Annotated in this window: 83 protein-coding genes; 35 read left to right on the plus strand and 48 right to left on the minus strand. The window is 70.7% G+C overall.

The annotated features are described in order from the left end of the window. Positions 1-86: 86 nt before the first annotated feature. The 4 genes from MKK63_RS06290 to MKK63_RS06305 all read right to left on the minus strand — a co-directional run bounded on the left by MKK63_RS06290 (position 87) and on the right by MKK63_RS06305 (position 4,110). Positions 87-971, minus strand: a complete 885-nt coding sequence (locus MKK63_RS06290; RefSeq protein WP_243999777.1) for a 3-keto-5-aminohexanoate cleavage protein — start codon at positions 969-971, stop codon at positions 87-89. 17 nt (positions 972-988) lie between these two features. Further along, on the minus strand, positions 989-1,747 hold the full coding sequence (locus tag MKK63_RS06295; protein WP_243999779.1) for an SDR family NAD(P)-dependent oxidoreductase: 759 nt from the start codon (positions 1,745-1,747) through the stop codon (positions 989-991). After that, positions 1,744-2,694: a 3-hydroxyacyl-CoA dehydrogenase family protein gene (locus MKK63_RS06300; protein ID WP_243999781.1), complete on the minus strand. Its 951-nt coding sequence runs from the start codon at positions 2,692-2,694 to the stop codon at positions 1,744-1,746. Before MKK63_RS06300 ends, MKK63_RS06295 begins: the two co-directional genes overlap by 4 nt. A 390-nt stretch (positions 2,695-3,084) precedes the next feature. Continuing rightward, positions 3,085-4,110: a cyclase family protein gene (locus tag MKK63_RS06305; protein ID WP_243999783.1), complete on the minus strand. Its 1,026-nt coding sequence runs from the start codon at positions 4,108-4,110 to the stop codon at positions 3,085-3,087. 293 nt (positions 4,111-4,403) lie between these two features. Here MKK63_RS06305 and MKK63_RS06310 point away from each other — a divergent pair, with 293 nt between their 5' ends. The 8 genes from MKK63_RS06310 (at position 4,404) to MKK63_RS06345 (ending at position 14,542) form a co-directional block, all read left to right on the plus strand. Next, positions 4,404-5,663 carry an ABC transporter substrate-binding protein gene (locus tag MKK63_RS06310; protein ID WP_243999785.1) on the plus strand — a complete coding sequence of 420 codons (1,260 nt, stop codon included), beginning with the start codon at positions 4,404-4,406 and terminating at the stop codon, positions 5,661-5,663. Between the two features lie 19 nt (positions 5,664-5,682). Beyond that, entirely contained in the window at positions 5,683-6,558 is an 876-nt protein-coding gene (locus MKK63_RS06315; protein ID WP_243999787.1) for a branched-chain amino acid ABC transporter permease, read from the plus strand. Positions 6,559-6,790: 232 nt separating this feature from the next. Beyond that, positions 6,791-7,711: a branched-chain amino acid ABC transporter permease gene (locus MKK63_RS06320; RefSeq protein ID WP_243999789.1), complete on the plus strand. Its 921-nt coding sequence runs from the start codon at positions 6,791-6,793 to the stop codon at positions 7,709-7,711. Beyond that, positions 7,708-9,213, plus strand: a complete 1,506-nt coding sequence (locus MKK63_RS06325; RefSeq protein ID WP_243999791.1) for an ATP-binding cassette domain-containing protein — start codon at positions 7,708-7,710, stop codon at positions 9,211-9,213. The genes MKK63_RS06320 and MKK63_RS06325 overlap by 4 nt, the downstream gene beginning before the upstream one ends. Positions 9,214-9,463: 250 nt before the next feature. Then, a complete protein-coding gene (locus tag MKK63_RS06330; RefSeq protein WP_243999793.1) occupies positions 9,464-10,699 on the plus strand; it encodes an acyl-CoA dehydrogenase family protein in 1,236 nt (411 codons plus the stop codon). Then, the gene (locus MKK63_RS06335) at positions 10,696-11,754 is read left to right on the plus strand and encodes a phosphotransferase family protein (protein WP_243999795.1); all 1,059 of its coding nucleotides are present in this window, start codon (positions 10,696-10,698) and stop codon (positions 11,752-11,754) included. Before MKK63_RS06330 ends, MKK63_RS06335 begins: the two co-directional genes overlap by 4 nt. Positions 11,755-12,005: 251 nt before the next feature. Next, positions 12,006-12,776 carry an SDR family NAD(P)-dependent oxidoreductase gene (locus MKK63_RS06340; RefSeq protein ID WP_243999926.1) on the plus strand — a complete coding sequence of 257 codons (771 nt, stop codon included), beginning with the start codon at positions 12,006-12,008 and terminating at the stop codon, positions 12,774-12,776. Continuing rightward, positions 12,773-14,542, plus strand: a complete 1,770-nt coding sequence (locus tag MKK63_RS06345) for a class I adenylate-forming enzyme family protein (RefSeq protein WP_243999797.1) — start codon at positions 12,773-12,775, stop codon at positions 14,540-14,542. Before MKK63_RS06340 ends, MKK63_RS06345 begins: the two co-directional genes overlap by 4 nt. Here the strand turns inward: MKK63_RS06345 and MKK63_RS06350 are convergent. Beyond that, the gene (locus tag MKK63_RS06350) at positions 14,512-15,141 is read right to left on the minus strand and encodes a hypothetical protein (RefSeq protein ID WP_243999799.1); all 630 of its coding nucleotides are present in this window, start codon (positions 15,139-15,141) and stop codon (positions 14,512-14,514) included. The two genes, MKK63_RS06345 and MKK63_RS06350, sit on opposite strands and share 31 nt — an antisense overlap. A 181-nt stretch (positions 15,142-15,322) precedes the next feature. Between MKK63_RS06350 and MKK63_RS06355 the strand changes: the two genes are divergently transcribed. The 3 genes from MKK63_RS06355 to MKK63_RS06365 are packed head-to-tail and all read left to right on the plus strand — an operon-like array spanning position 15,323 to position 18,100. Next, complete coding sequence (locus tag MKK63_RS06355; protein WP_243999801.1) at positions 15,323-15,568, plus strand: ferredoxin; 246 nt, start codon at positions 15,323-15,325, stop codon at positions 15,566-15,568. Continuing rightward, positions 15,568-16,836, plus strand: a complete 1,269-nt coding sequence (locus MKK63_RS06360; RefSeq protein ID WP_243999803.1) for an NAD(P)/FAD-dependent oxidoreductase — start codon at positions 15,568-15,570, stop codon at positions 16,834-16,836. The genes MKK63_RS06355 and MKK63_RS06360 overlap by 1 nt, the downstream gene beginning before the upstream one ends. 10 nt (positions 16,837-16,846) lie before the next feature. Next, complete coding sequence (locus MKK63_RS06365; RefSeq protein WP_243999805.1) at positions 16,847-18,100, plus strand: cytochrome P450; 1,254 nt, start codon at positions 16,847-16,849, stop codon at positions 18,098-18,100. A gap of 33 nt (positions 18,101-18,133) precedes the next feature. On the opposite strand, the gene MKK63_RS06370 is transcribed toward MKK63_RS06365, so the two are convergent. The 8 genes from MKK63_RS06370 to bchO form a co-directional block, all read right to left on the minus strand. Then, the gene (locus MKK63_RS06370; RefSeq protein WP_243999807.1) at positions 18,134-18,517 is read right to left on the minus strand and encodes a VOC family protein; all 384 of its coding nucleotides are present in this window, start codon (positions 18,515-18,517) and stop codon (positions 18,134-18,136) included. A gap of 108 nt (positions 18,518-18,625) precedes the next feature. After that, positions 18,626-20,365, minus strand: a complete 1,740-nt coding sequence (locus MKK63_RS06375; protein ID WP_243999809.1) for a methyl-accepting chemotaxis protein — start codon at positions 20,363-20,365, stop codon at positions 18,626-18,628. A gap of 301 nt (positions 20,366-20,666) precedes the next feature. Then, positions 20,667-21,263 (minus strand): DUF1989 domain-containing protein, encoded by a 597-nt coding sequence (locus MKK63_RS06380; protein ID WP_243999928.1) that lies wholly within the window; start codon positions 21,261-21,263, stop codon positions 20,667-20,669. A gap of 75 nt (positions 21,264-21,338) precedes the next feature. After that, positions 21,339-22,103, minus strand: coding sequence for a guanitoxin biosynthesis heme-dependent pre-guanitoxin N-hydroxylase GntA (gene gntA, locus MKK63_RS06385; RefSeq protein WP_243999811.1), 765 nt, complete (start codon positions 22,101-22,103; stop codon positions 21,339-21,341). Positions 22,104-22,402: 299 nt separating this feature from the next. Beyond that, positions 22,403-23,188, minus strand: a complete 786-nt coding sequence (locus tag MKK63_RS06390) for a gamma-glutamyl-gamma-aminobutyrate hydrolase family protein (RefSeq protein ID WP_243999813.1) — start codon at positions 23,186-23,188, stop codon at positions 22,403-22,405. A 130-nt stretch (positions 23,189-23,318) separates the two neighbouring features. Beyond that, a complete protein-coding gene (locus MKK63_RS06395; RefSeq protein WP_243999815.1) occupies positions 23,319-23,741 on the minus strand; it encodes a hypothetical protein in 423 nt (140 codons plus the stop codon). A 2-nt stretch (positions 23,742-23,743) separates the two neighbouring features. Continuing rightward, the gene (locus MKK63_RS06400; RefSeq protein ID WP_243999817.1) at positions 23,744-24,001 is read right to left on the minus strand and encodes a type II toxin-antitoxin system prevent-host-death family antitoxin; all 258 of its coding nucleotides are present in this window, start codon (positions 23,999-24,001) and stop codon (positions 23,744-23,746) included. Between the two features lie 102 nt (positions 24,002-24,103). Beyond that, positions 24,104-25,003, minus strand: a complete 900-nt coding sequence (gene bchO / locus MKK63_RS06405) for an alpha/beta fold hydrolase BchO (RefSeq protein ID WP_243999819.1) — start codon at positions 25,001-25,003, stop codon at positions 24,104-24,106. A gap of 207 nt (positions 25,004-25,210) precedes the next feature. Here bchO and MKK63_RS06410 point away from each other — a divergent pair, with 207 nt between their 5' ends. Further along, complete coding sequence (locus MKK63_RS06410; protein ID WP_202130569.1) at positions 25,211-25,357, plus strand: hypothetical protein; 147 nt, start codon at positions 25,211-25,213, stop codon at positions 25,355-25,357. A 12-nt stretch (positions 25,358-25,369) separates the two neighbouring features. Here MKK63_RS06410 and MKK63_RS06415 read toward each other — a convergent pair whose 3' ends face one another. From MKK63_RS06415 to bchF, 16 genes are all read right to left on the minus strand, one after another. Continuing rightward, positions 25,370-27,088, minus strand: coding sequence for a magnesium chelatase subunit D (locus MKK63_RS06415; RefSeq protein ID WP_243999821.1), 1,719 nt, complete (start codon positions 27,086-27,088; stop codon positions 25,370-25,372). Positions 27,089-27,406: 318 nt separating this feature from the next. Continuing rightward, the gene (gene bchI / locus MKK63_RS06420) at positions 27,407-28,417 is read right to left on the minus strand and encodes a magnesium chelatase ATPase subunit I (protein ID WP_243999823.1); all 1,011 of its coding nucleotides are present in this window, start codon (positions 28,415-28,417) and stop codon (positions 27,407-27,409) included. 139 nt (positions 28,418-28,556) lie between these two features. Next, positions 28,557-29,774, minus strand: coding sequence for a 5-aminolevulinate synthase (gene hemA, locus MKK63_RS06425; RefSeq protein ID WP_243999825.1), 1,218 nt, complete (start codon positions 29,772-29,774; stop codon positions 28,557-28,559). Between the two features lie 229 nt (positions 29,775-30,003). Continuing rightward, the gene (gene puhE, locus MKK63_RS06430; protein WP_243999827.1) at positions 30,004-30,798 is read right to left on the minus strand and encodes a putative photosynthetic complex assembly protein PuhE; all 795 of its coding nucleotides are present in this window, start codon (positions 30,796-30,798) and stop codon (positions 30,004-30,006) included. A 1-nt stretch (position 30,799) separates the two neighbouring features. Beyond that, positions 30,800-31,888, minus strand: coding sequence for a magnesium-protoporphyrin IX monomethyl ester (oxidative) cyclase (gene acsF, locus MKK63_RS06435; protein WP_243999829.1), 1,089 nt, complete (start codon positions 31,886-31,888; stop codon positions 30,800-30,802). Beyond that, complete coding sequence (locus tag MKK63_RS06440) at positions 31,885-32,181, minus strand: hypothetical protein (protein ID WP_243925899.1); 297 nt, start codon at positions 32,179-32,181, stop codon at positions 31,885-31,887. Before MKK63_RS06440 ends, acsF begins: the two co-directional genes overlap by 4 nt. Further along, complete coding sequence (gene puhC / locus MKK63_RS06445) at positions 32,181-32,690, minus strand: photosynthetic complex assembly protein PuhC (protein ID WP_243999831.1); 510 nt, start codon at positions 32,688-32,690, stop codon at positions 32,181-32,183. Before puhC ends, MKK63_RS06440 begins: the two co-directional genes overlap by 1 nt. Before the next feature lie 10 nt (positions 32,691-32,700). After that, complete coding sequence (gene puhB / locus MKK63_RS06450) at positions 32,701-33,351, minus strand: photosynthetic complex putative assembly protein PuhB (protein WP_243999833.1); 651 nt, start codon at positions 33,349-33,351, stop codon at positions 32,701-32,703. Continuing rightward, on the minus strand, positions 33,348-34,127 hold the full coding sequence (puhA, locus tag MKK63_RS06455) for a photosynthetic reaction center subunit H (protein ID WP_243999835.1): 780 nt from the start codon (positions 34,125-34,127) through the stop codon (positions 33,348-33,350). Before puhA ends, puhB begins: the two co-directional genes overlap by 4 nt. 19 nt (positions 34,128-34,146) lie before the next feature. Then, positions 34,147-35,574, minus strand: coding sequence for a BCD family MFS transporter (locus MKK63_RS06460; protein WP_243999837.1), 1,428 nt, complete (start codon positions 35,572-35,574; stop codon positions 34,147-34,149). Further along, positions 35,571-36,491 (minus strand): magnesium protoporphyrin IX methyltransferase, encoded by a 921-nt coding sequence (gene bchM / locus MKK63_RS06465; protein ID WP_243999839.1) that lies wholly within the window; start codon positions 36,489-36,491, stop codon positions 35,571-35,573. The genes MKK63_RS06460 and bchM overlap by 4 nt, the downstream gene beginning before the upstream one ends. A gap of 16 nt (positions 36,492-36,507) precedes the next feature. After that, positions 36,508-37,401, minus strand: a complete 894-nt coding sequence (bchL, locus tag MKK63_RS06470) for a ferredoxin:protochlorophyllide reductase (ATP-dependent) iron-sulfur ATP-binding protein (RefSeq protein WP_243999841.1) — start codon at positions 37,399-37,401, stop codon at positions 36,508-36,510. After that, entirely contained in the window at positions 37,398-41,144 is a 3,747-nt protein-coding gene (locus MKK63_RS06475) for a magnesium chelatase subunit H (protein ID WP_243999842.1), read from the minus strand. Before MKK63_RS06475 ends, bchL begins: the two co-directional genes overlap by 4 nt. Further along, positions 41,134-42,726 carry a ferredoxin:protochlorophyllide reductase (ATP-dependent) subunit B gene (gene bchB, locus MKK63_RS06480; protein ID WP_243999844.1) on the minus strand — a complete coding sequence of 531 codons (1,593 nt, stop codon included), beginning with the start codon at positions 42,724-42,726 and terminating at the stop codon, positions 41,134-41,136. The genes MKK63_RS06475 and bchB overlap by 11 nt, the downstream gene beginning before the upstream one ends. A gap of 4 nt (positions 42,727-42,730) precedes the next feature. After that, complete coding sequence (locus MKK63_RS06485) at positions 42,731-44,005, minus strand: ferredoxin:protochlorophyllide reductase (ATP-dependent) subunit N (RefSeq protein ID WP_243999846.1); 1,275 nt, start codon at positions 44,003-44,005, stop codon at positions 42,731-42,733. Next, positions 44,002-44,511, minus strand: coding sequence for a 2-vinyl bacteriochlorophyllide hydratase (gene bchF / locus MKK63_RS06490; protein WP_243999849.1), 510 nt, complete (start codon positions 44,509-44,511; stop codon positions 44,002-44,004). The genes MKK63_RS06485 and bchF overlap by 4 nt, the downstream gene beginning before the upstream one ends. A 316-nt stretch (positions 44,512-44,827) precedes the next feature. On the opposite strand from bchF, the gene MKK63_RS06495 reads away from it, so the two are divergent. The 8 genes from MKK63_RS06495 to MKK63_RS06530 all read left to right on the plus strand — a co-directional run bounded on the left by MKK63_RS06495 (position 44,828) and on the right by MKK63_RS06530 (position 53,492). Beyond that, entirely contained in the window at positions 44,828-45,721 is an 894-nt protein-coding gene (locus MKK63_RS06495) for a B12-binding domain-containing protein (protein WP_243999851.1), read from the plus strand. A gap of 31 nt (positions 45,722-45,752) precedes the next feature. Next, positions 45,753-47,198 (plus strand): transcriptional regulator PpsR, encoded by a 1,446-nt coding sequence (gene ppsR / locus MKK63_RS06500; RefSeq protein ID WP_409564477.1) that lies wholly within the window; start codon positions 45,753-45,755, stop codon positions 47,196-47,198. Between the two features lie 285 nt (positions 47,199-47,483). After that, entirely contained in the window at positions 47,484-48,368 is an 885-nt protein-coding gene (chlG, locus tag MKK63_RS06505; RefSeq protein ID WP_243999855.1) for a chlorophyll synthase ChlG, read from the plus strand. Next, positions 48,368-49,711 (plus strand): BCD family MFS transporter, encoded by a 1,344-nt coding sequence (locus MKK63_RS06510; protein WP_243999857.1) that lies wholly within the window; start codon positions 48,368-48,370, stop codon positions 49,709-49,711. The genes chlG and MKK63_RS06510 overlap by 1 nt, the downstream gene beginning before the upstream one ends. 4 nt (positions 49,712-49,715) lie before the next feature. Beyond that, on the plus strand, positions 49,716-50,975 hold the full coding sequence (locus MKK63_RS06515; RefSeq protein ID WP_243999859.1) for a geranylgeranyl diphosphate reductase: 1,260 nt from the start codon (positions 49,716-49,718) through the stop codon (positions 50,973-50,975). Next, positions 50,975-51,475 carry a TspO/MBR family protein gene (locus MKK63_RS06520; protein WP_243999930.1) on the plus strand — a complete coding sequence of 167 codons (501 nt, stop codon included), beginning with the start codon at positions 50,975-50,977 and terminating at the stop codon, positions 51,473-51,475. Before MKK63_RS06515 ends, MKK63_RS06520 begins: the two co-directional genes overlap by 1 nt. Further along, complete coding sequence (locus tag MKK63_RS06525; RefSeq protein WP_243999861.1) at positions 51,475-51,786, plus strand: hypothetical protein; 312 nt, start codon at positions 51,475-51,477, stop codon at positions 51,784-51,786. Before MKK63_RS06520 ends, MKK63_RS06525 begins: the two co-directional genes overlap by 1 nt. Before the next feature lie 83 nt (positions 51,787-51,869). After that, a complete protein-coding gene (locus MKK63_RS06530) occupies positions 51,870-53,492 on the plus strand; it encodes a c-type cytochrome (RefSeq protein ID WP_243999863.1) in 1,623 nt (540 codons plus the stop codon). A gap of 18 nt (positions 53,493-53,510) precedes the next feature. Here MKK63_RS06530 and MKK63_RS06535 read toward each other — a convergent pair whose 3' ends face one another. Together MKK63_RS06535 and MKK63_RS06540 are read right to left on the minus strand one after the other, a co-directional pair. Further along, positions 53,511-53,660 carry a hypothetical protein gene (locus MKK63_RS06535; protein WP_243999865.1) on the minus strand — a complete coding sequence of 50 codons (150 nt, stop codon included), beginning with the start codon at positions 53,658-53,660 and terminating at the stop codon, positions 53,511-53,513. Between the two features lie 668 nt (positions 53,661-54,328). Continuing rightward, positions 54,329-54,829, minus strand: coding sequence for an autoinducer binding domain-containing protein (locus MKK63_RS06540; RefSeq protein WP_313901752.1), 501 nt, complete (start codon positions 54,827-54,829; stop codon positions 54,329-54,331). Positions 54,830-55,058: 229 nt separating this feature from the next. Between MKK63_RS06540 and MKK63_RS06545 the strand changes: the two genes are divergently transcribed. The 3 genes from MKK63_RS06545 (at position 55,059) to MKK63_RS06555 (ending at position 56,537) form a co-directional block, all read left to right on the plus strand. Then, positions 55,059-55,325, plus strand: coding sequence for a hypothetical protein (locus MKK63_RS06545; RefSeq protein WP_243999867.1), 267 nt, complete (start codon positions 55,059-55,061; stop codon positions 55,323-55,325). Between the two features lie 161 nt (positions 55,326-55,486). Next, positions 55,487-55,660, plus strand: a complete 174-nt coding sequence (locus MKK63_RS06550; protein ID WP_243999869.1) for a YqaE/Pmp3 family membrane protein — start codon at positions 55,487-55,489, stop codon at positions 55,658-55,660. A gap of 133 nt (positions 55,661-55,793) precedes the next feature. Further along, positions 55,794-56,537, plus strand: a complete 744-nt coding sequence (locus MKK63_RS06555) for a dienelactone hydrolase family protein (RefSeq protein ID WP_243999871.1) — start codon at positions 55,794-55,796, stop codon at positions 56,535-56,537. Between the two features lie 60 nt (positions 56,538-56,597). Here the strand turns inward: MKK63_RS06555 and MKK63_RS06560 are convergent, their stop codons facing one another. From MKK63_RS06560 to MKK63_RS06580, 5 genes are all read right to left on the minus strand, one after another. Next, positions 56,598-58,097, minus strand: coding sequence for a murein L,D-transpeptidase family protein (locus MKK63_RS06560; protein ID WP_243999874.1), 1,500 nt, complete (start codon positions 58,095-58,097; stop codon positions 56,598-56,600). A gap of 225 nt (positions 58,098-58,322) precedes the next feature. Continuing rightward, positions 58,323-58,787 (minus strand): GNAT family N-acetyltransferase, encoded by a 465-nt coding sequence (locus tag MKK63_RS06565; RefSeq protein WP_243999876.1) that lies wholly within the window; start codon positions 58,785-58,787, stop codon positions 58,323-58,325. A 75-nt stretch (positions 58,788-58,862) separates the two neighbouring features. Continuing rightward, complete coding sequence (locus MKK63_RS06570; RefSeq protein WP_243999878.1) at positions 58,863-59,594, minus strand: DUF1796 family putative cysteine peptidase; 732 nt, start codon at positions 59,592-59,594, stop codon at positions 58,863-58,865. Beyond that, complete coding sequence (locus MKK63_RS06575) at positions 59,591-60,553, minus strand: acetyl-CoA carboxylase carboxyltransferase subunit alpha (RefSeq protein WP_243999880.1); 963 nt, start codon at positions 60,551-60,553, stop codon at positions 59,591-59,593. The genes MKK63_RS06570 and MKK63_RS06575 overlap by 4 nt, the downstream gene beginning before the upstream one ends. 106 nt (positions 60,554-60,659) lie before the next feature. Then, complete coding sequence (locus MKK63_RS06580; RefSeq protein ID WP_243999882.1) at positions 60,660-61,868, minus strand: DUF2252 family protein; 1,209 nt, start codon at positions 61,866-61,868, stop codon at positions 60,660-60,662. A 262-nt stretch (positions 61,869-62,130) separates the two neighbouring features. Here MKK63_RS06580 and MKK63_RS06585 point away from each other — a divergent pair, with 262 nt between their 5' ends. After that, a complete protein-coding gene (locus MKK63_RS06585) occupies positions 62,131-62,820 on the plus strand; it encodes an MgtC/SapB family protein (protein ID WP_243999884.1) in 690 nt (229 codons plus the stop codon). Positions 62,821-62,836: 16 nt separating this feature from the next. On the opposite strand, the gene MKK63_RS06590 is transcribed toward MKK63_RS06585, so the two are convergent. Beyond that, positions 62,837-64,210, minus strand: coding sequence for a PleD family two-component system response regulator (locus MKK63_RS06590; RefSeq protein ID WP_243999886.1), 1,374 nt, complete (start codon positions 64,208-64,210; stop codon positions 62,837-62,839). A 130-nt stretch (positions 64,211-64,340) separates the two neighbouring features. Then, positions 64,341-64,712 (minus strand): response regulator, encoded by a 372-nt coding sequence (locus MKK63_RS06595; protein WP_007560977.1) that lies wholly within the window; start codon positions 64,710-64,712, stop codon positions 64,341-64,343. Between the two features lie 80 nt (positions 64,713-64,792). Between MKK63_RS06595 and MKK63_RS06600 the strand changes: the two genes are divergently transcribed. Next, positions 64,793-65,089, plus strand: coding sequence for a DUF3572 domain-containing protein (locus MKK63_RS06600; protein ID WP_243999888.1), 297 nt, complete (start codon positions 64,793-64,795; stop codon positions 65,087-65,089). Between the two features lie 365 nt (positions 65,090-65,454). On the opposite strand, the gene MKK63_RS06605 is transcribed toward MKK63_RS06600, so the two are convergent. Then, positions 65,455-66,390 (minus strand): cell envelope integrity EipB family protein, encoded by a 936-nt coding sequence (locus tag MKK63_RS06605; protein WP_243999890.1) that lies wholly within the window; start codon positions 66,388-66,390, stop codon positions 65,455-65,457. 142 nt (positions 66,391-66,532) lie between these two features. Next, complete coding sequence (locus MKK63_RS06610; protein WP_243999892.1) at positions 66,533-68,377, minus strand: ABC transporter ATP-binding protein; 1,845 nt, start codon at positions 68,375-68,377, stop codon at positions 66,533-66,535. A 101-nt stretch (positions 68,378-68,478) separates the two neighbouring features. On the opposite strand from MKK63_RS06610, the gene MKK63_RS06615 reads away from it, so the two are divergent. Next, positions 68,479-69,054, plus strand: a complete 576-nt coding sequence (locus tag MKK63_RS06615) for a helix-hairpin-helix domain-containing protein (protein WP_243999894.1) — start codon at positions 68,479-68,481, stop codon at positions 69,052-69,054. A 300-nt stretch (positions 69,055-69,354) separates the two neighbouring features. Here MKK63_RS06615 and trpB read toward each other — a convergent pair whose 3' ends face one another. The 3 genes from trpB to MKK63_RS06630 form a co-directional block, all read right to left on the minus strand. Then, entirely contained in the window at positions 69,355-70,596 is a 1,242-nt protein-coding gene (gene trpB, locus MKK63_RS06620) for a tryptophan synthase subunit beta (RefSeq protein ID WP_243999896.1), read from the minus strand. Positions 70,597-70,721: 125 nt separating this feature from the next. Then, positions 70,722-71,048: a helix-turn-helix domain-containing protein gene (locus MKK63_RS06625; RefSeq protein WP_409564478.1), complete on the minus strand. Its 327-nt coding sequence runs from the start codon at positions 71,046-71,048 to the stop codon at positions 70,722-70,724. After that, complete coding sequence (locus tag MKK63_RS06630) at positions 71,017-71,412, minus strand: type II toxin-antitoxin system RelE/ParE family toxin (protein WP_243999899.1); 396 nt, start codon at positions 71,410-71,412, stop codon at positions 71,017-71,019. Before MKK63_RS06630 ends, MKK63_RS06625 begins: the two co-directional genes overlap by 32 nt. A gap of 301 nt (positions 71,413-71,713) precedes the next feature. On the opposite strand from MKK63_RS06630, the gene msrA reads away from it, so the two are divergent. Continuing rightward, on the plus strand, positions 71,714-72,430 hold the full coding sequence (gene msrA, locus MKK63_RS06635) for a peptide-methionine (S)-S-oxide reductase MsrA (RefSeq protein WP_243999901.1): 717 nt from the start codon (positions 71,714-71,716) through the stop codon (positions 72,428-72,430). Between the two features lie 13 nt (positions 72,431-72,443). Here the strand turns inward: msrA and MKK63_RS06640 are convergent, their stop codons facing one another. Both MKK63_RS06640 and MKK63_RS06645 read right to left on the minus strand, forming a co-directional pair. Then, a complete protein-coding gene (locus tag MKK63_RS06640) occupies positions 72,444-73,385 on the minus strand; it encodes a prephenate/arogenate dehydrogenase family protein (protein WP_243999904.1) in 942 nt (313 codons plus the stop codon). Then, positions 73,378-74,493, minus strand: coding sequence for a pyridoxal phosphate-dependent aminotransferase (locus tag MKK63_RS06645; protein WP_243999906.1), 1,116 nt, complete (start codon positions 74,491-74,493; stop codon positions 73,378-73,380). The genes MKK63_RS06640 and MKK63_RS06645 overlap by 8 nt, the downstream gene beginning before the upstream one ends. Before the next feature lie 165 nt (positions 74,494-74,658). Here MKK63_RS06645 and MKK63_RS06650 point away from each other — a divergent pair, with 165 nt between their 5' ends. From MKK63_RS06650 to cysC, 7 genes are all read left to right on the plus strand, one after another. Continuing rightward, positions 74,659-74,955: a hypothetical protein gene (locus tag MKK63_RS06650; protein WP_243999908.1), complete on the plus strand. Its 297-nt coding sequence runs from the start codon at positions 74,659-74,661 to the stop codon at positions 74,953-74,955. 143 nt (positions 74,956-75,098) lie between these two features. Then, complete coding sequence (locus tag MKK63_RS06655; RefSeq protein ID WP_243999910.1) at positions 75,099-75,266, plus strand: hypothetical protein; 168 nt, start codon at positions 75,099-75,101, stop codon at positions 75,264-75,266. Positions 75,267-75,343: 77 nt separating this feature from the next. Continuing rightward, complete coding sequence (locus MKK63_RS06660) at positions 75,344-75,523, plus strand: hypothetical protein (RefSeq protein WP_243925818.1); 180 nt, start codon at positions 75,344-75,346, stop codon at positions 75,521-75,523. A gap of 353 nt (positions 75,524-75,876) precedes the next feature. Continuing rightward, positions 75,877-77,082, plus strand: a complete 1,206-nt coding sequence (locus MKK63_RS06665; protein WP_243999912.1) for a homoserine O-acetyltransferase — start codon at positions 75,877-75,879, stop codon at positions 77,080-77,082. Positions 77,083-77,090: 8 nt separating this feature from the next. After that, the gene (metW, locus tag MKK63_RS06670) at positions 77,091-77,795 is read left to right on the plus strand and encodes a methionine biosynthesis protein MetW (protein ID WP_243999915.1); all 705 of its coding nucleotides are present in this window, start codon (positions 77,091-77,093) and stop codon (positions 77,793-77,795) included. Positions 77,796-78,082: 287 nt separating this feature from the next. After that, on the plus strand, positions 78,083-79,204 hold the full coding sequence (locus MKK63_RS06675) for a hypothetical protein (protein ID WP_243999917.1): 1,122 nt from the start codon (positions 78,083-78,085) through the stop codon (positions 79,202-79,204). Positions 79,205-79,519: 315 nt separating this feature from the next. Next, entirely contained in the window at positions 79,520-79,993 is a 474-nt protein-coding gene (gene cysC / locus MKK63_RS06680; RefSeq protein WP_409564479.1) for an adenylyl-sulfate kinase, read from the plus strand. Between the two features lie 16 nt (positions 79,994-80,009). On the opposite strand, the gene MKK63_RS06685 is transcribed toward cysC, so the two are convergent. From MKK63_RS06685 to MKK63_RS06695, 3 genes are read right to left on the minus strand one after another with little or no spacing between them, the layout of a single operon-like run. Next, the gene (locus MKK63_RS06685; protein WP_243999919.1) at positions 80,010-81,344 is read right to left on the minus strand and encodes a sensor histidine kinase; all 1,335 of its coding nucleotides are present in this window, start codon (positions 81,342-81,344) and stop codon (positions 80,010-80,012) included. Then, entirely contained in the window at positions 81,341-82,009 is a 669-nt protein-coding gene (locus MKK63_RS06690) for a response regulator transcription factor (protein ID WP_243999936.1), read from the minus strand. Before MKK63_RS06690 ends, MKK63_RS06685 begins: the two co-directional genes overlap by 4 nt. A 15-nt stretch (positions 82,010-82,024) precedes the next feature. Then, positions 82,025-82,327, minus strand: coding sequence for a PepSY domain-containing protein (locus MKK63_RS06695; RefSeq protein ID WP_243999922.1), 303 nt, complete (start codon positions 82,325-82,327; stop codon positions 82,025-82,027). A 111-nt stretch (positions 82,328-82,438) separates the two neighbouring features. Between MKK63_RS06695 and MKK63_RS06700 the strand changes: the two genes are divergently transcribed. Then, on the plus strand, positions 82,439-83,023 hold the full coding sequence (locus tag MKK63_RS06700) for a thermonuclease family protein (RefSeq protein ID WP_243999924.1): 585 nt from the start codon (positions 82,439-82,441) through the stop codon (positions 83,021-83,023). The last annotated feature ends 289 nt before the right edge of the window (positions 83,024-83,312 follow it).

Genomic DNA, 83,312 nt, shown 5'->3' on the forward strand with positions numbered 1-83,312 from the left:
CGCTCCCCTCTCCCGACCCCTGCTGACGCAGGGGCCACCCTCTCCCGCAGAGGGGAGAGGGAGATCCGCGGCAGGCGCGCGGGTGATTACGCCCGCGGCGCCAACCCAAACATCGCCCGCGCCTGATCGGGCGTGGCCGGCTCGCGGTCGATGTGGGCCAGCAGGCTCACCGCCTTCTCGACCAACGCGGCGTTGCTGGGCGCCAGCCGGCCCCGGGACAGGTACAGGTTGTCCTCCAGACCGACCCGGACGTTGCCGCCCATCCCGGCCGCCACCGCCAGGATCGGGAATTCCGCCGGGCCGATGCCGAAGGCCGACCAGATCGCGTCCTCCGGCAGCCGCGCCCGCATCGCCACCAGCGCCTCGGGTGTCGCCGGGGCGCCCCAGGGGATGCCGAGGCAGATCTGGAACAGGGGCGGGCGTGCCAGATGCCCCTCGGCGATCAGGTGCCGGGCCAGCTCGATCTGGCCGAGATCGAACACCTCGATCTCCGGCTTCACGCCCGCGTCGCGGATCTGCCCCGCCATGGCCCGCAGGTGGGCGGGGGTGTTGAGGAACAGGTGCTCGCCGAAATTCATCGTGGCGACGTCGAGGGTGCAGATCTCCGGGCGCAACGCCGTGACGTGCCGGGTGCGGGCCTCCGGGCCCACGAAGGTCGTGCCGGATCCGGCCACCGAGGGATCCGGATCGCCCGGCACGAACCGGCCCCCCGCCCCCGTGGTCAGGTTGAGGATCACGGCGTCGTTCTTCGCGCGGATCCGCTCCACCACCTCCCGGTAATGGGCGAGCTCCATGCTGGGCGCGGCGGTGGCGGGATCGCGGACATGGATGTGGACCACCGCGGCCCCGGCGGACGCCGCCTCCAGGGCGGATCGCGCGATGGCGTCCGGGCTCACCGGCACGGCCGGGTTCTTCCTCGGCGTATCGAAGGAACCCGTGAGGGCGCAGGTGATGACGGTTTTTCGCGACATCCTGGGTATCCCCGAACTCACATCGCCCCGCCATCGACCGTGACGGTCTCGCCGGTGATGTAGGCCGCCCCTGCGGCGAGGAAGAAGATCGTCTCGGCGACGTCCTCCGGCCGGGCCATGCGGCGGAGCATCGTGTGCTGCACGGTGGCGGCCTTGCGCGCCTCCGGCCAGGGTTCGGTCCAGGGCGTGGCGACGAGGCCCGGCGCCACCGCGTTGACCCGCACGTCGGGGGCCAGCGCCCGGGCGAGGCTGCGGGTCAGGTTGATCAGCCCGGCCTTGCTGGCCGAATAGGCCACCGACGAGCCCCGCCGCCCGAGCCCCGCCACCGAGGCGGTGTTGACGATGGCGCCCCGGCCGGCCCTCAGCGCCGCCGCCGCGGCCCGGGCGCAGCGGAACGGCCCGAGCAGGTTGGTCGCCAGGATCATGGCCCAAAAGTCCTCGGTCATCGCGTCGAGGTCCTCGAACGCGATGGGCGTGGTGGTGCCCGCCGTGCCGGCATTGTTGATGAGCACGTCGAGGCCGCCGAGCCGGTCGATCCCGGCCGCCACCATCGCCTCGGCGGCGCCGGGCTCGGACACGTCGCCGGGCAGGGCGAAGACGGTGAAACCGTCCCCGGCGAGCCGCTCGGCCTCTCTGGGGCCGCGAGGATCGTCGGGCAGGTGGTTCAGCGCCACCGTGGCGCCGTTGCGCGCAAACATCGCCACCGTCGCGAGCCCGATGCCCGACGAGGCCCCGGTGACGAGGACGCGCCGTCCGGTGAGATCCGCCCCGATCATGTCCCCTCCATCCGGCCGATCCCGGCCATCGCCGCCTTGAGCGCCAGGAGCTTGCGGTCGCGCTCGCGGAACAGGTCTTCCGGCGGGCGGCCGCCCCAGTCGAAATAGCCCTTGCCGGCCATCACCCCGGTCCGGCCCTCGGCGCACAGCGCGTCCAGGGTCTCGGAGCGCGTGCGCGGCGGCGGCGGTGCGTAGCTGGCGTTGGCGAGCGCCCGCTGCGTCAGCTCCAGGCCGGTGAAATCCGCCTTGGCGAGGTGCCCGAGGATCGGGATGCGTAAAGAGAGGCCGTGGATGATCGCGTCGTCGATGTCCTTGGGCGCGGCGACGCCTTCGTCGAGGAGCTGAAAAACCTCGGCGCTGATCGCCTGCTGGATGCGGTTGGCGATGTAGCCGGGGATGAAACGCTTGAGCACGATCGGGACTTGGCCCAGGCCGCGCACGAGCTCGGCCATGGCGCTGACCACCGCCGGATCGGTGCCGGGTCCCGGCACCACGTCGACGAGATCGACGATGTAGGGCGGCGTGTACCAGTGCAGGATCAGCGCCCGCGCCTGCCGGGCTTCCGGGATCAGCGGGAAGACGTCGAGGTAGCTGGTGTTGCTGGCCAGGATCGTGTCGGCTGCGCAGAGCCGGTCGAGTTCGGAAAAGAGCGCCCGCTTGGCCTCAGGGTTCTCGGTGATCGCCTCGATCACAAGGCCGGCGCCGGCCAGAGCCGGTTCGAGCTCGGCCTCGACCCGGACCGCCGTCCTGAGCCTGTCGGCATCCCAGCCCGCCGGGGCGGCGCCCGCCTCCTGCAGGGTCGCGAGCGCCGATCCCATGAGGGCCGGTATGCGCGCGCGGGTCTCGGGCAACGTGTCGGTGATGCGGACCGCGTGCCCGTGGAGTGCCAGCACCAGGGCGATGCCGTGCCCCATCAGTCCGCCGCCGACGATCGCGATCTCGGTCATGCGGCGGGCCCATTCTGCGGGATGTCGGTTCGAGACGCTGGCGGACGTACGGAGCGCCGCTCACGGAATTGGTTACGGCGAAGGCTTATCGGTCCCGACCGGCCGCGCCCTCTCCCTCCCCCCTCTGCGGGGGAGGGTGGCCCCCGAAGGGGGTCGGGCCGGGACGTAGTCCCGCAAGAGGGGAGCGACGGTGCAGTATTGAACGCCGGCTTCCATGAAGGCTGCGCCAGATCCGGACACCGCGCTCCCCTCTCGCGGGACTTCGTCCCGACCCGACCCCTGCTGACGCAGAGAGCGCCCGTCGGGCCATCCTCCCCCGCAGAGGGGGGAGGGAGATGCGTTTGCGATCGCGCGTTCATGAGCTTCGACGCCAGAGCTTCCATTCTCCCCTCACACCGTGGCGATCGGCGTCGTCGGCGAGCCGACCGCCCCGGGCAGGCGCAGCGGCGGGGCCGTGAGCAGGAAGCGGTTGCGCCCATGCCCGCGCAGCCAGTCGGCGAGCGGCGTCAGGTGCCACAGCTCGCCGAGATTGACCCCGAGCTTGAACAGGCAGTGCTCGTGGAGCGGCAGCGTCGCGCAGCAGGCAGGGCCGGGCCCGGCCGGGTAGGCTTCCACGGCGTAGTTGTCGGCGATCAGCGCGCACAGGCCGGTGCGGGTGATCCAGTCGAGCAAGCGCGGGTCCCGCCCGTCGAGCCCGGCGCAGAGCGTGTGGACCAGCTTCGGATCGGGCGCGCCGCCCATGGCGATCAGCCGCTCGGTGAAGCCCGTGTGCAGGCAGACCATGTCGCCCGGCTCCACCACGACGCCGTCGGCCTCCAGGATCCGCGCGAGCTGCTCGTAGCCGACCTTCACCTTGGCGTCGCCGAGATGGGCGCGCAGGTCGATCATCACGGCCCGGCCCTGCATGCCGGTCTCGGCCAGCCGCTCGATCCCGAGTTTTTTCGCCCGGGACGGCTGGTCGGCCGCCTCTTGCGTGCTCGGCCCGACGATGTCCCGGCCGCCGCGGAAGCCGTTGTAGAAGGTCGGCGCCGCGCCCGCGCCGTCCGCGTCGAACAGTGACCCGACATGGGCGAGGGAATCCCACTGCGTCGAGTATTGCAGGTGGATCAGGGCGCGGTCGTCGCAGATCACGTCGGTGGCGCCCTCGACCTCCTCGCAGACCGGGAAGTTCATGTTCGGCCGGCCGTTGGCCCGGCGGGTCGGGGTGATCTGCGGCGGGTGGCGGCGCGGGTTCAGGACGTTGCCGCCGGGCAGATCGAGCGGCAGGCTGAGGCAGAAGGTCAGGCCCTCCCGCACCTCGGCGATGCCCTGCAGCACCTTCTCGGGCGTCAGCAGGTTCAAGCGCCCGCGCTCGTCGTCGGGGCCGAAATCGCCCCAGGTCGAGCCCTCCGGCCGCCGCGTCCAGCGCAGGCTCATGGGGTGGGCACCCGGCCTGGCCGGGCGCCGCGGCCCGGACTGGTTCCGGGCCCGAAAGCGCGTGCGTTCCTCACCTGTCGTGCGCCCTTCTTCGAGGCCGTCGAGGCCGCTTCAGCGGGACCCGACGCGAGCCTAGGCCCAGGCCGCCGGACCCGGAAGCCCGCGGCGCGAACGAAGCGCCTCAAACGTCACCCGCCTTGCGACGCACGCCCCTTGTGATCCGTCGAGCCCCGGCTACAGTCGGTCCCAAGCCCGCGAATAAAAAATTCGGGCGCTCGATTGAGGAAATGCCGATGACCGAGACCGCGCGTGCCGTCGTCCGGCCCGCTCAGATCCGGCGCATGCTGCCTGCTTTGCTGGCGGCGGGCTCGATGCTCGCGGGGTCGGCGCGGGCCGCCGAGCCGATCAAGATCGGCGTGATCGCCGAGGCGCAGTCGGTGGCCGGGGCCTCGATCTCGTCGGCGGTGCAGCTCGCCGCCGACGAGATCAACGCCAAGGGCGGGATCGACGGACGGCAGATCCAGGTCGTGACCTACGACGACAAGTCCTCCGCCTCCGACGCAGTGCGCGCGTTCCAGCGGGCCGTGTCCGAGGACAAGGTCAATTTCGTCATCGCCAGCTACATCTCGGAGGTCGTGCTGGCGCTCATGCCCTGGGCGGCCCGGCTCAAGACGCCGATGATCACGCCCGGCGCGGCCTCCAACGAGATCAGTGTGAACGTCCACAAGGACTACGCGCGCAACAAGTACACCTTCCACGGCTACCTGACCTCGCACGCCCTGGCGCAGGCGGTCTGCGACTCCGCCAAGGAGGTGCTGATCGATAAGCTCAAGGCCAAGACCGCCGCGATCATGAGCGAGGACGCGGCCTGGACCCGCCCGCTGGACGCCGCCTACGAGGAATGCCTGCCGAAATCCGGGTTGAAGGTGGTGGAGCATGTCCGCTTCTCGCCGGACACGGGCGACTTCACGCCGATCTACAACAAGATCGAGGCGGCCAAGCCTGACCTGATCGTCACCGGCATCGCCCATGTCGGCGTGCAGCCGACCGTGCAGTGGCAGAACCAGCAGGTGCCGATCGCCATGACGGGCATCAGCGGGCAGGCGACCTCCTCGACCTTCTGGGCGAACACCAACGGCGGCACCCAGGGCGTGCTGTTCGACAGCGTGGCGCTGCCGGGCGTGGCGCTCACCGAGAAGACGATTCCCTTCTCCGAGGCCTTCGCCAAACGCTTCGGCGGGGCGCCCTCTTACGCGGGCTTCATGGCGTATGACGCCGTCCATTACACCGCCGAGGCGATCAAGCGGGCGGGCTCTACGGAGGCCGACAAGCTCGTCGAGGCCCTGGAGCAGACCGACTATGTCGGCACGGTCGGGCACCTGAAATTCTACGGCAAGGACGAGCCGTTCACCCACTCGATCCAGTACGGCCCGGGCCTGATGACCAGCGTGCTCGGGCAGTGGCAGAACGGCAAGCAGGTGTCGATCTGGCCGGCGGCCACGGCCAACGGGACCCTGGTCCTGCCGCCCGCCGTCAAGCCGGCGGTCCAGTAAGTCGGGCGGGGAGCGCGCTGTGATCGGCCTCCAGATCCTCGTCGACGGTTTCGCGATCTCGGCCCTCTACGCGCTCGGCGCGATGGGCTTCACCCTGATCTTCGGGGTCTCGGGCGTCCTCAACCTGACCCACGGCGCCCTGATGGTGATGGCCGCGGTGGCGGCCTGGGCGGCCTCGGCTCTGTTCGGGCTCGGCTCCTACGCGGGGGCGGCGATCGGCGTCCTGTGCGGGCTGGCCGGGGCGCTGGTCACCTACTTCGCCGTCGTCGCGCCGATCGAGCGCAGCCGGGCGATCCCGCGGGAAGAAAAAGAGATCTTCGTGCTGACCGGCACGCTGCTCTGGGGGATCATGATCCAGGAGCTGGTCGCCTACTTCTTCACCGACAACCCGAAGACCGTGCTGCCGCTCATCGAGGGCGTGGTCGAGATCGCGGGCGTCCGCACGCCGAAGAACGAGCTGTTCACCGCGCTGATCTGCTGGGTGGTGATCGGCCTGCTCTGGCTGTTCGTGAACCGGGCCCGGGCCGGCAAGGTCCTGCTCGCCGCCTCCATGAACCCGCGCGGCGTGACGCTGCTCGGCCACGACATGGGCAAGATCTACGTGGCGGTCTGGGCGATCTACGGGCTCTTGGCCGGCATCGCCGGGGTCTTGCTCGGGATGTTTCTGGGGGTGTCGTCGTATTCGGTCGGACCGCTCACCGCGAGCGCCTTCTCGATCGTGGTGCTGGGGGGACTGGGCAGCGTCACCGGCTCGCTGATCGCGGCTTACGTGGTCGGGTATCTGGAGACCGCCACCGCCTACCTGATCTCCCCGGCCTACCGGGTGATCCCGGCGCTGCTGCTGCTGGTCGCTGTGATGTACCTGCGCCCGCAGGGTCTGCTGGGGCGGCGGTGATGGTTCTTTCCATGGCTGTCCCGCGCCGCCGCTCTCCCTCCCCCCTCTGCGGGGGAGGGTGGGCCGGCCGTCAGGCCGGGTCGGGAGCGGGGAAGCCGGGTTCAGGCAAGAGCGCGACCTTCATGAAGGCAACAGCCCTGCTCTGCACCGTCGCTCCCCTCTCCCCCCCTGCTTCGCAGGGTACCCTCCCCCGCAGAGGGGGGAGGGAGATCCCTGCCCGCAGCGAGCAATCATGAAGCTCCTCACCACCCCCGGCTTCTGGATCGCGATCCTCGCCATCGCGGCGGCCGCCACCCTGCCCTGGTATGTCTCCGGCTACATCCTCGGCCTCCTGACCATCGCGTACTATTTCGGCGTGTTCTCGATGGCCTGGGACCTCCTCTTCGGCTTCGCCGGCGAGGTGAATTTCGGCCCGACCTTCCTGATCGGGCTCGGGGCCTACGGCGCCGGCATCCTCAACAACCGCTACGAACTGCCGATCCCCTACTGCCTCGCGGCCGGGACCGTGCTCGCCGTGGTCGGCGGCCTCGCCCTGGCGCTGCCGGCCCTGAAGGTGCGCGGGCCGTATTTCGGGCTGATCACACTGGTGGCGGTGCTGCTCCTGCAGAACATGATCGTGGTGTTCTCCGACCTCACCGGCGGCGAGATCGGCCTGACCGTGCCCGACGTCATCTCGATCGACGCCGACACCAATTACTGGCTGGCGCTGGGCTTCATGGCGGTCTCGGGGCTCATCCTCACCGTCATCGCGCGCTCGCCCGTGGGCCTGATCCTCCAGGCCGCCGGCCAGGACCCGGTGGTGACCGGGGCGCTCGGCTTCAACGTCGCCAAGCACAAGCTCGCGGCCTTCGCGGTCAGCGCCGCCTTCTCGGGCCTCGCGGGCGGGCTGGTGGTGTTCTACATGGGCACCGCCTCGGTCGGCACGCTGATCAACACGTCGGTCGGCGTGCAGGTGATCATCGCGGCGGTGCTCGGCGGCCGGCGCACCATCGTGGGTGCGGCTGTGGGCGCCGTGTTCCTGATCGCGGCGGGCGAGCTGCTGCGCCCGCTCGGCGGCCTCTCGACCTTCGTGGTCTCGGCGGTGGCGCTGCTGGTGATCCTGTTCGTGCCGTCGGGGCTGCTCGGCCTCGGATCGCTCCGGAGAGCCCGATGACCGTCGCCGTGGCGCCCCCGCCAGCCGTGTCCCCCGTGCTGGCCGAGCCCTGCCTCACCGTGCGCGGTCTGACCAAGCGCTACGGCGGCCTCGTCGCCGTCAAGACTATCGACCTCGACCTGCGGCCTGGCGAGATCCTGGGCCTGATCGGCCCGAACGGCTCGGGCAAGTCCACCGTGATGAAGCTGATCATGGGCCTGGAGCGCCCGAGCGCCGGCTCGATCCGCCTCGACGGCGCCGAGATCGGCGGGATGCCGGCCCACCGGGTGGCACGCTCCGGCATCGGCCTCGTGTTCCAGCATGCCCGGCCCCTCCAGCGGCAGACGGTGCTGGAGAATATCAGCCTCGCGCTCCTGCCCGACAGCCTGATCCGCCTGTCCGCGGATCCCCACGTCGCGCGACGCGCCAAGGAAATTGCCGAGCGGGTCGGCCTCGGCGCGGTCATCGACCGGCGGCCCGGCACCCTGCCCTTCGCCGACCTGCGCCGGCTGGAACTCGCCAAGGCCATCGCCCGCGACCCCCGGGTGGTGCTGGTCGACGAGCCCTTCGCCGGCCTGACCGGCGGCGAGGTCGCGGCCTTCTCCGAGCTGATCCGGGGGTTTCGCGACGAGGGCAAGGCCGTCCTCCTCGTCGACCACAACGTGAAGAGCGTCGCGGCCCTCGTGGACCGGGTCTTCGCCATGTATCTCGGCGAGCGCATCGCCGAGGGCTCGGCCGAATCCGTGATGGCCGACCCGACCGTGCGTCGGGTCTATCTCGGCGGAAGCATCGAGACGGCGGCCCGGCCCGAGGCCGCGTTCAAGCCGGATTCGCTGCTCACCGTCGAGGGCGTCGACGTGCTCTACGGCAAGGCGCAGGCCCTGCGCGCCGCCTCGATCCACGTTCACGAGGGCGAGTTCGTCTCGGTGGTCGGCCTGAACGGCGCCGGCAAGACCACGCTGTTCAACGCCATCTCGGGCCTCGTGCCGCATTCCGGCACGATCCGGTTCGGCGGCCGGGACCTCGCCCGGATGAAGCCCGCCGCCATCGCGCGCGCCGGGATCGTCCAGGTGCCCGAGACCCGAGAGCTGTTCGGCGATCTCAGCGTGCGCGAGAACCTCGACCTCGGCGGCCAGCATTTCCCGAAGGCCGAGAGCGCGAAGCAGCGGGAATGGCTCTACGAGCTGTTCCCGATCCTCAAGGCCCGCGAGGGCCAGACCGCCCGCACGCTCTCGGGTGGCGAGCAGCAGATGCTGACCATCGCCCGGGCGCTGATGATGCGCCCGCGCCTGCTGATCCTCGACGAGCCGACGCTCGGGCTCGCGCCGGTGATCCTGGAGCTGCTGTCGAAGGCCCTGGAGCGCTTACGGCAGACCACGCCGATCACGGTGCTGCTGGGCGAGCAGAACGTCACCTTCGCGCTCCCGCATGCCGACCGGGTCTACGTGCTGGAACAGGCGCGGATCGTCTGGGAAGGCCCGCCGCAGCGTTTCGCCAGTGAGATGGGGGCGGCCTATCTGTGAGGGACGCTGTCATACGCGCGGCTCTCCCTCCCCCCGCTGCGGGGGAGGGTGGCCCTCGCGTCAGCGAGGGTCGGGAGAAGGGAGCGACGAGGCAGGACATGGCACTGGCTCGCACGTCTGCACCGCCCTTCCCTGAACCCGGGTTCCCCTCTCCCGACCCGGCCTGACGGCCGGCCCACCCTCCCCCGCAGAGGGGGGAGGGAGACGCGTGGCTCGCGAGCCCATTCGTAAAACACAGGGAGCGGACGCCTTGGATTTCACCCTCTCCCAGTCCCAGACGCACTGGCTGACCCGCGTCCGCGCCTTCATCGATGCCGAAATCCTGCCGGCAACCGCCGCGGTCGCGGCCGAGCGTGCGGAGAGCCGCGAGCCCTCCCCCACGATGGAGCGGCTGAAGGATAAGGCCCGGGCCGAGGGCCTGTGGAACCTGTTCCTGCCGCCCGCCCCCGAGCACGACACCGACGCGTACCGCGGCGCCGGCCTGACCAACCTCGATTACGCCCTGTGCGCCGAGGCGATGGGCCGGGTCGGGATCGCCTCGGAGGTGTTCAACTGCGCGGCGCCCGACACCGGCAACATGGAGGTGCTCCACCGCTACGGCAGCCCCGCCCAGAAGGAGAGGTGGCTCAAGCCCCTGATGGCGGGGCAGATCCGCTCGGCCTTCCTGATGACCGAGCCGGAGGTCGCCTCCTCGGACGCCACCAACATCGCGACGTCGATCCGCCGCGACGGCGACCATTACGTCGTCGACGGCCGCAAGTGGTGGTCCACCGGCGTCGGCGATCCGCGCTGCAGGATCGCGATCCTGATGGGCAAGACCGACCCGGAGGCCCCGCGCCACCGCCAGCAATCGCAGATCCTCGTGCCCATGGACACGCCGGGCCTGCGCGTCGAGCGCCTGCTCCCGGTCTTCGGCTACGAGGACGCCCCCAAGGGCCACGGCGAGGTCGTGCTGGAGAACGTTCGCGTGCCGGCCGAGAACCTGATCCTGGGCGAGGGGCGCGGCTTCGAGATCGCGCAGGGGCGGCTCGGGCCCGGCCGCATCCACCATTGCATGCGCACCGTCGGGGCGGCCGAGGTGGCGCTGGAGGCCATGGCGCGCCGGCTGGTTTCGCGGGTCGCCTTCGGCAAGCGGATCAGTGAGCAGTCGGTCTGGGAGCAGCGGGTCGCCGAGGCGCGGATCGACATCGAGATGACCCGCCTCCTCTGCCTGAAGGCCGCCGACATGATGGACACGGTCGGCGCCAAGGGGGCCAAGCTCGAGATCGCCATGATCAAGGTCGCGGCGCCACGGGTGGCGCTGAAGGTGATCGACGACGCCATCCAGGCCCATGGCGGGGCCGGCGTGTCGGAGGATTTCGGATTGGCCCGGATGTACGCCCATATCCGCACCCTGCGGCTCGCCGACGGGCCCGACGAGGTCCATAACCGCGCGATCGCCCGGCTGGAATTCGGGCGCTACACCAATGCCCGGGAGCGGGCATGAGCGAGGCCGATGTCTTCTCCGGCGTGAAGCCGGTCGCGCCGCGCCACCGGATCGACGAGGCGAAGCTTTCCATTTGGATGGACGGGCACGTCCGCGGCTATGCGGGCCCGCTCAATGTCCAGCAGTTCCGCGGCGGCCAGTCGAACCCGACCTATCGGCTCGATACGCCGGGTCAGGCCTACGTGCTGCGCCGGAAACCCTTCGGCCCGCTCCTGCCCTCGGCCCACGCGGTGGAGCGCGAGTTCCGGGTGATCGGTGCCCTCTACGGCGAGGGCTTTCCAGTGCCGCGCCCGTTCGCGCTGTGCGAAGACTCCGAGATCATCGGCGCGGCCTTCTACGTGATGGAGGCGGTGGACGGCGCCGTGCATTGGGACGGCGCCCTGCCGGGCCTCGATCCGCACGCCCGCCACCGGCACTATGCCGGCATGATCGCCACGCTGGCGCGCCTCCACGCCATCGACCCGGAGGCGGCGGGGCTCGCCGATTACGGGCGGCCCGGCAACTACTTCGCCCGGCAAGTCGACCGCTGGACCCGGCAGTACCGCGCCGCCGAGGACGGACGCCTGGCGGATGTCGAGCGGCTGATCGCGTGGCTGCCCAAGACGGTGCCCGAGCAACAGGGCGCCTGCGTGGTCCACGGCGATTACCGCCTCGACAACCTGATCTTTTCCCGCGACGGCGGCGTCAGCGCGGTGCTCGACTGGGAGCTGTCGACGCTCGGCGATCCGCTGGCCGATTTCAGCTACCTGCTGATGCACTGGGCATTGCCGGCCGACGGGCGCAGCGGGCTCGGCGGCCTCGACCTGACGGCGCTCGGCATCCCCACCCGGGACGAGGCCGTGGCGCTCTACTGCCGGGCGGCGGACCGCAAAGACCTGCCCGACCTCGACTGGTACTTCGCCTACAACCTGTTCCGGCTGGTCGGCATCCTTCAGGGCGTGGCGGCCCGCGCCAAGGCCGGCAACGCCGCCAGCGAGCACGCCGCCGCGATGGCGGCGCGGGTGCCCAAACTCGCCGAAGCGGCCTGGGGCTTCGCCGAGCGGGCGGGGGCGTGAGGATGGGCGGGGGCCGACAGAGCACAACGCCGCCGGGACCCGCGCGTCCCCCTCCCCCCCCTCTGCGGGGGAGGGTGGCCCCCGAAGGGGGTCAGGAGAGGGGAGCGCGGTTTCCGGACTGGGCGCGCCGGGGGTGAAATCCTGAACCGTCGCGCTGCCCCTCTCCCGACCCCTGCTGACGCAGGGGCCACCCTCCCCCGCAGAGGGGGGAGGGAGGGCGCGTGTCATCGCAACCTGGGCAACATCACGCCATGTCGCTGTTCGACCTGACCGGCAAAGTCGCCCTCATCACCGGCTCGTCCCGGGGCATCGGGCGGGCGATCGCCCTGCGGATGGCCGAGCACGGCGCCCGGGTGGTGATCTCCTCGCGCAAGCGCGAGGCTTGTGACGCGGTCGTCGCCGAGATCGAGGCCGCCCACGGCGCCGGTCGCGCCGTGGCGATCCCCGCCAGCATCTCGGTCAAGGAGGAGCTGGAACATCTCGTCGCCGAGACCGAGAAGCGGCTGGGTCCGGTGGACGTGCTGGTCGGCAACGCCGCCAGCAACCCCTATTACGGACCGCTCGCCGACATCACCGACGCGCAGTTCCGAAAGATCCTCGAGAACAACGTCCTGTCGAACCACTGGCTGATCCAGATGGTCGCCCCCGGCATGGTGGCGCGGCGGGACGGGGCGATCATCCTCGTCTCCTCGATCGGGGCACTGAAGGGCTCGCCGGTGATCGGCGGCTATAACGTCTCGAAGGCCGCCGATCTCCAGCTCGCCCGCAACTACGCGGTGGAATACGGGCCCGCCAACGTGCGGGTGAACTGCCTGTGCCCGGGCCTGATCCGCACCGATTTCGCCCGGGCCCTGTGGGAGGATCCCGCCATGCTGGCCGCCACCACGGACGCCGCGCCCCTGCGCCGGATCGGCGAGCCCGACGAGATCGCGGGCGCCGCCGTGTTCCTGGCCTCCGCGGCCGGCCGGTTCGTCACCGGGCAGGCGCTCGTCATCGACGGTGGCGTGACCATCGCCCGATGAGCCCCGATCCCCGCATCCCCGCCGGCTGGCCGGCCCTGCCCTTCCCCGAGGCCGAGGCGCGGCTCACCGCCCCGGGCGGTCCCTTTCCGATCACGACGATCGACATCCGGGGCGTGCCGACCCGGATCTGGGAGAAGGCCCCGCCGACGCTGGGCGACCTGTTCCGGATCGCCCGTGGGCACGGGGACAAGACCTTCGTGGTCTACCAGGACGAGCGCGTGACCTTCACGGGCTTCGCCCGCGCTGCTGCGACCCTGGCCCATGCGCTGGTGGCGTCCGGCGTGCGCAAGGGTGACCGCGTCGCCATCGCGATGCGCAACCTGCCCGAATGGCCGGTCGCCTATTTCGGCGCCCTGCTTGCCGGGGCGATCGCGACGCCGCTCAACGCGTGGTGGACCGGCCCCGAGCTCGCCTACGGCCTGCAGCATTCCGGGGCGCGGGTGCTGATCGCCGACGGCGCGCGCTTCGCCCGGCTGGCGCCGCACCTGCCCGAATGCCCCAGCCTGGAGCGGGTCTTCTCCCCCCGGATGGGGCCGGATCCCCGGGCGATTCCGCTCACCGACATCCTCGGCCCGGTCGCGGACTGGGCCGCCCTCCCCGACCGGCCCCTGCCCGACATCGCCCTCGACCCGGAGGACGACGCGACCCTGTTCTACACCTCCGGCACCACCGGCAAGCCCAAGGGCGCCGTCGGCACCCACCGGGCGGCCGCCACCACGGTGATGGCCTATCCCTACTCGGCGGCGCGCAGCGCCCTGCGCCGGGGCGAGAGCCCGCCGAAGCCCGACCCTGCCGCGCCGCAGCGGGTGGCGCTGCTGGTGATCCCGCTGTTCCACGTCACCGGCTGCCATGCGAGCCTCGGGGCGGCCCTCTACGGCGGCCACCGACTCGTGATGATGCACCGTTGGGACGCGCAGGCGGCCCTCGACCTGATCGAGCGGGAGGGCTGCACCAGTGCCGGCGGCGTGCCGACCATCGCGTGGCAGCTCGCCACCGCGGCCCGGGAGGCCGGGCGGACGCTGCCGAGCCTCGATGCCATCACGTATGGCGGCGCGCCCGCCGCCGGCGACCTCGTGCGGATTCTGGGCGATGTCCTGCCGGAGGTCGTTCCCGGGACCGGCTGGGGCATGACCGAGACCTCCGCGACCTTCACCCACCACCAGGCCGAGGATTATTTTGCGCATCCCGATTCCTGCGGGCCGCCGCTGCCGGTCTGCGCGGTGCGGATCCGCGATCCCCTGGGGCAGGATCTTCCGCCGGGCCACGTCGGCGAACTCTGCGTGACGGGGCCGAACATCGTCCGCGGCTACTGGGACGACCCGGAGGCGACCGCCGACGTGCTGTCGGCGGGCTGGCTGCGCACGGGCGACCTCGCCCGGGTGGACGACGAGGGTTTTCTGACCATCGTCGACCGGATCAAGGACATGCTGATCCGCGGCGGCGAGAACATCTATTGCTGCGAGGTCGAGAACGTCCTCTACGAGCATCCGGACGTGATCGACGCCGTCGTGCTGCCCGTGCCGCATCCGACACTGGGCGAGGAGCCCGGCGCCATCGTGGCGCTGGAAGAAGGCGCCGAGACCAGCCCGGAGGCGATCCGCGCCTTCGCGGCGGAACGGCTGGCGGCCTTCAAGGTGCCGGTTCGGATCGTGGTCTGGGACGGGCTCCTGCCCCGCAACCCCGCGGGGAAGATTTTACGCGCCGCGCTGCGGACGGTGTTCGCGCCGCCGCCCGATCAGAACGGCTCGCCGTCGTCCGGACGGTAGACGCGCAGCGTCCGGCCGTCGGGGAACTGCACCGTCCGCCGACGCACCACGAGGTAGCCGGCGGCTGCCGCGCTGTGCAGGCGATCGAGGCGCTCGTCGGCATAGCCGGGGCCGTAGCCCGGGCCATACCCGTAGGGCCGGTAGCGGGCATAGCCCTCCGGCGGCGGCGGCACCAGGGCGACGACCCGTGGGCCGACGATCGCCCGGGGCGGTGCCGCGGCGGTGCGCGCCCTGCTGACCGAGGCCTCGAGACGCTCGGGCGAAGCGCGTCGCGCCGCAATCCGGGCTGGCGCGCTTCGCGTGGCCGTGGTCCGGGCCGGCGCATGGCGCGCGGCCGTGGTCTGGGCCGGCGCATGGCGCGCGGCCATCTTGCGCTGCGCGGGGGCGGGCCGGGCCTCCGCGGCGACGGCGGCGGGTGTCGATGCTGTGGGCGCCGCGGCCGGCGCGGGCGCCTTCCGGTCCGAGGCCGGCGCCTCGGCGGCGGGCTTGTGGGTCGGCGGGTCGGTCCAGGTCGTGCCCGCGGCGGGCTCGGCGGTGGCGCCGCCGACGCCGATCAGCAGGATGAGGGCGGCGAGGCTCGTGCGTGCACCGTGCGGCATGGTGCCCTCCTGGATTCGGCGCATCGGGCGGGCCCGCGCGGCGGTCGGATACTAGTCCGAACCGCGCGGCAAGGAAATTCCGGCGTACCGATTCGACGGGGACCGACGCGGACAGATCGACACCTCTGACGCACCGATCCCGCAGTGCGGAACCCGGGGCGTCCCGCGCGGTTGCCCAGCCATGTCCACCCCCGCCGATGCGTCACCCGGATCCCCGCCCGGTCTGAGGGTGAGTGTCGATCTCAACCTGTGCCAAGCCTATGCCCAGTGCTGCTTTGCGGCGCCGCAGCATTTCCGCATCGAGGGGCACGAGGCCTTGTTCTACGATCCGGCTCCCGCCGCGCAGCATCGGGACGATATCGAACGGGCCCGCGTCGCCTGCCCGGTCCAGGCGATCCGCGTCGAGGATTCGGGGCGGGGCGCCTGATGGCGGCTCCCGAGCGTGCGGTCGTGGTCGGCGCCGGCCTCGCGGGCCTGCGCGGCGCCGAGGCTCTGCGGGAGGCGGGTTTTTCCGGTCCGCTGACGATCGTCGGTGGCGAACCCCACCTCCCCTACGACCGTCCGCCCCTGTCCAAGCACGTCCTGGCCGGCGCGATCGCCGCGCATGCCACCACCCTGCCGCACGGCCTCGAGGCCGACGTGGACTGGCAGCTCGGTACCCCGGCCGCCGGCCTCGACCGACGGGCCGGTCTGGTGCGGCTGGCTGACGGACGCACCCTCCCCTACGATCGCCTGCTGATCGCCACCGGCACCCGCGCCCGCCCCTGGCCGAACCCACATGAGGGGCGCCTGTCCGGCGTCTTCACCCTGCGCGGGCGGGACGACGCCGCCGCCCTGCGGCAGGCGCTGGAGGCCGGCCCCCGGCGCGTCCTGGTGATCGGCGGAGGCTTCATCGGCTGCGAGGTCGCGAGCCTGTGCCGGAGCCTCGGCCTGCCCGTGACCCTGGTGGAGCCGGGGCCGACCCCGCTCGCCCGGGTCCTCGGCAGCGCGATCGGCGCGTTCATCGGGGCGATCCACGCGGGCCACGGGGTCGATCTGCGCTGCGGCATCGAGGTCGAGTGGCTGGAGGGCGAAGGCGGCCGGCTGGTCCGCGCGCATTGCACCGACGGCAGCCGCATCGAGGCCGATGTCGCGGTCATCGCGCTGGGTGCCGTGCGTAACACCGAGTGGCTCGACGGGGCCGGCCTGTCGGCGGATCCGGGCGGGGTCGATTGCGATGGCGCCGGCTACGTCCTCGACGCGGAGGGCCACGCCGACCCGCGGATCGCGGCGGCCGGCGACGTGGCCCGCTTCCCGCACCCGCTCTACGACGGGCGCCGCGTCGCCCTGGAGCACTGGAGCCACGCGGTGGCGCAGGCCGTCCATGCCGGGCGCCTGCTCGCCGGCGCGCCGCCCGATGCGGCCTATGGCGCGCTCCCGACCTTCTGGTCGACGCAAGGCAATCTGGTGGTGAAGTCCGCCGGACTGACCGAGGGCGCCGACGCGGTGGCGATCACGCAGGGCAATCCGGCGTCCGGCCGCTTCATCGCCCTCTATGGCCGGGCGGGGCGCTGCGTCGCGGCGGTCTCGGTGGATTCCGCCCGGTGGCTGCCCGCCCATGCCGAGCTGGTCGCCACCGGTGCGCCCTTCCCGCCGGAGGGGGCGGCGACCGACCGGCCGAAGGGTGTCGAGATCTTCGAGCCGGGCTTTTCCTGAGGTCACCCCCATGCCCGATTCCAGCCTCCTCGATCAGGTCAAGGACTTCGCCAACCGGCCGAATCCCTATCCGATCTATGCCAAGCTGCGGCAGAACCCGGTCTCGCGCCAGGACGACGGCACCGAGGCGGGCACCTGGGTGGCCTCGACCCACGGCACGATCGCGCGTCTGCTGCAGGACCCGCGGGTCAGTTCCGAGACTCTCCCCCCGGCCGACCGGCCGCGCACCGGCAACCCGCTCACCGATCTGATCGTCAAGCCACTCAAGGACTGGATGATGGACCGGCACCGGGTCTTCATCTTCCGCGACCCGCCCGACCACGACGCCCTGCGCTCGGCCGTGATGCATCAGTTCAGCCAGGAGCGTGTGCAGGCGATGCGCGCCCGTTCGGACAAGCTGGTGGCCGACCTGCTCGACGGGAAGCGCGACGCCCGGGAGATCGACGCGGTCGACGACCTCGCCTACCCGCTCCCCGTGACGGTGATCTGCGAGTTGTTCGGCGTGCCCCGGGAGGACGAGCCGAAGTTCCACGGCTGGGCGACGCAGCTCGCCACCGCGCTGGAGCCCGACAGCCTGTTCGATCCCGAGATCCGCGCCAAGAACAGCCGGACCTTCGACGCGATCGGCGGCTACATGGGCGACCTGATCAAGGAGAAGCGCAAGCACCCGCAGGACGACATGCTCTCGGGGCTCGCCAACCACGCCACCCCGGCGGGGGTGAAGATGGGCGATTACGACCTGATCGCCACCTCGATCCTGATGCTGGTGGCCGGCCACGAGACCACCGTGAACCTGATCACCAACGGTCTGCTCACCCTGCTGCGCCATCCCGACGAGCTGGAGCGGCTGCGCCAGGACCCGATGCGGGCGCCGCGGCTGATCGAGGAATTGCTGCGCTACGAGCCGCCTGTGCAGTTCCGGACCCGCCGGACGCTCGCGGCCATCGACATCGCGGGGGTGACGATCCCCGAGGGCGCCGATCTCGTGCTGCTGCTCGCCGCCGGCAACCGCGACGAATCCGTGTTCCCGGACCCGGACCGGTTCGATCCGGACCGGACCGGCACCCGCCATCTCGGCTTCGGCGGCAGCCTGCATTACTGCGTCGGCGCGCCGCTCGCCCGGTTCGAGGCCGAGGCGGCGCTCACCGCGCTCGCCCGCCGGCTCAAGGCGCCGCGCCTGATCGCGGATCCGCCGCCTTACCGGCAGGGCGCTGCCTTGCGCGGGCCGGAGAACCTGCGTGTGGCGATCGACGGGATCGTGTGAGGGGCGCGCAGCCGGTTCGGGCTCAGGCTTGGCTCAGATCGTGATCTCCACCGGCGTCCCGTCCGGCATGGCGACGACCGCCTCGTAGAAGCCGTCGCCGGTCCGCCGGGGCGGCGAGACGAGGCATCCCCCCGCCGCGCAGCGCGCGGCCAATGCGTCCACCGCCGCGATGCAGCCCAGCGAGACAGCCACGTGCGCCCAGCCGATGCGCTCCGGTGCCGACTCGTCCTCGACCCAGGGGCCGGTCATCAGTTCGATATGGGCGCCCGGTCCGGGCAGCGTCACGAACCGCGACACGAATCCCGGGCGACGCCGGCTGTGATACGCCGCGCCGACCTCCGCCCCGAAAGTGTCCCGCCAGAACGCGGCGGCCGCGTCGAGGTCCCGCGTCCACAAGGCCACATGGGCGAAGCGCATCGATCGATCTCTCAGGGGACGGGGCCTATCCGCCCCGTCCCGGACTAGGCTGATTCGAAGCGTCTCCGGTCCGGCTCGCGCTGTCCACCACTCCTGGGTTGAGGCCGCTCAGGCGGCCCTGACGGCGGCCAGGAAAGTCGAGACCTCCTGCCCGAGGCGCTCCGAGTAGCGCGCCAATTCCTGCGCGGCGCTCAGCACCTGCCCGGAGGCAGCCCCGGTCTCGCCGGCGGCCTTGTGCACGTCGGCGATGTCTTCGCTCACCGCCTGGGTACCCTGAGCGGCCTGCGCAACGTTCCGGACGATCTCGCTGGTCGCCGCACCCTGCTGCTCCATGCCGGCGGCCACGCTCAGCGCGACCGTGCGCATCGCGTCGATCGTGCCGCCGATCGCCCGCATGGAGTCGACCGCGTGCCGCGTCTCGCCCTGGATCGCGGCGATCTGGCTGGCGATCGTCTCGGTCGCCTTGGCGGTCTGGCTGGCCAGCGCCTTCACCTCGCCCGCCACCACGGCAAAGCCCTTGCCGGCCTCGCCGGCCCGGGCCGCCTCGATGGTCGCGTTGAGGGCGAGCAGGTTGGTCTGGCCGGCGATTCCCGCGATCAGACCCATCACCTCGCTGATCTGCTCGGTCCCCTGGGCCAGGACCTGCATGAGTTCGTTGGTCCGGGCGACGTCGGTGCTGGCCCGGTCGGCCATCAGCGAGGATTGGGCGACCCGGGCCGCGATCTCCTGGATCGAGGCCGACATCTCCTCGCTGGCGGCCGCCACCGTCTGGACGTTGCTCGACGTCTGCTCGGAGGCCGCGCTCACGCGCACCGACTGCTCGGTGGTGCGGGCGGCGGTGCGCGTCATCTCCCGGGCGGTGGCCTCCATCTCCACCGCGGCGGAGCCCAGGCCCTGCGTGAGCGCGCTCACCTGGGCGTCGAACCGGGCGGTGACGGCGTCCAGCACCTGGGCGCGGCGCATCTTGGCCTCGTTCTCGGTCACGGCGGCGGCGTCGGCCGCGCGCTTGGCGATCAGCGCGTCCTTGAACACCTGTACGGCGCGGGCCATCGCGCCCACCTCGTCGCCGCGCTGCTGGTCCGCGACCGGCACGGCGAGATCGCCGTCGGCGAGGCCGCGCATCGCGGCGGTCAGGCGCAGGATCGGGCGCGACAGGCTGTTGCCGATGAGCAGAAGCAGCACCACGACCGGCAGGGCGAGGCCGACGGACCAGAGCGCGATCGTGGTCGCACGGCTGCGCACGTCCGCGTAGACGTCGTCGCGATAGAGGCCGGTGGCGATGATCCAGCCCCAGGGCTTGAACATCTGCACGCTCGCGATCTTCTCGACCGGCTCGGCCCCGCCAGGGCGCGGCTTCATGTAATTCACGATGCCCGAGCCGTCGCGCGTGGCGGTCTCGACCATCTCGGCGAAGTAGCGCTTGCCGCCGGGGATGTCGGTCTGATCCAGGACCTGCTTGCCGACGTTCTTGGCGTTGAAGGCGTTGGCGATCAGTTTCCCGTCGGAGGCGAGGACGAAGAAGTAATCCTCCTTGCCGAAGCGCAGGGCGCTGATCGCCGCCAGCGCGGCCTGCCGGGCCGCCTCGGTGGGCATCTGGCCGGATTTCGCCAGCGCCTCGTAGTGGACGACGAGGCTCTGGGCCACCTCGGAGAGACGGCGCGTCATCAGCTCACGGTCCTCCAGCGCCGAGGACCGGATGTCGAGGACGCTGAGGGTGCTCAGGGCGCCCATGGCCACGACGACCAGGGCCATCACCGCCGCAAGCTTGTGGCGCAGCTTGAGGTTCGCGAGGCGCTGCCAGGGCGCGATGCGGCCGGCGGAATTCGGGTCTGTCTGCGTGGAGATCATCCGGGCACCGAAACGAGGACGGCGATGGCCGTCGGAACGCCCGCGTCGAATCGGACCAGGGCTGCCGATGCGCTGAGCCGGGCCAGAATCGGTTATTCAGGTTAGTAAATGGCAAACATTCGCGCTGGATCGCTGCGGCTCCGGAGCGTGAATCGGCGCGACGATCGATCGATCAGGTTGCTCGCGACGTACTCCCGGTCATCCAGATTTCTAATCCAGATCAAATACCCGCATTGTAGGCATCGTGTGCTTATCGTCCGCTCGTGCCGCGCGCCATGTCCTGTGTCATGCAGTACGGCGTTCAGTCCTCCACCCGGTAATCGATCGGCTTGAAGCTGCCGTTGTTCGATTGCAGGGCCGAGCAGGCGGTCAGTCCGATGATCAGGTCGGTCTCGGCCACGAACACGATCCGGTCCCCGGCCCGGCTGAGCGGCGGCGCTACGGTCAGCGCTCCTGTCGCGCCGTCGATCGGCACGTTCATGAAGCAGTTGAACGCCACCGGGATCGCGTCCGGCGCGATGCCGTAGGGCGCGAGCGCCGCAGCGAGGTTGCCGAAGCAGCCCCGATGCGGGTCGGTATCGCCGTAGATGATCCGGAAGGTGTCGGCCGAGCACGGGGTCAGCAGGAAATCGTGCCGCCCCACCGTGTCCTCGACGATGCGCAGCAGAACGTTCGAGCGGTTCGAGTAGAGCGGGTCGCCGGTGGTGAGATAGATCCGGCTGGCATAGTCGAGGGTCCGCCCGGACGAGATCACCTCGCCCGTGTCGTGGCGGTTATAGGCCACGAGGTCGGCCACCTGCTCGCCGTCCGGGTCGATCACCGTGAGGCGCTGGCCCCGGTCCAGGGCGAAGGCGACGCCCGAGCGCGGCGCGATCCGCTGCACCGCCGCCTGATCCATGCTGGCTCCGCTCACGCCGTGATCTCCCGCCCGTTCATCTTCGCGCCAAGTGCTTGCCCGCGCCAAGCGCCCGGCTCACGCCCCGGTTCCCGGCAGGGAGTGGTCCAGGGGCAGGGCGAGCGGATGCCAAGCCGTCTCGGGCTTTGCCGCATCGGGCTTCTGCTCCGGACGGGCCTGGAGCGGGCAGCGCCACTCCGGCCCGACCACGCGGCCACTGTACTGGCGGGCCTCCGAGGCCTCGCCGTGGCGCGCCAGCATCGGATTCACACTGCCGGCGAGCGCTTGGTCGCGCTCCAGGATCGATGTGCGCAGCTTCTCATAGCGGCCCTCCGCACGCAGGCGCTCGAACTGCGCGTGCAGGTTGAAGACCAGAACCGGCGACGAGAAGCGCCGCGCCGGGCGGCTCGCATTCGGGTGGAGGCCGACCACGAAGAACGCCTCCCCGCCGAAGCTCAAGGAGAAATGCGGGTTGTCGGGATCGTCCGCCACGCGGGCATCGTGCGGCTGGCCGAGCCACGCATCCTTGTCGGTGAGCGATTGCGCCCGGGCCCAAAGGTTCCGCTCGAACGCCTCCTCGGAGAGATCGCCGGGGCCCTCGAACACCACCGCGAAGCTCTGGAACAGGTCGGGGTTCAGCCGGTAGCGCGCCACGAAGGCGAGCAAGGCGGGATAGATTCGCATGTCGTCCCAGCCCGAGGCGATATCCCGGGCCACCACGATCGTCATCCGGCCGCGCGACAGCGCCGACTTGGCGCCGACGCAGGGAAAGGGCGGGTTGCGAATGAAATCGCGAAAGGCCTCAGCACGGGGGTGCTCGCGGTCGTCGCGGGGAAACTGCATGCGGTCCGTGCCCATGTTGTGCGCACGCCCGCCTCACGCGGAGGCAGCTTAAGTGCGGGACTCGGGCAACCCGATCGTTCGGGACGTGTTCCGACCTGCGACAGGTCGTCCACAGATTAGGATGAATCGGACGACGTTGCCGTAAGCATTGATCGCCAGCCGGAAAGATTTTCGCCGGCTCGATGAAATCGAGCGCACCTATGTTAAGCCGGCAGCCAACATATGTTGTTCCGGGTGGTGCTTCGCCGTGGTGCGCGGCCGGTCCGTCCCACTGGTGCGCTGTACCGGAATGCGAGCCTTCAGCCGCGGCCCGAAATCCGCATCGCGCGGCGCTCCGCCGCTGCATCCCCGAAGGCCTCGAACAGCGCCCGGTTGATCGGATTGGTGGCGGGGTCGTGCTCGGCGTGCCACTGCACCCCGAGGGCGAAGCCTGCCGCGTCGCGGATCCGGATCGCCTCGATCGTCCTGTCTTCGGCCACGCCTTCGATCACCACGCGCGCACCGGGCTCGAGGATGCCCTGTCCGTGCAGGGAGTTCACCCGGATCGTCTCGCGCTCCAACAATCGCGCGAACGCGCCGCCGGGCGTCAGACTGACCTCGTGGCGGTCGGCGAAGACCACCTCCAGGTCCGGATGGATCTCGCCATTCTCCAGGCGCGGCATCCGGTGGTTGAGGCGGCCGGGGAGATTGCGGATCTCGGGGTGCAGGCTGCCGCCGAAGGCGACGTTCATCTCCTGGAAGCCGCGGCAGATGCCGAACACCGGCACGCCGCGGGCCACGCAGGCCTCGATCAGCGGCAGCGCCACGGCATCGCGGGCCTCGTCGTAGGGCTCGTGCGCCGCGCAGGGCTCGGCCCCGAACCGGGTCGGGTGGACGTTGGCCCGGCCCCCCGTGAGCAGGATGCCGTCCACCGTGTCGAGGAGGTCGCCGAGATCGGTCATCGCCGGGGCGGCGGCGAACATCAGCGGCAGGGCGCCCGCCACGTTGGCCAGGGCGCGCATGTTGTTCTCGCCGACGATCTGCGCCGGGAACCGGTTGTCGATCAGACGCGCATTGCCGATGACGCCGATCACGGGTCTCGCCATCGTTCCGGGGGCTCCTCACTTCGTATCCGGCGGGCTATGGGCCGCGCCAGGCTCTACGGCTCAGGCAAGGCCGGCGCCAGTCCCGCGTGTCTGCCCAAAGTACTCCTTCGGGGGCCGCGATGCGTGCGCCTCAGAGCGTGCGGTCGATCCGGCCCTCTGCCGCCAGGAAGAGCGGCCGGATTGCGGCCCGGATGCGGTTCATGAAGCCGGGCCCGAATGCACCGCGCGGCGCTTGATTGGGATCGACGTGAAACGACCGCTCCGCCATGTCGTAGTTGTACTCGCTGACCGTGATCCACCCACGCTTCAGCGTGGAGAGGCCAGCCCGGCGCAATTCGAGCATCGGGATTTCGAGAGCGGTCTGCTCCGAGGTCGGCGGAGTTCCCGAGATGGCGAGGAGGACCAAGTGTGTGAGGTCCTGAGCCGGATCGGACACGGCAATGGCGAGGCAGACGGGACGGTCCTTCTCGGCATTGTCGCGGCCGGCCGCGTGCTGCCACCGCCATAGGTAGGGGTAGGTGATGACCGACCCGGACAGAAAGGGGCAGGCCACCTTCAGTCCTGCGGGTGCTCGGCCGCTTGGCGATCCAGCTCGGCGACGATCAGAGCCGCGAGATCGGGCGGGGTTTCTCCGGCGGCATAGGCCCGACGCGGATCGCCCTGTGCCGTGAGGCGTCGATACGTGTCGGCCGACAGCACGACCAGGGAAGGCCGACCATGCTTGGTCAGGGTCAGGGGCGCTTGACGAGCCTCGTCATGGTAGCGCCCGAAATGGCGGATGAACTCGGCGGTGGTGACGGAGCGGTCGGCCATGGTCTGAGCGTCCTGATTTATCTGAATTATACAGAAAATCGGCAGCAAAGGCATCCGCCGGCTGCAACACTCCCGGAGGTTCAGAGGGCGCCTGCGCACAAATCACACGATCCCGAACGTCCGCGCCTCCGCGCGAAAAACCTCCGCCACGCGCTCCGGCGCCTCCTCGTGGGCGAGGTGGCCGAGGCCGCGGATCAGCGCCACCCGGGCGTCGGGAAGGCGGTCGCGTACCCCGAAGGCGGTGTCGGGCCGGATCGCCCGGTCGTCGCCGCCGACGATCAGCAGGGTGCGGGTCTTCAGGTCCGGCAGGGCCCGGTGCAGGCTGTCGAGGTCCCAGTTCGCCATCATGCCCAGCGCCCCGCGGACATGGCCGGACCGGGCGAACAGCCGCCGGTAGAGCTCGACCCCCTGCGGATCGAGGCGCGAGCCGGTCCCCTCGATCAGCCGCTTGGCGGCCGACCGGTCCGCCGTCCAGGCGAAGATTTTTGGGGTGAACGGGTTCAGGAACAGCAGCCGCGCCATGCTGGGGAACAGCAGGCTCGCCGCCCCCGGCAGCGGCGCCAGGGCGCCGTTGAAGGCCGCGAGCAGCCGGGGCGCGATGGCGCCATCGAGGCACATCCGCGCCAGCACGGCCGCGCCCGCGGAATGGCCGGCCGCGATCACCGGCGGCCGGCCGAGCGCCTCCACCAGCCCCGCCACCGCCCGCGCCATCCCGGGCAGCGACAGGTCGGCATCCGGCAGCGGATCCGTGAAGCCGTGGCCCGGCAGGTCCGGGGCGATCACGTAAAAATCCTCGGCGAGCAGGGGCGCCAGACCGCGCCAGGAATGGGTGGCCGCCCCGGTCCCGTGCAGCAGCAGCAGGGCCGGCGCCTCGGGCCGGCCGAACGCCTGGACGTGCCAGCGCAGGCCGGCCGCCTCGACGAAGCGGCTGGCCGCCCGGTGCGGCCAGTCCCGGCCCTCGACCTCCCAGTCCGGACGATCCGCATCGAAGGGATTCAGCACGCTCACGTCTCCCGCACCGCACCAAACCACGCCGCCCGTCGACTGCGTGCGCTATCGTGCAGCCGCGGAAGTATTTCGTAAACCATTGAAATTCCATGCGGTCGCCGCATGCCACCGCTGACCGGAACGCGTTTGTTGCGCTGCGGTAGGACGCGCATAATCCGGTCATACAAGAACAACAGACATCCCCCGACTGCGGAGCAGGCCATGATCCTCTTCACCTCCTCGACCCAGAACATCGCGGCCCCGGCCTCCGGCGGCTGGAACCTCCGCGCCATCGTCCGCGACATGCTGAACGCGTGGCTCGCTCACCACCAGCGCGTGGCCGATATCGGCGGCGCCGGCCACCTCTGAGCCACACGGCGCTCAGAGCGCCGCCCGCACCGCCGCGCTGAGCTGTCCGGCCTCGGCGCGCGGCAATTTCAGATAGCGGGCGCCCATCGCGTCCGCGACCGCCCGGCTCTCCTCGCCCCGGCTCCCGGTATCGACCACGAGGGCCGGTAGATTGGCGGCCCGCAAGGCCCGGGCCGCCTGCAGCGCCTCCGCGCCGGCCCGGGCACGACCGCCCTCCCCCGAGCGCGCGACATTGGCGCGCCCGTCGGTCAGCAGCACGATCGCCGGCCGGCTGCCGCCCCGGCGCACGCCCAGAGCCACCGCCACCGCCGCGTCGATGCCGGCGGCCAGCGGCGTTCCGCCCCCGCCCGGCAATCCCGACAGACTGCGCTTGGCCCGGGTGAGCGAGCGGGTCGGCGGCAGGACCAACTCCGCGCCGGTGCCGCGGAACGCCACCAGCGCCACCCGATCGCGCCGGACATAGGCTTCGGCCAGCAGCAGCTCGACCGCGCCCTTGGCCTCGGCCAGCCGCTCCAGGGCGGCCGAGCCCGAGGCATCGACGCAGAACACCGTGGTGGTCTCGGTCCGCTGCCGCAGGATCCGGATCCGCAGGTCGTCGCGCCGGACCACGATGCGGCGCGTCTCCCCCCGCGCCGCGCCCTCGGCCTGGCGGACGGCTTGCCAGGGCGCCGCCGCCCGCAGGGTGCCGAGCAGATCGAGGCGACCCCGCCGCGGATCGCCCCGCCGGCTGCCGACCGGCCGGCCGGTCCGGGACGCCGCCGCCTGACCGACCCGGCCTGCTTTCGCGGCCGCGAGCGGGTGTCGACCCGCCAGAAGCTGATCGAGCAGGTTCGGCGGGATGGCGGCACGCACCGCCTCCAGCACGACATCGTCCGGCGCGCCCTCGGCGGCGGGCTCGACCGCATCGTCCGGCGGGGGCTCCGCGCGCGGCTCCTCCGGCGGCGCTTGATTCTCCGGGGCCGGCTGCTCCGGGGCCGGCTCCTCCGGGGCGGGCAGGCGCGTGGCGCGGGGCGCCAGGACGAGGCGCGCGGCCGTGACGATATCCGGCCGGCCGATCGGCCTGTCCCCCGCGAGCCTGCGCGCCACGCGCGCCGCCAGGATCGGGCCGCGCAGCGACGCGACGCCGAAGGCCTCGGCCAGGGCGCAGAGATCGCCGACCGGATCGGGGGCCTCGGGGCCGGGCTCCGGATCCGGGGGATCGGCCTGGAGGGCCGCAAGCCCGATCCCGCTCAGGTCGATCCGGAAGGCGAGACGGTCGGCCAGGGGCTCGGCGACGGTCTCGTCCCCCGCGCCCTCGTCGAGGAGGATCAGGCCGAACCGGGCCGGTCGGTCCGAGGCAGCCCCGGTGTCGAGGGCGGCCGCGAGGTGCGACGCCGTGCCGGTCGGCAGGCGCTCGGCCATCGGCACCACGACGATCCCGCCATCGGCCTCCGCCAGCAGGCCGGCCCGGGCGACGGGGCGGCCCGCCGCCAGGGTCGCGGCGAGGTCGAGCCCGCCGAGCAGGGCGTCGTCGCCGATGCCGGGCGGCAGGCGGCGCCAGGGGGTTCCGGGGGGGAGCGCGGCACGCAAGGCGTCGAGCCAGCGCTCGCGGACCGGGCCGGGGGCCGCGCGCAGGATCGCGCCGCCGAAGGCGGCCGGGTCGGCGGCGATCAGGCACGCGGCGCGGTGAGCGTCGGCCCAGGGATTGTGCGCCTTCTCTCCCCCCTCTGCAGCGTTACGATGGTCACGCATTGGCTTGAGCGGGGCGTAGCGGGCGCCCTATCCCGAGCCGGCTACGAAGGTGACACGTGTTTATCGGACCGCAACGCAGGCGACGGAGCGCCACAGGCCCCCTCTCCCGAGCGGGAGAGGGTTGGGGTGAGGGATGAGAAAGTTCAGACTTGAGCGCGCCACGCACGCGCCGGAAGGGTGCGCTTCGCTCGGATAGACCTGATCCCTCACCCTGTCCCTCTCCCGCACGGGATAGGGGACCCGCGCTCCGTCCTGAAACGACTCGGCTCAAGCCGCGCGCTAGATTCACGCGCGTTTCAAAGATGCGCGGCGCGCCCGTCACAAAAAAACCTCCGCCAGCGCCCGCTCCACCCGGACGGTGGAGCCGGATTCGTCGAGCGGGTTGCGGCGCAGGCGGTGGCGCAGGGCGGCCGGGGCGATGCGGCGGAGGTGATCGTCGGTGACGTCCCCGGCGCCGTCGAGGGCCGCGAGCGCCCGGGCGGTGCGCATCAGGGTCAGCTCGCCGCGCAATCCGTCGGTGCCGAGCGCCACGCAGAGCCGTGCCGCGCGCTCCAGGGCGGCATCCGGAACCGCCACCGTCGGCAGCCGCTCCCGCGCCAGCAGGATTTTTTTCTGGATTTTTCGCTCCTCGCCGGCGCGCGCGGCGCAGAACCCCGCCGGGTCGCGCTCGTAGGCGTCGCGGGCGCGCACCACCGCGACGCGGGTCGGGATGTCCTTCGGGGTCACGACCTCGCAGGCGAGCCCGAACCGGTCGAGGAGCTGCGGGCGCAACTCGCCCTCCTCCGGGTTGCCGGACCCGACCAGCACGAACCGCGCCGGGTGACGCAGGGACAGCCCCTCGCGCTCGACGGTGTTGATGCCGGAGGCCGCCACGTCGAGCAGCAGGTCCACGAGGTGGTCCTCCAGCAGGTTCACCTCGTCGATATACAGGAACCCGCGGTTGGCGCGGGCGAGCAGCCCCGGCTCGAACGCCTTCACGCCGGCGCCGAGCGCCCGCTCCAGATCGAGGGTGCCGACCACCCGGTCCTCGGTGGCGCCGAGGGGCAGGTCCACCACCGGCACCGGCTTTTTGTGACTTTTGCGCGGGCCTCCTTCCGCACAGTGCGGGCAGGATTCCGCCGGGCTGTCGGGATCGCAATTGTACGGGCATCCGATGACCGCCCGCATCGGCGGCAGCAGGGCGGCGAGCGCCCGGATCGCCGTGGACTTGCCGGTGCCGCGGTCGCCAAAGACCAGCACGCCGCCGATGGACGGGTCCACCGCCGCGATCAGCAGCGCCTGGCGCATCTCGTCCTGGCCGACGATGGCCGAGAAGGGGAAGGTGGGCACGCAGAACTCGCACTCTGCCCCCTCTCCTCACCCTTGCGGGGAGGAGCCGGAGGTGGGGGTGATCCAGGATTGAGCGGAGCGGTGCCTCCTGCACCACCCCCACCTCTACCCCTTCCCGCAAGGGGGAGGGAAGAGCGTCCTACTCCGCCGCCTTCTGGCGCAGCCCGATCCGCCCCCAGATCGTGGTGAGCGCCGCGACCAGCCGGGCGATGTCGGCATCCGTGTGGAGCGGCGACGGGGTGATCCGCAGGCGCTCGGTGCCGCGGGCCACCGTCGGGTAGTTGATCGGCTGCACGTAGATGCCGAACTCGTCGAGCAGGGTGTCGGAGATTCCCTTGCACAGCACGGGGTCGCAGACCATCACCGGCACGATGTGGCTGTCGTTGGGCATGGTCGGGATGTCGGCGGCCTCCAGGGCCTGCCGGACCTTCGCCACCCGCTCCTGATGCCGGGCGCGCTCGACGCCGCTCGCCTTCAGGTGCCGGATCGACGCCGCCGCGCCCGCCGCCACCGCCGGCGGCAGCGAGGTCGTGAAGATGAAGCCCGAGGCGAAGCTGCGCACGAAGTCGCACAGCTTTTCGGAGGCCGTGATGTAGCCGCCGTGCACGGCGAACGCCTTGCCGAGCGTGCCCTCGATCACGTCGAGCCGGTGGGCGACGCCGTCCCGCTCCGAGATGCCGCCGCCGCGCGCGCCGTAGAGGCCGACCGCGTGGACCTCGTCCAGATAGGTGAGCGCCCCGTGGGCCTCGGCCACGTCGCAGTTCTCCGCGATGGGGGCGATGTCGCCGTCCATCGAGTAGACCGACTCGAAGGCCACCAGCTTCGGCCTGGCCGGATCGACCAGGGCGAGCTTGCGGTTCAGATCCTCCGGGTCGTTATGGCGGAAGATGTGGCGCTCGGCGCGGGAGAACCGGATGCCCTCGATCATCGAGGCGTGGTTCTCGGAATCGGAGAACACCGCGCAGTTCGGCAGGCGCGACGCCAGGGTGCCCAGAGCCGCCCAGTTCGACACGTAGCCGGAGGTGAACAGCAGGGCCGCCTCCTTGCCGTGGAGGTCGGCGAGTTCCTGCTCGAGGAGCACGTGGTAATGGTTGGTGCCCGAGATGTTGCGGGTGCCGCCGGCGCCGGCGCCGCAGCGGTCGATCGCCTCGTGCATCGCCCCGGTGACGGAGGGGTGCTGGCCCATCCCGAGATAATCGTTGGAGCACCAGACCGTCACGGGCCGGGTGCCGCCGGTGTGATGGTGGGTGGCGTGCGGGAAGTTGCCGGCGTGGCGCTCGAGATCGGTGAAGACCCGGTAGCGGCCCTCGCGGTGGAGACCGGCGATCTCAGCCCCGAAGAACTTATCGTAGTCCATGTCGCCTCTCCCCGAATCCCCGGTGCGGGTTGATCCCGCCTGTGGCACCGGATTTCGCACAAGACCAGTTCCAGATTGGTGGACGTGCGACGCCCGGCCGTGATCTCCGAGGGCGTCATTCCGTCGACCGGAACGACGCTCCCTGTTCTTGTGTCCGCATCATCCTGTCTTGTGTCCGCATCATCCTGTTCCGAAAGCCGGAGGCTACCGTTCGGGATGATGCGCGGGCCTACACCCGGTCCCGCGGACGGACCGTCTCCTCCGACGCCCGCGACGGCAGGCTCCAGCGCCACAGCTCCGCGGAAGGGAGCGGCAGCATCAGGAACCAGTGCTCCAGGGTGGCGAGCGCGGTCAGCGTCGCCAGCACGGTGAAGCCGATGAGCTCGTGCTCCAGAAGGTCGGCGCCGAGCGCCGCCCGACCGAGGAGCGCCGCCGCGATGGTCCCGAGGCTCACCGAGACCGGAAACAGCAGGTTCATCGGCTTTCGCGAGAGGTAGCAGGCGAGGTAGCCGAGATGCTCCGGCAGGAACTCGGCGTGGAGGTTGCGCACGCCGAGGAACAGGTTGAGCCGCGCCGAGAGGTTCATCACCACCAGCGTGCCGTAGGTCCACAGGGCGAAGCGGTTGGGGCTGCCCCAGACCAGAGCCAGGATCGCCAGGCCGCCGATCACGATGGCGAATTCGTGCCACAAGCTGGTGGCGAGCGCCGCCAGGAACCGGTCGAACCCCCGCACGCCCGGCGCGCAGGCGACCGGCCGCGGGCCCGACAGGAAGCCCATATAGTAGCTCATCTCCTGCCAGCCCCAGATCGCCAGGGCCGCCGTGAAGGCCGTGTAGGCGCCCGTCGCGCTCGTGTCGGCGGCGCTGGACCGGATCGCCACCAGGGCTGCGGCGAGCAGCAGCGTCGCCCCGGCCATGCTCCACGGATGCGTCCGCCGCGGGGCGTGGTCGAGCAGCAGGATCAGCCCGGTGGAGAACCACCAGAGCAGCACCGCGTAGAGCACCGGGGCGGCGTAGGTCCCCATCCTACCAGACCGGCTGGAGGCGGATATCGGCCGGCAGGGCGTTGGCCTTGACGGGCAAGAGATACAGCCGGACGAAGGTCGCGGCCGCGCGCAGCACCTGCACGCCGTGCTGCACCTTGCCGACGAGCCCGCCCCGGGCCTTCGCGTCGGCGATCGCCCGGGAGCAGGCGAGCAGCCGGTCGAGGCCCGCCTTGAACTTCGGATTGTCGAGGTCGAGTTCCAGCGGGAAGGTCTGGCGGGAGATCTCCGAGGTGATCCGGAACACCTTGAAGTCGTAGTCGCTCGGATCGACGCCCAGCGCCTTGTGGAAGGCCGGCCGGTGATGGTCGCGCACATACATCGTGGCGAAGACCGCGAGCAGGAAGAACCGGATCCAGTAGCGGTTGATGCCGCTGGTCAGCTTCGGGTTGGCGCGCATCAAGAGCGCGAAGGCCTCGCCGTGGCGGAACTCGTCGTTGCACCACAGCTCGAACCACTTGAAGATCGGGTGGATGCGCCGCTCCGGGTGCCGCTCCAGCTCGCGGAAGATCGTGATGTAGCGGGCGTAGCCGATCTTCTCCGACAGATAGGTCGCGTAGAAGATGAACTTCGGCCGGAAGAACGTGTATTTTTTGGACTTGGTCAGGAAGCCCAGATCCACGCCGATGCCGAAATCCTTGAGCGTGTCGTTGATGAAGCCGGCGTGGCGGGCCTCGTCCCGGCTCATGAAGCCGAACAGCTCCTTGATGTCCTTGTTCTTCGCCCGCTTGCGCATCTCGGCGTAGAGCACGCAGCCCGAGAACTCGGCGGTGATCGACGACACCAAGAAGTCCAAAAACTCCTTCCGCAGCTCGGGCTCCATCTGCGACAGGTCGCAGTCGAACTCCGCGTTGCGGGTGAAGTGGCGCTTGTTCGGGTCGGCGCGCAATTCGGCGATGAGCACGTCCCAATCGCGCCGCACCGGCTCGACATTGGTGCGGTCGAGCTCGACGAAATCGGTCGTGTAGAACCGGGGCGACAGGAAGGTCGTCTCCTGGGCCGCCTTGGTCGATTCGTTGACCGGCGCCTTCGGGATCGGCTGGCCGGTGGGGGGCGCGACGGGAGCGTTCACAGCTTCCTCCTTTCGGAGAAGCTGACCTCGTAGAGTTCGGTCAGCTCGAGATGGGCGATGAGCTTGGTCCAGACTCGCTCCAGCGGGCCGGCCCGGGTGATCGTGGCGGTGCGGCGCACGCTGAGGCGCTCGCCATAGGGTACCGCGGTCGGCGCGTCGTGGACCTGGACCTCGTCGCCGGGCTCGATCTCGAAGCCGGCATCGAGAGTCACATGCGCGTGCAGGCTCTCGGGGGTCTGCTCGATCTCGACCGTGCAGGGCACGGTGACGGTGCGGCTGCCGAACAGGCCCATCACCGGGTCTCCGTGGCGGGCGCGCCCGGCGTGGCGGGCGCGGGCATCAGCCGGGCGAAGGCCCCGGCATTGGTCGGCCCGAAGGCTTCGAGCGGCACCCGGCGGCCGGTGGCCTCGTCGGCGAGCGCCAAACGGCCATCGTCGAAGCGGGTCAGGCTGAAGGGCTTTTCCGGCCCGAGACCGTCGCGCTGCCGGGCCTGGGCGAGGCCCCGCAACGTCCCGCGCAGGAAGCCGTCCTCGCCGGGGCGGATCCAGGCGAGGATCTTCTGGTCGGCGACGTTGCGCAGGGCGATCGAGCCGTCGACCTGATCCTCGGCGTGGAATTCGACCTGCGCCACCGGCTTGGCCGGCGGCAGGGCGACGAGGCCGACCCCCTCGCTGCGGCCGATCAGGACCGCCAGCATGGTGAAGCCCATCAGCGCCCCGGCGCCGATCATCAGCAGCGCCGGCGCCGGTCCCGCGGCAGCCCGAACCGGTGATCGGCCGGCGTTCTCCGCCCGCTCGCCCATCGTCCCCTCCCTACTCGGCCGCGACGAGGCGGCCGGCATTCTCGTTCGCCTGACCCAGACGGGCCAGCCGCACCGGCGGCGCGGCGCCGTCGGCATGGGCCGCCAGCGCCTGCGCCAGCAGGGCCGCCGCCGCGTCGGCGTCCGGTACGGAGCGCAGCATGGGCTCAGTCCGCGACAGATGCCAGGGCCGGGCGTGCGGCCAGAGCTGAAGGTAGGCGATCCGCATGCCCAGCCGCAACCGCAGAGGGACGTCTCCGGTGCCATCCGTGAAGGCGCGCAACGCCGCAGTCTCGATCTGGGCGAATGGCAGGTTGTGGGTCACCTGCAGGGCGATGCCGGCCTGCAGCACGACCCGGCGGTTGGTGATCGTGTAGAGCGTCGTCCGGTGGGTCAGCCACGCGAGCAGCCAGAGCAGGGCCATCCCGCCCGCGCCGATCACCAGGGTCGGCAGCACCACCTTCAGCGCCCCCGTGGCCGAGCCCGCCGCAAGGCCGAAGGCCAGGCCGGAGAGGCCGAACCACGCGATCACCAGGCGGGCGTGGAACACCCGAACCAGCAGACCCGTGGTGGTGGGCGCGCCCTGCCACAGGATCCGCTCACCCGCCGGCAGCGGGCCGGGCAGTCCCCGCAGGGTGCCCTCGGGAATGAAGTCGCCGCTCATATCAGGGGCTCCGCCCGGGCCGGCGTGGCGTAGAGCGTGCCGGCGCCGAAGTAGGACATGACCCGCTCCTCCTCCAGGAAGGTGACGCTGTCGGGGTCGCGGGTCTCGGGGATATCGGCGAACTGGCTGGCGAGAAGCGCCTCGGTCTTCACCGTCTTGGTGAAGCCGCCGGCCCGGCAGAACGTCACCGGCATCAGGCGCCGCCCGCCCGTGGGCAGTTCGACCTCGTAGTAGCGCAGCAGCGATTCGCCGCGATCGACCCAGACGTCGCAGACGACGCCCGCCACCGCGTTGTCGGTGCCGAACACAGTCATGCCGATCGGGTTCGGGCCGTCCTCGTGGACGACGAAGTTGGTGGCCACCCGCAGGGGCACGATCCGGATCTCGTTGTCCCAGGTCCGGTCGTGGACGTCGTGCCGGAGCACCCAGGAGCCGGGGCCGACGCCGGCCTGGAGCGAGGATTCGGTCCGCTCATAGGGCGCGCCCGGCCAGGGCTCGACCTTGCGGGCCGGGATGCCGGTCTCGATGTCGTCGCGGCCATGCACGGCCTGGGGGGCGTAGGTGGTCTCGCCGCCGGGCAGGTGGAACGCCTTGGCGCGGGGGATCAGGAACGGATCGACCGACTTGCGGCGCCCAACCGCCTCGTTCTCCAGGGGGTAGCCCTCGCGCCGGTCCTCCCGGCGCAGCCAGAACACCAAGCCGGCAAAGAAGAGGAAGAACGCGTAGAGCACGACCTGGGCGACGTCGACGTAACCTGTAAGTGCGCCGGTTGGCATGGCTGACCTCCCCCGTGTCTCAGGCTGTCCGGCCGGCGAGATTGCCGGTCATCCGATCGCGTGTCTGCGCACGCGCGTCCTCACGCACCAGCGGCCCGAGCGCGAGGAGCGCGGCGAACAGCAGGGCGATCTCGATGTGGTAGACGATGAGGTAGCCGATGGCGGGCTCGTTCATGCCCTCGCCGAGCACCCCCGACTGGGCGATGGCGCCGCCGACATCGCGCACGAGGCCGCTGGCCGCGATCGACAGGCCCGCCGCGGTCGCCTGCACGGCGCCCCAGGCGCCCAGCGCCAGCCCGGTATCCTCGGGGCCGGCGCGGTTCATCGAGGCGGTGAGCGTGCCGTGGGCGAACAGGCCGCCGCCGAGGCCGATCAGGCTGACACCCGCGGCGAACAGGTCGGCCGAGGCCAAGGGCGCGGCGAACACCACCGCCGAGAAGGCCAGGATCCCGATCCCGACGCCGACGCCTGAGACCCGGAACGGGTCACCGCCCCGGTTGAGCCAGCGCGCCGCGATCAGCAGGCCGAGGCCGCCGCCTGCGGCCAGCAGCGCGGTCAGCGCCGTGGTCGCCCCCACGGAGAGGTGCAGGATCTGGCCGCCATAGGGCTCCAGCAAGATGTCCTGCATGGAGAAGCCCGCCGTGCCGAGGCCGATCGCCACGAGGCGGCGCCGGGCGGTGCCCTCCCCGGCATAGGCCCGCCAGGAGGCGTGGAAGTCGCGCTGCGGCGCGTCCCGGTTCCGGCTGGTGTCGCGGGGCTCCTGCTTCCACAGCGCGAAGCCGTTGAGGATGATGGTGACGAGCGCCGCCCCCTGGATCACCTGGATCAGGCGCACCGCGGAAAAGTGCGCCAGGAACAGCCCGAACAGCACCGCGCTCGCCATCATGCCGAACAGGAGCGCGGCACAGAGCAGTGCCACGACCTTCGGGCGGGCATGGGCGGGGGCGAGGTCGGTGGCGAGCGCGAGGCCCACCGTCTGGGTGGTGTGCAGGCCCGCGCCGACCAGCAGGAAGGCGAGCGCCGCCGCGAGGTCGCCGACCCAGAGCGGACCGGTCGTGTCGCCCGACAGGATCAGCAGGGCGAACGGCATGATCGCCAGCCCGCCGAACTGGAGCAGCGTGCCGAACCAGATATAGGGCACCCGCCGCCAGCCCAGGACCGAGCGGTGCGTGTCCGACCGGAAGCCGACCAGCGCCCGCAACGGGGCGAAGACCAGCGGCAGGGCCAGCATCATCGCGACGATCCAGGCCGGAACGCCGAGTTCGACGATCATCACCCGGTTCAGGGTGCCGATCAGCAGCACCGCGGCCATGCCGACGGTGACCTGGAACAGGGCCAGCCGCAGCAGCCGGCCCAGCGGCAGCTCGACCGTGGCGGCATCTGCGAAGGGCAGGATCGCCGGGCCGAGACGCATCAGGGCGCGGGTGAGGTTTTTGGCGGGGCTCATTGCGGCACCCCGGTCGCCGCTGCACCCCCTCCCCCCTCTGCGGGGGAGGGTGGCCCCTGCGTCAGCGGGGGTCGGGTCGGGACGATGTCCCGCAAGGGGGGAGCGCGGCTTCCAGAAGAGTCGCGGCCTTCATGAAGCCTGGGGCCTTTTCCTGTGCCGTCGCTCCCCTCTCCCCCCCTGTTGCGCAGGGTACCCTCCCCCGCAGAGGGGGGAGGGAGAGTGCGCGTCAGCGCCACCGCGTTCGACAGGTAGAAGCCGCTGTTGATCCGGTGACTCTGCGCCCAGACGAAGCCGTCGAGGGCCCGTTCCGAGGAAATCCGCCGCCGCAGCCCACGCTCGGTCACCGGCACGATGGCCGGCGAGCGGTCGCCCCGCGGAAAGAACTGTCCGGCCGCGTGCATCACGGTCAGCAGCGCCGTGCGCGGCGCCACGGTGAACAGGATCGAGCCGTCCGTGCGCGCGCCCAAAGCCGCCAGCGCCCGGGCGATGTCGGCGGCGCGGTAATGGATCAGCGAATCCATCGCCACCACGTGATCGAACCGGCCGAGACCGGGATCGAGCATGTCGCCGACGCGGAAATCGATGCGCCCCGCGCCGGAAATCTCCGGCAGCCGCTCCTGCGCCAGGCCGATCAGCGTGGGCGAGACGTCGATGGCCACCACCTCGGCGCCGCGGCGCGCCGCCTCGACGCTCAGCGCCCCGGTGCCGCAGCCGGCATCGAGCAGGCGCAGGCCGGTCATGTCGGCGGGCAGCCAGGAAAGCAGCGTCGCCCGCATGGCGTCGCGCCCGGCCCGCACCGTGGCGCGGATCCGGCTCACCGGGGCGTCCGAGGTCAGGCGCGACCACGCATCGACCGCGGTGCGGTCGAAGTAGGTGGTCAATTCACCCCGGCGGGCATCGTAGCTGGCGCTGGCCATCGATCGAACCCCAAACTCAATCGAAACCGAGGAACTCGAACAGATCGCGGTCCTTCATGGGGATCGCCGCGCAGGGCTCGCCCCCGGCCCAGAGCGTCTCGGCGAGCCGCATGTACTCGGCGGTCACGGCGTCGAGTTCCGGCGAGGATTCCATCTCGAACAGGGTCGACTTCTTCAGTCGCGAGCGGCGGACGATGTCGAGGTCGGGGAAGTGGGCGAGCCGCTTCAGGCCGACCGCGTCGTTGAACCGGTCGATCTCGTCGGTCTTGGCCGAGCGGTTGGCGATGACGCCGCCGAGCCGCACCGGATAGTTCTTCGCCTTGGCGTGGATCGCCGCCACGATCCGGTTCATCGCGAAGATCGAGTCGAAGTCGTTGGCGGTGACGATCAGCGCCCGGTCGGCGTGCTGGAGCGGCGAGGCGAAGCCGCCGCAGACCACGTCGCCCAGCACGTCGAACACCACGACGTCGGTGTCTTCCAGGAGGTGGTGCTCCTTCAGGAGCTTCACCGTCTGGCCGACCACGTAGCCGCCGCAGCCGGTCCCGGCGGGCGGGCCGCCGGCCTCGACGCACATCACGCCGTTGTAGCCCTCGACCACGAAATCCTCGACCCGCAGCTCCTCCGAGTGGAAGTTCACCGCCTCGAGCGCGTCGATCACCGTGGGGGCGAGGCGCTTGGTCAGCGTGAAGGTCGAGTCGTGCTTGGGGTCGCAGCCGATCTGCAGCACCCGCTTGCCGAGCTTCGAGAACGCCACCGACAGGTTCGACGAGGTGGTCGACTTGCCGATCCCGCCCTTGCCGTAGACCGCGAAGACCTTGGCGGTGTCGATCTTCAGGTCCGGATCGAGTTCGACTTGAACGCTCCCCTCTTCTTTCCGGGCGAGGACGGGATTGCGGATCGCGATGTTCATGCGGCCACTCCTGTGGTGACGCCTTCCAGACGGTCTTCCAGTTCCTCCTCGGCCCGATCGAGGGCGTCACGCATCTCTGCGTCGGGGGTCCAGAAGCCGCGGCGGTGCGCCTCGATCAGCCTTTGGGCGACCTTGGCGGATGCGGTGGGGTTGAGGGCTGCCATGCGCTCGCGCATGGCGGGGTCGAGCACGTAGGTCTCGGTGATCCGCTGGTAGATCCAGGGCTGGACCGCGTTGGCGGTGGCCGACCAGCCGACCGTGTTGGTGAGATGCGTCTCGATCTGGCGGACGCCCTCGTAGCCGTGGCCAAGCAGGCTTTCGTACCATTTCGGGTTGAGCATCCGGGTGCGCGTCTCCAGCGCCACCTGCTCCTCCAGGGAGCGGACGCGCCCCTCCCCGCGGGTCTGGTCGCTGATGTAGATCGGCACCGACTCGCCCTTGGCCCGGGCCACCGCCCGGCCCATGCCGCCGAGCCCGTCGAAGTAGTGATCGACCGAGGTGACGCCGACCTCGACCGAGTCGAGGTTCTGGTAGGCCATGTCGACGGAAGCCAGCACCGCCTGCATCAGGGCCCGCTGCGGCGCCGGGCGGCCGTTGCGGCCATACGCGAAGCTCTTGCGGCGCGAGAAGGTCTCGCAGAGTTCCGCGTCGTCGTCCCAATTGCCCGAATCGACCAAGTGGTTGACGTTGGCCCCGTAGGCACCCTCGGCGTTGGAGAACACGCGGAGCGCCGCGGTCTCCAGATCGCAGCCGTGCTCGGCCTGGATCGCCAGGGCGTGCTTGCGGACGTAGTTTGTTTCGAGGGGCTCGTCGGCCGTGGCGGCGAGGAAAGAGGCTTCCGCCAGGAGCTTGGTCTGGAGCGGCAGCAGATCGCGAAAGATGCCCGAGAGGGTGACCACCGCGTCGATCCGCGGGCGGCCGAGGGTTTCCAGCGGGATCAGCTCCGCGCCGCTCAAGCGGCCGTAGCCGTCGAAGCGGGGCTTCGCGCCGATCAGCGCCAGCGCTTGGGCGATCGGGCCGCCCTCGCTCTTGAGGTTGTCGGTGCCCCACAGGACCAGGGCGACGCTCTCCGGGCAGGGTTTCCCGTCCGCCGCGAAGCGTTCGAGGATGCGGGTCACCTGCCGGGCGCCGTCGGCCACCGCGAAGGCGGAGGGCAGGCGGTAGGGATCGAACCCGTGGATGTTGCGGCCGGTCGGCAGGATCGCGGGGTTGCGCAGCAGGTCGCCGCCCGCCACCGGCGGCACGAAGCGGCCGTCCAGCGCCCGCAGCAGCGCCGGAACCTCGTGGTCGCGGGCCAGCAGCCGGTCGGTCTCGGCGAGGCTCGCGAAGGCGGCCCGGGTCTCGGCATCCGCCGGCAGCCCGGAGGCCGCGATGACCGCCTCGATCCCTGCACCGTCGACCAGCGCGGCGATCCCGGCCCGCTCCGGCACCAGGCCGTGCGAGGCCTCCGCCAAAGCGAGCAGCATGTCGATCCGCTCTTCCGCCGGCATACCGTCGCCGACCACGTGCAGCCCGTGCGGGATCAGGGTCTGTTCCAGCTCCTGCACGGCCGACCAGAGGTCGCCGACCCGGGCGCCGAGGTCGCCGGTCCAGGCCGGCGTGGCGGCCACGAGATCGAGGGCCGCGCCCTGCTCCTGGATCAGGCTGGCCAGGGTGCCGCGCTCGGCTATCGCGGCGAGATCGAGGCCGCGCCAGCGCTCGATCGAGCTCTTGAGGTCGATCAGCCCGCGATAGAGGCCGGCCGCCGCAAGACTCGGGGTCAGGTAGGACACCAGCGTCGCGGCCGAGCGGCGCTTGGCCAGCGTCCCCTCGGACGGGTTGTTGGCGGCGTAGAGATAGATATTGGGCAGGGCCCCGATCAGCCGCTCCGGCCAGCAGGCCTCGGACAGGCCGGTCTGTTTGCCGGGCATGAATTCGAGCGCCCCGTGGGTGCCGAAATGCAGCACGGCGTCGGCGGCGAAATCCTCGCGCAGGTAGCGGTAGAAGGCCGAGAACGCGTGGGTCGGCGCGAAGCCGCGCTCGAACAGCAGCCGCATCGGGTCGCCCTCGTAGCCGAAGGCGGGCTGGACGCCGACGAAGACGTTGCCGAACTGGGCGCCGAGCACGAACAGGTCGGCGCCGTTGGTCTGGTGGCGGCCGGGCGCCGGGCCCCACTGGGCCTCGATCTCGGCGAGGTAGGTCTCGCGGCGCAGGTGGTCCTCGGCCGGGATGCGGGCGTGGACGTTGGCCTGGGTGCCGTAGCGCGTGGCATTGCCCTCCAGGATCGCCGTGCGCAGGGCATCGACGCTCTCGGGCACCGCAACGGCATAGCCGTCGGCCGCCAGACCCTTCAGGGTGTTGAGCAGCGAGGCGTAGACCGACAGGAACGCGGCCGTCCCGGTGGCGCCGGCATTGGGCGGGAAGTTGAACAGCACCACGGCGAGCTTGCGCGCGGCCTTCGGGGTCCGGCGCAGCGAGACCAGCTGCGCGACCCGCTCGGCGAGGCGCGCGGCCCGCTCCGGGTGGACCCGCATGTCCCGGGCGTTGTCGCTGCCCGAGGCCGAGGAGCGGCCGCCGAACACCATCGGGGCGGTGGCGCCGTCGAGTTCGGGGATCGCGACCATCATGGTCGCCTCGACCGGCGACAGGCCGCGGTCGCCCGATTCCCACTGCTCCAGGGTCTGGAATTCCAGCGCCTGGGCGGCGAGGTAGGGCACGTCGAGCTGGGCCAGCATCGCCTCGGCGGCGGCGGCGTCGTTGTAGGCGGGGCCGCCGACCAGCGAGAAGCCGGTGAGCGAGACCAGCGCGTCGATGCCGGCGCGCCCATCCTTCATGAAGAAGGCGTCCACGGCCGGGCGGTTGTCGAGGCCGCTGGCGAAGGCCGGCACCACGTCGAGGCCCTGGGCCTCCAGGGCCGCGATGACGCCGTCGTAATGGGCGGTGTTGCCGGCCAGCACGTAGCTGCGCATCACCAGCAGGCCGACGCGGCCCCGGGTGCCGGCTTGGCGCGGGAGGCGCGCCAGGTCGGCGCCGATCCGGCCGGGCAGGCGCGGATGGTAGAGGCCGGTCTCGGGATAATCGAGGGGCGCCGGCGCCGCCGGGCCCTCGCGCCAGGCGGCGCGCTCGCCCGCCGCGTAGCGATGGACCAGGAAGCGCACCAGGGCGGAGACGTTCTCGTCCGAGCCGGCGAGCCAGTATTGCAGGGTCAGGAAATAGGCGCGCACGTCCTGGGCCGAGCCCGGGATGAAGCGCAGGATCTTCGGCAGCTTGCGCACCAGAGCCATCTGCCGGCCGGCATTGCCCTGCTGGCCCGGCTTGCCGCGCAGCTTCTTCAGGAAGTCGAGGGCGCTGCGCTTGTTGCCGCTCATGTCGAAGCGGCCGAGCTTCGTGGTCTTCACGACCTCGCCGGCCGAGAGGCAGCCGACCATCGCGTCGCAGGCGTCGCGCCGCGCGGCCAGCGCCGGCAGGATCGCCCGGACATGCTCGTCCATGAACAGCATGGCCGAGAGCACGATGTCGGCGCTGGCGATGTCGGCCCGGCAATCGTCGAGGGCGGCGGGGTTGTTGTCCCACTCGGCCGCCGCGTGGAAGCCCAGGACCAGCCCCGGCATCTCGGTGCGGAGCCGCAGGCGCGCCCGCTCGACCGCGCTCGCGAGGTGATTGTCGAGGGTGACGATCACGACGCGGATCGGCGGCCGGCGCTGTGACGCGCCTGCCTTGGCCGGGCCGGCATTGTGGCCGGCGGAGTGCGCTCTAGCGGCCATAATGCGCCTTGGCGTCGTAGAGGGTTTCAAGGGTGATGAGCGGCAATTGCCGCTCACGGGCGAATCGCTCCGTGTTGGTGCGCGCCTTGCCGCGCACGAAGAACGGGATCTTTTTCAGTTCTTTCTCGGCCTCGGGCGCCCAGGGGGCGACCGCCACCGCGACAGGATGGTCGAGATGGATCGGCGCCGGCGCAGCCTCGGGTGCGGGCGCGGTTGCTGGCGCGGCCTGAGGCGCCGACGCGGCGACCGGCGTGCCGCCGAGATGCGAGGGGCCGACGCCGTCGTGGAATTCCGGATCCTCCCGGAACATGCCCAGCAGGTGCTCTTCGAGGCCCATCATCAGCGGGTGGACCAGGGTGTCGAACAGGACGTTGGCGCCCTCGAACCCCATCTGCGGGGCGTAGCGGGCCGGGAAATCCTGGACGTGGATCGGCGCGGAGATCACCGCGCAGGGGATGCCGAGCCGCTTGGCGACGTGGCGCTCCATCTGCGTGCCGAGCACCAGTTCGGGCGCCGCCGCGCGGATCGCCGCCTCGACATCGAGGTAATCGTCGGTGATCAGCGCTTCGAGACCGAGTTCGGCCGCCTCGGCGCGGACCTCCCGGGCGAATTCGCGGCTGTAGGTGCCGAGCCCGACGACCTGGAAGCCGAGTTCCCGGGCGGCGATCCGGGCGAGGCCGATCGCGTGCGTGGCATCCCCGAACACGAAGACGCGCTTGCCGGTCAGGTAGGTCGAATCGACCGAGCGGCTGTACCAGGGCAGGCGCGAGCCGGGGCCATCCAGAACCGGTGCCGGATCGAGGCCGGCGAGGCCCGCCACCTCCTCGACGAACCGGCGGGTGCCGCCGACGCCGATCGGCACGACGTGCGTGAACGGCTGCCCAAAACTCTTCTTCAGGTACTCCGCGGCGGAGCGCGCGGTCTCGGGATAGAGCACGACGTTGAAGTCGGCGTCCTTGAGCCGGCCGAGATCGGCGGGCGAGGCGCCGAGCGGCGCGACCACGTTCACGTCGATCCCGAGCGAATCGAGCAGCCGGCGGATCTCGATCAGGTCGTCCCGGTGGCGGAAGCCGAGCGCCGTGGGTCCCAGGATGTTGCAGAGCGGGCGCCGCCCAGGCTCCCGCGCGGCGCGCGCACCGGGGGCTCCGGCGAGAGCCCGGACGAGCCGATAGAAGGTCTCGGAGGCGCCCCAGTTTTCCTTCTTCTGGTAGGCCGGCAGCTCCAGGGGAATCACCGGGATCGGCAGGTTGAGTGCCTTGGCGAGCCCGCCCGGATCGTCCTGAATCAGCTCGGCGGTGCAGGAGGCGCCGACGATCATCGCCTGCGGCTGGAACCGCGCGTAGGCGGCCGAGACCGAGGTCTTGAACAGCTCGGCGGTGTCGCGGCCGAGATCCTGCGCCCGGAAGGTCGTGTAGGTGACGGGCGGGCGGGCATCGCGCCGCTCGATCATCGTGAACAGCAGGTCGGCGTAGGTGTCGCCCTGCGGCGCGTGCAGCACGTAGTGGAGGCCGGTCATCGCCGTGGCGATGCGCATCGCGCCGATATGGGGTGGGCCTTCGTAGGTCCAGAGGGTCAGCTGCATGGCGCTACACCTCCAGCAGGGCGCGGCGCCGGAGCGGGCGCGCGAACAATTCGGCGAGGTCGCCGGCCTGCTCGTAGCCCTGGACGGGCGTGAACAGCAGCTCGATCGACCACTTGGTCGACAACCCCTCGGCCTCCAGCGGGTTGGCGAGGCCGAGGCCGCAGACCGTGAGGTCCGGCCGGGCCGCGCGGCAGCGGTCCATCTGGTCGTCGAGGCTCTGGCCTTCCGTCACCCGCGTGCCCGCGGGAAGCCACTCGATCTCGGCGGCCAGATGCCCCCGGTGCAGGTAGGGGGTCCCGACTTCCACGAGCGCTGCGCCGAGTTCCCGCGCCAGGAACCGGGCGAGCGGCACCTCCAATTGCGAATCGGGGAAGAAAAACACCCGCTTGCCGCCGAGTTCTTCGCGCAGCGGCGCCAGCGCGGTCTCGGCGCGGGCGCGGCCCGGTGCGGTCGCGGCCTCGAACGCTTCGTCCGAGACGCCGAACGCCTCGGCGGCGGCGCGCAGCCAGCCGGTGGTGCCTTCGGCGCCGAGCGGGAACGGGGCCGCGAGGCGGCGGGCGCCGCGCTCCTCGAGGGCGCGGGCGGTGTCGGCCAGGAACGGCTGGGCCAGCAGATAGCGTGTGCCACGGCCGACCGCCGGCATCGCGCCGGCCCGGCGGGCGGGCAGGAACCGGACATCCGCGATCCCCATCGCGGCGAAGATCCGAAGGAACTGGTCCTCGACCACGTCGGCCAGGGCGCCGACCACGAGGAGCGACGGCGCGGCCGTGTCGATCGCGCGAGGCAGGTCCGGCACGAGGGCGGCGAGGCAGGCATCCTCACCCTGCGTAAAGGTCGTCTCGATGCCGGAGCCCGAATAGTTCAGCACCCGCACGGGATTCAAGCGCCCCGACAGGCGCTGGGCCGCCCGGGACAGGTCGAGCTTGATCACCTCGGACGGGCAGGAACCCACGAGGAACAGCAGCTTGATGTCCGGCCGGCGCTCGATCAGCCGGGTCACGACCCGGTCGAGTTCCTCGTTGGCATCGGCGATGCCGGCGAGGTCGCGCTCGTCGATGATCGCGGTGGCGAATCGCGGCTCGGTGAAGATCATCACCCCGGCCGCCGACTGGATCAGGTGCGCGCAGGTGCGCGAGCCGACCACGAGGAAGAACGCGTCCTGGATCTTCCGGTGCAGCCAGACGATGCCGGTGAGTCCGCAGAACACCGCGCGCTGGCCGTGTTCCTGATGCAGGTCGATGCCGCCGCAGGCGGTCGGGGGCGGGACCGGCGCGTTCACGACAGCGCCTCCGCGAGGTGCGGCGGCCGGCGGCCGGGATTGCCCTGGAGCCGGGCGGCCCGCAGCTTCAGCACGAACTGGCCGGCATTGATCACGTAGGTGGCGTAGGCGGCGAGCGCCAGAATCAGCAGCGCTTGGCCTCCGAGGGCGTCCGTGGCGAGCGCGGCGAGGTAGGCCGTGTGGAGCGCCAGCACCAGCATGCTGACCACGTCCTCCCAGAAGAAGGCCGGCGCGAACAGGAAGCGGCCGAACACGACCTTCTCCCAGATCGAGCCGGTGATCATGATCGCGTAGAGCGCCAGGGTCTTCACCACGACCGAGATCTCGGCGGCGGCGACGGCCTCGCCGGTCGCCAGTGCGCGCAGCACCAGCACGAGGCTCGCCAGGAAGATCACGAATTGGAGAGGTGCCAGCACGCCCTGCACCAAGGTCCAGGGGGATGCGTCGCGCCGGTGCCGCTCGGCAGGCGTGTAGAGCGGTCGTGCCGGTCGGGCCTCGTGACCCATGCATCCGCCCCCCTGATCTCGGCGGCGCCTAGGGCTCCGTCGTTGTCAGAGGCTAGGGCGGGGGCCCCCAAAGTGTCAAGTGCGCTTGACGTTCTCTGGGCGTGACATAGGCAGAAGACGTTTTTCTTGGTCTTAGATCATTGCCAAGTTCGTCAAGAAGCGTATCGTCTGGACCCACGGCGACGCGCCGGTGACTTGGCCTATCGAGTCCCGCGCAAGACAAAGACGAAGAATAGACGGGCGAGTAATCCCGCACCCGAAGACGCGAGCGGAGCTGCCGGTTCCTCGGGCCGGGGCCGTTTCAGGGAGGGTGCCGATGGGACACTGGAGGCATTTCGGCGAGCGTTTGGAACTGGGACCGATCGCAGCTGGCTGCGGCACGGTCAGCGACGTTTCGCCGGTCTTCCGCGATAAGCCCCGCGTGCGGTCCGAGGCGCCGCGCCCGCGGCCGGATGCCCTCGCCCGGGTGATCGAGGGCGAGATCCTCCCCCGGCTGATGCTGGCCCACCGCCCCGGCGCCGGGCGCCGGTCGCCGGCCGACCGGGCGGTGACGCCGCAGGAAATCGCCGCCTTCAGTGCCCTCCTCCTCGGTCCCGGCCCGGTGGATCTCGATGCCGAGATCGCGGTCCTGCGGGATGGCGGCCTGCCGCTGGCGCGTCTGCTCCTCGATCTGCTCGCCCCGGCGGCCCGGCACCTCGGGGCCCTGTGGGAGGAGGATGCCTGCGATTTCCTGGCCGTGACCGAGGGCCTCGGGCGGCTGCAGGCCATCAGCCGGCACCTCTGCCTGGAGCTCGAGATCGAATCGGCTCCGATCGGCGGCCGCAGCGTGCTGCTCCTGCCCTGCCCCGGAGAGACGCACCGATTCGGCCTGTCGATCGTCGCGAGCTTCTTCCGGGAGGCCGGCTGGTACGTAACCACGGCGGTTCCGGCGCCCGGCCTCGATCCCCTCGCGCTCCTGGCGACCGACTGGTTCGAGGTGGTCGGCCTGTCGCTCTCCTCCGACGTGCTCCTGCCCGTCCTGTCGGCCACGGTGGCCGAGGTGCGGCGCGCCTCGCGGAACCCGGGGGTGCGCGTGCTGGTCGGGGGCCCCTATTTCACACGCCACGGCGGTGAGGCCGGCCTCGTGGGGGCCGACGCCTGCGCGCTCGACGGGTGCTCGGCACCCGCCGCCGCGGAAGCTTTGCTGGACAGGCAGGCATTGGCCTGTTGAAAGGGTTGTCATCCACCTTCATCACATCTCGGTGACCGTGACGCTTCAGCCGCACCTCATCTCCTCGGGATCACCCGCGGTGCTGGACCAGGTCGCCGGCCACCTCAACGGCGAGGCGGTCGGGCGCATCGTCGCGGCATCCTCCGATGTCTCGCTCGTGATCGACGCCGAGGGCGTGATCCGCGACGCATCGATCGGGACGGATCTCGAGGCGGAGAATATCCCTGGGTGGCTGGGCCGACGCTGGGTCGACACCGTGACGGTCGAGAGCAGGCCCAAGGTCGACGCCCTGCTGCGCGACGCCCGGCCGGAGGGCATCACCCGCTGGCGCCAGATCAACCACCCCTCCCCCAGCGGGATCGACCTGCCGATCCGCTACGCCTCGATCCGCCCGGCCGAGGGCGGCCCGATCCTGGTGCTCGGGCGCGACATGCGGGCGGTGGCCGGTCTCCAGCGCCGCCTGATGGAGACCCAGCAGGCGCTGGAGCGGGATTACGAGCGCCTGCGCGCGGTCGAGACGCGCTACCGGCTCCTGTTCCAGATCTCCGGCGAGCCGGTGCTGGTGGTCGATGCCGGAACCCGGCGGGTCGCCGAGGCGAACCCGTCCGCCGCGCGGCTGCTCGGTCGTCCGGCCAAGCGGGTCGCCGGCCAGGACGTGGTCGAACTGTTCGAGGCCAGCAGCACGCGGGCCCTGGAGGCGCAGTTCGCCGCCCTGCGGGCGACCGGGCAGGCCGGGGAGATCCGGGCCGCCCTGCCGCACGGGCGCGGCGAGGTCTCCGTCTCGGTCTCGCTGTTCCGGGGTGAGGGCGGTGCCAGCGCCCTGATGCGGCTCGTGGCCGATCCGGCCGCCGCCGAGGCCGGCTCCGGTCAGGAGGTGCCGACCCAGGCGGTGATCGAGGCGATGCCCGAGGGCTTCGTGGTCACCGACGCGAGCCGGCGGATCCTGACCGCCAATGCCGCCTTCCTGGAACTGACCCAGCTCGCCACCGAGGGGCAGGTTCGCGGACGCACCGTGGATCATTGGCTCGGCCGCGACGAGACCGAGGCGCAGGCCCTGTTCGCGACCCTGGGCGATCACGGCGTGGTGCGGCGCTTCGCGACGGTCATCCGCGGTGCCTATGGCGGCCTGGAAGATGTCGAGGTCGCGGCCGTTTCGGTGGCGGGCGCCCGCCCCTGCCTGGGCTTCGCGATCCGCCCGGCCCCGCGCCGGATTCCCGAAGGGCGATTCGGCGGGGGGCGGGAGGTGCCGCGCTCGGTCGAGCAGATGGCGGAGCTGGTCGGCCGGGTCTCGATGAAGACGCTGGTGCGCGAGACCACCGACCTGATCGAGAAGCTCTGCATCGAGGCGGCCCTGCGCATCACCCGGGACAATCGGGCCTCGGCCGCCGAGATGCTGGGGCTGAGCCGGCAAGGCCTCTACGCCAAGATGCGCCGCTACGGCGTCGGCGATCTCGACGGGCCGGTCGAGGCGGATTGAGCCGGTCCGACACGTTTTCCCGACGACACGGCGCTAGGCGGGATAGGCTAGCGACGTGGTTCGGCGCGTTCGCGATCCCGCTCCGAGGCCGAGCAATCGCCGCCTGAGCGGGGATGCGGCGCGTTCCGGAGGCGGATTGCGTGCCTCCGGTACACACGCGTCGGTCCAGTGCGGCAGCGTGTATTATCGCCATCCGGATGTATTCGCCCGACAAACATCGCGCACATTCCGCCGCACTCTGTAAATCTGGCTTGACACTTCGGCGGGCCCCGGTAGCCTCCCGCCATGGCCGCTACGCCCGCCCCGAGCGCAGTCATCGAGCTGCTGAAGCCGCTGACGTGGTTCGCACCGATGTGGGCGTTCGCCTGCGGGGTGATCTCGTCGGGCCAGCCGGCCAGCGGCCAGTGGCCGGTGATCGCCGCCGGGGTGCTGCTGGCCGGGCCGCTGGTCTGCGCGACCAGCCAGGCTACGAACGACTGGTTCGACCGCCATGTCGATGCGATCAACGAACCGAACCGGCCGATTCCCTCCGGGCGGATCCCGGGCCGCTGGGGGCTCTATCTCGCGCTCGCCTGGACCGGGCTGTCGCTGGTGGTGGCCGCCGCGCTCGGACCCTGGATCCTCGGGGCCGCTTTGTTCGGGCTGGTGCTCGCCTGGATCTACTCGGCGCCCCCCGTCCGGCTGAAGCGCAACGGCTGGTGGGGCAACGCCGCGGTGGCGCTCTGCTATGAGGGGCTGCCCTGGTTCACCGGCGCCGCCGTGATGGCCGCCGCCCTGCCGGACCGGCGGGTGCTGCTGGTGGCACTCCTCTACGCGGCCGGCGCCCACGGCATCATGACGCTCAACGATTTCAAGTCGGTCGAGGGCGACCGGCGCATGGGCCTGCTGTCGCTGCCGGTGCAGATGGGCACCGGGCGCGCGGCGCGCTTCGCGTGCCTGGTCATGGCCCTGCCGCAGGTCGCCGTCATCGCGCTCCTCGTCGGCTGGGAGCGGTACTGGCATGCCGGCCTCGTGGCGGCGCTGCTCGCCGGCCAACTCGCCCTGATGGTCCGGTTCCTCGACAATCCCCGGGAGCGGGCGGTCTGGTACAACGGCACCGGCACCACCCTCTACGTCCTCGGCATGCTGGTCGCCGCCTTCGCGCTGCGGCCCCTGGTGGGAGGGGCGTGATGGGCATTTCGGATCGGATCGCGCCTGAGGCGACCCTCGGCTGGCCCCAGATCGTCCGCCTCGGCCTCGTCCAGACCGCTCTGGGCAGCGTCGTCGTGCTGATGACCGCCACGCTCAACCGGGTGATGGTGGTGGAACTGGCTCTGCCCGCCTTCGTGCCCGGTCTGCTGGTCGCCCTGCACTACGCCGTGCAGGTGCTGCGTCCGCGCTGGGGCTACGGCTCCGATCGCAGCGGCCGGCGCACCCCCTGGATCGTCGGCGGCATGGCCGCCCTCTGCCTCGGTGGGTTCGGGGCCGCCTGCGGCACCGCGCTGGCCGCCGACAATCTCGCTTTGGGGCTGGCGCTGGCCGCCCTCTCGTTCCTGTGCGTCGGGATGGGGGTCGGCGCCGCAGGAACCGCGCTCCTGGTCCTGCTGTCGGGGGGCGTCGCGCCGGCCCGGCGGGGGGCTGCCGCCACCATCGTCTGGGTGATGATGATCGTCGGCTTCGCGCTCACGGCGCCGCTGGCCGGCCATTTCCTCGATCCGTTCTCCGGCCTGCGGCTCGTGGCCGTGTCGGGCACGGTCTCGCTCATCGCCCTCTGCGTCGCCGCCCTGGCAGTCGCCGGTGTCGAGCGTCGCCTGCCGGTCCGTGCGCCGGAGCCCGCGGAGGCGCGCCGTCCGTTCTTCACCGTGCTCGCCCAGGTGCTGGCCGATCCGGTGGCCCGGACCTTCACGATCTTCGTCTTCGTCTCGATGCTGGCCTACAGCGCCCAGGAGCTGATCCTGGAGCCCTATGCCGGGCTCGTCTTCGCCATGAGCCCCGGCGCCACCACCAAGCTCGCCGGACTCCAGCATGGCGGCGTGCTCGCCGGGATGCTGCTGGTGGCGGGGGTAACGCTCGCCGCCCGCGGCACCCCCCTCGCCTCCTTGAGGCTCTGGATCGCGCTCGGCTGCGCCGGCTCGGCCGCCGCCCTGTTCGCCCTGGCGAGCGGCGCGGCTTCGGGCGCGGACTTTCCCTTGCGCGAGACGGTGTTCGCCCTCGGCGTCGGCAACGGCGCCTACGCGGTCGCCGCGATCGGCTCGATGATGGCGCTGGCCGGCCGCGGCGACGCGCGGGAGCGCGGCACCCGGATGGGCGTCTGGGGCGCCGCGCAGGGCGTCGCCTTCGGGGCCGGCGGTTTTCTCGGTGCGGTCTCGGTCGATGCCGTCCGGCTCGTCACAGCCGAGCCGGTCCAGGCCTACGCGGCGGTGTTCGCCGCGGAAGGATTGCTGTTCCTCGTCGCGGTCGTCCTGGCGGTGCGGCTCGAATCCACTCCGGCACCGGGCGCGGTTTCGCTCGATCCTGCCTTCAGCGCGCGGTGAGGCCATGGCACAGTTGGATGATGGCGGCCCGGTGAACCCCCTCTCCCCGCACGCGGGGAGAGGGGGGGAGCCGCTCTACGACGTCGTCGTGGTCGGCGGCGGCCCGGCCGGAGCCACGGCGGCGACCGACCTCGCCCGGGCTGGACACACGGTGCTGCTCCTCGACAAACCCGGCCGGATCAAGCCCTGCGGCGGCGCGATCCCGCCCCGGCTGATCCGCGACTTCGCGATCCCCGATTCGCTGCTCGTCGCGAAGATCCGCGCCGCCCGCATGGTGGCGCCGAGCGGCAAGGCCGTCGACATGCCGGTCGGCGAGGGCTTCGTCGGTATGGTCGACCGCGAGCAGTTCGACCCCTGGCTGCGCGCCCGCGCGGAACAGGCCGGTGCCGAGCTGCGCGAGGCCGCCTACGAGAAGATCACCCGGTCGGACGAGGGGTCGGCCCGCATCCATTTCAGTACCGGCGCCGGCGAGTCCCTCGCCCGCCACACCGTCCGGGCGCGGCTCGTCATCGGCGCCGACGGGGCCTGCTCGCCGGTCGGCCGGGCCGAGGTTCCGGGCCATGCCAAGATGCGGCAGGTCTTCGCCTATCACGAGATCCTCCGGGTGCCGGAGGCCGGCGCCCCCGGGGCCGATTCGGTCGATGCCGCCCGGTGCGACGTCTACTATCAGGGCCGCCACTCGCCCGACTTCTACAGCTGGATCTTTCCGCACGGGGACAGGCTGAGCATCGGCACCGGCAGCGCGAAGAAGGGGTTTTCCCTGCGCTCCTCGATCCGGGCCTTGCGCGTGGCGACCAACCTCGATGGGGCCGAGACCATCCGCCGGGAAGGGGCACCGCTGCCGCTCAAGCCCCTGAAGCGCTGGGACAACGGCCGCGACGTGCTGCTGGCCGGCGATGCCGCCGGCGTGGTCGCGCCGGCCTCCGGCGAGGGGATCTACTACGCCATGCTGGGCGGCCGGCTTTCGGCCGAGGCGGCTGTGGCCTTCCTGAAGACCGGCGACGCCAAGGCCCTCGCGGGTGCGCGCAAGGCGTTCATGAAGCTGCACGGGCGCGTGTTCTGGATCCTCGGGATGATGCAGTGGGTCTGGTACCGCAGCGACGGCCTGCGCGAACGCTTCGTCTCGATCTGCCGGGACAAGGATGTCCAGCAGCTCACCTGGGACAGCTACATGAACAAGGAGCTGGTCCGGGCCAAGCCCGCCGCCCATGCGCGGATCTTCTTCAAGGACCTCGCGCACCTGTTCCGCTGGGTCTCGCCATGATGTTCTTGGGACTCGACGCCGGCTGGGGACCGGCTGCCGTCGCGGCCGTCGCCGCAATACTGGTGGCGCTCGCCGGCGGCCTCGCGACCCGGACGGATGCGTGGTACCGGCGCCTGCGGGTGCCGGCCTGGAAGCCGCCGGACTGGGCCTTCGGGCCGGTCTGGACCGTCATCTTCCTGCTCACCACCATCGCCGCCGTGATGGTCTGGAACGCCGATCCCGACCCGGCTGCCCGGGGCGTGCTGCTCGCCGCCTACGCGGTGAACGGGCTGCTCAACATCGCCTGGAGCGTGCTGTTCTTCCGGTTCCGCCGGCCGGACTGGGCCCTCGCCGAGGTCGCGGCCCTGTGGCTGTCCATCGCCGTGCTGGTGCTGGTGACAGGCCGGATCTCGGTCGCGGCCGGGCTCATGAACCTGCCGTATCTCGCTTGGGTCAGCGTCGCCGCTTGCCTGAACCTTCGGATCGTGCGCCTCAACGCACCCTTCGGCCAAGCTGCGTGATGGAGGCGCTGCTCGCGTCTTGGTTCGCGTCCGGCCGGATCGTCGACGGCATCCTGCTGCTCGTCGGCGCCGAGGCGCTGATCCTCGCCTGGCTCAGCCGCCGGGGTGGGCCGCCGCTGCCGTCGTTGCTGGCCAATCTCGCCTCCGGGGCCGCCCTGATGCTGGCCCTGCGGTCGGCCCTGGTCGGGGCCGGCTGGATGGCGGTCGCCGGGTGGATGCTCGCCGGGCTCGTGGCTCACCTCGCCGATCTCGGCCTGCGCTTCCGGGCGCCCACGGCACAACGCCGCAGTCCGGGTCACAAGCCGGCCTAGGCCGGAACAACGCAGCAAACGGCCGCGTTCACGCGCGTCACCGGCTTGTAAGAACTCTAAAGTCCACCCCGGGAGAGGATGCCATGAAGCGCACGAATGCCCTCTCCCCCGGCTGGGCCCATACCCCTGTCCTGGCTGCTCCTGTCCTGGCTGCCCCGATCCTGGCGGGCCTGCTTCTCGCGACGCCCGCTCTGGCGCAGGACGGGTCGTCCGACCCGGTCGAGCGCGGCAAGTACCTCGTCACGATGGGCGATTGCGCGGCCTGCCACACGGCGCCGGGCGGCAAGTATCTCGCCGGCAACTACGCCCTGAACATGCCGTTTGGCGTGATCATGACGCCCAACCTGACCCCCGACAAGGATACGGGCCTCGGCAACTGGAGCTACGACGACTTCGAGAAGGCGTTCCGGCACGGCTACAGCAAGAACGTCGGCTATCTCTACCCGGCCTTCCCGTTCGGCTGGTTCACCAAGGTTACCGACGACGACACCAAGGCGATCTGGGCCTATCTGCAATCGGTTCCGGCGGTGAACGAGAAGCGCCAGGACAGCCAGATCCCGTTCCCGTTCAACGTCCGCACCGCTTTGGTGACGTGGCGGACCGCGTTCTTCACCGAGGAGCGCTTCAAGCCCGATCCGAACGCCAGCGCCGAGGTCAACCGCGGCGGCTACCTCGTCGAGGGGCTCGGCCACTGCGCCATGTGCCACAACGAGAACAAGCTCGTCGGCAACTCGAGCTTCGCGGGCCGGTTCGGCGGCGGCGTGATCGATGGCTGGTACGCCCCCAACATCACGCCGGACGGCCACCAGGGCATCGGCGCCTGGACCGACGAGCAGGTGGTGACCTACCTCAAGACCGGCACCGCCCCGGGCGACCGGCCGGGCGTCGCCGCCGGCCCGATGCGCCAGACCATCATGGAATCCCTCTCCAAGGTGAAGGAGGAGGATCTGAAGGCCATGGTGGCCTATCTGCGCACCGTGCCCGCCAAGCAAACCTACAAGCCCAAGGACCTCGCGGCGTTCGACACGGCCGGGGCGCCGGGCGCCTCGACCTATCTGACCTACTGCTCATCCTGCCACCAGCCCGATGGCAAGGGCCTTCAGGGCGCCGTGCCGGCGCTGGCCGGCAACACTTCGGTGATGTCGGACGGCCCCGAGACGGTGCTGCGGGTGATCTATGGCGGCCTCGCCGCTCAGAGCGGCCTCGCCCCGATGGTGGCGATCGGCCAGCAGATGACCGATGTCGAGGTGCGGAACGTCACCGACTACATCCGCAATTCCTGGGGCAACAAGGCCCCGGTCGTGACCGGCGACAAAGCCTCCGAGGCGCGCGCCGCCACCCGGACCATGCTGTCCGGCACGGCGCCGTGCGCGGAGATCGAGCAGGATCAGCTCAAGTCCGCCTTCGACCAGATCGGTGTGCAGAACACTCTCAAGGGCCTGAAGCAGCAGGATTTCGTGCCGACGCTGGTCCGTCTGGTGCCGCAGATCAAGGGCGCCGCGGCGGGGGCCAACGACGATGACGTGGTCAACGCCCTGACGACCGCGTTCTGCAAGGTCGGGCGCGACGATCCGCAATATGCCAATCCGAGCTGGCCGGCGGTGATCGGCACTTTCGCCAACGTCGCCTACAGCCAGGTGAAGAACCCGGAGAAGCAGGCGGTGAACGTGCCGGCCGCCACCACGCCGCCGACCAGCAAGCCGTGAGGCCGAGGTCGGCGCAGGTCAGGTCTGCGCGACTTGGCCGAAGCTGGCCACGGGCCTGACCGCGACCGGGAGGCTTTGCGTCATGACGAGGGCGAGCCGGACCGCGTCGCGGACGGCCTCGTGCTTCAGCATCGAGACCGGTGGGGCGCTGGGGCCGGCCGCGTTCATCAGGGTCGGTAAGCCGCTCTCGCACATCCACCCCAGAAGGTTGTCGATCCGAGCCTCGACGGTCAGGTCCGCATCGACCGCGGCGTCGGAGAGACCACGGCGCTCGCGTTCGCCGTTGACCTGCTCCGCGGGACCCAGGAAATGCTGGCCGATATCCTCCAGGGTCGTCGTCCGCTGGAAGGGGGATACGGAGAGCCTGGGAGCTCATCGACCATGCGGCTGTAGATCGGAAGCGCCGCCTCTTGGGAGGTGCGAAGGAACAGCACGGTGCGCGCGGGAGATGAGGGCATCGGTCCTGCCTCTCGTGTTCGGGGAATGGATTATCAGGAGACGAAACGCGTTCTGCAGCCAACCTGCCGATCGCGATAGGTCCGGGGAACTCCAGCCGTGAGCCGGGTCAAGCCGCTGCTGAAGATAGTTTCGTTCGATATCCCCATCAGCCATCGAGGACATTTTTTCCTGTGTCGATACGCGAATAAGTTATCTAGCAAATCGTTACGCGGATATGGGAAAACTGCCGACCCAATCGAGACGTGACTTTAGCCAATTCTATTTCTTATGGCCTCGGCGACACAATGGGTGCGGCCGACCGCTTGGTATTGGGTGCAGGCGTTGGCGAGGTGATGTTCAACAGTTCTCCTCGATATGGGTAGAATAATATAAATGTCTCAGGCTGTCTTTCTGGCGGCCGACCATTTCAAGCATTCCACTTCGCGGGCTGTCAGGTCACCCCGCGTCCGCCCATTCGGCTCGGCCTGCGAGTGGGGATGCGTGATCGCCGTCGCCGTGGAGGCGGCGTAGATCGCGATCATGTGCAGGGCGGCTTGCTCGTCGGCTGAGAGTTCGAGGCGTGCGCCGCCGAAGCTGATGCAGGCCTCGCTGCCATCGTGCTGATGGAACGGGACGCAGAAACCCTGGCGCAGCCCGAACACGCGCGCTTTGTCCATGACGACGCGGCCTTCGGTCTGGCCGGTGGTCGCCTCATGCCAGAAGAAGGGATCGATAACGCCCTTCAGGTGCCTCAGAACGGGATCGACGTCGATGAAGCCTTTGGCTTGGTAACGCCGCTCCCCCTCGCGCGGCCAACCTGAGAGCAAAGTGCAATCCCGAAGGATTTGCCTCTGTGATCGCGGCAGAAAACCCAGTACGAATGCGCCGTATCCAAATATTGTTTTATGAAAATTGGACTCATTCTAGACATCGTCCAAGTATTATGATCGGTATATCTTGTCCGGAATATCGAACGTGGTTTGACGAATGCTCGTCATTGGCGTATGATTTCGTTGTTTGAATCGCTAGTATGTCTCAGTTGATACATGCAGGGCAGATTGATGGCATTCGTAGAATTGTAGTGGGGATATTATCAGAAAAATAAAATTCTTTAGACGGAGAATCGACATGTCTACGAAACGATTGACCTTAAGTTTACTTCAGAAGATCGCGGCGGCGAACGGAACCGATATCGACGCTTTTCTTGGGCCCCGCCGAAGATCGGATCGGGACGGCAATTCGCAGCGCCGCGGCATCTATGAGCGCGTTGCGATGCTGCTTCGCGTCGTCCGAGTCTATCAGGCTCTTCCCGGCTTCGAGAGCCGCCGTCGCGCACTCTGGATGATGGAGGCGATGGCAGCGCGTGCGAAGGGTATGCCCGGCGAAGGCCCGTAATCGGGGGCAGCGCGTCTGTCCTTCGCCGCGGAGGGCGCTCCGGTAGGCGGCTGTAGCGGCCCCGGGAGCAGAAAGCGCCTTTCCCCTAAGTGCTCCGGGAACGGACACGATCGCGCTTCGTTTGAGCGTGACTCCCTCAAGACCCTAGCCCCGGAGTGGCCGTGTCCAGCCTGATCCGCATCCTGCTCGCGATCTTCATCCCGCCGGTCGCGGTTCTCGTCACCACCGGCTTCGGCCTGCAGTTCCTGCTGAACATCCTGCTCTGGATCCTCGGCTGGCTTCCGGGCACTATTCACGCTCTGTGGTTGATGAATCGCGACCGGCCGCTGCTCTGAAGCCACAAGCAGGCCGGCGGCGTGTGGCGCTGAGTGCCTAGCCTCGTCGATCCGGGGCGATTCGCGATCGAACTGTTCGTGGACGTAACGCCGTCGCGGCCGACATCGCGGATGTCCGGCCCGGGAGCACCTGATGCCGACCGAACTCGTCACGATCCGGACGCGCGACGGCGATTGCCGGGCGTACGTCGTCACGCCGGACGGCCCAGGGCCGTGGCCGGCGGTGATCTTCTACATGGATGCCGGCGGCATCCGCCCGGCGATGCGCGACATGGCCGAGCAGCTCGCCGCGGCCGGCATCGTCGTCCTGCTGCCGGACCTCTTCTACCGCTACGGTCCGTACGGCCCGTTCGTGCCCAAGGAGGTGTTCAAGGGCGACTTCCGCGCCATCCTCGGCCCGTTGATGGCTACGACCGGGAACGACAAGGCCGCCGCGGATACGGAGGCCTTCCTCGCCTACCTCGACACGCGCGGCGACATCGCGGGCCGCGGAATCGGTGCGGTCGGATTCTGCATGGGCGGCGGCATGGCGCTGGCTTCGGCCGGAACCTACCCGGACCGGTTCGCGGCCGCCGCGAGCTTTCACGGCGGCAATCTTGCGACCGACGCCCCGACGAGCCCTCACCTGTTCGCGCCGAAGTTGAAGGCGGAGCTCTACATCGGCGCGGCGGAGAACGACGGCAGCTACCCGCCCGCGATGGCCGAGCGCCTGGAGAAGGCGCTGACGGAGGCCGGCGTTCGGTTCACCGCCGAGACGTATCCCGCAGCGCATGGCTGGATGATGCCGGACTTCCCGGTCTACGACCCCGTCGCGGCCGAGCGGGGCTGGGGCGCGCTGCGCGACCTGTTCCGCCGGACCCTGCGCGCCGGCCCGTGACGGTGAGTTGCGGCGGGGTCGGTTTCGCCGCGCCGCAGATCGTCCGCCGTCGCGCTTCGATCAGGGCTTGGCCTTGTCGGCCTCGCCCTTTCTGAGAGCCGGTTTGGCATCGGCCTTGCCCACCACCCTGGCTTCAACCTTGGCGGTCCTGACCGCGTGCGCCTTGGCGATCGGCTTCGGGGCAACCTTCTCGGCGGCGTGCGCGAGCTTGACCGGCTCGGGCATCAACGTGGCGTCGACCGCCGGGGTCGGCGGAGGGACCGGGGCCGGGTCGTCCTTGGCGAACAGCTTGCCGAACATCTTCTGATAGCTGCTGGGATCGCCATCCGCGTCCGCCACGGTGATCCGGGCGGGCTTCTCGGGGAGCGCCGCGGTCGTCTCGACCCTGGCTTCGGGATCGGCGCGGTTCGCCATCAGTGTCGTGGCGGCGGGCCTCTGTATCGGCCCCTTGCCGGGGGTGCGCCCCGCCTTGGCGGCCTTGACGGGGATCGCCGGCTCGGCGCCGGCCAGCATCACCGGCTGACCCTTCGGGCTGACCTCGATCTCCTGCGGACCGGCCGCCAGGGTCTCGGGCCGGCTCACGTCGCCGAGATTGTGCCGCCCGTATTCCTTGGCGTCGTACGGCAGCACCGTCTCGGTGCCGCCGAGGCTCGCGAAAGCGCTCGTATTGGCCGGCGGCCGGAAGACCGGGTTCTGTCCGCCATCCTGGTAGACGACCCGCACCGCCGGCGTGCCCTTGGCGACCAGTTCGGCCACCGCGCGCACGTCGCGCTCGCTCTTCTCCGCCACCTGCGGATCGACCTTCGGCTTGCACGAACCGGCAGCCGCGTCGGCGCCGCCGAACACGTATTTGGTCCCGCACTGGCCGATCTTCGGCTCTTCGTGCAGGGCCTCGAAATAATCCGAACCCTCCTTGAGGTTCTGCCAGAACCCGATGTTCGGGTCGTTGCGGAACTTGGCCATATTCTCGGCGGTCATCCGGAACGGGTAGGACTGGAACTGGAAGCTGCGCTGCCCGCCGATGAACGCCTCGCGGGCGATGGCGTAGATCTCCGCGATGGTGGCGTCGGTCATGGCGAAGCAGCCCGCCGACGAGCAGGTGCCGTGGACCATCAGATACTTGCCGGTCCGGCCGTTGGCCCGGTCGACGGCATTCGGGAAGCCGGTATCGAACGAGAGATAATACGAGGAATTCGGATTCATCAGACCCGGGGTGATTGTATAGAACCCCTCCGGTGCCTGCCGGTCGCCCTCGCGGGTCTTGGGGCCGAGCTGGCCCGACCAGCGACAGATCGGGTAGATCTTCAGGAGGGCGTAGCGGCCGTCGCTGCCCTTTTTCCAGACCTCCATTTCCGCTTCCTTCTTGAAGGTGCGGATCAGGACAGGGTCGGATTGCTGCATCCCCTTGGACTGCATCAGTGCGACGGTCTGTGGGGCGATCGGCGCGATGCTGCGCGCACTCGGGCCGTTGATGCCGGACCCGTCCTGGCAGGCAGCGAGGGACAGGGCCAGCAGGGAAGCGGCCGCCAACATCCGCGCAGTCGCGAGACGCGCCGTCATGGGGAACCTCAATCGTCCTACGTGCGCCCGCGGACCTTTTCGGCAACCGTCGAGCGCCACTCCCCAACCCAATAGGCTCGTTAAGCTTGCGCCTTTCTTACCGCAAGGACGCTGGCGCAACACTGCACCGCTCTCTGGGGACATCAGACCGATCCGCGGGTCGCCGCGGCCCCGTTCAAGGATGGCTGTCTTCTCGGACGCGGAGGGGCGGCGGCCGGGCCGCATTCAGAGCTGGCGCTTGTAGCCCAGGTGCGACGGCTCGAATCCCAGCCGTTCATAGAACCGATGCGCGTCCAACCGCCTCTTATCCGTCGTCAATTGGACCAGTGTGCAGCCGCGCGCGCGACACATGTCAATCGCCCAGGTCAACAGCGCTTCGCCGAGCCGCTCGCCGCGTCGTTCCCGGGCGATGCGGACGGCCTCGATCAACCCCCGCCTCGATCCGTTGCGTGAGAGGCCCGCGATGAACGTGAGTTGCAGGGTTCCGACGATGAGGCCATCGATCTCCGCGACGCACAGCAGCTGATGCGGGTCGGCATCGATCTCGGCGAACGCATCGCGGTAGCGGTGCGATGCCGTTTCCCACGGCGCTTCGCGGGCCGATCCGAGTTCGTCGTCGGCCAGCAACGCGACGATCGCGGGGAGGTCCGCCAGGACGGCCCGGCGGAATTTCAGTGCGGAACGGATCATCGTCCATCGGCCTCCGTATCGTCGGCGCGATCATCGCCCTGTCGCGCGTCTCACATGGATGGCCGCCGCAGCCGCTCAGCCGAACAGCGCCGGCTGACGCCCCGCCTCCGCACGGATGATCTCCACGAGGGCCGCATCGTCCGCGGGGTCGGCTAGGCGCAAGCCCACCGGTTCCGAGGGGGTCTGCACGGTGAGCCAGCGGAGCGTCGGCCGCAGGTCCACGGCCTCGACGATCTCCATCCGCGGATGCCCGGTCTCGAGCTGCAGGAAGGTCAGGTGGTTGCGGCTCGCCCGCTGACCCAGGAGGTCGTCGATCGCCTCCACCACGGCCCGGGGCGTGTGCAGATGGCTCATCATCCAGAGCCGGTTATCCGTGCCCGGCGTGTCCAGCGCCGTCCGGATCCGGCGCACGCCCTCGGCGAGGAACGCGTAGTCCGCCGCGTTCGCCGCCGGATCGTGGTGGTTGAACACGCATTCGAGCCCGTGCCGCTCCCGGTAGAGCCGGTGGCGCCCGCGCCAGATGTCGGGGCCGCGCCGCTCCGCCTCCGGAATGCTCTCGAGCTGGTCCCGGTCGAGGAGGCCGGAAAAATCGTCCCCGAGGCAGTCCCCGGCCATGCCGGGCATCGAGAAGATCCAGTCGAGCGGGCCCGACCACTGGCGCAGGTCCAGGGTCTTGAGCACGTGCGCCATCTGGCAGTTGCAGCCCAGCGAGATGTGGTTGTGCGGGCCCGGCTCCCGCGCGTCGCGCCGGCCGAGCAGTCGCCCGATCGCACCGAACAGGCCCCCCGTCGCCCCGGGTTCGCTCACAGGGTTCGGCCGATCGCCAGGAACTTTTCCGCGCGCCGGTCGCGGATCTCGTCGGGTGCGAGGCCGTCGAACGGGGCGAGCGATTCGGCGATCGCGTCGCCCGCCACGCGGATCGCCCCCTCGCGGTCGCGATGCGCCCCGCCGGTGGCCTCCGGGATGATGCCGTCGATGACGCCGAGCCGCAGCAGGTCCTGCGCGGTGATCTTCATCGCGGTGGCGGCGTCCGAGGCGCGGCCCTGGTCGCGCCACAGGATCGAGGCGGCGCCTTCGGGCGAGATCACCCCGTAGATCGCATGTTCCAGCATCAGAACTCGGTTGGCAGTCGCGAGCGCGATCGCGCCGCCCGAACCGCCCTCCCCGATCACCACGGCGACGTTGGGGACGCCCAGCGCGAGGCAGGCTTCGGTGGAACGGGCGATGGCCTCGGCCTGCCCGCGCTCCTCCGCCTCGATGCCCGGATAGGCGCCAGCGGTGTCGACGAAGGCGATCACCGGCAGGCCGAACCGGTCGGCGGTCTCCATCAGGCGGACCGCCTTGCGGTAGCCCTCGGGCCGGGCCATGCCGAAATTGTGCCGGAGGCGTGCCTCCGTGGTGGCGCCCTTTTCCTGACCGAGCACCAGGACGGGGCGGCCGCGGAAGCGGCCGAAACCGCCGAGAATCGCCTCGTCCTCACCGAAGCTGCGGTCGCCGGCGAGCGGGGTGAACTCGCTGATGAGCCCGCCGCAATAATCGACGAAGTGCGGGCGCTGCGGGTGTCGGGCCACCTGGGTCTTCTGCCAGGGCGTCAGGGTCGCGTAGATCTCGGCGAGCGCCTGGCCGGCCTTGGCCTCCAGCCGGCCGACCTCCTCGGCGATCGAGACCGCGCCGTCGCGCGCGCTCACGGCGCGCAGTTCCTCGAGCTTGGCCTCCAGCTCGGCCACGGGCTTCTCGAAGTCGAGGTAGGTGCGCGTCACCGCCATCGTGTCACAGGTCTTCCCGGGATCCGCCGCAGCGAGGCGGCGGGCGCGAGGTGTTGGCGATGGCGGAGGTGGTGTCAACCGGCCTGTGGCCCGAGCCTGGTCCGGCTCAGCCGTGCGACAGGTCCTCGCGGGCGATCCGGTAGCAATGCTCCAGATACCCGTGCTGGTGTGCACCCATCAGGTCGGTGACCACGGACCACAGCCAGCCGGGGGCGTCGGGGCCCGGGCCGGGTGCGCGCACCGTATCGATCCAGGTTCGGCGTGTGGCCTCGTCCATCTGCCGGCCGTGGGACCGGCCGAGGATCGCGGCGAGGTGCTGGGCGACGCGGACCGCCTCCTGCCGGGAGAACTGCTCGGCGTCGATCTTGAGATCCTGCGGCATCAGCTCACGGACCGTGACGGGCTTGCCCAGGACGTGGCCCGACACCATCCGGTCGCCGAGCTGCGGCGACAGCGCCCGGGCGCCCGCCACCACGCGCGCCGCGTGGTCGGCCGGCATGGCGGCATCGCGGGCGGCCGGGGCGAGGTATGGGACCGCCTCTTTCACGTCGAGGAGCGCGCGGTGCGGGTTCGCGCCGCCGCGGATTTCCACGAGGCCGGCATAGCGCAGGCGGCCGAGCGAGCTGCAGCCCTTGATCCAGTAGGCGGCGTCGAGCAGCCGGATCTCGGCCTCCGTCGCGCCGCCGCCGAGCGCCAGGACGAGCCGGTGCACCGCCGGATCGTGAATGAGCGCCGTGAGGGAGTCCCGCTCGTCGGGCTCGAGGTCGAAGAACCGGCGCCCCCGCGGCAGGCGGTCGGTCCTGCCCTTCAGCCGTTCGCGGGACAGGTGGCGCCAGCGCCGGCCCAGCGCCCGACGCTTCGTGGTGGCGACGATCTCGGATTCGGCGACGTCGCGCTCGGCGTCCTCGGGATCGGCGGCCCCCTCGGCGTAGCCGATGGCCATGGCGTCCATCATCCGGGCGGTGACGATGCCGGGCAGCGTCGCGTTCAGCGCCGCAGTGACCAGGGACAGCGCCAGCCGCACGAGGTCGAAGGCCGGGTTCGCCACCACGGTCTGATCGAGATCGCGGATCGCGATGCCGATCCGCCCGTCGGCATCGGCCACCGCGCCGAGATTGCCGAGATGCGCGTCGCCGCAGATCCAGATCGGCGGCCCCTCGGGCAGGGTTCCCGCCGGCATCCGGGCGATCAGGTCGTAGAAGCGCGCCGTGGTGCCGCGGACATAGGCGTGCGGCGAGGAGGCGATCTTGCACAGGCGGCGCTGCTCCAGCACGCTCGCGTCGCGGCCGGACCGTGCCGGCACCTGCATGTCCATCCGTTCGTCCGCTCCCAACCCCGACGTCGATCTGTCCCGCGTCCGACAACGCGTGTAGCGACGCTGTGTGCGCCCCGGACATTAAATTCCCGTTCATCAGTCGGATCCGAGCTTTCTGGCGCTGCGGAAAGCTGTAGGTCGCGCCCATGCGACAGAACCTTCATCGATCCGATGCCTACCCACCGCGCCGTGACTGGGTCCGAACTGTCCGACGCTCCCTCGGAACTTGCGCGGCACCTGTGCCAAGCGCGGGACTCTCGCGATGAGCGGCGATCCGACCCTCGATACCATTGTGGTCCGCCTCGGCCTGAGCTTCCTGGCCGCCTTCGTGCTCGGCTGGGACCGCGAGGAACTCGGCCATCCGGCCGGCCTGCGGACCCTGGTGCTGATCTCCCTGTCGGCCTGCACGGCGATGCTGCTGGCCGACTGGCTGCTGGCACAGACCGCCGGCTCCGGGGGCGGGCTCACCCGGCTCGACCTGATGCGGCTGGCGCAGGGCGTGCTCGGTGGCATCGGCTTCATCGGCGCCGGCACGATCCTGAAGCAGGGCAACATCGTGCGTGGGGTCACCACGGCGGCGACCCTGTGGCTCACCACGGTGATCGGGCTGTGCTTCGGCAGCGGCGCCTGGCCGATCGGTCTTGCCGCTACACTCTCGGGGCTCTTCACGCTCCAGGCCCTGAGCCGGCTCGAAGCCGTCCTGCGGCGGCGCAGCTACGGCACGATGACGGTGGATTTCGGCCCGGACGCGGATCCGGAGGCCCTGCTGGCCGAGGTCGACGCGCTCGGCATGACGGTGAAGGCGCGCGCGCTGGTCCAGGGCGCGGAGGGCGGCAGCCTGCGCTGCATCGGGTCGCATCGGGGGGAGCCGCAGATCTGGACCCTCACCGCGGTGGCCCGGCTGCGGACGGCACGGGCGGTCACGAAGGCCGGCTGGGAGGATCTGAGCTGAGCCCTCCCGCCCGGGTTCAGGCCGCCTGGAGTTCGACCCGGTTCCGCCCCGCCGCCTTGGCCCGGTAGAGGGCGAGATCGGCCCGCCGGAGCATGTCACCGGGATCCGCATCGTCCGCATGCCGCACGGCGACGCCGATCGAGACCGTCACGCCGATGGCGCGGGTCGCCCGCTGCACCGGGAACGGCACGGCCTCGACTCGCTCCCGGATGCGCTCCGCGATCGCCTGCGCCTCGGCGAGGCCGGATTCCGGCAGGATCACCACCACTTCCTCGCCGCCGTAGCGCGCCACGATGTCGACCGGCCGCGTGTGCTGGCGGACCCGGTCGGCGAAGCCGCGCAGCACCTCGTCCCCGGCCTCGTGGCCGTAGCCGTCGTTGATCCGCTTGAAATGGTCGATGTCGAGGATGAGGGCGGCCAGCGCCGCCCGCCGGGGGCCCGGCTCCGAAAACACCGCGCCGAGATGGTTGTCGAGGTAGCGCCGGTTGTGCAGCCCGGTCAGTGCATCGGTCACGGCCATCTGCAGCGACGCCTGCATCGCGCCCCGGAGCGCGTCGGTGAAGCGCCTGCGCTTCACCTGGGTGCGGGCGCGGGCCATCAGCTCGTTGCGGTCGACCGGGCGCATCAGGAAATCGTGCACGCCGAAATCGAGGCCGCGCACCACCCGGGCGCGGTCGTGCTCCTCCGCCAGCATGATCAGCGGCATGGCGCGGGTCCGGTCCAGCGACCGGAGCTGGCTGCACAGGCGCAGGCCGTCGAATCCGTCGAGGTCGAGGCTGACCAAAGCGAGGTCGAACCCCCCTTCGGCGGCCAGCACCAGCGCCGCCTGCGGATCGGGCTCGATCGTCACCGTATGGTGTTGGCGCAGGGCGCCGGCGAGGCGCTCGGCCGAGCCGGGGCGATCCTCGATCAGCAGGATCCGGGCATCGAGGCCGGTCTCGGCGGCGGCCAGCGCCAGGGGATCGCCGATCCCGAATTCGGCGGATGCCAGCGCCCGCTGGCGCAGCTCGTCGGTCACCGCCTTGAGGCGGACGAGGCTGCGCACCCGGGTGAACAGGGCGGTGTCGTCCACGGGCTTCGTCAGGAAATCGTCGGCGCCCGCGTCGAGGCCGCGCAGGCGGTCCGAGGGCTGATCGAGGGCCGTGACCATCACCACCGGGATATGGGCGGTGACCGGGTTGCTCTTGAGATGGCGGCAAACCTCGAACCCGTCCATGCCGGGCATCATCACGTCGAGCAGGACGAGGTCGCACAGGCCCTTCTCGCAGATCGCGATCGCGTCCGGGCCGTTCATGGCCACGACGGTATCGAAATATTCGAGCCCGAGCTTCGTCTCCAGAAGCTTCACGTTCGGGAACAGGTCGTCGACGATCAGGACGCGGGCCGACATGGTTCCTCGCTGACGCGTGGCAGGGCGGCCCGGGACGGGCGGGTCGGGAGACGGCCGCGCATCGAGACAGACGGTTGAGGTTGCCCCCCGCTCGGTCGGGGGGCAACCTCAACGGTGCGCTCCTCCGGGGTCACCGCGGCTCAAGATACGCGCGAACCGTTGCCAAAAACTTCGCGACCGAGATGGGCTTGGATAGGTACGCCTCGCAGCCGCCCTCGCGGATCCGCTCCTCGTCGCCCTTCATGGCGAAGGCCGTGATGGCGATGACCGGGATGGACTTGAGATCGTCGTCCTCCTTGAGCCACTTGGTGACTTCGAGGCCCGAGACTTCCGGGAGCTGGATGTCCATCAGGATCAGGTCGGGGTGATGGGCGCGCGCCAGCTCGATCGCCTCGATGCCGTGGGCGGTCTTGAGCGTCGCGTAGCCGTTCGCCTCCAGGAGGTCGTTGAACAGCTTCATGTTCAACTCGTTGTCCTCGACGATCAGCACCGTCTTCTTCATGATCCGTTGTCCCGGTGCTCGCCGATCATGATTAGCGGGCGGTGAAGCCCCTCCGTCACCTTTGTAGCGTTCACATGTTGATGAATGGCAAACCTCTTCAAGGGGATGGAGCTGCCGAGCAGCTCGCCCTCGACGTTCTGCTGTGGATCACGGGGGAGGAGGACCGCCTCCTGCCGTTCCTGGCGGCGACGGGACTCGGCCTCGATTCCCTACGGGCGAGCGTCCGGGAACCGGCCTTTCTGGTGGGCGTCCTCGACCACGTGATGGGCGACGAGAACGTGCTGCTGGCCTGTGCACGGGCGCTCGAGGTGAAGCCCGAACGCATCGCCGCGGCGTGGCAGCGGCTGTCGCCGAGGCCGGATGACGAGTGGGCGTGAGGCACGGCTTCGCGCAGACCCCTCCCGCAGGGGCTTGCGGATTCACGCATCGGGTTTGGACATGCTGGTTCGGGATCGAGCGCGGGTCCTCTCTCCCGCTCGGGCTAACGGATGCACACATCGCCCTGGGAGAGACGAAGGCAGCTCCGCGCCTCTCCCTCCCCCCTTTGCGGGGGAGGGAGGGCGCATGAGCCAGCCGGGCCGCCTCACTTGGCAACCGCACGACGATCCCGAACCCGATGTGTGCATCCGTTAGCCCGCTCGGGAGAGGGGGCAGGTTGCGCACCTTCATCGACGCCGGTGGGCACCGAAGATTTGTGAGCATCGTAGCCCGCAGCGGGGGAGGTAGAGCCGCATACCCGTCCTCAGGGCGTGCAGCCCTTCCCCGCGTCCTTATCGCCCTTCCCTGCCGCGGCGTCGATGTCGAGGGTGGTCATGTCGCCCAGGATGGCGAAGTCGCCGTAATCGAGCTTGAGCGCGCCGCTCACGCCGTTCTCGTAGAGATCGAAGCCGAGCGTGTAGATCGGCGTACGCTCGCCAACGCCCTCCGTGTAGTAGCTCAGGCGCACCGGCCAGTGCGGCATGCTGGCGATCGCCCCTTGGCGCAGGGGTTTGTCCCGGTTGGAGCCCGAGGCCGGCGCCGGACCCGTCCCCGTGTGACCGATCACCGCGAAGGTGTCGTAGATCTTCTTGCCGTCGTCGGAGCCGTCGAAGACCTTCACCGAAAGCGTCGATTGGCCCGCCCGCGCCGCCTCGATCAGGCGCCGCATGTGCTCGCTCGGGAACAGAACCGGACCGTCCACGGTGAAGGGCTTGGGCGCGCCCTTCAGCTTCACCGTGACGGCGTTGCCCTGGTCGGTGGCGGTCCCGTCCACCGGGGCGGCGGGCTGGTTGTTGGTCAGCGTCGTGGTCTTGAAGCGGAACTCCCGGCCCTGCCCGCCCTCGAAGGTGGTGCTGCGCATGTCGGACAGGCGTGGGCCGGTCTCGCCGGAGGTCAGTTCCGTCACCTGCCGGGTCAGCATCGTGTAGCCGCGGCAGGAATCCCCCCGGAAATCGATGACGATGCGCCCGCGGGCACTCTCGACCGAACGGCTGTTGCCGCCTTCGTCGAGCGTCAGGTCGTAGACGGCCCGGTGATTGGCGAGCACGATCCCTGGAGCCGAGGCCGGAGGCTGCGGCGAAGCCTGAGCGGGCGCCCCGGGCTCGGGGGTAGGCGGCTCGGAGACGACGGGGGCCGCCTGCGCGCTCCAGGCGGAGACGAGAAGGCCGGCCGTCAGCAGGCGATGGAGGCGCAGGCGCATGGGTGACCTCGGTTCAGAGCTCCTCACAAAACGCCCGGGCACCGGGCGTTCTCCCTCCGATCGCGACAGCGCAGCGGGAGTTTCGTGAGAGGCTCTCAATCAGCGGCAGATAGCAGGCTCCGCGAATCGGGCAATCCCGGGACTACCGGTAGCCCTCGGCCTGGAGGGTGAACAATTCGGCGTAGCGGCCGCCCCGGGCCATCAGGGCGGCGTGGCTCCCCTCCTCCAGCACCCGGCCTCCCTCCAGCACCAGGATGCGGTCGGCCATGCGCACGGTGGAGAAGCGGTGCGAGATCAGCACGGCGGCGCGCCCCGCCGAGAGCTCCCGGAACCGCGCGAACACGTCGTGCTCCGCCTGGGCATCAAGGGCGGCGGTCGGCTCGTCGAGGATCAGGATCTCGGCCGCGCGCATGTAGGCCCGGGACAGGGCGATCTTCTGCCACTCGCCCCCCGAGAGGTCGAGGCCGCCAGCGAAGCGCTTGCCGAGCGGCTGGGCGTAGCGCTCCGGCAGGCGCTCGATCACCGGGGCGGCGAGGCCCCGGGTGGCGGCGTCCGCGATGCGATCGGCGTCGGCGGCGGCCTCGATGCGGCCGACCGCGACGTTCTCGCCGGCGGTGAGGTCGAAGCGGACGAAATCCTGGAAGATCGCCCCGATCCGCGCCCGCAGATCGTTGAGGTCGTAGGCGGCCAGCGGCACCCCGTCGAGGAGCACGCGGCCTTCGTGCGGGTCGTAGAGCCGGGTCATCAGCTTGACGATGGTGGTCTTGCCGGCACCGTTGCCGCCGACCAGCGCCACCGTCTCGCCGGCCCGCACCGCGAAGGACAGGCCGCGCAGCGCCCAGGTCTGCGTGCCGGGATAGCGGTAGCCGACATCCTCGAAGACCAGCCCGTCCCGGATCGGGCTCGGCACCGGAGCCGGATCCGCGACCGTCCGGATCTGCGGCCGGATCTCGAAAAAGGCATAGAAATCGTCGAGATACTGCGCTTGGCTCGTGATCTGGGTGAAGCCGAGGAGCATCTCCTTGATGCCGCTGTGCAGGCGCTGGAAGGCCCCCGCCAGGAAGGCGAGGTCGCCCACCGAAAACGACCCCGCCACGGTCCGCCAGACGATCACCGCGTAGGCGACGTAATAGGCGAGCGTCCCCAGGCTCGCGAAGGCGAAGCCCCAGCGGGCGCGGGCCTTGGCGAGGCTCCGGTTCTCGGCGAGCAGCCGCCCGGCGACCTCGGCGTAGAGGTCCGTGACGTAGCGGGAGAGGCCGAACAGCTTGACCTCCTTGGCGGTCTCGACGCTGGCGCCCACGTAGCGCAGGTAATCGAGGCGGCGCCGTTCCGGGCTGCGGAACCACGCGAGGCGGTAGCCGGCCTTGGTGAAGTGCCACTCGTTGAGCACGGCCGGCACCAGGGCGGCGGCGATCAGGACCATCAGCCACGGCGTGAAGGCCGCCACGCCCACCGCCAGGGAGGCCAGGGTCACCCCCGACTGGAACTGCCAGAGCACCGTCCCAATCAGGCCTGTCCGGCCGCTGACCTGCCGGCGCGCCCGCTCCAGCCGGTCCTGCTGGGCGCTGTCCTCGAACTGCGCGAGGTCGAGCGCCGCGGCATGGGCCATCAGCCGCAGGGAGGCCGCGTTGGCGTAGAGGTCGCCGATCAGGGTCTCGGTCAGGTTGGTAAGGCGGCCGGTCAGGTCCGAGGCCAGGGCGAGCCCGAACTCGGCCGCCACCAGACCGGCTAGCCGCGCCCGTGTCGGATCGGCGAGCCACTCGGCGATCCCGCCAATCGGCGCCGACCGGGCGTGCTCGGCCACGATGCCGTCGAGGATCAACTTGGCAATGTACAGGGACAGGACCGGCAGGCAGGCCGCCACGAGACGCAGGACGAGGCTTGCGGCCAGCATCCGCGGGCTCGCTGCGGCGATCTCCCGGATCAGGGTCGGCAGATGGCGCAGGGCGCCGAGACGCGTGCCCGGGTTGGCTGCCCGATCCGTCATCGGGGTGTAATCCAGTGCCGAAGAGCGCCGGCTGGTTGGCCGATACGCGACAAAAGCATAAACTGTAGCATTATAGTGGCTTAGACCTCGTCGAGTGATGCGTGCTCAGCGGACCTGCGATCCTCAGAATTTCACTTCTTTTCATCATCGCCGGCCTGCTCGCCGCGGTGGTGCAGGTCCTGTTGCCGGGGCCTGCGCCGGTATCGCCGCCCGCGCGCCCACCCGCTCAAGTGGTCGAGTCACCGGCGATCGTCCAGCCGGCACCGCAGACGCCCGCCCCCGCCCCGGCGGCGGAGCCTGATCGGCGGCCGGGCGCTCCCTCGCAGACCGCAACCCCGCCCCAGACCGCCGTGGCGCCTGCTGCCCCGGGCCAGATGCCGACCGACGCCCCCGCCTTCCCGTCCGATCCGGTCGCGCCGGCTCAACCGCAGGCGCAGGAGGCGGCCGGGCAGGCCGAGGTCGAGAAGGCCGAGGACAGCGCCGGCCCCCGGGCCCTGGCGGTGGTCGATCTGAACACCGCTTCGGTCGCCGATCTCAACCGCCTGCGGGGCGGGGGCGCCATCGGTCGGGCGATCGTCGCCAAGCGCCCCTACGCGTCGGTGGATCAACTGCTGTCGAAGCGGGTGCTCAGCCGTGGGGTCTACGAGCGGATCAAGGATCAGGTCACGGTGCGGTAGGCGGCCGAGGGTACGGATTTACCGTACCGAGGAGGCTTCGGCACTCGCTAAGGCAGCCTCGCGCAAGACGGAGGCAGCCCGCAACGCCCTCCAGGACGAGACTGTGCGCCGGACCGGCAAACAGGATCTGGCCGGGGGACGTCGGATTTCGTCCGCGCACTCCATCAACGGGCCGGACCGAATCCGAAGCCTGTCGACAGGGCCCACAAGGGCGACGATTTCCCGCCCACCGATATCGAAGCCCGGTAGAGAGACCCGGGCCTCGATCGCGCAAGTCCGACGCCGAGGGCCGATTTGCCCTCAGAGCGTCGTCCCAAAGATCTCCGCGACCTGCGGGATGTCCTTGTCGCCCCGGCCCGACATGTTGAGCACCATCAGGTGCTCGGCGGGGCGCTGCGGGGCGATGTCGAACACCTTGGACAGGGCGTGGGCCGGCTCCAGGGCCGGGATGATCCCCTCCAGCATCGAGCAGAGCTTGAACGCCTCCAGAGTCTCGGAGTCAGTGGCCGAGAGGTATTTCACGCGGCCCATCTCGTGGAGCCACGCGTGCTCGGGGCCGATGCCCGGATAGTCGAGGCCCGCCGAGATCGAGTGCGCGTCGGCGATCTGGCCGTCGCCGTCCATCAGCAGGTAGGTGCGGTTGCCGTGCAGCACGCCCGGCTTGCCGCCGGTGAGCGAGGCCGCGTGCAGGCCGCTCTCGACCCCGTGGCCCGCCGCCTCGACCCCGAAGATCTCGACCTCGCGGTCGTCCAGGAACGGGTGGAACAGGCCCATGGCGTTCGAGCCGCCGCCGATGCAGGCGATCAGCGAATCCGGGATCCGGCCCTCCTGGGCGATCATCTGCTCCCGGGTTTCGCGGCCGATCACCGACTGGAAGTCGCGCACCATCGCGGGGTACGGGTGTGGGCCCGCCACCGTGCCGATGCAGTAGAACGTGTCGGCGACGTTGGTGACCCAGTCGCGCAGGGCCTCGTTCATCGCGTCCTTGAGGGTCTTGGTGCCGGATTCCACCGGAATCACCTCGGCGCCGAGCATCTTCATGCGGAAGACGTTGGGCGCCTGCCGGGCGACATCGACCGCGCCCATGTAGACGATGCACTTGAGGCCGAAACGCGCGCAGAGCGTCGCGGTGGCGACGCCGTGCTGGCCGGCGCCGGTCTCGGCGATGATCCTGGGCTTGCCCATCCGGCGGGCCAGCAGGATCTGGCCCAGCACGTTGTTCACCTTGTGTGAGCCTGTATGGTTCAGTTCCTCGCGCTTGAAATAGACCTTGGCCCCCTGCCCCGCCGGCGCCTTGGCGCGCAGGTGCTCGGTGAGGCGCTCGGCATAGTAGAGCGGGCTCGGCCGGCCGATGTAATGGGTGCCGTAGCTCGCCATGTCGGCCGCGAAGGCGGGATCGATTTTCGCGGCCTCGTAAGCGGCTTCCAGCTCAAGGATCAGCGGCATCAGCGTCTCGGCGACGAAGCGGCCGCCGAAGATGCCGAAGCGGCCGCGCTCGTCGGGGCCGGTGCGGAAGGAGTTGGGCTCGGGGGCGATGGTCACGGGACGGATCCTGCGCGCGAGGGTCGATCTGTTGCCGGGTGCCTAGACCCATGTCGCCGCCGCCGCAATGCGGCCTGCCGCCCGCGGGCCTTTGTGCGAGCACGGCGCAGCGGCCGGGCTCGGTCTCACAGGATGGCGTCGATGCCCTTCCGGCTGGCCAGGGCGAGCAGCTTCAGCGACGGGCCGCCGGGCTTCTTCTCGCCCCGTTCCCATTTGCTGACCAGCGACGTGGTCACGTTGAGGGCTCGGGCGAAGATCGCCTGGCTCATCTGTGCGGTCTCGCGGATGGCGCGGATCGCCTCCGGCTCCAGCTCCTCGACCGGCGTCAGGCACGACAGGTCGAACCGGCGCATCGTCGCCTTGTCGATCGCGCCGCCGGCGTGAAGGTCCTTGGCGATACGGTGCGCCGATCGGAGCGCGTCACTGCGATAGGGCGTCTTCAGGCTCGCCATCGTCGATCCGTCTCCAGCTTTGCGCGGCGGCGACCCGCTCCAGCGCCTCGTCGCTGAGACAGACCAGGGTCGCCGCGAGGTCGCGGAACACCTGCGTCTCGGTCTTGGTCAGGTTCGCCCTGGCATTCTTGGCGAACAGGTGCAGGAAAATCGCGATCTTCCCTCGCTCGTAGACGATGATGCTGCGGAAGCCGCTGGAGCGGCCCTGTCCGGCGCGCGGAATGCGCTGCTTGATCAGCGCCAGCCCGAGTCGCGCATCGATCAGGTCGCGTTCGGCGCGAGCGACCGCCTCGCGCAGATCGTCGTCGGTCACCTTCTGCTTCGCGGCTCGTTTCGCGAAGTCGAGCGGCAGGAAGATGCGCATGCGGCATCCTCGTGGGGCGCGGCCCGCTCAAGGATGTGCCCATAGGATGTGCCCATGTCCTGCGCCCGAAGGCTTGCGTCTGCCTGTGCTGCTGCATCCCTCAATCACCCCTCAGCAACAGGTCTAGAAATTATGGTCCTTCGTACCATGGTTCAAGGCCTGGACTGCGACGGATGGCGATCGGTGGCAGCGGCTCGGCGTGGCGTATCGGCGTCGCAGCCCGCGTAACCGGGACGCGGCCGGTGGCGAACGATCTCGCGCAATACGCAAGACGCATCTGCGCAGCTTGCAAGAGGACAGCATGGCTTTTCGCGACACGATCCGCCCGCTCCTCGGGGCAGCCCTCGGGCTCGGCCTGGCGACCGCATTCCTCTTGCCGCGGCTGCCGGCTTTCGCCGAGGAGGCCCCGCGCCGCCTGCCGGAGGCCGCGACCCAGGCGGGCGAGGCGCCGGGCGCCCACTTGGCCGTGTTCGCGGGCGGCTGCTTCTGGGGCGTACAGGGGGTGTTCCAGCACGTGCGCGGGGTGACCGGCGCGGTCTCGGGCTATGCCGGGGGCACGGAGGCCGACGCCGATTACAAGACCGTTAGCGGTGGCGGCACCGACCATGCCGAGGCGGTGGCGGTCACCTACGATCCGGCCGTGATCCGCTACGACGAGCTGTTGCGGATCTTCTTCTCGGTGGCCCTCGACCCGACCCAGCGCGACCGGCAGGGACCCGATACCGGCCGGCAATACCGCTCGGCCGTATTTCCCCGGGATGCCGAGCAGGGCCGGATCGCCCGCGCCTATCTCGACCAGCTCGACGCCGCCAAGGTCTACGGGAAGCCGATCGCCACCCGGATCGAGCCGGGCGCGACGTTCTACCCGGCGGAAGGCTACCACCAGGACTTCATGGCCCGGCATCCGGGCCATCCCTACATTGCCGCCAACGACGCGCCGAAGCTGGAGGCGTTGCGGGCCCTGTTCCCGGAGCGGACGGCGGCGCAGCCGGTGCTGGTCAACCGCCCGCCGGCGTGAGCGACGGCGCGTTCTATTCCTCCGGCGGCCGCGGCCTTCCGAAATCCGGCGCCGCGGTCTCCTGGCCCTGAGCCACGATGCTGCGCCGGATCGCGCGGGTGCGGGTGAACATCGCGTGCAGCGCGTCACCGTCGCCCCAGCGCACCGCCTTGGCCAGCGCCGAAAGATCCTCGTTGAACCGGCCGAGCATCTCCAGCACCGCCTCGCGGTTGTTGAGGAAGATGTCGCGCCACATGGTCGGGTCCGAGGCGGCGATGCGGGTGAAATCGCGAAATCCGCTCGCCGAGAACTTGATCACCTCGGATTGCGTCGCCTCTTCCAGCTCCGCCGCGGTGCCCACGATGTTGTAGGCGATCAGGTGCGGCAGGTGGCTGGTGATGGCCAGCACATGGTCGTGGTGTTCGGCGCTCATCGTCTCGACATTGGCGCCCATCCCCGCCCACAGGGCGCGGACGATCTCGACCGCCGCCGGGTCGGTGCCCTCGGGCGGAGTCAGGATGCACCAGCGGCCCTGGAACAGGGTCGCGAAACCCGCATCCGGCCCAGAAAACTCGGTTCCCGCAATCGGGTGGCCGGGGACCAGGGCGACGCCGTGGGGCAGATGCGGGCGGATGGCCGCCACCACGGCACCCTTCACCGAGCCGACATCCGACACGATCGCGCCGGGCTTGAGATGCGGCGCCAGTTCGGCCGCCGCCGCGCCGATGGCGCCGACCGGCACGCACAGGATCACGAGGTCGGTCTCAGCCGCGCCCTCCGCCGGGTCGCCGGTGACGATGTCGGCGATGCCCAGTTCTCGGACCCGCGCGCGCACGGCCGGGTCGCGGTCCAAAGCCACGATCGTGCGGGCGAGGCCGTAGCGCCGCGCCGCTCGGGCGATCGAGGAGCCGATCAGCCCGAGGCCGACGATGGCGAGGCGGCCGAGAGGGGCCTCGGCCGGGGAGGTCTCAGGCATGCAGGCCCCGCACGAAGTCGCCCAGCGCCGCCAGGAAGGCCGTGTTCGCCTCCGCGCTCGCCACCGTCACCCGCAGGGCGTTCGGCAGGCCGTAGGCGGTGACGCGCCGGGTGATCAGCCCACGTTCGGTCAGGAACGCGTCCGCATCCGCGGCCGAGCGGCCCGGTTCGTCGGGGAAGTGGATCAGCACGAAATTCGCCACGCTGGGCGTGACCGTGAGGCCGAGCGCCCGGGCGCCCTCGGTGAGCTTGGGCAGCCACTCGGCGTTGTGGGCGGCGGCAGAGGCCATATGCGCCTCGTCCGCGATGGCGGCCGAGCCCGCGGCGATGGCCAGCCCGGAGACGTTGAACGGACCCCGGATCCGGTTGACCGCGTCCACGACATGGGCCGGCGCCACCATCCAGCCGATCCGCACGGCGGCCAGCCCGTGGATCTTCGAGAAGGTCCGGGTCATCACGACGTTCTCGGATTCCAGCGCGAGTTCCAGCCCGGCCGAGTAGTCGTTCGCCCGCACGTACTCGGCATAGGCGCCGTCGATCACCAGCAGCACCTGCGGCGGCAGGCTGGCGTGCAGGCGGCGGATCTCGTCGAACGGCAGGTAGGTGCCGGTCGGGTTGCTGGGATTCGTGACGTAGACGATCCGGGTCCGCTCCGTGACCCGGGCCAGGATCGCGTCCACATCGGTGGTGAAGTCGCGCTCGGGCGCCACCACGGGCTCGGCGCCAGAGGCCAGGATGGCGATCCGGTAGACCAGGAAGCCATGCTCCGAGTAGATGCCCTCGGTCCCCGGCCCGCCATACGCGTAGGCCAGAAGCGAGAGCAATTCATCCGATCCCGAGCCGCAGACGATCCGCTCGGGATCGAGCCCGTAGCGCTTGGCGATCGCGGTGCGCAGGGCCGTGGCGCGCCCGTCCGGATAGGTCTCCAGCCTGGCGGTCGCCGCGTGGAGTGCGGCCAGCGCCGCCGGGCTCGGGCCGAGCGGCGTCTCGTTGGACGAGAGCTTGTAGACCGTGCCGCCGCCGGGCCGCCCGCTCTTGCCGGGCACGTAGGTGTCGATCGCCAGGACTCCGGGGCGCGGTTCCGGGCGGGCGGGTTGGGGGGCGGACATTGCGGGGCGACTCGGGATGCGCGGTGCGGATGACGGTTCGCGCCCGTCTACAACATTTCCTTTGCCGGTGAACCCAGGCCCGCTCGCCGTCGTAGGTTCGCGGCTCCATGCCCACCCCGCACCGCCCTATCTGCTCGATGTCACTGGACCGCAAAGGACCGAGCCATGCCCCTCACACGCTACCTGGACGGCGGCGCCCACATCCTGCCCGCCGACGACAGCCTGATCCGCTTCGCCATGACCGACGGCGCGCGGGTGATCGGCATCGACGTGCCGATCCCGGTGCTGCGTGAGCATTTCGGCGCGGGCGCCGATGGGGCACCCCTCGACCTGTTCGCCCGCAACCAGGCGGCAATCGAGGCGGCCGCCAGCCGCGCCTACGACCGGACCGACACACCCAACGACCTGCTGGATATGGGGCCGGAGGATTTCGACACGGGGCCCGCGCAAGCCAAGCTCTGACGGCGATCGTCCCTCCGTGCCCGCCGCGGCAAAACCGGCGACGCGCAAATGCCGCGGGGCACGCGCCACGTTTCGGCCTGTTGAACCTTGAGACAGGGCGCAACGGGCGTGCCGCGCCCGGCATATGCGTGGATGGATCGAGAATGCCCGGTGACCTGATCCCCTGCAGCCTGTTCCTGATCGGGATCCTCACCTCGGTCGCTGCAGATTGCCGCCTCCGGCGCGTGGAAGCGGCGCCCTGGGCCAACGGCTGCATCACCGTGGCCGGCGCAGCCCTGGTCTTCGCCGCCTGCGCGGCGGCGATCCGCTGAGGAACCGTCGGCCATCGGATGGACTTCACCCCCGGGTTCGACGGCCGGGTGATGGCTGGCGGCGGGATGAGGTCTTGATGGTTTCGCTACAGGCTCTGGCCGGCTGTGCCCTCGTGCTGGCCGGGATCCTGATCGAGAGCGCGGCGAGCCGGCACTGGTGGGCCGGAGTCGGCGCCGACCGTCTCGATGCCCGGGCCGCCCTCGCGGTCGCATTGCCGGCCCTGGGGCTGGCGCTGATGGCCGCGCCGATCGCCTGAGCCGGGGGCAGCGCCCGCGGGGCCGCACGCGATCGACCACACGGCGACGCGTGGCGGCCCGATCTAGACCTTCGTCATCAGAGGACGGAGGGGGATATGAGCCAGTTTTTCGACTTCGTCCGGAACGGCGCGTCCTGCATGGTCGAGCCCGCCTGGATGCGGGTCCGGCAGGCCCTGGCATCGGCCACGGCTGGCCGGTCGGTAAAGCCGCACCGACGGGGCGCGTTGACGCTGGCCGCCCCGCGCATTACCTCCGAACCCTCGCTGGCCGCATCGGGCGAGGGCGGCGCGTCAGGCGAAACCGTGCTCTCCCGGTCCGGACCCGCTCAGAGACACGGTCGTCAAGACCCGCCATGGACACCCAACCGGACACGGCCCTGCGGCCGGACCCGATCGACGAGCCGACCCGGCGCGCCTCCGAGCGCTCGCAGGCGCTCGACCCGAAGAGCCCGGTCGCTTGCTTCGGTACGGACCGGCCGCTCCTCACCGATGCGGGCGTCGAACTCGCGCCGTTCCAGATCGCCTACCAGACCGCCGGCACCCTCAACGCCGCGCGTTCGAACGCGGTGCTGATCTGCCACGCGCTCACGGGCGATCAGTATTTCGCCCACACCCATCCGGTCACCGGCAAGGGCGGCTGGTGGGAGACGCTGGTCGGCCCCGGCAAGCCGATCGACACGGACCGCTACTTCGTGATCTGCTCGAACGTCATCGGCTCCTGCATGGGCTCCACCGGCCCGGCTTCGATCGACCCGGCGACGGGCCGGCCCTACGGGCTGAACTTCCCGCTGGTGACGATCCGCGACATGGTCCGTGCCCAACTGATGCTGCTGGAGCATCTCGGCGTGCGGGACCTGTTCCTGTGCATCGGCGGCTCGATGGGCGGGATGCAGGTGCTGCAATGGGCGGCGCTCTATCCCGAGCGCGTCTTCGCCGCGATGCCGATCGCCACGGGGCCCCGCCACTCGGCACAGAACATCGCGTTCCACGAGGTCGGCCGGCAGGCGATCATGGCGGATCCCGCCTGGGCCGACGGGCGCTACCTCGAAGAGGGCACGCGCCCCGCCAAGGGGCTCGGCGTCGCCCGGATGGGCGCGCACATCACGTATCTCTCCGAGCCGGCCCTGCACCGGAAGTTCGGCCGCCGCTTCCAGGGCGGCTCGGCGCCGACCTTCTCGTTCAACGCCGATTTCCAGATCGAGAGCTACCTGCGCCACCAGGGCCTGAGCTTCGTCGAGCGGTTCGACGCCAACGCCTACCTCTACCTCACCCGGGCGATGGACTATTTCGACCTCGCCGAGGACCATGGCGGCGTGCTCGCCAATGCGTTCCGCGGAACGAAGACCCGCTTTTGCGTGATCTCCTTCACCTCCGACTGGCTGTTCCCCACCCGGGAATCCCGGGCGATCGTCCACGCGCTGAACGCCGCCGCGGCGCCGGTCGCCTTCGTGGAGGTCGAGAGCGACAAAGGCCACGACGCCTTCCTGCTCGACGAGCCGGCGATGTTCTCCGCCGCCCGCGGCTTCATCGACGCTGCAGCCCGGGCGCGCGGCCTGTGACCGGCACGGTGGACAGGCTCCCGCTCGGACAGACCGTCCACGGCGCGCCCTGGGAGGGCGCGGACGCCCTCCCCCATGCCGGGGAGGGCGCCGCGCCCCGGGTCGACCACCTCGTGGTGCTCGGCCTCGTCCCGGCGGGCGCCCGGGTCCTCGACATCGGCTGCGGCGACGGCTCGTTGCTGGCGCTCCTGCGCGACCGGCGGGGCATCGACGGCCGCGGGATCGAGCTGACCCGGGAGGGGGTGAATGCCTGCCTCGCCCGGGGCCTCTCTGTGATCCAGGGCGACGCCGACACCGACCTCGCCAATTATCCGGACGGCGCTTTCGACGTGGTGGTCCTGTCCCAGACCATCCAGGCGACCCGCAATCCGCGGGTGGTGCTGGAGCACCTGCTGCGGATCGGACGGCAGGTGATCATCTCGTTCCCGAATTTCGGGCATTGGCGGGTCCGGTCGGAACTCGCCCTGCGCGGGCGCATGCCGGTCACCGAGATCATGCCGGACGCGTGGTGGGAGACCCCGAACATCCACCATTGCACGATCCGCGATTTCGTCGGGCTCTGCCGGCTGATCGGCGCCCGGATCGAGCACGCGACCGCGCTCAACGCCCGCGGCCGGCCGATGCGGTTCTCGATGCCCTGGTGGGTGTGGAACCTGTTCGGCGCGCAGGGGGTGTTCCTGCTCCGCCGCGACGGCGCCGAGGCCGGACGCTAGGGCGCCATCCCGAGGGACGATCGCCCGCGTCGGCATCGGACGAAGCGAGCCCATCGAAGCGGATCGACGGCTCCGCGCCGTTTGGCCGGTATCCATCCGCGACATGTCCTGAAATAGACCAGAAACGGAGCTTGGCTATTTCTGGTCGCGTTCCCGTGATCGGACCGTGATTACGGATCTACTTGGCTGTGTGTCTGGATACTCACGTCCGCGCGTCGCGCGTGGACTGTGCTCTGTCGCGCCGACACCGGTCGGGATCGTAGAATCCAACAGGGTCGACAGGACACGTGCGACGCGCAATCATCCATATCGGGATGCCGCGGACCGGCTCCACCTCGTTCCAAGAGGTGTTGGCGAGGCTGCGTCCGCGCCTTGACGCCGTCGGGATCTGCTATCCGAAGCTCGCTCCCCCGGGCGCTCCGGAAAGCCTCGACGTCAACCACCACCGGCTCGGCCAGGGGCTCGACCGGCGCCGTCCCGAGGCTGAGCGCCGCGCCGGCCTCGCGCGGCTCGACGAGGCCCTTGCCACGACCCGGGCGGATACGCTGATCCTCTCCTACGAGGATTTCGCCGTGCAGCGGGCTCGCTGGCGCATCCCGGAGATCCTGGCCGAGATCTGCGCGCGGCATGGCTTCGCCCTGGAGACGGCCCTGGTCGTCAAGCCGCAGGCCGAGCAACTGGCGTCCGCCTACGCCCTGCGGGCCCAGGTCGTCTCCGAGGGCCGCACCTTCCGGGGATTTCTGGGCGTCGAGGGCGCCTCCGGGCGCTACGATTACGGTGCGCTGCTGGAGGCATGGCGGCGGGCTTCCCAGGGCCGCGTGACCGCCGTGCCGTTCCGCGACCGCCGGTCGGACGCGCCGCTGCTCGCGCGGCTGATCGGCGACCTCGGCTTGCGCGATCGCTTGGCGCCGCTGCTGACCCCGGCCGACCTCGAATACCGGACCAACCGCAGTTCGGGGCCGCTCGCCGTCGAAGCCGCGCGCCGCCTGTACCGGGACGGCGTGCACCGGCAGGTGATCGGGCATCCGCGGCAGCTCGGCCATGTCCTCGATCGCTGGGCGTGGACGCGGGGGCTGGATCCGGAACGGTTCCGTGGCGACGCGCCGGAGGGACTGGCCCAGGTCGCGGCGCGCTACGCCGCCGCCAACGAGGGCTTCGCCGCCGCGTGCTGGGGTCGGCCCTGGGATACGGTCATCGAGACCGCGCCGGCCGCATCCCCGAACGAGCTCGCCGCCCGGCCGGTCGTCCCGGAGACGGAGGCCCTGGTCGCCGCAATGGCACGGGCGGCGATGGATCACGTCGCCTTCCGGCCGTCCCCCACGTGGCGCCGCCGGGCGGCCTACCTGCTGGAGGACTTCAAGGAGCGCCTCGGCGACGCGGTCGGATACCCGGCGTGGCGTGTGCCCTGACGCGGCTCGGCCCCTCCCTCGCGATGTTCGGAAACTGGCAGCCGCGGCCGCGGACGATGCTCCAGGTCGTTTTCTCGCATCCTCTTTTCCCCGAAAGCCGACAACCACCTTTCGGGACGATGCTCTGGGCGATGGATATGTGCGTCTTGCAGAAGATCCCGACCGGCGCCCCTCGGAGCCGCGTGACATGGCACCACCTTCAGCCCCGGGAGGAGCGGTGGGCGCGCCTCGGCCAGGGTCCGGTCATCGCGTGGCTGACGGGTCTGTCGGGGGCCCGGCAAGTCGACCCTTGCGGCGGCGGCCGACCGGACGCTGGTGGCAGGCGGCCGGCACAGCGCGGTCCTTGATGGCGACAACCTCCGCCACGGGCTGAACGCCGACCTGACCTTCACGGCGCCGGACCGGTCCGAGAACGTCCGCCGCACCGCCGAGGTGGCGCGGCTGATGGCCGAGGCGGGCTCGGTGGTGATCGTCTCTCTGATCTCGCCCTACCGCGCCGACAGGGCGCTGGCCCGGCGGATCGCCGGGGACATCCCGTTCGTGGAGGTGTTCGTCGACACGCCCCTCGGCCTGTGCGAGGCCCGCGATCCGAAGGGCCTGTACCGTCTGGCCCGGGCCGGCCGGATTCCGGACTTCACCGGGATCTCGGCCCCTTATGAGGCGCCTGAGCGGCCGGACCTGACCATCGCCACGGATGGCCGCACGACGCAGGCCTGCGCCCGGACCTTGAGTGCACTGCTCATGCGCCTCAGCCGGCCGGTCGAGGGCAGGGAGAAGCCGAGGCGGTGAGCGGTCGAGGGCCGCCCTACAGGCCCGGCCAGCGCAGCGCGGCCCGCAGGCCCCCCAGCTCCGAGCGCCCGAACTCCAGATGCGCCCCCGCGGCCTCGGCGACGTCCCGGGCGATGGCGATGCCGAAGCCGGTCCCCGGCCGGGTCTCGTCCCAGCGCTGGCCGCGGCCGATGCCGGCGATCGCCGCTGAGCTCATGCCGGGGCCGTCATCCTCGACGGCAAGGCACTGGCGCCCGGCTTCCGTCTGCCCGGTGATCCGCACGCGGCGGTGGGCCCATTTCCGCGCGTTGTCGAGAAGGTTGCCCAGCACCTCCATCAGCTCACCCTCCTCCCCCGGATAAGTGAGCGCCTCTGGAACCGACACCGCCCAGTCGAGGGAATCCCCCTCCGGCAGCCGGCGCATCGTCGCGATGAGCCGCTCCGCCACCGGGGCCACCCGGCAGGAGCGCCGCCGGAGATCGCCGGAGGCGGCAATCCGTGCCCGGGCGAGCGCCCGCTCGACCTGCCCGCCCATCGCCCGCGCCTGCTCGGCGATCTCGGCCGAGAGGGTCGGATCGGCGGGTCCGGTCCGGCGCGCCAGGGCGTCGAGCACCGCGAGCGGCGTCTTGAGGCCGTGGGCCATGTCGGCGGCCGCGTCCCGGGCGCGGATCAGGGCCCGCTCCTGCGCGTCGAGCAGCTGGTTGAGGTCGGCGACCAGCGGCCGGACCTCGTCGGGGAAATGCTCCGGCAGCCGTGTCCGGGTCCCGGCATGGACCGCCAGGAGATCCGATTGCAGCAGCCGGAATGGTGCCAGCGCCCGGCGCACGAACAGCGCCATCGCCAGCGTCAGCACGACGAACAGGGCGACGAGCCCCGGGACGAGCAGGCGCAGGAAGGTCGTCCGACTCGCCGCGAGGTTGCGCCGATCCTCGGCCACGATCACCCGCAGATCGGTCTCGGCGCCGCTCGGCCCGATCGTGAGGGGCTGGATCACCGCGATGAGCCGGCCGCCGTCCGGCCCGGTCGCGTCGATGGTGCCGGCCGCGTCCGCCTTGCCCAATTCTAGGCTCTTGTCCCAGAGCGAGCGCGACCGCAGGACGTGGGATCCCGCCTCCGCCTGCCAGTACAGGCCGCCATAGGGCGTGGCGAAGCGTGGGTCGGGTGGCTCCCGGGAGAGGGCCGGGCTCCCGTCCGGGGCGAGGGTGACCCGGCCGGCGATCAGCTTGGCGGTCCGGTCGAGGCCGTCGGCGGTGCGCGCGTCGAGCACCCGGTCGAGGATCACGGTCAACCCGATCCCGGCGAGCAGGAGCGCCAGGGCGATCAAGGCCGCCGCCGCGAGGCCGAGCCGGAGGCGGAGCGAATCCCGGCTCACGGGCCGTCCGCGGCCGGGACGCAGTAGCCCTGACCGCGCCGCGTCTCGATCACCCCCGGGCCGAGCTTGCGGCGCAGGCGGGTGAGCAGCGCCTCAAGGGCATTCGCCTCGCGCTCGGTGCCGACTCCGTGGAGGTGGTCGAGCAGCTCGCCCGCCGGCACCACCTGCCCCGGCCGGTGCAGCAGGAACGCCAGGAGCCGGTATTCCAGGGCGGTCAATTCGGTCGGGCGGCCATCGACGCTGACCGCCCGGGTCCGGGTGTCGAGCTCCACGGCGCCCGCGCGCAGGATTGGCGAGGCATGGCCGGCGGTGCGCCTGAGGATCGCCCGGAGCCGCGCCACCAGCTCTTCCATGCGGAACGGCTTGACGAGGTAGTCGTCGGCCCCGGCATCGATGCCCTCGACGCGCTCGCGCCAGCCGTCGCGGGCGGTGAGGATCAGCACCGGCAGCGCGACGTCGGCGGCCCGCAGCCGCCGCAGCACCCCGAGCCCGTCGAGGCGCGGCAGGCCGAGATCGAGCACCATGGCGTCGTAGGGCTCGGTCTCGGCCCGGAACCACGCAGCCTCCCCGTCCGCCACCACGTCGGCGACATAGCCGGCCCGCTCCAGGCCCTGCCGGATGTCGGCGGCGATGCGCGGCTCATCCTCGACGATCAGGACGCGCACGGATGACCCTGCCACTCAATCATCGTCGTCGTCGTCCAGGATCTTGGCCGAGCCGGCATCGACCTTGACGGTCCGGCGCTTCCCGTCGGCGCCGAGGATGCGCAGCTTGTAGCGCCAACGCCCGTCGTCGCGCTTCAGATCGACCGATACGACGTCGCCCGGCACCGCTTCGCGGGCGGCGTGCAGGATCTCGTCGAGGGGGCGGATCTCGCCCTTCTCCAGGGCCTGACGGGCGCGGTCGGCGTCCTCGGAGGCGGATGCGGGTGCGCCTGCGAGGACGGCGAGCAGGCAAAGCGAGGCGGTGCGGCGGGCATTCATGCGGGTACGCGGTAGCGCGCTTCCCCTGACGGGAGACTGACAGGCGCCGTCAGGATCGCGGGGCTGGGCTTCGGCACAAGGGGCCCATACCCCGTCCGGAGACCTGAAACCATGTCGCTGATCCTCGGTGCCCTCCTCGCCTGCGCGGCCGGTGTCGCCGGCACTCTCCTCTGCCCGGACGACAAGGCCGGCCGGTCGCGCCTGCCGCTGTTGGCGGTGCTCCTGGCCGGCGGCCTCGCCGGGCATACACCCGCCCGGGCCGGCGAGGTCCTTCAGGGCCCCGCCCAGGTGATCGACGGGGGCACCCTCCGTGTCGGCGCGCGTCAGGTCAGCCTGTCCGGCATCGTCGCGCCGGATGCCGGCCAGACCTGCTCGGACGCGCAGGACCGGACCTATGCCTGCGGCCGGGACGCCGCCCGGGCGCTCGCCGACCGTATCGGCGAGGCGGCGGTCGCCTGCGAGCCGCGGGGCGGTGGGGAGACGGTCGTGGCGCTGTGCCGGATCGGCGATGAGGATCTCGGTGTCTGGATGGTGGCCCACGGTCTCGCCGTGCCCGAGCGCGACGCCGCGCCCGCCTATGCGGCGGCGGCCGACCGGGCCTGGGGACGGCGCCTCGGCCTGTGGTCGGGGGTGTTCCAAGACCCGGCCGAGCGCCGCGGCCGTCGCGCCGCGGCGGGGTTGCACATCGCGGGCTGACGCCATCGATGCTCTTCGTTCCGGGACGATCGGGGTTTCGAAAGGGCGAGCCCTTTCGCGGGTGCAGCGCAGTGCCTTGCTGGGTTCGGGCGGAACCCTATATCGGGGCCGTGCCCCGACACCCCGCTAAAGGGCATGGCCCCTTGGGATCCGTGATCCCAGAGCTCGCACGCCGGGGAACGCTCCCGGATGCAGCCCGGTTGGTCCGCTAAGCCCGCCTCGCCGACGACTCGCGGGGGTGCCGTGAGACGCCGAACCCACACCGCCCTCCTGGCAGCGCTGTTCACCC

Source organism: Methylobacterium sp. J-088 (assembly GCF_022829295.1).
GTDB lineage: Bacteria > Pseudomonadota > Alphaproteobacteria > Rhizobiales > Beijerinckiaceae > Methylobacterium.

Bases quoted from the DNA above. Each gene is read 5' to 3' on its own strand.
- MKK63_RS06290 (WP_243999777.1), bottom strand. From the start codon at position 971: ATGTCGCGAAAAACCGTCATCACCTGCGCCCTCACGGGTTCCTTCGAT.
- MKK63_RS06295 (WP_243999779.1), bottom strand. From the start codon at position 1,747: ATGATCGGGGCGGATCTCACCGGACGGCGCGTCCTCGTCACCGGGGCC.
- MKK63_RS06300 (WP_243999781.1), bottom strand. From the start codon at position 2,694: ATGACCGAGATCGCGATCGTCGGCGGCGGACTGATGGGGCACGGCATC.
- MKK63_RS06305 (WP_243999783.1), bottom strand. From the start codon at position 4,110: ATGAGCCTGCGCTGGACGCGGCGGCCGGAGGGCTCGACCTGGGGCGAT.
- MKK63_RS06310 (WP_243999785.1), top strand. From the start codon at position 4,404: ATGACCGAGACCGCGCGTGCCGTCGTCCGGCCCGCTCAGATCCGGCGC.
- MKK63_RS06320 (WP_243999789.1), top strand. From the start codon at position 6,791: ATGAAGCTCCTCACCACCCCCGGCTTCTGGATCGCGATCCTCGCCATC.
- MKK63_RS06325 (WP_243999791.1), top strand. From the start codon at position 7,708: ATGACCGTCGCCGTGGCGCCCCCGCCAGCCGTGTCCCCCGTGCTGGCC.
- MKK63_RS06335 (WP_243999795.1), top strand. From the start codon at position 10,696: ATGAGCGAGGCCGATGTCTTCTCCGGCGTGAAGCCGGTCGCGCCGCGC.
- MKK63_RS06340 (WP_243999926.1), top strand. From the start codon at position 12,006: ATGTCGCTGTTCGACCTGACCGGCAAAGTCGCCCTCATCACCGGCTCG.
- MKK63_RS06345 (WP_243999797.1), top strand. From the start codon at position 12,773: ATGAGCCCCGATCCCCGCATCCCCGCCGGCTGGCCGGCCCTGCCCTTC.
- MKK63_RS06350 (WP_243999799.1), bottom strand. From the start codon at position 15,141: ATGCCGCACGGTGCACGCACGAGCCTCGCCGCCCTCATCCTGCTGATC.
- MKK63_RS06355 (WP_243999801.1), top strand. From the start codon at position 15,323: ATGTCCACCCCCGCCGATGCGTCACCCGGATCCCCGCCCGGTCTGAGG.
- MKK63_RS06360 (WP_243999803.1), top strand. From the start codon at position 15,568: ATGGCGGCTCCCGAGCGTGCGGTCGTGGTCGGCGCCGGCCTCGCGGGC.
- MKK63_RS06365 (WP_243999805.1), top strand. From the start codon at position 16,847: ATGCCCGATTCCAGCCTCCTCGATCAGGTCAAGGACTTCGCCAACCGG.
- MKK63_RS06370 (WP_243999807.1), bottom strand. From the start codon at position 18,517: ATGCGCTTCGCCCATGTGGCCTTGTGGACGCGGGACCTCGACGCGGCC.
- MKK63_RS06375 (WP_243999809.1), bottom strand. From the start codon at position 20,365: ATGATCTCCACGCAGACAGACCCGAATTCCGCCGGCCGCATCGCGCCC.
- MKK63_RS06380 (WP_243999928.1), bottom strand. From the start codon at position 21,263: ATGGATCAGGCGGCGGTGCAGCGGATCGCGCCGCGCTCGGGCGTCGCC.
- gntA (WP_243999811.1), bottom strand. From the start codon at position 22,103: ATGCAGTTTCCCCGCGACGACCGCGAGCACCCCCGTGCTGAGGCCTTT.
- MKK63_RS06390 (WP_243999813.1), bottom strand. From the start codon at position 23,188: ATGGCGAGACCCGTGATCGGCGTCATCGGCAATGCGCGTCTGATCGAC.
- MKK63_RS06400 (WP_243999817.1), bottom strand. From the start codon at position 24,001: ATGGCCGACCGCTCCGTCACCACCGCCGAGTTCATCCGCCATTTCGGG.
- MKK63_RS06410 (WP_202130569.1), top strand. From the start codon at position 25,211: ATGATCCTCTTCACCTCCTCGACCCAGAACATCGCGGCCCCGGCCTCC.
- MKK63_RS06415 (WP_243999821.1), bottom strand. From the start codon at position 27,088: ATGCGTGACCATCGTAACGCTGCAGAGGGGGGAGAGAAGGCGCACAAT.
- hemA (WP_243999825.1), bottom strand. From the start codon at position 29,774: ATGGACTACGATAAGTTCTTCGGGGCTGAGATCGCCGGTCTCCACCGC.
- puhE (WP_243999827.1), bottom strand. From the start codon at position 30,798: ATGGGGACCTACGCCGCCCCGGTGCTCTACGCGGTGCTGCTCTGGTGG.
- MKK63_RS06440 (WP_243925899.1), bottom strand. From the start codon at position 32,181: ATGGGCCTGTTCGGCAGCCGCACCGTCACCGTGCCCTGCACGGTCGAG.
- puhC (WP_243999831.1), bottom strand. From the start codon at position 32,690: ATGGGCGAGCGGGCGGAGAACGCCGGCCGATCACCGGTTCGGGCTGCC.
- puhB (WP_243999833.1), bottom strand. From the start codon at position 33,351: ATGAGCGGCGACTTCATTCCCGAGGGCACCCTGCGGGGACTGCCCGGC.
- puhA (WP_243999835.1), bottom strand. From the start codon at position 34,127: ATGCCAACCGGCGCACTTACAGGTTACGTCGACGTCGCCCAGGTCGTG.
- MKK63_RS06460 (WP_243999837.1), bottom strand. From the start codon at position 35,574: ATGAGCCCCGCCAAAAACCTCACCCGCGCCCTGATGCGTCTCGGCCCG.
- bchM (WP_243999839.1), bottom strand. From the start codon at position 36,491: ATGGCCAGCGCCAGCTACGATGCCCGCCGGGGTGAATTGACCACCTAC.
- bchL (WP_243999841.1), bottom strand. From the start codon at position 37,401: ATGAACATCGCGATCCGCAATCCCGTCCTCGCCCGGAAAGAAGAGGGG.
- MKK63_RS06475 (WP_243999842.1), bottom strand. From the start codon at position 41,144: ATGGCCGCTAGAGCGCACTCCGCCGGCCACAATGCCGGCCCGGCCAAG.
- bchB (WP_243999844.1), bottom strand. From the start codon at position 42,726: ATGCAGCTGACCCTCTGGACCTACGAAGGCCCACCCCATATCGGCGCG.
- bchF (WP_243999849.1), bottom strand. From the start codon at position 44,511: ATGGGTCACGAGGCCCGACCGGCACGACCGCTCTACACGCCTGCCGAG.
- MKK63_RS06495 (WP_243999851.1), top strand. From the start codon at position 44,828: ATGGGACACTGGAGGCATTTCGGCGAGCGTTTGGAACTGGGACCGATC.
- chlG (WP_243999855.1), top strand. From the start codon at position 47,484: ATGGCCGCTACGCCCGCCCCGAGCGCAGTCATCGAGCTGCTGAAGCCG.
- MKK63_RS06510 (WP_243999857.1), top strand. From the start codon at position 48,368: ATGGGCATTTCGGATCGGATCGCGCCTGAGGCGACCCTCGGCTGGCCC.
- MKK63_RS06515 (WP_243999859.1), top strand. From the start codon at position 49,716: ATGGCACAGTTGGATGATGGCGGCCCGGTGAACCCCCTCTCCCCGCAC.
- MKK63_RS06520 (WP_243999930.1), top strand. From the start codon at position 50,975: ATGTTCTTGGGACTCGACGCCGGCTGGGGACCGGCTGCCGTCGCGGCC.
- MKK63_RS06525 (WP_243999861.1), top strand. From the start codon at position 51,475: ATGGAGGCGCTGCTCGCGTCTTGGTTCGCGTCCGGCCGGATCGTCGAC.
- MKK63_RS06530 (WP_243999863.1), top strand. From the start codon at position 51,870: ATGAAGCGCACGAATGCCCTCTCCCCCGGCTGGGCCCATACCCCTGTC.
- MKK63_RS06535 (WP_243999865.1), bottom strand. From the start codon at position 53,660: ATGAACGCGGCCGGCCCCAGCGCCCCACCGGTCTCGATGCTGAAGCAC.
- MKK63_RS06545 (WP_243999867.1), top strand. From the start codon at position 55,059: ATGTCTACGAAACGATTGACCTTAAGTTTACTTCAGAAGATCGCGGCG.
- MKK63_RS06555 (WP_243999871.1), top strand. From the start codon at position 55,794: ATGCCGACCGAACTCGTCACGATCCGGACGCGCGACGGCGATTGCCGG.
- MKK63_RS06560 (WP_243999874.1), bottom strand. From the start codon at position 58,097: ATGACGGCGCGTCTCGCGACTGCGCGGATGTTGGCGGCCGCTTCCCTG.
- MKK63_RS06565 (WP_243999876.1), bottom strand. From the start codon at position 58,787: ATGATCCGTTCCGCACTGAAATTCCGCCGGGCCGTCCTGGCGGACCTC.
- MKK63_RS06575 (WP_243999880.1), bottom strand. From the start codon at position 60,553: ATGGCGGTGACGCGCACCTACCTCGACTTCGAGAAGCCCGTGGCCGAG.
- MKK63_RS06580 (WP_243999882.1), bottom strand. From the start codon at position 61,868: ATGGACATGCAGGTGCCGGCACGGTCCGGCCGCGACGCGAGCGTGCTG.
- MKK63_RS06585 (WP_243999884.1), top strand. From the start codon at position 62,131: ATGAGCGGCGATCCGACCCTCGATACCATTGTGGTCCGCCTCGGCCTG.
- MKK63_RS06590 (WP_243999886.1), bottom strand. From the start codon at position 64,210: ATGTCGGCCCGCGTCCTGATCGTCGACGACCTGTTCCCGAACGTGAAG.
- MKK63_RS06595 (WP_007560977.1), bottom strand. From the start codon at position 64,712: ATGAAGAAGACGGTGCTGATCGTCGAGGACAACGAGTTGAACATGAAG.
- MKK63_RS06600 (WP_243999888.1), top strand. From the start codon at position 64,793: ATGAATGGCAAACCTCTTCAAGGGGATGGAGCTGCCGAGCAGCTCGCC.
- MKK63_RS06605 (WP_243999890.1), bottom strand. From the start codon at position 66,390: ATGCGCCTGCGCCTCCATCGCCTGCTGACGGCCGGCCTTCTCGTCTCC.
- MKK63_RS06610 (WP_243999892.1), bottom strand. From the start codon at position 68,377: ATGACGGATCGGGCAGCCAACCCGGGCACGCGTCTCGGCGCCCTGCGC.
- MKK63_RS06625 (WP_409564478.1), bottom strand. From the start codon at position 71,048: ATGGCGAGCCTGAAGACGCCCTATCGCAGTGACGCGCTCCGATCGGCG.
- MKK63_RS06630 (WP_243999899.1), bottom strand. From the start codon at position 71,412: ATGCGCATCTTCCTGCCGCTCGACTTCGCGAAACGAGCCGCGAAGCAG.
- msrA (WP_243999901.1), top strand. From the start codon at position 71,714: ATGGCTTTTCGCGACACGATCCGCCCGCTCCTCGGGGCAGCCCTCGGG.
- MKK63_RS06640 (WP_243999904.1), bottom strand. From the start codon at position 73,385: ATGCCTGAGACCTCCCCGGCCGAGGCCCCTCTCGGCCGCCTCGCCATC.
- MKK63_RS06645 (WP_243999906.1), bottom strand. From the start codon at position 74,493: ATGTCCGCCCCCCAACCCGCCCGCCCGGAACCGCGCCCCGGAGTCCTG.
- MKK63_RS06650 (WP_243999908.1), top strand. From the start codon at position 74,659: ATGCCCCTCACACGCTACCTGGACGGCGGCGCCCACATCCTGCCCGCC.
- MKK63_RS06655 (WP_243999910.1), top strand. From the start codon at position 75,099: ATGCCCGGTGACCTGATCCCCTGCAGCCTGTTCCTGATCGGGATCCTC.
- MKK63_RS06660 (WP_243925818.1), top strand. From the start codon at position 75,344: ATGGTTTCGCTACAGGCTCTGGCCGGCTGTGCCCTCGTGCTGGCCGGG.
- MKK63_RS06665 (WP_243999912.1), top strand. From the start codon at position 75,877: ATGGACACCCAACCGGACACGGCCCTGCGGCCGGACCCGATCGACGAG.
- MKK63_RS06695 (WP_243999922.1), bottom strand. From the start codon at position 82,327: ATGAATGCCCGCCGCACCGCCTCGCTTTGCCTGCTCGCCGTCCTCGCA.
- MKK63_RS06700 (WP_243999924.1), top strand. From the start codon at position 82,439: ATGTCGCTGATCCTCGGTGCCCTCCTCGCCTGCGCGGCCGGTGTCGCC.